The following is a 115,343-nucleotide window of genomic DNA, read 5'->3' on the forward strand; positions in this document are numbered from 1 at the left end:
ATGATTCAATGTGCAGTTTTGAAGGTATATGAAGAGAGGAGAGCTGTGTTCCAGAAATGGGATACGGCTTTTTTTGTGCCCATATAACTGGATTGGTTAAAATAATAAAAACTGGATATTTTCACAATGCCATTTATGCGTATAATGTAACCATCGGACGCACATCAATCCCGGGAAAACAAAACGATGCGCCGGAGAAAGGCGAAGAGAACGATGAAAGAGAACAGATACGAACTGAACAAACAGCTGGCACAGATGCTTAAGGGTGGAGTGATTATGGATGTAACGACACCGGAGCAGGCAAAAATCGCTCAGGAAGCCGGTGCATGTGCGGTTATGGCACTTGAGAGAATCCCGGCAGACATTCGCGCCGCAGGCGGAGTTTCACGTATGAGTGATCCGGGAATGATTCGCGGAATTCAGGAGGCAGTCAGCATTCCGGTCATGGCAAAGTGCAGAATCGGTCATTTTGTGGAGGCGCAGATCCTTGAGGCAATCGAGATCGACTACATCGATGAAAGTGAGGTTCTCAGTCCGGCAGATGATGTGTATCACATTGATAAGACGCAGTTTAAGGTTCCGTTTGTCTGCGGAGCACGCGATCTCGGTGAGGCACTCAGAAGAATCGCGGAAGGCGCATCGATGATCCGCACGAAGGGCGAGCCGGGAACCGGAGATGTCGTTCAGGCAGTCCGCCATATGCGCGCAATGAATTCAGAGATTCGCCGTGTGCAGAGCCTGAGAAAAGACGAGCTTTTCGAGACAGCAAAACAGCTTCAGGTCCCGCTCGATCTTTTGACCTATGTACATGAGAATGGCAAACTTCCAGTTGTAAACTTTGCGGCAGGTGGAGTTGCAACTCCGGCAGATGCGGCACTGATGATGCAACTCGGAGCAGAGGGCGTGTTTGTCGGTTCCGGAATTTTCAAATCGGGAGATCCGGTAAAACGTGCGAGTGCGATTGTGCAGGCAGTCACAAATTACAAGGATGCAAAGCTGATTGCAGAACTTTCGACCGGACTCGGTGAGGCGATGGTTGGAATCAACGAGCAGGAAATCAAGATCCTGATGGCAGAGCGCGGAAAATAGGATAAAACTTAAGGTAGAACTTAGGCGCTGGGGAAGGTAGCAGGCGAAAGCCAAAACAAGTGACAAAGGAGTGGCAAAATCATGACAGTAGCAGTGTTGGCTCTTCAGGGAGCATTTGCAGAACATGAGGAGATGCTTAAAAAACTCGGGGTGGAACATTTTCAGATTCGCCAGAAATGCGATCTGGAAAGACCGTTTGACGCACTGATTCTTCCGGGCGGAGAGAGCACGGTGATCGGAAAACTTCTTCGGGATGAGGGCATGCTTGAGGATGTGCGAACGAGAATTCAGGACGGTCTCCCGGTTTTTGGAACGTGCGCCGGAATGATCCTGCTCGCGGAGAAGGTCGAGGGCGGAATGCCCTGCCTTGGAACGATGCAGATTCAGGTTAAACGAAACGCCTACGGTCGTCAGCTCGGCAGTTTCTACACTGAAGAAGTGTTTGGAGAAATGAAAGAGCCGGTGCCGATGACATTTATCCGCGCTCCTTACGTTGAGAAGGTTTGGGGAAATGCACAGGCACTGGCTGAGGTGAACGGTCACATTGTGGCAGTACGCCAGGGAAATCAGCTTGTCACAGCGTTTCATCCGGAACTGAATCAGGATGTTCGGATTCATGAGTATTTCCTGAAACTGGTCGCTTCTGTTGGTAATATTCCATCCAATACTCTGAGCAAAGTCGGATGAACTCTTTGAGAGGTTTGCTCAAGTAAGACCGCTTGGAGTAGCAGAAAGCGACATCCCAGTGCGGATGAGACGGAAGCGCAAACAGGCTGATGTCATTTCGCTCAAGTGCATAAAATTCGGGGATAAAGCCACAGCAAAGTCCGGAGGATACAAAGTAGGCAATGCTTCCGGCATTTGAAGTCTCGAAGAGAACATTTGGTGTGATGCCTGCCTCCCCGAAGATTGCATCCGTCAGAAAACGACAGCTCGATCCCGGATACATCAGAACAAAGGGTTCATCTTGAAGCGCGGAGAGCTCGATCTCAGGAATCTGACCGGGAGAGCGAGAAATCGATTTGCTTAAGGGATGATTCGTCGGAAGTGCAACAAAAATCTCTTCTGAGTAGATTGTGTGATAGTTGCTGTTGATTTTCTGGCTGTCCCCGATCGTGAGAAAACCGAGGTCGAGTTTTTCATCAGCGATCAGAGACTGCTGGCGGTAACTGCTCATCTCAATCGGAGAGATCGAGACACCTGGAAATTTTTCCAGAAACCTCGGATAGACATGGGTAAACATGCGGATGCCACGACCGGGAGCGATTCCGAGGGTGAAATGTCTCGATTCGCTTCCGAGCACATCAGCGATCTGGTTGTAGGCGGATTCCTTCAGACCGAGGATTTCCCGGGCGGTGCGGACATAGATTTCTCCGACTTCCGTGAGTTGCCAGTTGTTCCGTGTGCGGAAAAAGAGAGGTGCGCTGAGATCTTTTTCCAACTTCAGGAGTTGTTGATTCAGCGCAGACTGGCTGATAAAGAGCTTTTCCGCCGCCCTTGATACATTTTTTTCATCTGCAATTTTTACGATATATTCAAGTTGTTTTAAGTCCATAATAATCTGATACTCTTTTCTGATTTTTATTTTCTTTATGTAAATCTAAGTTTTTTTGCTTTTTTATTCTTTCTGGTGTTCGCTTTTTACACATTGTTTCTGGTTCGTTGTTTCCTTCTGAGACCTTCAGAACTTCTTTCAGAATGTTTTCATTTTTTCTTTGTCTCAGCACGTTTTTTCTCCTTCAACTATATCGAAAAAAGCAAGAAAAAGTCAAGCAAATCCATGTATTTTCCCATGTATTATCGGTTTTTCTAATACCCGTATTAAAAGGAAATATTTTACACAAATCTCATCGTGGGATATAATCAAATCATACAAAGGTCAGACGCAACGAGCTTGAGAGTCGAAGAAAAAGACAGTTGCGTTTCACGAAAAAGGAGGAGTTGAAATGTCTGCACCGCTTTACATTAAGGTGAAACCGCAGGATAACGTAGCAATCGCGGTTCATGACATCCCGCAGGGAACTGAAGTAATGCCGGGTATTCATGCAAATTGTGACATTCCGCAGGCACATAAGATTGCCCTGCAGCCGATTCCGAAGAATGAGCCGATCGTTCGTTATGGCGTTGTTCTCGGATACGCAAAAGATGATATCCAGACAGGAGACTGGATCAATGAGCATATGGTGATTCTGCCGGAGAGTCCGGCACTGGATGATATGCCGTATGCAACTCACATTGTACCGAAGGAGGAGCTCCCGGAGCCGACTGTTACGACTTGGATGGGTTACAAGAACGAGCATGGTCCGGCAGGAACCAGAAACCTTCTCGGAATTATGACAACCGTACAGTGTGTGGCTGGTGTTGCAAAGGTTGCCGTTGAGAGAATCAAGAAGGAACTGCTTCCGAAGTATCCGAATGTGGATGGTGTTGTTGCGGTCACTCATCCATATGGCTGTGGTGTTGCGATCAATGCGCCGATGGCATACATCCCGATTCGTTCCCTTCACAACATCATTCATCACCCGAACTTTGGCGGTGAGGTCATGGTTCTCGGTCTGGGATGTGAGAAGCTGACTTATGAGCGTCTCATGGATCCGGAGGATATCACTCCGGAGAACTGCCTGACGATTCAGGAGTGCCACGGACATGATGAGATGATGAATCAGATCATGGCAATGGCAGAGAAAAAGCTCCAGAAGCTGAATCAGCGTAAGCGTGAACCGCTTCCGTTAAGTGAGCTTGTAATCGGTATGCAGTGTGGTGGCAGCGATGCATTCAGTGGACTGACTGCAAACCCGAGTGCCGGATATGCGGCAGATATGCTGGTTCGCGGTGGTGGTACCGTTATGTTCAGTGAGGTAACCGAGGTTCGTGACGGCGTTCATATGCTGGCAGCACGTTGCGTCAACAAGGAAGTTCGCGACCGTCTTGCTCAGGAGATGAAGTGGTATGACGACTATCTTGACGAGGGCGGTGTAGACCGTGATGCAAACCCGACTCCTGGTAACAAGAAGGGCGGACTTGCTAACATCGTTGAGAAGGCAATGGGTTCAATCGCAAAGTCTGGTACTTCCCCGATCGTTGAGGTAACAGGTCCTGGCGAGAGACCGACCAAGAAGGGTCTGATCTACGCAGCAACCCCGGCATCCGACATCGTGTGCGGACCGTCCCAGATTGCAGCAGGTATCGGCTTACAGTTATTCATGACTGGTCGTGGAACCCCGTATGGTCTGGAGATCGCTCCAGTTATCAAGGTATGTAGCCGTAACGAGATGAAGGATAACTGGTTCGATATGATCGATATCTCCGCAGGTCAGGTTGCAACCGGCGAAAAGACGATTGCAGAAGTTGGAACCCAGATCTTCAACTACATGATCGATGTTGCTTCCGGACGGAAACAGCCTTACAGCGATCAGTACGGATTCCACAATGACATGTGCATCTTCAACCCGGCACCGATAACCTGATGAGGAATCGGACGAGCGGATTGTGGATGAATATCATTGAATAAAGTGATTTCATACAATAAGATTTGATTTTATAAAATTTAAAGACAGCTGATTTCATGGACATACCCCACATTTTATGTCCGGAAGACAGCTGTCTTTTTTGTTTTATAGAAAAGAAAGTTGCCAGTTTGCTGAGTCACCTTGGAAGATTACTAGGATCAGATTCCTTGCGGTAAGCATTGCGAAAATATCGGTGTCCGTTTATAATGAGGAAAGTACATTGTTTGATGACATGCAAAATCATAAGAAAAAACAAATTTATAAGAAAATAAGAAATGGAGGTTTCAAATGGCTGAAACAGAGAAAAAAACGCCCGTCTATGTGGAAGACAGTTTTTCAGAGACTTGTTCTGCGATTTCCAGCGGAGTCATCACCTTTTTTCTGATGCTGATCACAACCGTATTTCCGCTGATCTACCACAATTCCTATATTGATATTCTGGAGACGAAATACAAGGCGTACTACATTCCCATGCTTGCGATGCTCGGAATCCTTTTGGTTCTCGGGCTTGTCATGATGCTGATTGATTTTAAGGAATGGGGAGGAGAGCACACGAAAGAGTTGTTCTCCAGTTTGAAACCCCAAAACTGGAAAGAGACGTTCTGTATCGCTGATGTGGCAGTTTTCCTTTTCTGGGTGATTGCGCTGATCTCGACGCTTCAATCTGACTACCTGTATGAGTCTTTCTGGGGAAATGAAGGACGATATTCGGGACTCTTTCTGCTGACAATCTATGTGGTTGTCTACTTTGTCGTGAGTCGTTTTTGGAAGGTTCAGGGATGGATTCTCCAGCTCTTCTTGATTTCCGGAATGATCATGTGCGTGATCGGAATCACCGATTACTTCCAGCTCGACCTTCTTGATTTCCGTGGAAAGATCAAGCCGGAGCAGTCGACGATCTTCACCTCAACCGTCGGAAACATCAACACTTACACCGCCTATGTGGCAATCATCATGGGATTTGCAGGTGCGCGTTTTACGCAGGAAGAAAATCGGTTCAAGATGATCTGGTACTATATCTGTATGACGGTATCCTTCTTTGCGATCATCATGGGATGCAGTGAGAATGCCTATCTTGCGATCGGATCAATGTTTGCGTTTCTGCCTTTCGTGGTGCTTAAAAGTCGTCGTGGAATCCTGCGCTATTTTGTGATGATTTCGACGTTTGTAACCGTCATTCAGTGTATCGACTGGATCAATCAGGTTTTTGCGGACATCGTCATCGGGCTCGACAGTCTGTTTGGAATCATCTCGAATTTTAATGGACTCTTCCCGGCAATGATTCTGCTCTGGGTGCTGACGGCGCTCTGGTACTGGTTTATGGTTAAAGGTGTGCAGGATTCGGATGTATTTGCACCTGGAAAACTTCTCAGAAGAATCTGGGGAGGACTTCTGATTGCCGGAGCGGTGGCTTTGATCTTCATGATCTACGATGCAAATGTGGGTGGAAATGGCGCTCGCTACGGCAGTCTGGCGGAGTATCTGGTGTTCAGCGACAGCTGGGGAACAAACCGTGGTTACATCTGGAAGGCATCCTTCCGTATGTATCAGAAACTCAAGCCGATTCACAAGTTGTTCGGCTTCGGTCCGGATACCTTTGGTATCATGACGACCGACAAGATCATGGCAGAGATGATCGATGCGACGGGTCAGATCTTTGACAATGCGCATAATGCCTACATCCAGTATTTTGTGACGATCGGACCGATCGGAGCACTCGCCTATGTGGTATTTCTGATCTCTGGAATCGGCAGAATCACGAAGAAGCGTGCACGAAGTCCCTATGCGCTTGCGTGCGCCGTAGCCGTGCTCTGCTATGTATGTCAGGCAATGGTCAATCTGGATCTCCCGATTGCGACCCCGATAATGTGGTTGCTGATGAGCGCCGGGATGGGGATTGCGGGAAAACGCAGAGAAAATTAAATCTGCCAGATATTAATAAAAAAGTAAATAAAACCTCAGAGTTTCCTAAAAAGGTGAGGTTGCGTTATTATTTACAGAATGATATACTGTATTGAGGTTTCCTGGGCTTTTCGCAGGAAAGATGCAATGGAAGGTTAGATAGAAAGAAAAGAAACATTATGAATAATTTTGAACAGTACAAAAGACTGATAAAGGTCGGATTTTCGGTGGTCCTGATTGCACTGCTTACAGGAGTATACGGAATGATCTGGACAGGCTGGTATAACAAAATCATCTGGGCCCCGTTTTTCAGACGGGGCAACTGGATGATGATTTTTATTTATGGACTCCTGCTGGTGTTCTTTATGCAGACATACGGCGGATTCAAAGTAGGCCAGCTCAAAAAGGGAAATCTGATTTATTCTCAGATTCTGTCTGTGATTTTTGCAAATATTGTTACATATTTTCAGATTTCCGTACAGCATAAGCACTTTATCACACCGGTGCCTCTGATTTTGGATCTGGTGGTTGGAGTGGTTGTGATTTTGGTCTGGACGCTTCTGTTTCAGTGGTTTTACAACAGCATGTTCCCGCCGAGAAGAATGCTCCTGATTTCCGGAGAACATTCCGATTATCATCTCGTGGAGAAGATGAATGCCCGAGAGGATAAGTACATGATCAGCGAGATCATCAGCTACCGCGTCGGGATGGAGCGCCTGAAGCAGGAGATCGCCAAGTATGACGGAATTATCGTCGGTGATATGCCATCCCATGAGAGAAATCTGATTATCAAATATTGTTTTTCACAGAGAATCCGCACATACAGCGTTCCGAAGATCTCGGATATCCTGCTTCGCAGTTCTGTGGAGTTGAATCTTTTTGATTCCCCGCTTCTGCTGTCTCGAAATACGGGACTTCAGATTGAGCAGGAATTCTGTAAGCGTGCGATGGATATCGTCGGTTCTCTGATTGCTGTGATTCTGACGGCACCGTTTTTCCTGATTATCGCGATCAGCATCAAGCTGACGGACGGCGGTCCAGTGATTTACAAGCAGACGAGACTTACAAAGAACGGAAAAACCTTTGAGATTTTTAAGTTCCGTACAATGATTCAGGACGCGGAGAAATACAGCGGAGCGGTGCTTGCTTCGGAGCATGACCCGCGAATTCTTCCGGTCGGACGTCTCTTAAGAGCGACCCGTCTCGATGAGCTTCCGCAGATTTACAACATTCTTCGTGGAGAAATGTCGATCGTCGGCCCGCGCCCGGAGCGCCCGGAACTTGCAGAAGAGATCGAGAAGGAGATTCCGGAGTTTTCCTACCGCCTGAAAGTCAAGGCCGGTCTGACCGGTTACGCACAGGTTTACGGAAAATATAATACGACTTCCTATGATAAGCTGAAACTGGATTTGACTTATATTCGCAATTACTCCCTTTTCCTGGATTTGAAGCTGATTATCATGACGCCGAAGATCATGTTTATGAAGGAAGCAACCGAGGGCGTAAAGGAATAGGGAGAGAAGCTCATAGCAAAAACTTTGGTGAAAAAATTTAGTAAGAAAATTCGGTAAGAGAATTTAACAAGAATCAAGAAAAGAATAGATTTGGCAAGAAGAGATAGGGAAATAGAATAGAAAACAAGCAGGAATTAAAGAATGAGAGAGACACCTGATATTCGTATTTTTATAGCCTGCCATAAGCCGACTTATGTACCGGAGAATCCTCTCTTGTATCCGGTACAGGTGGGATCGGCTCTGGCAAAATCGCATTTCGAGGGAATGCAACGCGATGATGAGGGAGACAATATCTCCGTGAAGAATCCGGAGTATTGCGAACTGACTGCCCAGTATTGGGCATGGAAAAATGTGAGCTGTGATTATTACGGCTTTTTCCATTACCGGCGCTATCTGGCATTTGACGGAGTCTGTCCGGTTGACGAGCAGGGACATTTGAAGACGGGAAAGGGAAGAAGACCGTACACGGAATTGGATTCGATTTGGGACGATTTGGCGCCGTACCGCCTGCACTCAGACTGGATGAACAGCCAGATCCGTCAGTATGATCTGCTCACAGTATTTCGGGAGAGAATCAACACGACGGTGTACCGACAATTTTGCCAGTATCATCCGGCGGAGACTCTCGACCGGATTTTAAATATTTTGAAGAGACGCTATCCGGAATATGCCGACTCGGCAGATGCCTACATGAATTCAAAAGAGATCTATTATATGAATATGTACATCATGAAGAAAGACCTCTTTCAGACGTATATGGTATGGCTGTTTGGAATTCTGGAGGAATTTGAGCAGGAAAATAAGAGTGCCGACAGGCCGTCACAGCCTCGTCTTATGGGCTACTTAGCGGAGCGTCTGTTTGGCATTTTTTATTTTTATCAGAGGGCAAACGGCGCAAAATGTGCGGAATTGCCTTATCTGAAATTTTATAACACAGAGCCGGGAAAGGAGGCAAGCACGTCCAACGTTCGGACATTTCGGCTGAAACCCACGAAATTAGAGATTAAGATTGATATGCGCAAATTGAACCGTATGTTTCCGGCGGGAAGCCTGCGGAGAGTGATCCTGCGCAGTATCTTTTTGCGATAGTAGATAGTTGTTACCGTTTGTGCAACGCATGAACGAACGGTAACGTTGATTGCAAGAAAAAGGAGCGAGTATGAATTTATTTTTGAAACGACTTGGCGGTTTTTACAAGTACCGTTTTCTGATGGAACAGCTGGTCACGAAGGACATCAAGCTGAAATACCGCAGAAGTTTTCTCGGATACCTGTGGAGTATCCTGAATCCGCTGATGATTATGGTCATTTTAGTTATCGTATTTTCAAATATGTTTCGATCCGATGTTACAAACTTTCCAGTATATTTAATTATTGGACAGACACTCTTTAATTTTATGAATGAGTCTACGACTCAGGCAATTTCGTCTATAACAGGAAATGCTTCATTACTTAAAAAAACATATGTACCTAAATATGTTTTTACAGTTTCTAAAGTGACAAGTTCCTTTGTAAATACATTATTTGCTATGGGAGCACTGGTAGTTGTTTTTGTAGTATGTAGAGTTACACCTAATATTTATTATTTGATGATTCCAGTAATTCTTCTTCAAGAGTATGTTTTTTGTTTAGGATTGGGTATGCTATTAGCTCAGGGATCGGTGTTCTTTCGTGATATTCAGTATATTTATAACGCATTGTTAACTGCATGGATGTATTTAACTCCTTTGTTTTATCCGATTGCTTTGTTGCCGGATGCGTTGAGGGATATTGTAGTTACATTTAATCCAATGTATTTTTTCATAACCGAATTTCGTCAGATTGTTCTGGAATGTAGAATGCCAGATCCGTATTTAATTATGGCAGGAACAATTTCTGCTATACTTGCAATTGTGATTGGAACGTGGGCATTCTTGAAAACTCAGGATAAGTTTATCCTTTATATATAGGGAGCAGTTATGAATAGCGAAAAGGATTGTATTATAAAAGTAAGTGATGCTACAGTTCGTTTTAATATGGCGTCAGAAAAAATTGATAATTTAAAAGAGTATTTTGTTAAGTTAGTAAGACGAGAACTAATGTTTCAGGAATTTTTAGCACTGAAAAATGTCAGCTTTGAAGTTAAACGAGGAGAAGCGTGGGGACTGATCGGAACAAATGGTTCTGGAAAATCCACTCTATTAAAACTAATCTGTGGAATTTTAAAGCCCTATAAGGGAACCGTTGATGTATACGGAAGCATCGCCCCACTGATTGAGCTTGGTGCCGGATTTGACGGAGAGTTGACAGCGACAGAGAATATTTACTTAAATGGCGCGGTTCTCGGATACAGCAAGGAGTTCATGGACAGTCACTATGATGAAATTGTAGACTTTGCAGAGCTCAAGGATTTCATGAATATGCCGATTAAGAATTATTCTTCTGGTATGGCAGCACGTCTGGGATTTGCGATTGCAACGATTGTACGACCAGAAATTTTGATTGTTGATGAAGTATTAGCTGTTGGAGATGCAGCGTTTCAGGAAAAATGTCAAGAAAGAATGCATGAAATGTTGGCGGGTGGAACTACGTTGTTATTTGTATCACATACAATGCAGACAGTTCGCCAGTTATGTGATCATGCAATATGGTTAAACAAAGGAACTGTTGTGATGAAGGGAGAGGCAGAGCCAGTATGTAATGCATATATGGATAGCTTGTCTGTTTCAGATAAATAACTGATAGATTATGAGAGGAACCATAATGGAAAATTGCAATATTAAGATATATGTGGTTTGCCATAAACCGTCTTATATACCAGAAAACCCATATTTGTATCCTATTCAGGTGGGAGTGGCATTGGGAAAAAAGCGTTTTGCAAATATGTTATATGATGATGTGGGAAATAATATATCTGAAAAGAATAAAAGTTATTGTGAATTAACAGCGCAATATTGGGCATGGAAAAATGATAATGCAGATTATTATGGTTTCTTTCATTATAGAAGGTATTTTTCGTTTGATCCGAATTTAAATCGCGATGATGGTTGGGGAAATATTGCCTATGATCGAATTACAGAAGATGTAATAAAAGAGCTGCATTTGAATTCGGATGAGATGAGTAAATTGATTACTCAATATGATATTATTTCGGTAAAGGGAAGAAAGTATCCTCGTATTCGGGATGAAGGAAAGTTGTTGGATGTCTATCATGAATATGGAAAAGACCCTTTTCAACATCGAGAAGACTTAGATAAAACGTTAAAAATAGTGTTGAATAAATACCCGAAATATAAAAAGGCTGTAGATACTTATATGTGTGATAACATAGCATATGAGTGTAATATGTTCATTATGAAACGAGAATTATATCAAGATTATTGTACGTGGCTTTTTGATATTTTAGGAGAAGTAGAGCATCAAATTGATATGACATGGTACAGCGTCAGAGAGTATAGAGTTATGGGATATTTGGCAGAGCGGCTGTATGGAATTTATTATACACACTTAAAAGAAAATAAAGATATTCGAAGATTAGAACTTCCCAAAACGCTATTTCACAATACAGAGCCGGAGCAGATATTGAAACCTGTATATAAAGAATGCATTCCTATTGTTTTGTCAGCAAATGATCAATTTTCCCCATACCTTGGGGTTATGGTGAAGTCTATTATTGAAAATGCATCTTCTGATAGAAATTATGATCTTATTGTATTGTTTAATGATATTTCTGAAAAGAATAGAAAATTAATTTTAGGAATGGCGAAAAACAAAAAGAATATTTCTATTAGGTTTGAACAGGTATGTCAGTATTTTGATAAATATAAATTATCAGTAACATACCACTTGTCAGTAGAAACATACTACCGTTTGATTATACCTGAAATTATGCCTGATTATGAGAAAGTGCTATATTTAGATGCGGATATGGTAACGGATGCGGATCTTGCGCATCTTTATGATATAGACATTTCAAGGTATATGATTGCAGCAGCAAAGGATATTGAGTCGGCAGGGCGCGTAAAGATAGATAAAGATTGGAATAACTATATTAAAAACGAATTAAAAATATCATCTGTATTTGATTATTTTCAGGCGGGAGTATTGGTACTGAATTTAAAAAAATTTAGAGAAGTGACAACTACTGAAAAGATGTTATCGCTTGCATCAGAACGGGCATGGCGTTGCCAAGATCAAGATGTGTTAAATATGATATGTAAGGATTCTGTATATTATTTGTCACAAGAATGGAATGTAATTATGAACTGGCAAAGAATGGGTCAGTCAAGAATGCAGATAATGGAATTAGCACCAAGACAATTATTTGAGGAGTATGTAAAGGCTAGAGAAAACTTGAAAATTGCTCATTTTGCGGGATTACAAAAACCATGGGAATGTGTAGATTGTGATTTGGCAGAGTATTTTTGGCATTATGCAAGATTGTCGGTTTTCTATGAGAAATTATTACTGAATTTAAAAGTAAATAATAAATCGGAAGATGGAACAAAAACGCGAATTTATAATAATGCATCAATACGAAAGAGTATTAATAAAATTTTTCCGATTGGTACACGTAGAAGAGAAGTTTTAAAATTAATTGCAGGAATAAAATAAGGATAAAAAATTCAAAATCAAAGGAGAAATATAAAAAATGAATAAGATTTTATCTGTTTCAATTGCAGCTTATAATGTTGCGAGTACACTGAGAGAGTGTTTAGATCCTTTTTTGGAATCTGAGGTTATGGAATTTTTGGATATTATGATTGTGGATGATGGATCAAAGGATAAGACGGCTGTGATAGCAAAGGAGTATCAGGATAAATATCCGGATAGTATCAGACTTATTCAGAAACAGAATGGTGGATGGGGTTCAACCGTCAATTCTGGTATTCAGAATGCGAAAGGAAAGTATTTTAAACAGTTAGATGGTGATGATTACTATGAACCAAAAGCATTGAATGAATTTATTGCTTATTTGGATAGTCAGTCCAGTGACATGGTGATTGCGCCGTATATTACATATGACAGTGAAACAGGGGCGGTAATTACCACGGAGAATTGCAATCCTGGATGTGAAGTGAGAAAGGTATTTGCACTGAAGGATGTAGAAGGTTTTTCTCCATTCATGCATAGTCTTGCAATTAAGACGGAACTTTTGAAAAAGGGAAATGTAAAAGTGACGGAGCATTGTTTTTATACAGACACAGAATTTGTGTTGAAAGCATGTAATCAGGCAGAAACAGTGTCTTTTTTTGATATGCCAGTTTATTATTATCGGAGAGCGGCAGTTGGTCAGAGTATGAGTCTGGGTGGATTTGAGAAACACTATATGGAACAATATAAGGTTATTGAGGTTTCTCTTGATTATTTACATACGGATGTAAAACGTGCAGAGGTCAAAAAGATATATGATAAGTTACTTGTAGGCACTTGTTGGTGGCAGTATTTGATTATGTTTTATATTTCGGTTACTCCAGAGCACAAACATAACTTAATTGCGTTTGACAAGATGTTAAAGGCAAAGGCACCGGATTATTATGATCAGATTCATTTCCGAGAGTTGGATATTTTGAGAAAAACGCATTTCTTAGGTTATTCTATTTTAGCACCATACAAGAAGAAAAAGGATAACCGTTTTACAGAGGATGGTCGTTTAGCAAATTAAAGGAGTATTACACAGATGAAGCAAAATCCGTTAATAAGTGTTGTCGTTCCTGTATATAAAATCCCAGAAGATTTTTTACGAAGTAGTATTGAAAGTGTTTTGAATCAGACTGTACAAGATTTTGAATTGATTCTTGTTGATGATGGCTCTCCGGATAACTGTGGAGAGATTTGTGATGAATATGCAAAAAATGATGCTCGTATTATTGTAATTCATCAGAAAAATTCTGGTGTAAGTGCTGCTCGTAATGCCGGTATTAAAAAGGTTAGAGGCAAGTATTTAACATTTTTGGATTCTGATGATCTCTTAAAGTCAGATGCATGGGAAAAGGCAGTGGCTTTATTTGAAAAATATCATGTAGATTGTATTGTGTTTGGGTGGGAGGACTTTTCAGCAGATGGAAAATGCCCTCATGTTGTAACAGAAAATATAACTCAATTAGATGCAAAAGAGGTTGTATACCAAATTGCTTCTGATAATTACAAATGTGGTGGCGGCTATCCGTGGAATAAAATTTGGAATGCGGATAATATTAGAAAAGCATATGGAAGCATTCCATCATTTACAGATGAGGTGTATACATATGAGGATAAACTATGGATTATAGAGACGCTTGAAAAATTGCAGACTGTTTTGCTTATTCCAGAAATTCTATATGAGTACCGTTTTTTGGCGTCAAGTTTAACTCAAGATGCAAGTGCATGGAAGAGACGTCAGTTTAATGCATATGATGCATATGATATCATTCTTAATAAATTAAGAGGAAAGAATATAAAGGCATACAAGGGCGCGATTAAATTTTATTTTGGATTCTGTTTTGTAGACGCACGGAATATGTATCCATATAGAAAGGATGATATTCAGCGTTTCAAAGATACGAAGAAAAGATTGCGTAAGTTGAGCAAACAGATTCGTCCGGGAGATTTACCTAGTTTAAAATACAATTTGGCATGGATATTTGTGCTGTTGTTTGGTTGGCTGTAAGTTTTTAGCGTAATTAGAAAGAATCGAGGAGTTATGAAAAAAAATTTTTTGCTTGATGATATAGCAAATAAAAATAAGAACTGTACAGGGTGTTCGGCGTGCTATAATATTTGTCCGATTGATGCATTGAACATGAAGGCAGATAAATTGGGCTTTTTATATCCAGATATTTCCGAAGAAAAATGTGTTCACTGTTGTTTATGTAGTCAGACATGTCCAATGTTAAATGCAAGAATAGAGAGTGAGGATCAAACTCCGATTTGCTATGCAGTTCAGGGGGAAGATGAATTACGAAAAAAAAGTTCTTCTGCGGGAGTATTTTCATTATTAGCTAGTGAAATATTAAACTTAAATGGGATGGTAGCAGGTGCATGTATGGATGAAACATGTACAGTTCGCCATAAGATAATTACCTCTTCGGAAAAACTTCAAGAGTTGCGAAAATCAAAGTATGTTCAGAGTGAAATTGGACTTATTTATCAGAACATTGAGAAAAGCTTAAAATCCCAACAGTATGTGTTGTTCAGCGGAACTCCATGTCAGGTCGCTGGATTAAAGTCATATTTAGGAAAAGATTACGAGAGATTATTTACAATTGATATTCTGTGTCATGGAGTACCATCTCAAAAAATGTTAAATGATTTTTTGAATGAAACAAAAAATGAATCTGCAGTAAATGTGGATTTTCGTGCTTCTCAGTTTGGCTGGAAGAAAAATTCAAAAAACATGTTAATTAAAAATAAAAATGAAGAAGAAAAAACTTGTTTATATCAGAATAATGAATATGAACAGGGATTTCACAACGGATTAATATTAAGAGAATGTTGTTATGATTGTGAATTTGCCGAAATACCAAGGCAGGGAGATATAAGTCTTGGAGATTTTTGGGGGATTGGAGATCATGACAAAACATTAGATGACGATATTGGCACGGGCGCTGTTTTGATTAATAGTAAAAAAGGAAAATGTTTATTCGAGCGAATTGAAAACTCTCTAAAAATGAAAAAGGAAGTTCCTATAGATTGGCTAAGAGATAATCGAATTCATGCAAAACGAGAAGGAAGTCCGTATCGAAAATACTTTAATTTTTTATATGAGAATGGAAAATTTACAGAATCTGTAAAAAAAGCACTTGCATATAAGTTTTCGATAGGAATTGTTGGACCATGGATGAATATCAATTGTGGAGGTGCATTGACTTACTTCGCTTTATATTCCACGCTGGTTGATATGGGTTATTTTCCGATTATGATTTCACAGCCGGAGGGATTGGTATGGGATCCTTCTCCAGAGTACTGCAGATATAAAGAAATTCCGTATCCGGAATATGCGATTGCCCCGATAAAAAAAGGGTATGCACAGCAACGTCAGTTTAATAATTCTTGTGATACTTTTATTGTTGGATCAGACCAATTATTTACGGGTGAAATGATGCGAATCCTGGATGGATATGCGGACTTAGAATGGGTTAATAACAATAAAAGGAAAATTGCATATGCCGCTTCATTTGCAAAGAAAAATTTTGACGGAACAGAAATGCAACGGGAACAACTTCAATATTTTTTGAAACGTTTTAATTCATTTTCTGTGCGAGAAGAGAGTGGTGTAAAATTAGCGGAAGAAGAATTGGGCATTCATGCTGAATGGGTGCTTGATCCAGTGTTTTTATGCGAAATGAAGCATTGGAATAAGCTGATACAAAATGGCAAGCAGAGAGTTTCAAAAACTCCATATGTTTTTGGATATGTTCTTGATCCTAACAGAAAAAAAGCAGATGTAATTAAGCAGGTGGCATCTGTATTGAATACAGAGTATTATGCTGCATCGGATGTGTGGAACGAACCAGATACAATCGCACAAATGTGGGACATTCCTACATTGGATAAGATTGGAAATGAAGAATTACTAGCACAAATAAAAAATAGTGAATATGTGGTGACAGATTCGTTTCATGGTGTATGCTTTGCGATTATTTTTCATAAACCATTTTCAGTCATTATAAATAAAGAGCGAGGAGCCAGTCGCTTTTATTCAATTCTTAAATTACTGGGAATTGAAAATAGAATCATAGATTTGAAAAATGATTTAGACATTAAGACTTTTACGGAAATCATTGATTATGAGAATGTAGAACTTAGACTTTATAAAGAAAAGGTAAGATGTATTTCATGGTTGAGAGACGCAATTGAACAGCCGATTGATAATAAAAAAATTACAGATTATGAAATGGCTTGCAATTATTGCGATCGAACTCAACAAATTATTGAAAAAGATTTAAAGTGGAATATAGATTCTTTAAATGGAAGAGTAGACTGGCTAATTGGTCATACTGATCAAGCAGATTCAGATCTGTTAAATACAGATTTGAAACAGTGGGAACAATTAGAAGATCATAGAAAACGTTTAGATGGTTTGGATATAGTAGCCAATAGCTACGATCAAAAAATAAATGTTTTAGATGTAACGGATCAAAAGCAATGGGAGCAGTTAGAAGATCATCGGAAACGCCTAGACGGTTTAGACCTTATTGTAAATAAAGTTGGTGTAACGGATCAAAAACAGTGGGAACAATTAGAAGATCATAGAAAACGTCTGGATGGTTTAGATTCACATCAGAATGAAGAAAAAATACTTATTCAGCAATTAATGTTGAGACAACAGGACTATGAAAATAGAATAAAAAATTTGGAAACATCTTTTTCGTTTAAAATTGGAAGAATAATTACGTATTTGCCAAGAAAACTGGTTAGCATTTTAAAAAGATAATATAAACAGTATATATGAGCGGAGGGATTATAAAAATATTCAGAGAGGGTTGAATAGGATTAATACGAAGTATTAATCCCAGAATAATATGAAAAAAGTATTACAGCGACAATATATTTATCTATTATGTGTGTTATTAATATCGTGGATTATATTTTTACAACTAGAAATCGGTGATGGGTATGAGAAAATAGAACAGATTTTCGAGATGGAAACGAAATATATGCTTCTTAATGTTATTACAATCTATATGCTGATTTTTTGGCTTGGTGTTATAAGCAATCATCTGGGAATTGTTTCTTTAATATGCAGTACTTTGTTTTCGTTTATTGCGATATTAAATTATCATGTAATAGCGTATAGAGGGCTTCCATTAACTTTTTTAGATGTTTATAATGCGGGAATGGCTGCAGATATTGGAAGATCATATGCTGTTATGGTGAATGAGTTCACAATAAAGATATTTTTATTATTTATTGTAGAACTGGCAGTAGGAATATTTATTGCCATTCAGGAACGGAAGAATAAAATTTGTTGGCGTAAGATGTCTGTACGCAATATTGTTTTCTTTTTTGGAACAATTATATGTGTATATGCAGGGTATTTAGCAGTAAATCCTATTAAACCCAAAGTGACAATAGGATGGCTTTGGAGTGAGGCTTATCATAAGTATGGATATTTGGCATGTTCAATTGAAAATGGGAGCCAGATGAGTAATGTGGTAAAAGAGCCTAAAGAGTATGATGAAAGTATAATCGATAATATAACTGTTCCCAAAGAACAAGAAAAAGATGAATTAAATCCAGATATTATATTGATCTTGAATGAGACTTTTTGCGACTTAAAGGAAATTACAGATTTAAAGACCGATGTAGACTATTTAAAAAATATTCATCAAATGGAAAATTTGATTCAGGGGCAGGTGGTTGTTCCAGTTGCAGGAGGTGGAACAAACAAATCTGAATATGAGTTGCTTACAAGTAATTCTATGGAATTAATGAATACAAGTAGCACAGATCCATTTAATATTCTTAAATTAAAAAATGCGAACAGTGTTGTCAGCATTTTGAAACAAAAAGGTTATCAAACATTAGCGTCACATTCCGAACCAGGTACAAATTATTCGCGTTCAACTGCATATCCCAATCTTGGATTTGACATTGTTCATTTTCAAGATGATTTTAATAAAGAGTACTATGGTGACCGATGGTATGCTACAGATGAGAGTTTATATAAGAGTTTAACGCAGTGGTATGAAACTATGGGTGAAAATCCGCGTTTCTTATATTTATTGACAGTACAAAATCATGGCGCTTGGGATATGAATCCGCCAGAACGGGATTTAGTCCATGTAATTGATGGTGTATCTGAAGACCAAAAAGAAAAAGTGAATGAGTATTTATCTTGTATTGCTATGTCGGATCAAGCTTTCAAAAATTTAACGGATTACTATTCAAAGGTTAATAGACCGGTGATTATTTGTATGGTGGGAGATCATGCGCCGGCATTTGCATTAGAACTTATTGATAGTAAGTATAATGAAATGGAAGCGGCACGGAGGTTAAGAACAGTTCCTTTTTTGGTGTGGAGTAATTTTGAACTAAAAAATGCACAAGAAGAAATGATAAGTATGAATTATGTTGTGCCTACTATATTAAAATGGTCAGGCATTAATAATTTATCATATTATTACAACTATATGTTATCAATGAAGAAAAATCTTCCCATTGTTAGTAGTTACGATGCATATATCGATGTAAATAATAATATTTATCGCTATGAAGAAGAATCTCCCTATACAAACTTAATAAATGGTTATTTATATATGGAGTATAATAATTTGGAAAAACCGAGAAGGCAGGAGTTGTTTGAAGTTACACAATAGTTTTATTATATATATCGATAAGGGTAAATGGAGATTAGCTTAGATAAGAAATATAGAAATACAATTTTCTAAAGCAATGAACAATGATGCTCCAAATGATGATGTAAGAATGATAACAAAAACTGGTTATTTAGTTATATCATTATTTGGGGCTTTTGTTGATTTAAATATTGATAAAAAGGCGGTGGATGATGAACAATAAAGAAACCTATAATCGCATGCTATATATTGATATATTGAATGTGGTTTCGTGTTTAGCTGTTGTATTTTTACATACAAATGAAATGTTTTGGGCATTTAGTTATGAACCATATTGGATTTCTGCAAATATTATTGAATGTGTTTTTTATTATGCGGTACCGGTGTTTTTTATGATAACAGGAACAACTTTAATTGATTATAGAAAAAAATACAATACAAAAGAGTTTTTTTGTAAGCGAATTTCAAAAACAATTATACCATTTTTAATATGGAGTATTATAGCCGTTTTTTATTACAAGATTATGAAAAAGACGAATCTCACTACAGATTCTTTAAATGCGATACTTGATGGAATTATTAATACCAAATATGTTCCAATATACTGGTATTTTATTTCATTAATACCAGTATATTTAAGTATTCCTGTACTATCATTAATTCCTGATGAGCAAAAAAAGAGTGCTTATTTTTATATAGTTATTTTGACATTTGTTTTTAATTCGTTGATACCGTTAATTTCTGAAATTACTGGAAATAGATTTGTATCCAATCCAGGTTTAAGAATGCCTTTGGGAGGTGGGTATTTATTTTATGCTTTATTAGGATATTTATTGTCACATAGTGATCTAAAGAGATATAAAAAGTGGATTTATTTATTGGGAATAGTAGGTTTGACTATACATATTATAGGTACTTGGTATTTATCGTATAGAATAGGAGATATTGGTCGAACCTTTAAAGGCTATTTAAATGTGCCGTGTATATTATATTCTATAGCAGTATTTACATTTTTTAAGGAAAGAGATTATGGAAAATGTAATTTTAAGATATTTAAATTTGTAAAATATTTTAGTGGTACAACATTTGGAATTTATTTAATGCATTGGTTTATCCTCGATATTTTTAAGCAAGTGACAGGTGGAAGATTCTCAAAAATGTTGAGTTATCGTATTGTTGGAGCGATAATTATTTTTAGTATTTGTGGTATATTTATAAAAAATGTTCAAAAAAATAAAATTGTTAAGAAAATAATTTTCCCATAAAGGAGATCCACTATTGACAACACCTGTTCTTTTTGGCATAGTGGGAAGAAGTGATGAAATGTTTATTTTCAGGAGGAAAAAATCATGTATGATTATCTGATAGTAGGAGCAGGTCTCTACGGCGCTGTATTTGCCCGTGAAGCCGTGAAAAAGGGGAAAAAGGTGTTGGTTATCGACCGTAGACCAAACATCGCAGGAAACGTCTATACGGAGGAGATTGAGGGCATTAATGTCCACAAGTATGGCGCACACATTTTTCACACCAACAACAAAAAAGTCTGGGACTATGTGAATCAGTTTGCAGAGTTCAACCGTTTCACAAACTCTCCGGTTGCAAACTACAAGGGAGAGCTGTATTCCCTGCCATTTAACATGTACACGTTTAACAAGATGTGGGGAGTTGTGACTCCGGAAGAGGCATTTGCAAAGATTGAGGAGCAGAAGAAAACTGCCGGAATCACAGAGCCGAAGAACCTTGAGGAGCAGGCGATCAGCCTGGTTGGAACAGACATCTATGAGAAGCTCGTAAAGGGTTATACCGAAAAACAGTGGGGTCGTCCGTGTTCAGAGCTTCCGGCATTTATCATCAAGCGTCTGCCGGTTCGATTCACGTTCGACAACAACTATTTCAACGCGCTCTATCAGGGAATTCCGATGGGTGGTTACACGAAGATGGTTGCCGGCATGCTCGATGGCATTGAGGTGAAGCTGGGCGTTGATTATCTGGAAAATAAGGCAGAGTATGATGCGATGGCAGAGAAGGTAGTTTACACCGGAGCGATTGATGCTTATTTTGATTTCTGTCTGGGAACACTGGAATATCGTTCTGTGCGCTTTGAGACAGAGGTTCTCGACAAGCCGAATTTCCAGGGAAATGCAGCTGTGAACTACACCGATGCAGAGACACCGTGGACGAGAATCATTGAGCATAAATGGTTTGAGTTTGGCACTCAGCCGAAAACGGTTATCAGCCGTGAGTACAGCTCCGAGTGGAAACCGGGGGATGAGCCGTACTACCCGGTAAACGATGAGAAGAACGGTGCGATGTACGAGGAGTACCGCAAGCTGGCTGAGAAGGAGAACAAGGTGATCTTTGGCGGTCGTCTCGGCGAGTACAAGTACTACGATATGGATAAGGTAATCGAGTCTGCACTGAACATGGCGGAGAAAGAGCTGTGAATGGAAAATTGCCCTGTGGATGTGATTAGAATGAGACAGATACATAGGACAAACGCGAAAAGGCGACAACAAAAGAAATAGAAGTAGATAAAAAACAGATAAAAAAACAGAGAGCTTCAAACGGACGAATCAAAATGTCGTCAATTGAGGCTCTCTGTTTTTCTGCTTCATGGAATCGTGAGTCGTGAATAAATGAATCAGGTCAGGCATCTAGTGAATCGAAAAGATCGGAGTCATAGAACTCCCGGATGGAAACTCCAAGTGCATCCGCGATCCGGTTGATATTGACGATACCGGGGTTACGGCTTCTTCCGCTGAGAATGTTTTTGTAGGTTGTCGGTGGCATTCCAGCGAGGAAAGCATTGCGATAAGCGCTGATTCCTTTTTGTGCACAGAGCTCTCGGATACGGCAGTTCGTGGCTTCACAGATATTCATACAGATATCCCCCTTTATTCATTTATATATATCATTCATCCTGATCCAGATTGTCAAAGACATCGGAATTGTAGAATTCTCGAATGGAAACTCCGAGTGCATCTGCAATCTTGTTGATATTGACAATTCCGGGATTTTTGCTTTTTCCGTTCAGGATGCTTTTGTAAGTGGATGGGGGCATTCCTGCGAGAAATGCAGTTCGATAAGCAGTCTGGTTCTTCTCTTTACATAGTTCCCGAATTCGGGTGCTGGTTGCTTCACAAATAGTCATCCGTCGTCTCCTTTTTATGGTAATTTTAGGATAAATTTCCATCTGAAAGGGTCGACATATCGTCCTATTTTGCGATTTTATGTCGAAAAACTGCATAAATATTCTATAAAAATGTCTTTGCTTGCAAAGACGCCTGCGAATACGCTGATTTTTGCCTGCCTATACTTATTATGCTTACGTTGCACTTGCCCTAGTCCTATTTTCAGCCCTTGAATAAATCTTTCTCATAATGGATTCCACATGAGGTTGGGAGAAGTTTGTGCACCGGGAGGCGTTTCGGGTTCCCATTTCTTTTAACTTTTGAGGTGTGGCAATCAGAGTGAGAAGTCCCTTTGCGAAGCTGTCGACATCGTCGGCTTTGCGGATCATGATACCGCCGGAGCAGAATTCAAGATTGCCTTCCGAGCGTGATGGAGTTCCCATCAGATCCTGATTTCCACGAATATCGGAGCAGAGCACCGGACAAGAGCAAGCCATCGCCTCGAGAAGTCCCATCGGAAGCCCTTCTTGATAGGACGGGAAAACATAGAGATCGCATGCCTGACAGAGATCTAAGATATCTTTTCGATAACCGGCAAAAAGGACGATGTCCGTAATGGAAAGTTTATTTGCAAGTTCCTTGAGATAGGTGTCGAGTTTTCCGTGACCGCAGATTACATAGCGAACAGATGAGGTGAGTGTGCCGTCCTGTCGGAGTTTTGCGAGCGCTCTGAGAACCGTCTCATGATTCTTGCGTTTGATAAGCTCCCCGGAGGAAAGCAGAAAAATCGCATTGTCTGGAATCCCGAGCTCTCTGCGCTTTTGAAGATTCTTTTCTTCGCTGTATTCCGGAATTCGATTTAAGTCGATTCCGGCTCCGGGAATATAGTCGACATAGCGCGCATGAAAACAGCGTTTTGCGCGATGATAGTCCTCCTGATTGATGCAGAGCTGTTGGAGGGTAAAACGCGACAGAAAGCGTTCCATCGGGTAATAAAAGAGCCAGTTGACGAGGTGTGCCCCCTTAAAAAAATGGAAGCCGTGAGCTGTGTAGATCACCGGACCGGTATGCGTGTGGTGGGAGGCAAGGCGAGCCATGACGCCACCCATCGGAGTGTGGCAGTGAACCAGAGAAAAGGATTCGTCTCTCATCACCTGGCAGAGCTGGCGGAAAATTTTGATGTTGGATGGATCAAAAGGACTGCGGACGAAATCAATCTGGTGGCGGATGATTCCAGTTCCATCAAGGCGATGGTTGTCATTGCCGTAAGATGGCATGTTGTAGTTTGTGGCGTAATGAACTTCATAGCCCATTTCCTGAAGGATCCGAACATTGTTCATCTCAAATTGCGGGACAAATCCGCTCACCGTAGTGATGAGAAGTGCCTTCTTTTTTGCATTGGTAGTAGTTGTATTGCTCATGTATATCGAACCTGAACCTTTCTGTTGTGGTTATTGTATCTATTGTATCATATATGTGCAAACGCGTGTTGACGCACTCATCTTCCTGCTGACGCAGGTATTTGCTTTTCTATTGCGCCCATTATATCATAATTCTGAAACAAAATAAAAGGCGGAGCATGAACTTGAAATTTTGTGGAAAACTTGCGTGAGACTTGCTTGTGGAAAACGACTCTGATATGATGGAATCACGATGTTGAGGGAAAAAGAGATTCTTGAAGAAGTGGGGATAAGGAGACAGAAAAACGTTTGTGGAGGACAGGATTATGATAAAAAAGTGGGAAGTGTTGGAGCGAAAGACCGTTTTGAAAGATAAGTGGATCGATATTGAGGCGAGCAAATGCAGACTATCTGACGGAACGGTGATTGAGCCGTTCTATGTGAATCACATTCCAGATTTTGCGGTAATTGTTCCTGTAACGGAAGAGGGAAAGATCGTGCTTGTGCGCCAGTATCGTCACGGTGTCGAGGAGGTTCTTTTGGAGCTTCCGGCGGGATGTATGGAGCCGGGAGAAGAGCCGGAAGTCTCTGCGCACAGAGAGCTTTCCGAAGAGACCGGATATACGGGAGGAGCCTGGAAATTCCTATTTAAGCTCTGCCCAGATGCATCGAAATCGAGCAATTACGCATGGTGTTTTGTGGCAGAAGGAGTCAAAAAAACGCAGGGTCAGCACCTCGATGAGACGGAGGAGCTTGAGATTGTCGAGATGACGATTCCGGAAGTGAGAAAGGCATTAAGAGAAGGAAAGTTTGTGCAGGCGGTTCACACTGCCGTGCTCTATGCATTTATATGTGAGTGTGAATGAAACACGCACGAATGAAGGCGCACGCCAAATTTTTTTGTGTTGATTTGAAATAAGCCTGTAATTTGTTGTTTATATGTGTTTATGATAAGAAATATAAAAGTAAAAATGCCGGTGTTCAGGTTGAATTTATAACCTATGCACCGGCATTCTTTTTTTGTTTATTTGTTTACTGTCTACTTATCATTTGACTGCTTCTGCTGTTTCTGAAGCTCTTCGATTTCTGCGAGATATTTCTTCTTTTCTCCAAGTAGATCCCAGATCATATCATGCATCCAGTCGATCGTCTCCTGTTGTTTAACTGCTTCGGATTCCATCTGGGCGATGCGATCTTTATAGTGTGTCGTGACCGCACAAAATTCACATAAATTCTTTTCTGTGATAGGGGTTTCCGATTTTAAAACCTGAACGAGCATTTCAATGAACCGGGAGTTGCTTGGACGTTTCTGATTGTCGGAATCCGGACCGCAGAAAAATTCTCTTCCGCCACTTTTCCAGATCTTCTCAATCATCGTGCGAAGATTTCTCTCCACACATTTCAGACTTGTATGATGGAAATCTGCAAGTTCAGGATAAATGCATTTGGTGATGGAATTCAAAGATTCCGGGTGTTCGAGAGCAATCTCGACAGCACTGATACAGAGTTTGTATCCGCTGTAATGTTCACCGACACCGAACTGTCGGAGAAGAGTTTCTAGTTCTGTTTTTCTTTCGTACATGACAAAGCCTCCGCTTTCTGCTATTGCAATCTTATATGGTTCATATCTGGAAATCAAACAGAAGCGATCGACATTTTTCGACTGGCACTTCCGGAGCATGGAGATTGCAAAATGAATTTTTGGTATGCTCTGAGTCTCATTAAATCAGACCGGATTTAAAAAGATGTATTATTGATGAGCAGATTGGGGATCGAGGAAAAAAATTTGTGAGGAGAGTGTGGAAAATGCGGATAAGGGAGCGGTGTGGAAAAACCGGATTTGAAGGGATTCCTGATTGCCATGCAGAAAGAAATAAGATATAATTATAATCAGAATTAAAACGAGAACAGTCCAAAACTGTCAGGTTTTTTTGACATTTTAGATTGTCTGCGGAACATCGATGATGAGGGGGAGACGGATGGATAAGGTATTATATGATTTAATGGATTGGGCAGGAATTGAGGAGATTGTGTACTCGGAAGCGGGAAATCCAGAGCGTCTTTTGGGACCGCATCTGACGGAAGAGGGACTGGTGATTCAGGTATTTATTCCGCGTGCAGAGGCAGTGACGGTGAAACTTGCGACAGGCGGAAAAAAATATCCGATGGAACAGCAGGATGAGGCAGGATATTTTGCAGTTCGGATTCCGAGAAAGATCATGGCGAAGTACACGCTCCTGATCACCTGGGATACGGGTGCAGAGGAGGAGATTCACGATCCTTACGCGTTTGGATCTCAGTACACGGAAGAGGAGAAGAAGAAGTTTTCAGCGGGAACTTACTATGACGTTTACGAGAAGATGGGCGCACATCCGATGGTAATCGATGGAGTGAGCGGTGTCTTCTTTTCAGTGTGGGCACCGTGTGCAATGCGTGTCAGCGTTGTCGGAAATTTCAACACCTGGGATGGTCGCCGCCACCAGATGAAACGACAGGGGGATTCTGGTATTTTTGAGCTCTTTATTCCGGGACTCCAGAGCGGAGAGATCTACAAGTATGAGATCAAGACACATCGCGGAGAGCCGATGCTTAAGGCAGACCCGTATGCGAACTATGCGGAGCTTCGCCCGAATAACGCTTCGATTGTCTGGGATACGAATCGGTTTGCATGGACGGACGATGCGTGGATGGAGAAACGTGCAAAGACGAATTCAAAGGATTTGCCGATGTCCATCTATGAACTGCACCTTGGTTCCTGGATTCGCAAGGAACTTGGGGTTGATGAGAACGGACAGGAGGTAGTTGGTTCTGAATTCTACAACTATCGTGAGATTGCTCCGAGACTTGCCGAGTATGTAAAGAAGATGGGATACACCCATGTGGAGCTGATGCCGGTGATGGAGCATCCGCTTGATGCATCCTGGGGTTATCAGGTGACCGGATATTATGCTCCGACGAGCCGTTACGGAACTCCGGATGATTTCATGTATTTTATGAACTACATGCATGAGCAGGGAATCTCCGTGATTCTTGACTGGGTACCGGCTCATTTTCCGCGTGACAGCTACGGAATGGCATGTTTTGACGGAACCTGTGTGTACGAGCATCAGGATCCGAGACAGGGTTCTCACCCGCATTGGGGTACTCTGATCTACAATTATGGTCGTCCGCAGGTCTGCAATTTCCTGATTGCAAATGCGCTGTTCTGGGCTGAGAAATACCATGTAGATGGAATCCGTATGGATGCAGTCGCTTCGATGCTCTATCTGGATTATGGAAAGAATGAGGGCGAGTGGGTTCCGAATATTTATGGCGGACATGAGAATCTCGAGGCGGTGGAATTCCTGAAACATTTGAACAGCATTTTCAAGAAACGTGAGAAAGGAGCTGTTTTAATTGCTGAGGAGTCAACTGCATGGCCACAGGTGACCGGAGCAGTGAAAGAGGGAAGCCTTGGGTTTGACTACAAGTGGAACATGGGCTGGATGAATGATTTCACCGGATACATGCAGTACGATCCGTATTTCCGCAGTCATCATTACGGAGAGCTGACATTCAGCATGCTCTATGCGTACAGCGAAGATTTTATTCTGGTATTCTCCCACGATGAGGTTGTGCATGGAAAGGCTTCAATGCTCTTAAAGATGCCGGGTGAGACATATGAGGATAAGGCTGCAAACCTGAGAACCGCCTACGGATTCATGTACGGACATCCGGGACGCAAACTTCTTTTCATGGGTCAGGAGTTTGGTCAGATTTCTGAGTGGAATGAGAATGAGGAACTGCCGTGGAACATTCTGGAATATCCGCTTCACCAAAATATGCAGGATTATGTGAAGGCGCTCAATGAGTTCTATACCTCCCATCCGGCACTGTATCAGAAAGACTTTGAACCGGAAGGATTTGAGTGGATCAATTGCAGTTCTGCAAATGATGATATTGTCGTTTTCCTCAGAAAGACGGATAAGCCGGAAGAGACGCTTCTGTTTGTCTGCAACTTTGCACCGGTGGAGCATGAGACCTTTGGTGTTGGTGTTCCGTTCCATGGAAAGTATAAGGAGATCTTCAACAGTGATGCAACAGCATTTGGCGGAAGCGGAAAGGGAAATCCGAGAGTCAAGACGAGCAAGGCGGAAGAGTGCGATGAGCGTCCGGAGTCGATTGTGATTGATGTACCGCCGATGTCTGTGACGGTATTCTCCTGCACACCGGTAGCAGTGAAGAAGACGACTACCACCCGCACAACAGCCAAGAAGAGCACAAAGAGTGTGAAGAGCACCGCAGAGAAGGCAGACAAAGCAGAGCAGACAAAGGCTGCGAAAACTGTGAAAGCTCCAAAGACTACAAGGACAGCAAAGGCTGTGAAAGAAAAAACTGCTGTAAAAGAGAAGACTGCGGAGAAAGCAGAAAAATCAGTAGAGAAAAAGCCGGCAAAAAAAGCAGAATCAGTGGTTACTCCGGTAGCAGAAGAGAAGAAAGCTGAGACGAAGCCAAAGGAAAAGCTGGCAGAAGTTGTAGAAGCAAAAGCCGAGACGAAAACTGAGGGAACAAAGTCTGTTACAAAGAAACCAGCGAGAGGAAACCGTACACGAGCAAAGAAGAATTTAAAGAAGCATACAAAGAAGAATAAGTAATGAAATGTTGAAGAAAATCGACATTTTTATTAATTCGTGATAATTTTTTATAGAAAAAGGATGCTACCGATAGACGGTTAGTCCGATATAAGCTGAAACAAAAATAGTCGCTTAGGTTATCAAACCGGGGCGGCTATTTTTGTGATTTATGATTATCTTTACCTAATGTGTATCCGACAGTGAAGCAGGTTAAGCCGAAGCTTACAACTGCGATAAAATCTACAATACTCATTGACTTAGCCATCCTTTTTCATGGATTCCTTTTCAGGTCTCTATGTAATCAGAGGGGGCTGAGTGCCAGTGGCACTCGTGAAATCCCCCGCAAGGATGCGCACTCGGCGCAGGAGTAGATGGTTGCCGAAGCAACCGCGCCGAGGCACATTCTTTTTTACATTGATATGGCTTAGAAATTGAAGGAATCCGTATCTGCGCGGTAAGCGATTTCACCGTTGCAGATCGTGTAATGTACTTTTCCGAAAAGGGTCTCACCGATGAACGGGGAGTTGCTGGACTTGGAATGGAATTTCTCGACGGTCCATGATTCGTCCGGATCGAACAGGACGAGATCTGCATCAGAACCAGCACCGATCCAGCCTTTTGTGGACTCTAAATGATAGAGGGCTGCCGGGTTCAGCGTCATCTTTGCGAGAAGCTCAGAGAGGGACAAATGACCGGCACGCACAAGGCTTGTAACGCCGAGTGCGAGTGCAGTCTCAAGCCCGATGATACCGCTCGGGCACTCGGTCAGCGGTTTGGATTTCTCTTCTGCACTGTGCGGAGCGTGGTCCGTTGCAATGACGGTGATGATATTTTCCTTGAGTCCGCGGATGATTTCCTCACGGTCGGATGGGGTGCGCAGTGGCGGGTTCATTTTGGCGAGGGAGCCGTGTTTGAGCACTGCGCTTTCATCGAGCGTAAAGTGGTGAGGGGTGACTTCTGCGACAACATGAGCGCCGAGATCCTGAGCCACTTCGATCAGGCGGACGGAATGACCGGAGCTGAGATGCTGAATATCAATGACAGCGCCGGTGTCAAGTGCCAGCATGCAGTCGCGGGCAACGAGGACATCCTCTGCGACAGCCGGAGAACCGCCGATGCCAAGTTCATCGGAGACAGCTCCATGGTTGATGCCATTGTTTGTGATCAGAGCCGGGTCTTCCTCATGGAAACTCAACGGAACGTTTAAGCGAACGGCTTCCTCCATCGCATTGCGGACGAGAGCGGAGCTCTTGAGCGGGATACCATCATCGGTAAAACCAACTGCCCCATGTGCCTTCAGCTCTTCCATATCTGTGAGGGTTTCGCCCTTCATGCCGATCGTGATATTGCCGGCGGTAAGCACGTTGATTCCGGTCTTTTTGCCCTCACGGATGACGTATTCAAGAGTTTCTACGTTGTCAACTGGTGGTTTTGTGTTTGCCATACAGACAACGGTTGTAAAGCCACCGGCAGCGGAAGCCATTGCTCCGGTATGAATGTCTTCTTTGTAGGTGAATCCCGGATCACGGAAATGCACATGGACGTCGATAAGTCCCGGAGCCACCACAAGACCGTGGGCGTCAATAATCGGATCACAGTTTGGATAACGATCTGTCAGATCTTTTCCCATCTCTACAATTTTTCCATTTTCAACAGCTACATCCATGACGGCATCGGTTCCTGTCTTCGGATCGATCACCCGTCCACCTTGAATCAGCATCATAATCTTTTGTCCTCCTAACAATCCAATTGTTGAAACATTGAAAAAACAGCCCTATGAAAATTCAGAAACTGCCTGTGAATTTAGCATATCACGAAATAGAGAAAATGAACAGGAAGAAGAGAGAAAAGGGAAGGAAGAAAATGCACAAAAAGGGCAAAAAGAACGTGTACACAGGTGAGATTTGAACAGACGAAAAGAACCGCAGTCGCCCGAAAAGAAAGTCAGGCAGACTGCGGTAGGATTCCTCATGGTCAGCTGTTGCTGTCGGATGCGTAAAAACTGATCAGATAGAGACCGCAGAGTCCGACCAGAGCGTAGATGATTCGTGAGAGCCAGGTCATGCTTCCAAACAGAAACGCGACGAGATTGAAATTGAAAAATCCGATTAGCCCCCAGTTGACGGCGCCGATGATGGAGAGTGTCAGCGCGGTGTAATCCATTGCTTTATTCCGCATGGCAAATATACCTCCTTTTACAGACAGTATGACACGGAAGAAGCAGAATTATGCAATGACATACAAAATTGCACGCAGGCAAGAGCAAAACCTGCAAAATAAAAACCTGTGAGAACGTTTATGTCCGCGAAAGCATTCTGTTTAAAATTAAGACTTCTGCACAAGATTTCCAAGATAATTGCGGATTTCGCGGATATAGATTTCTCCCATCTGGCTTAAAATGACATTTTTTTTGACGAGATAGCCGATCTCCATCGCACCGCCTGGATTGTCGCTCTCCCCCTCAAGTGGAATAGCGACGTACTCATCTCCGTTGAGCTCCTCGCAGATGATGCCGGAGCAGAGCGTGTATCCACTCAAGCCGATCATCAGATTCAGCATCGTCGCACGGTCGCAGGCTTTGATGATTCGTGAGTACTCATTTGTGCTCAGAATCTCCTCAGCAAAATAGAAAGAGCCGTTGTCGCCCTGCTCAAACGAGAGGCAGGGATAGTCTGCAAGCTGGGCAAAACGGATCGACGGCAGAGAGGCAAGGGGGTGATTTCGCCACAGGTAAACATAGGGCTGGCAGTCAATCAGCTTATGAAATTCGAGGTTATTGGAGTGAAAGAGTTTTGTCAACACTGCCCGGTTGAAATCATTCAGATAGAGGATTCCGATCTCACTTCGCATCGTATTTACATCGTCAATGACATCGCGTGTCTTCGTTTCACGGATCGCAAACTCATAGTCAGAGGTGTTAAAGTGTTTGACCATCTCCACAAAAGTCTTTACGGCAAAAGAATAGTGCTGGGTGGAGACGCCGAATTTTTTCTTCAGGTTTCCGTTTTTTCCATATTTGCTCTGAAGAATTTCGTACTGGTGATAGATCTGTCGAACATAGCTCAAAAACTCTGCTCCGTCATTTGTCAACGTCACTCCGCGTCCGCTCCGATGGAAGATCAGGATGCCGGTTTCGCGCTCGAGTTCCTGAATTGCGCTTGTCAGAGACGGCTGTGCGACGTAGAGAAGTTCCGCTGCCTTATTGAAAGATCCCGTCTCGGAGATCGTGATCACATAATGCATCTGTTGAAGTGTCATAGAAAACTCCTTTCGTAAAAAATTCTTTTCATAAAAAAACGTCCCGCCCCGGTCATATGCCATGCATGGATATTCAAACCGGAGTGGGACGAATTGTGTAACGGTCTACTGTCAGCTAACGTGACGGACAGAAGGACGAGACGATGAAGCAAAAAAATTTATTTGGATTTAACCTCTTTCCATGCCTCGTTGTAGAGGTCATCAACCTCATCACCGAGATATTTGAGAACTTCACAGTTTTTCAGAGAATCCACATCCGGGAAGATTGCCTTGTTATTCTGAAGATCTGCATCGAGCAGGTCAAATGCGCCCTTGTTCGGGGTGGAGTAGGTGATGTACTCAAAGTTCTTTTTTGCAATCTCTGGACGGCAGAGAAAATCGATCCATTTCTCTGCATTTTCCTTGTGCTTTGCATTCTTCGGGATTACCCAGCAGTCGATGAAGAGATCAGTTCCCTCTTCCGGAATTACATAGATCAGGTTGTCGCCCTCATCAGCTTCGTTCTGAATGTAAAGCATCTCGCCGGAGTAAATGATACCGACAGCAGCTTCCCCACCGATCATCTTGTCGCGAACCTGGTCGACAACATAAGCCTGAACGAGAGGTTTCTGTGCGATCAGATCTTCTTTTGCTTTCGTGATCTCATCTGGATTCGTGCTGTTCATCGAGTAACCATTCTTCTTGAGACCGGTCATGAATGCACTGCGGATGCTGTCCTGCATCAGGATTTCGCCATCAAGGCGCTCATCCCAGAGATCCGACCACTTTGTCGGAGGTTCAACGCCAAGCTCCTCAAGACGTTCCTTGTTGTAGAGGATGCCGATTGTGCCCCAGGTGTACGGAACGGCATATTTATTTTCCGGATCGAAGGACTGAGCAAGCTCGAGATAGAGCGGGTCGATCTCCTTGAGATTCGGAACATTGTCGAAGTTGATCTCTGCGAGAAGATCATGCTCGCGCATTTTCTGAATCATGAAATCAGAAGGGCAGACTGCATCGTAGGCGATACCGCCAGCTTCGATAACCGGGAACATTTCTTCGTTTGTCTCATACATATCGTAGACAACTTCGATACCGGTTTCTTTTTCAAACTCATCAATGACACTCTCATCAATGTATTCGCCCCAGTTGTATACATAGAGCTTGTTGTCTTCGCTGCCATCTTTTCCCTGAGAAGAAGATGAAGAGGAACCACAGCCTGCAAGAAGAAGGCAGGGGATAGTCAGTGCGGATGTAATCAGAAACAGTTTTTTCATGATATTTTTTCCCTTCTTAGTAAATATATGATGTCAGATTTTCAATTTAATGTTGATATAAATGATGTTAGTTCGACTTAACCTCTTTCCACAGCTCATTGTAAACAGCGTCAACCTCATCACCGAGATACTCGTACACTTCGCTGTCTTTGAGAGAATCGATATCCGGGAAGAGAGCCTTGTTGTTCTGGATCTCCTCGTCGAGCAGATCGAACGCGCCCTTGTTCGGGGTGGAGTAGGTGATATAGTCAAAGTTCTGCTTTGCGATTTCCGGACGGCAGAGAAAATCAATCCACTTCTCAGCATTCTCTTTATTCTTTGCGTTCTTCGGGATTACCCAGGAGTCGATCCACAGGTTCGTTCCCTCCTCCGGGATCACATACTTAAGATCGTAGTCGAGACCGAGATCTTTGACTTCGTTCTGGATGTAGAGCATCTCGCCGGAGTAGATAACGCCGATGGCAGCCTCTCCGCCGATCATCTTGTCACGAACCTGATCGATGACGTAAGCCTGAACAAGCGGTTTCTGATCAATCAGATCCTGCTTTGCCTGCTGAAGCTCATCCTCATTATCTGAGTTCATCGAGTAGCCATCTTTCTTTAATGCAACCATGAAAGCGTCGCGCACGCTGTCCTGCATCAGGATCTCGCCGTCAAGACGCTCATCCCAGAGATCTGACCACTTTGTCGGTACATCCATGCCGAGCTCCTCAAGCCTCTTCGTGTTGTAGAGGATGCCGACCGTGCCCCAGGTATACGGAACAGAGTACTTGTTTTCCGGATCAAAGGACTTGGACATCTCGAGGTAGGTCGGATCGATCTGATCAAGATTCGGAACATTGTCGAAGTTAATCTCAGCGAGAAGATCATTCTCACGCATCTTCTGGATCATGTAGTCGGACGGGCAGACAACATCGTAGTTGACACCGCCTGCCTCGATAACCGGATACATCTCCTCGTTCGTCTCGAACATATCGTAGATAACCTTGATTCCCGTCTCTTCCTCAAACTGGTCGATCACGTCCTCATCGATGTACTCACCCCAGTTGTATACATAAAGTTCATTGGAACCACTTCTGTTTCCGCCATTGTCTGCGGAGGACGAGCCGGCTGCGTTTCCGCCACAGCCGGAAAGAAGCAGGGCGGAGCATGCAGTCAGGGAGGTAAGGGATACTGCAAGTACTTTTTTCTTCATAATTCAAATCTCCTCAAAAAATTCAAAATAGTTCTGTTATTTACTTATTTACTGCTCCGCTTTCTTGCGTGTCTACTGCTCCGCTTTCCTGCGCGGGGCGAAATTGCTGATGATAAGCAGGATGAGCACCGTAGCAAAGATCACTGTGGAGAGTGCGTACATCGACGGCTTGATGCCTCGGCGCACTTCGCTGTAAATTAGGGTCGACAGGGTGTTGATGCCGGCTCCTCTTGTAAAGTGGGTGATGATGAAATCATCGAGGGACATCGTGAATGCGAGCAGAAAGCCGGAGAGCACACCCGGAAGAATGTCCGGGAAAACGACCTTGAAAAACGCGCGGAGCGGGCTTGCGCCGAGGTCAAGCGCGGCTTCATAGGTAAATCGGCTTGTCTGTTTGAGTTTTGGCATGACGCTCAGGATCACATATGGAATGTTGAAGGTGATATGGGCGATCAGAACCGTCTGAAATCCGAGGGAGATGCCAAAAGCAATGAACGCAAGCATCAGGGAGATACCGGTCACGATGTCGGCATTGAGCATCGGGATATTTGTGATTCCCATCAGAATCGTGCGTGGAACCGGCTTCATGCTGTTGATCGCGATCGAAGCCGCAGTTCCGATGATAACGGCGATCAGCGCAGATAAGAACGCGATCAGAAGCGTGTTCTGAAGAGCATCCATGATGTTACGGCTTGCGAACATTTCCGTGTACCAGCGGAGCGTAAATCCACCCCACTGGGTACGGGACTTGGAGCTGTTGAAGGACAGCACGACCATCGTCGCAATCGGCGCATAGAGGAAGATCATGATGATGACAAGATAAAAATCCTGCCAGATGCGCCGGAGATTCCATTTTGAGTTTTTCATAGTTAGAATCCGCTCCCTTCTCCATTTTTGTCATATTTTGCAATCAGCGCCATGCTGATCAGGATAAAGATCATAAGTACGAGGGAGAGACCGGAACCCATATTCCAGTTGCTTCCCTTTGTGAATTCCTGCTCGATGACATTTCCGATCAGAAGGATCTTACTTCCACCGAGGAGATTGGAGATGACGAAGGTCGTCAGTGCCGGCACAAATACCATCGTAATTCCACTGATGATGCCTGGAACACTGAGCGGGAACCATACCCAGAGAAGCGTCTGGAAGAAGTTTGCTCCAAGGTCGCGGGCAGCATTGATCGTGTTGTCGTCAATCTTGCATAAAACGTTGTAAATCGGAAGCACCATGAACGGCAGGAAGTTGTAAACCATGCCGAGGACGATAGCTCCCGGAGTGTTAATCAGGTTCTGCTTCGGAAGATGAAGCATGCCGAGGATGCCGTTGATGACACCGGCTTTCTCAAGCAGGGTCTGCCACGCGAGTGTGCGGAGCAGGAAATTCATCCACATCGGAAGGATGAAGATGAAGACGATGAAACTACCGCTTCCGACGTTTCGGTTTCTCAGAATCATTGCAAGCGGGTAGGCGAGCACAAGACAGATGATGGTGCTAACAAAGGACAGTCCGAGGGACAGCCAGAGTGCCTTGATGTGCTCCGGTGTGGAGATAGAGAGGACGTTTGCGAGTGTGAACGCTCCGCTCTTGTCGGTCAGTCCGTAGAACACGATCAGGGCAAGCGGGATGATCGTAAAGCCGATCATCCACAGAATGTAAGGTCCGGATAATAGTTTCTTATTCATTGACTCCAACCGCCTCCTCATCTTCAGAAGCAGGCTTGTTCATGATCTGGATGTTGAACGGATCAACGCGCAGTCCCACTTTTTTGCCGACCGGGCAGAGTGTGGTGGAGTGAACCAGCCACTCAAAACCGTCCGGAGTTGTGATCTCCATCTCATAGTGAACGCCCTTGAAGATCAGGTGTGTGCAGGTTCCAGTCAGAGTGCCCTGCTCTGGCTCGACAAGCTCGATGTCCTCCGGTCGGATCACGACGTCGACCGGCTTATTGACACCGAAGCCCCTGTCGACGCAGGCAAACTTTGCACCGAAGATCTCAACAAGCTCATCGTGAAGCATTACACCCGGAACGATGTTGCTCTCACCGATAAAGTCAGCGACGAATGCATTTTCCGGCTCATTGTAGATCTGCTCCGGAGTACCCATCTGCTGAATATAACCCTGGTTCATGACAACGATCGTGTCGGACATTGTCAGCGCCTCCTCCTGATCGTGGGTGACGTAGATGAAGGTGATGCCGAGCTCATTTTTCAGACGGATCAGCTCGTACTGCATGTCCTGACGCAGTTTCAAGTCGAGAGCGCCGAGAGGCTCATCGAGGAGCAGAAGACGAGGCTCATTCACGATCGCGCGCGCGATCGCGATTCGCTGTTGCTGACCACCACTCAAGGAGTCAACGGTGCGCTTCTCGTAGCCGTCGAGGTTTACGAGCTTGAGCGCATACTTGATTTTGTCGTTGATGTATGCTTTGGATTTGCCCTTGATCTTCAGACCAAAGGCGATGTTCTCTGCAATGTTCATGTGGGAGAACAGCGCGTATTTCTGGAATACGGTGTTTAACTGGCGTTTGTTCGGCGGGAGATCATTGATCTCGGTGCCGTCGAAAATGACTTTGCCGGTGTCTGCTTTCTCAAAACCGCCGATGATTCTGAGGGTTGTGGTTTTTCCGCAACCACTCGGACCAAGAAGCGTGACAAATGTGTTTTCTTTTACGGAAAGATTTAAGTCATCCAGAACCATTGTCCCGTCAAAGCTCTTGGAAATATTCACTAAATCGATTAAAGACTGACCCATGTACGTCTCCTCCTCATGTATGTGATCTTCTGTGATCTATCTGTCCTATCTATCTGTCTTATCAGTCGATATGAAAGTTGAAAGTTAAAAACTTGGCGGAGAGCTGACCCAGATCAGGGTTGCGCCCGTCTTGCTCGTCAAAAAGTGTTGTTTGTCCGCAGTGAAGTAGAAGGACTCACCTTTCTTTGCGCGGTAGGTTTTCTTTCCTATGTGGATGGCGATACTGCCTTGCAGAACATATCCGAATTCCTCGCCCTCATGGGGAGTGTCCGGGTATGTGGAACCGCCGGCTTCCAGCGTGAGGAGGATGGGTTCCATCACATTTTTCTGTGCATTTGGAATGATCCATTTGATTGTGTTTTTTAAGTCTGCCTCATATTTCTCAAAATAATCCGCTTTTCCGAATACGATCTGCTCCTCGGGCGTCTCGTTGAAGAATTCTCCCAGAGAAGTGCCGAGACACTGTAAAATATCGGTCAGGGTCGCAATCGAAGGGGAAGTCAGATTCCTCTCCAGCTGGGAAATAAAGCCTTTGGACAGTTCCGCACGGTCAGCCAGCTCTTCCTGTGTGAGTCCTTTTAAGACTCTCAGCTCTTTTAGCTTTAAACCGATATCCATACAGATGCCTCCTAAAAATCCGAACATTTCCGGATGCTTTTTGTTGCTTTACATATCGAAGACGCGTCGAAGACACGCCTGATGATTAACCAAAAAGTTTAGAAATATTAAATCAATGTAAAATTAATCTCAAAGTTTAGTATTAATAAACACAAAACAACATTCATTATACAGAAAAATCTTGGTATGTCAATAGATTCTCAATAGATTTTTTCAGGAGAGTGTGGTAATATAGAAACAGTGTTGTGAAGATAAACGAGAGACCAATCAGGGGATTCAAGGAGGAATGAAAAATGGCTGTTTCAGGAAAATATATGGCATATGTAGGTTCCTATTCTTACACAGGAAAAGCGAAGGGCATTACCGTTTATGATGTGGATGTGGAGAAGGGTGTTTTCCATAAGCGCTGTGAGGTGGAAGTGGACAACTCTTCCTATGTAATTGCCTCCAGTGATGGAAAGACGCTTTACTCGATCGCAGATGAGGGTGTTGTGGCATTCCGGATTCTCGAGAACGGAAGTCTTTCCAGATTGAACAGTGCAAAGATCAATGGCATGAGAGGATGTCACCTCTCGACAGATGCCGATGACAAATATATCTTTGTATCTGGCTATCACGATGGAAAGGCGACGGTTCTGCGCCTTGGAAAAGACGGAGCAGTCGGTGAGATCGTGGACGGTGTTTTCCACAAGGGACTTGGAAGCGTTGCGGAGAGAAACTTCCGCCCGCATGTAAGTTGCTGTCGTCGTACTCCGGACAACAAGTTTGTTCTGGCAGTTGACTCCGGTCTGGATCAGGTAAAGATCTACAAGTTTGATGAAAAGGACGAGCATCTGGTACAGGTTGACATGATTCCGTGTGACATGGAGTCTGCACCGCGCTGCTTCCGTTTCAGCTCCGATGGAAAGTTTGCATACCTGCTGTCTGAGCAGAAAAACACGATCGATGTATTCACTTATGAGACGGGGGCTCGTGTGCCGAAGATCGAGAAGATTCAGACGATCGCGACGACCGGAAAGAAGGCAAGCCAGCAGACGGCTGCGTGTGCGCTTAGATTCTCCCCGGATGAGAAGCATATGTTCTGTGGAAATGCCGGAGATGAGACGGTTTCCGTATACAATCGTGATCCGGAGACTGGTCTGCTGACCCAGATCTGCTGTCTGCCGATCAGCGGAGAGTATCCGAAGGATATTGCCGTATTCCCGGATGACAGGCACATCGCCTGCATCAACCATGGAAGTGGCACGATCACGTTCTTCAAGGTGGACTATGAGAAAGGTCTGCTGATTATGAGTGCAAATGAGATCAAGTGCAACGAGCCGAACAGCTGTGCAATCGTCAAAGTCAGCGACTAAGCAATTAAGAGAGACGGCGACTTAAAATTTCAGGTAATTAGGAGTGAAAAGAGAATGGCAGGATCAACATTTGGAACGGTATTCCGTGTTATGACCTGGGGAGAGTCGCATGGAAAGGGCATCGGCGTCACGATTGACGGATGCCCTGCGGGACTTCCGCTGAGCGAGGAGGATATTCAGACGTATCTGAATCGAAGAAAACCGGGGCAGAGCCGTTATACGACAGCGAGACAGGAGAGTGATCTTGTAGAGATCCTGTCCGGCGTCTTCGAGGGAAAGACGACGGGAACTCCGATTGCGATGATGGTGAGAAACACCGATCAGAGGTCCAGAGACTACGGAAATATCATGAATGTATACCGTCCGGGACATGCGGACTTCGGTTTTGATTCCAAGTATGGATTCCGCGATTACCGGGGTGGTGGACGTTCGTCCGGAAGAGAGACGACGGCGCGCGTAGCGGCGGGTGCAGTCGCATGCAAACTGCTTGAGCATTTTGGAATCAAGGTGACAGCGTATGTGAAGAGCATCGGAGAGTTCGAGATCGATCCGGAGCGTTTTGACATTGCGGAGCGCGATCGAAACCCATTAAATATGCCGGACGCAGTCTGTGCAGTCGAGTCGGGGGAGTATCTTGCGCACCTGATCGAACAGCAGGATTCCGCGGGCGGTGTTGTCGAGTGTGTCGCAGATGGAGTTCCGGCGGGAATCGGAGAGCCGGTTTTTGACAAGCTCGATGCCTGCCTTGCGAAGGCGATCATGTCGATCGGGGCAGTCAAGGGATTTGAGATCGGAGATGGATTTGCAGTCGCAAAGATGCGAGGATCTGAGAACAACGATCCGTTCCGGATTGCGGAGGACGGAAGTGTTGAGAAGACATCCAATCATTCTGGTGGAATTTTAGGTGGAATGAGTGATGGAAGCCAGATTGTTCTGCGTGCGGCTTTCAAGCCGACACCGTCAATTTCGAGACAGCAGAATACCGTGAACCGTTCCGGTGAGAACACCGAGATTGAGATTCACGGAAGACACGACCCGGTGATTGTGCCGAGAGCGGTTGTCGTTGTCGAGTGTATGACGGCGCTGACGATTGCGGATCTTCTGCTTCAGGATCGCTGTGCAAAGCTGTGATACATTTCAACTATTAATATTGTTGTATTATTGTTGTTTATTATAATTTTTTTTTTTGGAGGAGACAGGAAAATGAAAATTGCAATGGCAAATGATCACTCAGCAGTGGAAATGAAAAACGAGATCAAGGCATATGTGGAGTCAAAGGGATATGAGGTCATTGACTTCGGAACAAACTCTTCTGAGAGCTGTGATTATCCGGCATACGGAGAGAAAGTTGGACGTGCGGTTGCTTCCGGTGAGGCAAAGTACGGCATTGCAATTTGTGGAACAGGAATCGGAATCGGTATTGCGGCAGGCAAGGTAAACGGTGTGCGTGTCTGCACTTGCAGTGAGCCGTACAGTGCCCGTATGTCAAGAAAGCACAATGACACGAATGTCCTGACCTTCGGTGCCCGCGTGATCGGTGTCGAGATGGCAAAGATGATCGTGGATGAGTGGCTTGACAACGAGTACGAGGGTGGTCGTCACCAGCGTCGTGTCGATATGCTGATGGAGATCGAGAAGAACGCATAAAAGGTGTAAGATGCGCCGTGTTTTTGATTGAAATGACAGATATGACAGATAAAAAAGAGGGAGCCTCGCGGGCGATTGCGAGGCTCCCTCTTTTGTGGATGTCCCCTGCCTTGATTGGAGGGGATATCCACTCTGGATTATAAAAAGTTAGTGGTAAAGGAATTTTGCAGTTGTGGTTTCATGGCCTTCTTTGCATATCTATTTATATAAGCATTAGGCTTTATATAGCTTATGTAAGTGACGGATTTAGAAATCAACTTCCGTTCCATAGTAGGTGCAGGTGAACAATTTCTCCATCTGCTCCGGGGTGATGGATCTCGGGTTTGATCCGGTGCAGGCATCACCGACAGCGTTGACAGCGATTGTTGCAACCTTCTCCTTGAACTCAGCCTCATCGATACCGAACTCTTTCAGAGTGTGCGGGATGTTCAGCTTCGTGTTGTATGCGCTGATCAGATCGCACAGAGCGTTGACCTGAGAGTCCTCGGATACTCCGCCAAGACCGATTCTTCTCGCGATATCGGCATAACGACGCTTTGCCTCCGGCTCATGTGCATTGTACTTGATAACGTATGGCAGATAAATTGCATTTGCACAGCCATGCGGGATGTGTCCGGTTGAGAATGCTGCACCGGTCTTGTGTGCCATCGAGTGAACGATGCCGAGCAGGGCATTGGAGAATGCCTGACCTGCAAGACACTGTGCGTAGTGCATCTGCTCTCTTGCGTCCATGTTGCATTTGTAAGATGCCGGCAGATTGTCTACAACCATCTCGATTGCCTTGATTGCGAGAGCATCGGTGAACGGGGTGTGCAGGGTGGAAACATATGCCTCGATTGCATGGGTCAGAGCATCCATACCGGTGTAAGCAACCTGCTTAACCGGAAGGGAAGCAACGAGATCCGGGTCGAGGATCGCAACATCCGGGGTGATCTCAAAGTCAGCCAGCGGATACTTGATGCCCTTTGCGTAATCGGTGATAACGGAGAAAGCGGTTACCTCGGTTGCAGTTCCGGAAGTAGAAGGAATTGCACAGAAGTGAGCTTTTGTTCTCAGCTTCGGGAAGTTGAACGGAACGATAAGATCTTCAAAGGTCGTATCCGGGTACTCATAGAATGCCCACATTGCCTTTGCGGCATCGATCGGAGAACCACCGCCGATGGCAACGATCCAGTCAGGCTGGAATTCGGTCATTGCCTGTGCGCCTTTCATAACGGTCTCAACGGACGGGTCTGGCTCAACGCCCTCGAAAAACTTAACTTCCATGCCGGCTTCCTTCAGATAAGCCTCAATGCGATCGAGGAATCCGCCCTTTCTCATTGAGTGACCACCGGATACAACGATTGCCTTCTTGCCCTGCAATTTCTTCAGATCTTCAAGTGCGCCTTTACCATAGTACATATCTCTCGGTAATGTAAATCTCATCATAATAACATATCCTCCTATTCTAAGTTCTAAAATGTTATTGGTCTGAGCTCATGTTCCTTGCTTCATTCATCACATCTGTAGTTTCATCACTTCTGATTTCGTTAATATTTTAACGCTAAAAATTCTCAATGTCAAGAGTAAATATAGGAAAAGTGAAAGGAATGTGCAAAAAAAGCGGGCAATCCATAGGAAAAACTGGCAAGATTCCTATAAATGCCCGCGCGAAGTTGATGTAAAGAATGTGAAAATATCTACAATTTCAACAATATCCGACAGCGCTTATCGATGATTTTCCTCATTCCATTCATTTAAACGGAAGAGACCGTTACGGCTTCCGCAGAGAATGATCGTATCATTCTTCTGGAACACATAGTCCGGACGGATGTTGTCAGTCACGGTCTGTCCACTCTCGATTGCAATGATATTTAAGCCGAAGCGGGAGCGCAGGTTGGCCTCGAGGATGCTGACTCCGGCGAGACGGTCGGGAATGACAAGTTTTGAGATGTTGATTTCCTCGCTCAGCTGAATCGAATCAAGAACCCGGCTGTTATCGAGACGGTTTGCAAGGCGAATTGCCATGTCGCGTTCCGGATAAACGACCTTTGCACCGAGTTTTTCAAGAATCTCACCGTGCTCCGGGCTGTTTGCCTTTGCGATGACAGTCGGAACACCGAGACTGACAAGGTTTAGGGTAGTCAAAATTGAGACTTCCATCTGGCTTCCGATGCAGACAACAACGACATCACAGTTCTGAATGCCGGTGTCCATCAGCGTTTTTTTATCAAGGTTTCCGACGACGAGAGCATTCTCGGTCAGTTCTCGTGCCTCACGGACTTTGTCCTCATCGCGGTCAAGAACGAGGAGGTCTGCATCTGCCATCACAAGTTCTGCGGTCAGAGCTGAGCCGAACCGTCCAAGACCGATGATTCCGTAAGAGGTTTTTTCTGGTTTATGTTTTCCAAAGATCATGAATAAAAGTCCTCCATAGGACAGGCAGAAAGTTTTTTGCTTTTACCTGTCAACCGATTGAAATATTGCCTTCCGGGTAGCGGACGCGTTCTCCGAGCGAGTAATGCCAGATGGAGAAGATCGTCAGCGGACCGAGGCGACCGATGTACATGACAAGGATGCACAGCAGTTTGGAAGCGGTGCACAGTTGCGTCGTGATTCCGGTGGAGAGTCCGACGGTACCGAACGCACTCACGGACTCAAAGAGAAGATCGATGAGCGGAATCTGCGGTTCTAAAATTGAGAGCAGATAGGTACAGACGAAGACAATGCTTCCGCCGAGAATTGTGATGACGGAGGCTTTGCGGAATGCACCCTTCGGGATTGCATAGTGAAAGGCTTTCTCTGTGTGGTTCGTTGCTGCTGATTTTATTCCCTGGATCAGGACGAAAAACGTGCTCGTCTTGATACCGCCGGCAGTCGAACCCGGCGATGCGCCGATGAACATCAGCGCCATCATCACGAGGAGTCCCGGCGTGTGGAAATCTCCGAGCGGATAGGTGGAAAATCCTGCGGTTCTCGCGGAGACGCTGTGGAAAAATGCGACGAGCCAGGAGAAATCCTCTGTCATTTTTAAGAGAATCATGCCCCCGAATGTCAGAAAAAAGCTGACAGAGAGGACAACGCGGGTGTGCATCGACATTTTGCTCCAGTGAAGCCGTGTCTGCACGAGCTCACAGATCACAAGGAAGCCGATGCCTCCAAAAAAGATCAGTGCACAGGTTACAAGATTCAGAAATACATCGTCCCGATAAGGAATCAGATTCTGCATTCCGCCTAAGATATCAAAACCGGAGTTGTTGAAGGCGGCAATCGAGTGGAAGATACTGATTCCGATTGCCTTGAGCGGGGGATAATTTCGTGAAAATACAAAAAAACTGAGTACAGCACCAACCGATTCAATGAGAATGGTGGTAAAAAACACAGCGCGAATAAAGCGGATCATTCCTTTTCCGGAATCGAGGTTCATCGCCTCGCGGATCAGGGTGCGTCCCTTTAAGTTGATTTTACGTCCGATCGCAAGGATGATTCCGGCACCGATCGCTGTGACGCCGAGACCGCCGACCTGAATCATGACCGCAAGGAAAAACTGACCGAGTGGGGTAAAGGTGTCACCCGCATCGACTGCGATCAGTCCGGTGACGCAGATTGCACTTGTCGCGGTGTAGAGGGCATCGATATAGTGCAGATGGACACCGGTTTTCAGACTGCACGGCAACATCAGCAGACCGGAGCCTATCAGAATCGCAATGGCAAATCCAAGCGAAATGATTCTGACGGGAGTGGTGCGCTTGAGCATTCGGATTAAAAAATCCATAATTACGACTCCTTATGAAATTGTTATCAGAATGATTTCCCGAAGTCAAGTGGGAAGGTGACTTCGGGAAGATTTTTCTGAAAATCAAAAATGAATTACGGTAAAAAATTATAGTAAAGCATTACAGTAAAAATTACAGCAAGATGATGTTGTGCTCGCGGCAGGTCTTGCGCATCTCTTCCGGCCACAGACTTGCCTGTACCTCGCCGACATGGGCGCGGTCGAGAAGAAGCATGCACAGACGGGACTGACCGATACCACCGCCGATCGTGCACGGAAGCTCACCATTTAACAGCATCTTGTGGTACGGAAGCTCACGGCGCTCCTCACAGCCGGCTTTCTTTAACTGCTCTGCGAGAGATTTTTCGTCAACACGGATTCCCATGCTGGAGATCTCAAGTGCGCAGTTTAAGTGCTCGTACCAGAACAGGATGTCACCGTTTAACTGCCAGTCATCATAGTCCGGGGCACGTCCGTCATGAGGCTCGCCACATTTCAGTTTGTCACCGATCTTCATCAGAAATACACAGCCGTATTTCTCGGTGATCAGGTTCTCGCGCTCCTTCGGGGTCTTGTCCGGATAAAGCTCCTCAAGTTCCTCGGAGGTGATGAAGGTGATGTCGTTCGGAAGCTCTTTTACTGCCTGCGGGTACTTGTACCACACCTCATGTTGCATGTGCTTGATGATCTTGAAGATTGTGCGAACAGTCTCCTCAAGTGTCTCGATCGTGCGCTCTTCGCGGGTGATAACGCGCTCCCAGTCCCACTGGTCGACGTAGCAGGAGTGCAGGTTGTCAAGCTCCTCGTCACGGCGGATTGCGTTCATGTTCGTGTAGAGACCTTCACCTGGCTGGAAGCCATACTCTTTGAGTGCCATACGCTTCCATTTTGCAAGGGAGTGAACAACCTCAACCGTCTGTCCTGGGATACCGGCGATGTCAAAAGAAACCGGACGCTCCACACCGTTTAAGTTGTCGTTTAAACCGCTCTCGCGGGTGACGAACAGCGGTGCAGAGATACGCTCGAGATGCATCTCGCGTCCGAATTCTTTCTGAAAGGTGTCGCGGATGTATTTGATTGCCTCCTGGGTTTCCCGAACACTCAGGTGCGGGTCATAGTTTTCTGGAATAATCAGTGCCATAGGGGTTCCTCCAAATCAATGAGTCGTTTGCAGCTGAGAAAAGTTGCGTCAAGTCGTTGCGTTGCATGTGTGGACTTGAACCAAAACTTAAAACAGTTACTATTCCTTATGGTATCATTTTGCAGGAATCTGCACAAGAGAAAATTTCAGCTAATGCTCCCTCAGCGCAAGAATTCCGTGCAAACGCGCTCTCGCTCCGGGTTCGGCGTAGCAGTGCATAAGACCGCAAAGTACGCGGTCTAAACACTGACGCCTCACACGGGTTTGCCCTGGAACTTCTTCGCCTCGGGAGCCGAAATGTAGATATTTCAAGCCAACGCTTGCTAAGACTTGGCGCGTGATTCTGGTCAGCTTTGCTGACATCTTCCAATCAGAATTACAGCGCATCCACTCTGAGTTATATATGGTTGATGAATTACCACGTCTGAAGTCTCCGTTTCCTACGCCATCAGGCGTGGTTTCCAAAAGACTACGATAAGTGGCTTATGGCTATTCACAAAGCCCTATCCCAGTGGGATTACTTTTAAGCGACAGTTTGACGAAAAGCGCATTTTTTTCGTCGCTGTCGCTTTTCTTTTGATTTGCTAAATGAATTTTTTGCTTGTAATTGTTTTTGACGATTCTTTTTTTGATTCTCATAATCAGGATGAAGAATGATGAAAACATTCTCAAAACAAGGCAGACTTTCCCCATCAAAGGCTTGTGGATATGCTTTTCTCAGGATATTCGCAGATCCATTTAAATCGGAGTTGATGATCGTACCATTTGGGGTTTTATAAAGACCACGAAATCCATCCTTTTTATACATTCCGGCATAGTGAGTCGGTTTTCGTTTACCAGAAAATGTATATTTCGTGGAATCTTCTTTTCGGTACACCGGGATTGGATCATGATCAGGAAAACTTGCCTTTGAGGTATAGCTTTCTTCCTGTTCGATGCAACGAATCCCGTTCCATTCGCAAAGATACTGAATGATTTCGCGAAGTTTGGTAATTGGTAACTGTACAAACTCCTGATTATTTTGATGACCGATCCCAGAATTCTGCTTCCAGTATTTATTCACACCCATAACAACGGTGTCGATACGGTTTTCTACGCACCATGTCACAAAGTGTTTTGCACATTTATGCAGATAATCAGAGACCTGATCGTTTCGTCGGTTTGTAATTGCATAATAGGTTTCATCTGGTATAAATTTTTTTCCTGTTTGAAGGGTCTGTTCACTTACAAGTTTCGCAATGGTTTTGTTGTACCATTGATTTGATGCTTTAGCTGGTCCACCTTTATATAAAAGAGATGCTATGCCACAATTATTCGTAACTGCCATGAGATTATCGACACCAAAGTCAATTGCACAGATTCGATGAGATTCTTTTGAATGTTCAGGAAGATCTTTTTCGACTTCAAATTGGAAAGTCAAACGATAACGTCCATTTTCCGGTATAATGCATGCTTGCTTAAGTCTTGCATCCGGAATCGGAAATCCGATACATACAGGCATCTCTTTTATGAATGGGAATTCTGCATACCATTTGCCGTTTCGTAATTTAATGATACAGTCTTGATTAGAAACAGTTGCTGTGGTATGTCCGCCTTTTTTCTTATAACCAGGAAGTTTTGGCTTCCCGGTAAAGGCGGAGGGATCTTTTGCGTAGGCATGACAGGAGGCATAAAAGGTCTTCATATCTCGAACTGCCTGTTTTAAAACATATTGTGCGGTCTGACGCGGAAGTCCCTTTGCATAATAATCTGGATTTTTTGTATATTTCATGACAGAATCCAAAAAGGAATAGCCAAGAAAATGGTTTTCCTTTGTCGGAACAGGGACAGGACGTTTCATTTGTGAGATGGTATCAAGAATTTCCTTCATGACTTCCTGTTCGTTAGCTGACCAATTTGTAGCAGGTTTGGAGACCGCCGTTAATACCTGACGCTGACGAAAACGAATTGCATTGCTTAAATGATTTGCAAGACGTGTTACCGTTTCCGCATAGTTAAATAAGGGATGATTTTGAGTGATACAAACAGTTATTGTTCTCATATATCCCATATCGGTTGCCTCCTTTCCTTTTGAATAAAAATACATTGTAACTACTTAATATTACATGATATAATTATATCATATTATGCGATCAGTTGCAACGAGAAATAAGAACATATGTTTTTGAAACAGGATGGTTATTATGTGAACAGGCATAGCTGCTTTTTATTGCGCTACCATTTAGTCTTAGTCACAAAATATCGGCATCCCGTGATTCGCGGACAATTAGAAACTGCCCTTGGAAATTATACGGAAACCTATTTTAAGGATCGTAATCTTACGATTCAGGCATTTGAATGCATGCCAGATCATATTCATATTTTGTTTGATGCAAAACCAAATTTAAATCTTGCAGAATTTGTAAATGCATTTAAATCTGCATCTTCTCGAAACATTAGAAAACAGTTTTCTGAGGAACTGAAACCTTATTACTGGAAACCCTATTTTTGGAGTTTGAGTTATTTTATCGGGACTGTCAGTGACCGAACAAGTACTGCGGTAAAGGAATATATTAAGAATCAAAAAAATGAATGATCTAAAATTTTAAAATCATTACGCATTCACCCACGTCTGATCCAGTTGGTCAGGCGTGGTACTCTGCGATTTTGATAGAAATAGGCAGGCAAATAAAGAAAAGAATGTGCCTTGGCACATTCTCGCGCCGAGGCGCGGTTGCTTCGGCAACCATCTACTCCTGCGCCGAGTGCGCTTCTTGCGGAGCATTTTTTATATGATAGGACGCAATTTCCTATCATATAAAAAAATAGGCAACCGTGATAAAAATCGCAGTTACCTATTTTATGAAGCAATTAAAAAATCCCCTTGGATTAAATGAGTGTGTTACATCAGATGCAGTTTTCTGCACAGGCGGACGATTCGCATTCCGAACGGCATGTCGCGGAGTTCGTCTTCGGTGACGGAGCGGGTCAGGATGATCATCAGTCCGTAGATGACCATAGCGACCGGAACTGCGACGAGGAAACCGAGGCGGTAGCTGTGAGTCACGGCGCGGATTCCAACGTAAACTCCCCATGCACAGGCACCCATGACGGCGGAGGAGAGCAGAGGAAGCAGGAAGGTCGTGCGGATCTCCTGATGGTAACGCAGTCTCTTGCCGATCGAGATCCAGTTCAGGATGCAGACGACAAGAGCGAAGGTGACATTTCCGATTACAAGTCCGTATACACCGAGATTCAGATGCTCAATCATCACATAGACGAGAGCGATGTGGATCACGAGTGAGATTGCAGAGTGAGTGACGGATTTGCGCATCAGGTCAATTCCCTGAAGAACTGCGTTTGTGACAGTTGACAGGGAGAAGAAGACGACGGCAGGTGCGCCGATCATCATTAGCTGTGCAGTCAGTTCTCTGCTGTCACCGAAGATGATCTGCATGATCGGAGCGGAGAGAACACCCATGCCGACGCTACAAGGAATTGCGATCAGCATATTGAACTTGACGGTCAGACCAATCTTGTACTTGACTTCGCGGTGCTTTCTCTGGGTGCTGGAGTGGACAATGCTCGGGATCATCGAGGTTCCGAGAGCGGAGGCGATTGCGACCGGCACATTGGAGAGAAGGCGGTACTTGTTGCTGTAAATGCCAAACAAAGTTGCGCGTTCTTTCTCGGTCAGTCCCTTTGCGCTCATCAGGTTTCCGAACATCGCATTGTCGACGGTTCCGCTGAGCTGGTATACAAACTGGCTGAGGATGATCGGTGTCAGCGTCATGAAGAGGGCAACGTAAATCGTTTTCCATGTCTCAACCGGGACACTCTGTGGCTGAGAGAGACGTCTCTTGTGTCTCTTCTGGTAGCGCACCATCAGGATTGTCAGGAAGACGAAGGCAGAGAGTGCTCCGCAGAGTGTTCCGAGCGTTCCGCCGGCTGCGCTGTAAGAGCCTACGTTGTCACGACTTGCAAACCACACGGTAAAGGTGTAGGAGGCACCGATGCTGACGCACGCGTTGACGATCTGCTCGATGACCTGAGAGATCGAGGTCGGAACCATGTCTCCGAGACCCTGAAAGTATCCGCGGATAACGCCCATGATCGAGAAGACGAGAATCGTCGGAGCCATTACTTTTAATGGGAGGGCACTGTTCGGGCTCTTGAAGACGGTCGAGGTGATCGCATCTGCACCGAAGAACAGAATCATCGTCATGATTCCACCGGCGATTGCGCCGAAGATCAGTCCACTCTTGAAGACTCGTTTGGCATCCTGATACTGACCGCGCACTCGTCTTGCTGCGATCAGTTTGGAGACCGCCAAAGGCAGGCTGTACGAGGAGAGAATCAGACCGATGTTGTAGATTTCGTAGGCAGTGCTGTAATAGCCATTTCCGTCACCGCCCAGAATGCGGGTCATCGGGATTCGGTACAGCAGTCCGATGAAACGGACAATGATTCCGGCTACTGCCAGAATACTTCCCTGCACCAGAAATCCGGCATTTCCGCCGGAGGCTGATTTTTTTGCTTTTTCATTCATAGTTAAAAAATCTCCTGGTAAATTTTTGAGATCAAGTCAACGCTTGCGGAGACTTGGCGCATGATTCTGGTCAGCTTTGCTGACATCTTCCCATCAAAATCACTGCGCATCCACTCAGAGTTATAATATTTTTGCTATTCCATAGTATAACGCATTTGTGGAGGAGACACAACCAGATTGAAGATCGATTCCTCGCAAACATGGCAATCTGTCCGAGGATGTGATAAAATGTTTCTGTACACGGGTGAGGGATTTTTTTAACTGAAAATACAGTAGGATACCGTGGTGGGAGAAGTGAGAGCAAATTGAGCGAGAACGGATTTGTCTGAAAGAAACAAAAACAGAAATAATCGGAGTTTGCGATAGGAGAGGAGAAAACATTATGCTGAAAAAAATTGGATTTATCGGAACCGGAATTATGGGAAAGGGAATGATCCGCAACCTGATGAAGGCCGGATTTGAGGTTGCTGTATACAATCGCACGAAGGCGAAGGCAGATGATATTGTCGCAGAGGGCGCTGAGTGGAGAGATTCTGTGAAAGAGTGCGTCGCTGACCGCGATGTCGTGATTTCGATTGTCGGCTACCCGAAGGATGTCGAGGAGACGTATTTTGGCGAGAATGGTGTGATTGCAAATGCAAAGAAGGGAGCTTACGTCATTGACATGACGACGAGCAGTCCGAAACTGGCAGTTCAGATTCATGAGAAGGCGAAGGAAGCAGGACTTCACGGCTTGGATGCACCGGTGACCGGCGGAGATTCTGGAGCGAAGGCGGGAACACTGACGATCCTTGTGGGCGGAAATCAGGAGGATTTTGAGGCTTGTCGTCCGATCTTTGAGGCGATGGGAAAGAATATTAATTATGAAGGAAAAGCTGGAAATGGTCAGCATACGAAGATGTGCAACCAGATTGCAATCGCAGGTGCAATCTCCGGCGCGTGTGAGGCAGTTGCCTACGCGAAGGCGGTCGGACTCGATACGAAGACAATGCTTGATTCGATCTCGACCGGGGCAGCGGGAAGTGCACAGATGAGCAACGTCGTTCCGAGAGCGTTGAAGGGGGATTTCAATCCGGGATTTTTTGTGAAGCATTTCATCAAGGACATGAAGCTCGCAGACGGGGAGGCAAAAGACGCGGATCTTCATCTTGGCATGCTCGAGTATGTGCTTGGCATGTATGAGGAGATGGAGAAGGACGGAATGGGAGATTTGGGAACTCAGGCACTCCTTAAGTATTATGAAAAATAAGTAATTGTACATAAATAAGAAGATTGATATGACGACAGGGAAGGACAATAGAGATAGTGAAAAAGGAACATCGGCCTAAGCGCCAGAGTGTCTGGATGCTTCAGACGAAACGGGCGGATTTTAACGGGATTGCGTCAAGGTTTCATATCAGCCCGGTGACGGCACGGATTATCCGAAATCGAAATGTGGAGGGGGAGGAGGAGATTCGCAGGTATTTATACGGGACTCTTGACGATCTCTACAATCCCCATCTGATGAAAGGGATGAATCTCGCGACCGGGATTATGGAGAAGAAAATCCGCGCGGGCGTGCATATCCGGATTGTTGGAGACTATGACATTGATGGAGTTTGCTCGACGTATCTTCTCTATAAGGGAATCTCGCGTTGTGGCGGTCATGTGGATTACCAGATTCCGGAGAGAATCAAGGATGGATACGGGATCAATGAACAGATTATTGAGAAGGCGAAGGCGGATGGGGTGGACACGATCATCACCTGCGACAATGGAATCTCTGCGATTAGTCAGATTGAGCGTGCAAAGGAGCTTGGAATGACGGTGATTGTGACGGATCATCATGAGGTTGTCCGAGGCGAGAAGGGGGAGCAGTGTCTTCCACCTGCGGATGCAGTCGTGAACCCGAAACAGGATGATTGTCCTTATCCGTTCCCGGAGATCTGTGGTGGTGTTGTCGCTTACAAGTTCGTGCAGGTGCTCTATGAGCGATTTGGAATTGCGTGTCAGGAGTGGCTTGATATGCTTGAATTTGCGGGGATTGCAACAGTCGGAGATGTAATGAAACTCCAGGATGAGAACCGCATTCTTGTGCGGCTTGGACTCAAACAGATCGCAAAGACAAAGAGTGCAGGTCTGCGCGCGCTTGTCGAAGCCTGTGGGCTCGATATTACGTCATTGACGGCATACCACATTGGTTTTGTAATTGGTCCGTGTCTGAATGCGAGTGGTCGTCTTCAGACTGCAAAGCTCGCACTTGAGCTTCTGCTCTGCGAGGATTATGTCCGTGCAGGACGGATGGCAGAGGAGCTTCGCGAACTCAATGAAGAGCGAAAAGAGATGACACGGGATGGAGTGGAGCTGGCGCTTGATCAGGTGGAGGAGCACTATGCGAATGATGCGGTTCTTGTGATTTTTCTTCCAGACTGCCATGAGTCTCTGGCGGGAATTATCGCCGGTCGAGTCAGGGAAGCATGGAACCGTCCGACGCTTGTGCTCACACGGAGTGAGGGATGCGTCAAAGGTTCCGGTCGCTCGATTGAGGCGTATCACATGTATCAGGGACTCTGTGGGGTCAAGGATCTGTTGCTGAAGTTTGGCGGTCATCCGATGGCGGCAGGATTTTCACTGAGGGAGGAGGATGTCGACGAGTTCCGTCGCAGACTCAATGAGCAGGCGAACTTAAAACCCGCAGATTTTATCCCGAAAATCTGGATCGACGTGCCCCTTCCGCTTGAGTATGTCTCAGAACCGCTGATTCAGGAACTCGGGAAATTGGAGCCTTTTGGAAATGGAAATGAGAAACCTCAGTTCGCCCAGAAAGACCTGATGATTCGGAGTGTGCGTGTTCTCGGGAAAAATCGGAATGCGGTGAAAATGATGCTTGTGACTCCGCAGGGACTGCCGATGGATGGAATGTTGTTCACCGAGGGCGATCGGTTCTTAGAGGAACTTGGTGACCGGCGCACAATCGATGTGATCTATTACCCGGATATCAATGAGTATAACGGAAGAAGAAGTCTGCAAATTATGATAAAAGAATATAAGATTCACTAATTTGTTTTATTCACCGTGGACTTAACAAATAAAAATGATCTGTCATGCACGGGAATGCGTACTTGACAGGTCATTTTTTGCGTACTATAATCGGGATTAATAATTCTGACAATAATAAAAAATCAGGTTACCGTACACGGGTAGGCATTTCCTGAACTGAAAACGCCGTATGATATCGTGGCGGTAGCAGATTTTGCCGATTTGGAATGCGAAGCATCGGCAAGATCCGTTGCTGTTTGCACAATGCGTGAACAGTAACAAAATAGGTGCAGAATACAGAGAGGAGAATTGCCATGGTAAACGAAGTGATGAAATTCATTACGGAACATGACCCGGAAGTGGGAGCTGCTATTGAAAAAGAAGCAATGCGTCAGAGAGGAAATCTTGAGCTGATCGCATCAGAGAACATCGTCTCAGAGCCGGTTATGATGGCAATGGGAAGCGTGCTGACGAACAAGTATGCAGAGGGATATCCGGGAAAGCGTTATTACGGTGGATGTCAGAATGTGGATGTGATCGAGTCCATCGCGATTGAGCGTGCAAAGAAGCTGTTCGGCTGTGATTATGCCAATGTTCAGCCACATTCCGGTGCGCAGGCAAACATGGCAGTCTTTCTGGCAATGTTAAAACCGGGCGACACGGTTATGGGTATGAACCTGAGTGATGGTGGTCATCTGACTCACGGAAGCCCAGTTAACTTCTCCGGTCTGTATTTCCACATTGTTCCTTACGGAGTAGATGACAACGGATTTATCGACTATGACAAGCTCGAAGAGATCGCAATGGAGGCAAAGCCGAAGCTGATCGTTGCAGGTGCAAGTGCTTATGCGAGAACGATTGATTTCAAGCGTTTCCGCGAGGTTGCAGATAAGGTTGGCGCTTACCTCATGGTAGATATGGCTCATATCGCTGGTCTTGTTGCAGCAGGAGAGCATCCGAGCCCGATCCCGTATGCAGATGTTGTGACGACCACGACTCACAAAACTCTGCGTGGACCGAGAGGTGGACTGATCCTGGCAAACAAGGAAGCTGCAGAGAAGTTCAACTTTAACAAGGCAATCTTCCCGGGAACCCAGGGTGGCCCGCTTGAGCATGTGATTGCAGCAAAGGCAATCTGTCTCGGTGAGGCACTGAAGCCGGAATTCAAGGAGTACCAGAAGCAGGTGAAGAAGAATGCGGCAGCTTTAGCTGATGCCCTTCAGAAGCAGGGCTTTAAGGTTCTGACCGGTGGTACAGACAACCATCTGATGCTGCTTGACCTGCGCGGAATGGAAGTTTCCGGAAAGGAACTCCAGAATCGTTGTGATGAGGTTTACATCACTCTGAACAAGAACACCGTTCCGAATGAGCCGAGAAGCCCGTTCGTTACCTCCGGTGTCCGCATCGGTACCCCGGCAATCACAACCCGTGGTCTGAAGGAAGAGGATATGCCGAAGATCGCAGAGTGCATCTGGCTGGCAGCAACCGATTTCGAGAACAAGGCAGATTATATCCGTGCCGAAGTCACCAAGCTGTGCGAGAAGTACCCGATTTACGAGTAGAATCATTATAGTTTGTGCAACGCATGAACGGTAATGTAAATTCGTTAATAAAATCGAATTGAATACGAAGAAATAAAGATAAGGGGAGATGTCCGTGAGGATGTCTCCCTGTTTTTATTTTTATATGATAGGAAATTGTGTCCTATCATACAAAAATGCTCCGAGAGAATGTGCCAAGGCATATTCTCTTTATAGAAAAATGTTCTGCAAGGGCATAATACATATTGAAAATGGGGGATTTTACAAAAACAGCCAGAGATCTTAAAAACTTTACACAAATTTTACATATAGGCTTGCTGTATTTTACAAATCAGTTATATGATGATACATAAGTGAGAAAACGAAGCTATTACAATTCTATTGGTTTTAAAATGTGGGATTGGGATATGGACATATAAATGGTGAGCGCGAGATGGAGGAAAAAAAGAGATGATTTATCTTGTGGAGGATGACAACAGTATCCGGGAGCTTGTGATTTACACACTTCAGACAACCGGATTTGAGGCGAAGGGTTTTGCATGTGCGAAGGATTTCTGGAATGAGATGAAAAAGGAGGAGCCGTCTCTGGTGCTTCTCGACATTATGCTGCCGGATGAGGACGGTCTTTCGATTTTGAGAAAACTTCGGGATTCCGGTCATACCTCGAGACTGCCGGTGATCATGCTGACGGCAAAAGGAACGGAGTATGACAAGGTGATCGGACTTGACAGTGGAGCAGATGACTATATTCCGAAACCGTTTGGAATGATGGAACTGATCTCGAGAGTCAAGGCACTTCTTCGCCGGACAGAGCCGGAGCGCAGGGCTGGAATCCGCACGCTCGGTTCGATTGCCGTCAACTTGGATAAGCATACCGTAACAGTAAATGGAGATCCGGTTGCTCTGACTTACAAGGAGTTTGAATTGCTCTGCTATCTGATGGAAAATGAGGGGATTGTACTGACGAGAGATCAGCTTCTCTCTAAAATCTGGGGATATGATTTTGACGGGGAGACGCGCATGGTGGATGTCCATATCCGGACGCTCCGTCAGAAACTTGGAGGTGCCAGTGGCTATATCGAAACGATTCGCGGAGTGGGATATAAGATGGAGGAGATTTCATGAAAAAGCGAATTTTCAGGAGTATCTGTGTTGTAGCCCTCTTCTCGATGCTGATTGCTACATGGACGGCGACATCGATTATCGGTCAGGAGACAAACCGGAAGACTCACGAGGATGTAAGGCGGGAAGTCCATTATCTGGCGGCAGGATTGGAGGAAGATGGATCGAAATACCTGAATGAACTTGAAAAACTGGAAAAAACGAATCCGGCAGATCCGGATAATCGAATCAGCCGAATCACCTGGATCACAAAGGATGGAACCGTGATCTATGACAGCTATACCTCCCCCTCTTCCCTGCCGAATCACGCAGATCGACCGGAAGTGAAGGAAGCGCTGGAGAAGGGCGAGGGGGAGACATTTCGTGTTTCCGATACGCTTGCAGAACAGACATATTATTATGCAAAGCGACTCAGCAATGGAACGGTTATCCGTGTGGCAAGCACAACGCGCACGGATCTTGCGAGTGTGATCCATACCGTTCCGGCAATGCTTGTGATGGCGGGAGTCATTTTTGCGATTACGATGGCTCTTGCGGATGCACAGACAAAGCGGATTGTCAAACCGATCAATGAATTAGATCCGGATAATCCGCAGACGGATCAGGTTTATGAAGAACTATATCCTCTTGTGAGAAGTCTTCAGAAACAGAAACTGACGATTCAGCAACAGATGCAGACACTCAGGAAAAAACAGGAGGAGTTCACAGCGATTACGGAAAATATGAAAGAGGGATTTATTGTTGTAGACAGCAAGGCAAATGTGATTTCGTACAATAGCAGTGCGGTGAGAATTCTCGGTGTGGATATCGAGAGCATGGAACATTCGGAAAATGGACAGGAGCATCGAAATGTGCTCAGCTTTAACCGCTCTGCAAGTTTTCGTGAGGTGGTAAATGATGCCCTGAATGGGGAGCGTGGTCAACAGAATCTGGAATTGAACGGGCGGTATTATCAGTTGATTGCGAGTCCGGTTGTGGAGTCGGGGGACAAGAGGGGAGCCGTTGTTGTGATCCTCGATGTGACGGAACAGCAGAATCGTGAGGAACTGCGCCGGGAGTTCACAGCAAATGTATCACACGAGCTCAAGACTCCGTTGACTTCAATCTCGGGATATGCGGAGATTATGAAGGATGGACTTGTGCGTCCGGAAGATATGGGAAGATTCTCAGAGAAGATATACTCGGAGGCACAGCGCCTGATTACGCTTGTCGGGGATATCATCAAATTGTCGCGTCTCGATGAGGAGAAAGTGGAGATTGAGAAGACGGATGTGGATCTGTGTCAGATTGCAGCGGGAGTCGTAACTCGCTTAAAGGAGACGGCGCACACCGCAGGAATTGAGATCTCACTTACCGCAAAACCGGCTGTTGTGAACGGGGCATCACAGATTCTTGATGAGATGATTTTCAATCTCTGTGAAAATGCAATCAAATACAATCGCCCACATGGAAGAGTGGATGTCGTTGTGGATGAAATCAACCATCATCCGACTGTGATCGTCAAGGATACGGGAATTGGAATAGCGGAGAAAGATCAGGATCGGATCTTTGAGCGTTTCTATCGAGTGGATAAGAGCCACTCCCGCCAGATTGGTGGAACAGGACTCGGACTTTCGATTGTAAAGCACGGGGCAATCTACCACAAGGCGAAGGTGGAGATGGATAGTAAGGTTGGAGTTGGAACGACGATTAGAATTGTGTTTCCGTGAGTTTTTCTAAAAGAATATGACGAGCATAAATGGTATAAAAAGTATAAAGAGTATAATGGGGGCGCCGACGATGAGTAAAGTCCTGCAAATTCGTTCGCACTCCGGGTTCAACGTAGCGGTGCATAAGATCGCAAAATATGCGATCTAAACACCGACGTTTCACACGGGTTTGCAGCGACTTTCTCACCGCTGGCGCCCTGCACCATTCAACAACATATCCGATGTAGCTGGCATCCTGTTTTTGATGTGAAATAAAAGCGTGCAATATGCTCTAAAGTATACTTCGTGTGGGTAGCTGTGTGATAGCGGAGAAATGGTTTGGAGTTTCCTGCTCCGAAACTCCGAGAATTCCGCCAAATATTTCGGAGCCCTTACAGCTCGCAGTTACCTACGGTACGCGGGAACGGGATCACGTCTCTGATGTTGCCCATTCCGGTCAGGTACATCACGCATCTCTCAAATCCCAGTCCGAAACCGGAGTGACGGGTGGAACCGAACTTGCGCAGATCCAGATAAAACTGGTAGTCCTCCTGCTTGAGTCCGAGCTCGTTCATGCGGGCAAGCAGTTTCTCGTAATCGTCCTCACGCTGGCTTCCTCCGATGATCTCGCCGATACCCGGTACGAGGCAGTCCATAGCGGCAACCGTCTTGTTGTCCGGATTCATCTTCATGTAGAAGGCCTTGATCTCCTTCGGATAGTCGGTTACGAATACCGGGCGCTTGTAGATCTCCTCGGTCAGGTAACGCTCATGCTCGGTCTGAAGATCGCATCCCCAGGATACCTTGTAATCAAACTTATCATTGTGTTTCTCAAGAATCTCAATTGCCTCGGTGTAGGTCACATGACCGAACTCAGAGTTCAGCACACCATTTAAGCGCTCTAAGAGTCCCTTGTCAACGAACTGGTTGAAGAAATTCATCTCCTCCGGTGCGTTCTCGAGAACGTAACGGATCACATACTTGAGCATGCTCTCAGCAAGGTTCATATCGTCCTGAAGATCAGCGAATGCGATCTCCGGCTCGATCATCCAGAACTCAGCTGCATGACGGGTTGTGTTGGAATTCTCTGCGCGGAAGGTCGGTCCGAAGGTGTAAACATTGCGGAATGCCATTGCATAAGTCTCGACGTTCAGCTGTCCGCTTACGGTCAGGTTCGTTGGTTTTCCGAAGAAATCCTTGGAGAAGTCGACAGAGCCGTCCTCGTTCTTCGGGATGTCGTTCAAATCCATCGTTGTAACCTGGAACATCTCACCTGCGCCCTCGCAGTCACTTCCGGTGATCAGCGGAGTGTGAACGTAAACGAAACCGCGCTCCTGGAAGAACTGGTGAATTGCATAAGCGATCAGGGAGCGAACACGGAATACAGCCTGGAAGGTGTTGGTGCGTGCTCTTAAATGCGGGATTGTGCGGAGGTACTCTAAGGTGTGACGTTTTTTCTGAAGCGGATACTCCGGAGCAGATGCGCCCTCGACGAGAATCTCAGTTGCCTGGATCTCAAACGGCTGTTTTGCCTGCGGGGTAGCGACAAGCGTACCCTTTACAATGATTGCAGCGCCAACGTTGAGCTTGCTGATCTCGCTGAAATTTGCCATTGTGTCGTGGTAAACAACCTGAAGAGTCTCAAAATAGCTTCCGTCGCTGACAACAATAAATCCAAATGCCTTGGAATCACGGACACTGCGCACCCATCCGCCGATGGTGATCTCCTTGTCCATGTAGGTTTCTCTGTTTCGGTAAAGTTCCCGAACCGTAACTAAATTCATGATAAATCTTTCGCTAAAAAAATAAAACTTTTTAGCTTTTCCTTTCTTAAAAAATTTTTCAGCCTATCTAAGAGTATACTTTATTTTTTTCTGTGATTCAAGGGAAAAGCCATGTTTTTGTGGGTGGAATTCCGAAAAATGAAAATATTCAGAGGCGGAATAAGCACTTAAAAAATGAAATCGGAAGGACTCAGGTCTTGTGGTTAATATAAGAAAAAACACTATATATAGACAAAAAAGTTTTGAACCCGAAAAATGTCGGAAAATGCACAAAAAACTCACAAATTAATTTCAATATTTGTTCACTATTTGAGAGATGTGTGGTATAATAAAAATCACCAAGAAAATACACAGCGAGGTGATAGCGTGATTAAGAAAGAGATGATCGCCATGCTTTTGGCGGGAGGACAGGGAAGCCGTCTTGGCGTGCTGACACAGAAGGTAGCAAAGCCGGCGGTTTCATTTGGAGGTAAATATCGGATCATTGATTTCCCACTCAGCAACTGTATCAACTCCGGAGTTGACACGGTTGGAGTTTTGACGCAGTATCAGCCATTGAGGCTGAATGCACATATCGGAATTGGTATTCCGTGGGATCTGGACCGCAATGTAGGTGGTGTAACCATTTTGCCGCCATATGAGCGCAGTAAGGGAAGCGATTGGTATACCGGAACTGCAAATGCAATTTTCCAGAACCTGGAGTATATGGAATCCTACAATCCGGACTATGTTCTGATTCTTTCCGGTGACCATATCTACAAGATGGATTACGAGGTAATGCTGGAGTATCACAAGGCAAACAATGCGGATGTGACGATTGCAGCGATGCCGGTTCCGATTGAGGAGGCAAGCCGTTTCGGTATTGTTATTACTGATGACAACAACCGGATTACAGAGTTCGAGGAGAAACCTGCAAATCCGAGAAGCAATCTTGCAAGTATGGGTATTTACATATTCAGTTGGCCGGCATTGAAGGAGGCTCTGCTCAGCCTGGCTGATGTACCTGGCTGTGATTTTGGAAAACATGTGATTCCTTACTGCTTCGATAAGGGTGAGAGAATCTTCGCTTATGAGTACAATGGATACTGGAAGGATGTCGGTACTCTCGGTTCTTACTGGGAGGCAAATATGGAGTTGATCGACATCATTCCGGAATTCAACCTGTATGAGGAGTACTGGAAGATCTACACGAAGAGTGATATCATTCCTCCTCAGTATGTAGCACCGGATGCAATCATTGAGAGAAGCATCATCGGAGAGGGAACAGAGATTCACGGCTCTGTTTACAATTCCGTAATCGGTGCAGGTGTCACGATTGAGCCGGGCGCAGTCGTTCGGGATTCCATCGTGATGCGAGACAGTGTGGTGAAGGCTGGAGCGAATGTCAACAAGGCAATCCTCGCGGAGGATACTGAGGTCGGCGAGGGCGCAGAACTGGGTGTCGGCGAGTATGCACCGAGCAAGTATGATCCGAAGGTTTACCAGTTTGATCTCGTGACCGTCGGGGAACACAGTGTGATCCCGGATCATGTGAAGGTTGGTAAGAATACCGCCATATCCGGAAAGACGGAGAAAGAAGATTATCCGGATGGACAGCTGGCAAGCGGAGACTACATTATAAAGGCAGGTGGCGTACGATGAGAGCGATTGGTATTGTATTAGCAGGCGGAAACAGCAAGAGAATGAGAGAACTGTCCAACAAACGGGCGATCTCCGCAATGCCGGTTGCAGGAAGCTACCGAAGCATCGATTTTGCGCTCAGCAACATGAGCAATTCCCATATTCAGAGCGTGGCAGTATTCACTCAGTATAACTCCCGCTCCCTCAATGAGCATTTGAGCTCTTCAAAATGGTGGGATTTCGGAAGAAAGCAGGGAGGTCTCTTTGTTTTCACTCCTACGATCACCGCAGAGAACAGCGACTGGTACCGTGGCACCGCAGATGCCCTGTATCAGAACCTTTCTTTCTTAAAGAACAGCCATGAGCCATATGTAGTCATCGCTTCCGGTGATTGTGTGTACAAGCTCGACTACGGCAAGGTTCTCGAGTATCACATCGAGAAGAAGGCAGATATCACCGTTGTCTGCAAAGACATGCCGGAGGATATGGATGTGACCCGTTATGGTCTCGTGAAGACGAACGATGACGGTCGTATCACCGAGTTCGAGGAGAAGCCGATGGTTGCAACCTCCAACACCGTTTCCTGTGGTATTTATGTCATCCGTCGTCGTCAGCTGATTGAGCTGATTGAGCGCTGTGCAGCGGAGGACAGAGTGGACTTCGTGAGAGACATTCTGGTTCGTTACAAGAACCTCAAGCGCATTTATGCGTACAGACTGAACAGCTACTGGAGCAACATCGCTTCCGTGGATTCTTATTATCAGACAAACATGGATTTCCTGAAGCCGGATGTACGTCGTTACTTCTTCCGCGAGTATCCGGACATTTACTCCAAGGTAGATGATCTTCCGCCGGCAAAATACAATCCGGGAGCATCCGTGAAGAACAGTCTGATTTCCAGTGGATGTATCATCAACGGAACCGTAGAAAATTCGGTTCTGTTCAAGAAAGCCTATGTGGGCAACAACTGTGTGATCCGCAATTCCATCATTTTGAATGACGTCTATATCGGAGACAACACCGTCATTGAAAACTGCATCGTCGAAAGCCGGGATACAATCCGTGCGAATACGACTTACATCGGTACGCCGGATGATATCAAGATTGTAGTGGAAAAGAACGAGAGATATACGTTATAGGACAGGCTAGGCAGCAGCCTGAATGCTGAAAAATACAAGAGAGAGCGTAGTGTGGGGGACACATGTACGACATGGAAGGGGCTTTGCGATATGCAGATAACGGATGTTAGAGTGAGAAGAATCGAAAAAGAGGGCAAGATGAAGGCCATTGTCTCTATCACGCTGGACAATGAGTTCGTCATTCATGATATTAAGGTAATTGAAGGAGAGAAAGGTCTGTTTATAGCAATGCCTAGTCGCAAGGCAGCAGACGGAGAGTACCGGGATATTGCACATCCGATCAATTCGGAGACCCGTGATACGATTCAGAAAGCCATTTTGACAAAGTATGAGATGACTGCTTTGGAAAGTCAGGAAGACGAGACTTACGCATAAAAATTTAAGCCTGGGAATCACACAAAGAAAGTATGCATCTTGAAAGAAAAATAGATTGATATGTGACTGTGAGAAGATCTCCTGCATTGGCGGGGGATCTTCTCATTTTTATCTTGCAGAGGAAATTTGCTTGTGCTATAATGAGTCCCGTTTATCTAAAAGATGGAAACCTGTATTCGTATTAGGGAAAGGATTTTATTTATGGAAAAAACGCAGAAAAAAGACATGTCTCCTGTCAGGGATATGACGAGCGGAAACCCGTTGAGCCTGATTCTGGCATTTGCGGTGCCGATGCTGATGGGAACGCTGTTTCAGCAGTTTTACAGCATGGTCGATACAATCATTGTGGGGAAATTTCTCGGCGTTGATGCGCTTGCCTCAGTAGGATCGACTGGTGCAGTCAATTTCATGGTCAACGGTTTTGTGATCGGTGTGACGGCAGGATTTGCGATTCCGGTTGCCCAGCAGTTCGGTGCGCAGAATTACCGGAACATGAGAAAATATGTGGCAAACACGATCTGGCTGACGATTGGATTCTCTGTTGTGATGACGGCTGTGATCGGAGCACTGACGTGGAAGATCCTTGTGTGGATGCGGACCCCGGAGAACATCATTCAGGGCGCATATAACTATATTTTCATCATCTTCCTCGGAATTCCGGTGACTTACCTCTACAACCTGACGGCGAGCATCATCCGGGCGCTCGGTGATTCGAAGACGCCAGTCTATTTCCTGATTTTGTCGTCTCTCGTCAACATCGTGCTCGACTACATCTCGATTAATTTTCTTGGAATGGGAGTTGCAGGACCGGCATGTGCGACCGTTATCTCTCAGGGACTTTCCGGCATTCTCTGCGTACTTTATATGAAGAAGAAATTCACAATTCTTCACTTTCAGAAGGGTGAGATGGAGTTTGACGGACGGATGTGTCTGAATCTGTGCAACATGGGAATCCCGATGGGACTTCAGTACTCGATCACCGCGATCGGATCTGTTATCTTGCAGACCGCAGTCAACACGCTTGGTTCTGTCGCAGTTGCGTCTGTCACTGCAGGTCAGAAAGTCAGCATGTTCTTCTGCTGTGTGTTTGATGCACTCGGAGGAACAATGGCGACGTATGCGGGACAGAACGTCGGTGCCGGGAAAATTGATCGAATCATCAGTGGTGTGAAGGCGGCGACGATTCTCGGTAGCATTTATGCGGTTGTCGCATTTGCGGTGCTGTTCTTCTTTGGCGGATATATCCCGCTGTTGTTCGTGGATGCGGACCAGACGCTCGTGATTCATCAGGCACACCTCTTCTTGATCTTCAACTCGCTGTTCTATATTGCACTTGTGTTTGTCAATGTGTGGCGGTTCTGTATTCAGGGTATGGGATATTCGGCATTTGCGATTCTTGCGGGTGTCTGTGAGATGTTTGCGCGTTCGATGATCGGATTTGTCGGCATTCCGAAGTTTGGATACATTGCAGTCTGCTTTGCATCCCCGCTTGCGTGGGTTTGCGCGGACTGTTTCCTGATTCCGGCGTTTTATCACTGTATTGGGCGGTTGAGAAGGATGCTGAATAAGGAAAAGAAATAGTGAAATGAGGCTTCTCAGACGGAAAAAATCCTGCAAACTCGTTCGCACTCCGGGTTCGACGTAGCGGTGCATAAGGTCGCAAAGGACGCGACCTAAACACCGACGTCTCACACGGGTTTGCAAGATCTTTCCCGTCCTCGAAGTCTTACTGGATCAGTGAAAAGATTATGGATAGAATCTTTTATATAATAGATGATAAAAATGGAGAAGAAACCAGAGTCAGTTCTGGTTTCTTCTCCATTTTTTGCTTTTGATTCTCCAGATACACAGGATCATGCGGATCAGGCAGTCGACTGCGATTGCAAGCCAGACACCGACGACACCGAGTCCGAGCGGGTGGATTGCAAACCAGACGAGACCGATGCGCAGTCCCCACATGCCGATGATGCTCACGAGGAGAGCGAAGCGGACATCACCGGAAGCGCGGAAGATTCCGCCGGCGATCACGGTGAAACTGAAAAAGATCTCCGTCGTGGCTGCGACAAAGAGGGTGCGCGTTCCGAGTGCGACGACATCAGGGTCCGGGCTGAACAGGTGGATGATCGGACCGGAGAACAGGGCGACAGGAACGCAGGCGAGAACGATGACGATCGAGCCAATCCAGCTGATCCGGACGGCAAAGCGGTCTGCGAGGTCTGTTCGATGTGCGCCGAGTGCCTGCCCGACAAGTGCGGTTGCGGTGTAGGCAAAACCGTAGGCGGGCAGGTAGAGAATTCCCTCTGTCTGGTTCGTCAGATAATGGGCGGCGAGGGAGATTGTACCAAGTCCCGAGATCATCGCGGTCAGGGCGATCTGTCCAGAAGTCAGAGTCAGGCGCTCAAGGAGTACGGGCACGCTGATCTGCCAGAGCTGGGCGAGGGTCTGCCGTTCTACGCGAAAGTCTGCGTGAAGAAGATTGAGCTGAATCGGTGTCTTTCCAAATGTCAGAAAGGCGAGAAGGATCAGCAGGAGCAGACACTGGGAGAGTGCGGTCGAAGTTCCGGCACCGGCGACACCGAGACCTGCTCCCCAGATCGAAAACGAAGTTCCTCCAATCGTGATTGTCCGTGTCGGATAGATCAGGAAAAAGTTTCCGATGATGTTGGCGACGTTTGCCGTCAGGTTGGCGGTCAATGGAATCCGTGTGTTTCCGGCGGAACGGAAGACTGCGGAGATCGTCACGCACATCGCCTGTGCAGTCAGCCCAAAGCCGATGATCTGCATGTAGCGCTGAGCCTGAGGGATGACCTCGGGATCTGCGCCGAGCCAGATTGGGAGCGGGTGACAGATCAGTTCCACTGCCAGAGACAGGGTGATTCCGAGAACCGCAGAACAGAGGAGAGCCTGAGCTGTGATGCGCCGGGCGTGGACGGGATCTCCAGCGCCGACGGTGTGGGAAATCAAATAGGAGAATCCCACGCTGAGCGCAGTGATAAATCCGTTGATCAGCCAGATGCTCGAGATGTTGACGGCAACGGCCGCAGTCGCAGATGCGCCGATCGAGCCGACCATTGCGGTATCTGCGAGGGAAGCCATACAGATCAGAAACTGTTCGAGGATCGCGGGCCATGCGAGCATCAGAATCGTGCGCGTCAGGTGGCGCTGGGCGGAGTCGGACAGAATGTCTGGGGTCTGTGATTCCTTTGACTGTGCTCTTGTTTGGGTGCTTGCGTTACTCATGATCCGGCACCGAAAAACCGTTCTGTTTTAAAACCCAGGAGGCAACGGCACGGTTTGTGTCGAGCCATGCGCCGTGAGATTTCATGTAGCCGATCAGCCGGCTGAGCATCTGAACACGGCTTGCGCGTCCGACAAACTGAGGGTGGAGAACGAAGTTGATCATGCGTCCCTCGACGGCAAGGGTGTCAAACTCATCTTTCCAGATCTCGTACATCTCATCCGGGGACTTGAGTCCGTAGCGTTCCGGGGCGGCATCGGTGTAGAAATCATAGGCGGTGTCGTCGAAGATCGAGTCTTTTGGAAGTTCGACGAGCGGGACGGTCTTTCCGTCGATCTGGTGGAGAAACGGACCGTCGCTGTCACGCCAGTTACTGCTGTAAATATAGCCGTGCTCAAGGAAGAGGCGCAGGCTGTAATCGTGGATGACTCCACCGGGTGCGCGATGACCGGCGATTTTCTGACCGGTCAGATCATAGATGATCTTTTCACTGCGATGCATTGTTGCGTCTTCCTGCTCGTAAGTCGTTGCAGTGGATTCCTCGTGGAGATAGCCGTGGAAACCGATGTCGTGTCCGCGTCTTGCGATTTCTTTCACGACGAGTGGATATTTCTCTGCGATGACACCCGGGATGAAGAAGGTTGCCTTTACCTGATGGACGTCGAGCATGTCGAGGATGCGCGGAACTCCCTGTTTCGGACCGTATGCCCCGCGGGAAAGGTTTGTCATGTGTGCGGTGCTTCCGTCTCCGTGTGTTGTCCACATCGTTTCTGCATCGAGATCGAATGCCATCATGACGGCAATTCGTTTGTTATCCGGCCATTTGATTGTCTCTGCGTTCATCACTGAATTCCTCCGTTTTCTTCTGTCCGATTGTTTAAGTTTGTCGACAGATTTTGAGTCTGATTTCCGTTCTGATTCTGTTCCAGGACATAGCGGGCAACTTCCTCGCAGGTTGCAATCCATGCGCCGTGTGCCTTCATGTAGGAAATCAGTTCGCCGACCATTCCGATTCGACTTGCGCGACCGATCATCTGAGGGTGAAGTTTCAGGATGAAAATCTTGTTACCTTCGAGTGCAAGTCCGTCAAATTCCTGTTTCCAGTTTCCGAATACCTCGCGGTTCGGATACATACAGCGGACAGCGGGATCACTGAACGTGAAATAATAATAGGTAAAATCGTCCATCGTGATGTCGTTTGGAAGCTCGACGAGAGGAAGCGTCTTGTCATCCTGCTCCCAGAGATAAGCCCAGTCACAGTCTTTCATTGAGGAGCTGTAAAGGTATCCGCGCTCAGCAAGAAGCTGTGGGGTAAACGGATGGATCACGCTCTCCGGTCCGCGGTGACCGACCGGTTTTCTTCCGGTGATCTCAGCAAGAATTGCCTCACTTCGGTCAAGAATCTCGCACATCTCCTCACGGGAGAGATTCGGATCGGACTCGTGCATATATCCGTGGCAGGCGATCTCGTGACCCCGGCGGTGAATCTCCTCAACGGTGTCGCGGTAAGTCTCAGCGACGATTCCCGGAACGAAGAATGTGGATTTGATGTTCATCGTGTCGAGCATGTCGAGGCATCGGCGAAGTCCTTCGTGCGGGCCATACTGTCCGCGGGAGAAGTCTGTGAATCCGATTTTCGTTCCCTTTGTCTTTGCGCGGGAGATGCGGAGAAATTCGGCATCGTAATCGAAGGTGACCATGACAGCAATCCGGGCACCATTCGGCCAGGTGATTGCAGGACCACTGCTTTTTCCATCTGCAATGTAACTCATAAGTAATGATACTCCTTTCAGGTTTCCATTAGTTTCCATTAGGTAGGTTTGCGTTTTTTGCAAATTTGTCAGAAATAAAACAAATGTATAAATATAGAAAATAAAGACATATTCCACTGCATCCATTAAAAGAGATCCGAATTTGTTCGGAATTGGGATGCATCTCGATTATAAGCATGGTTTTTCGCAATGTCAACTGCCAGCGCCTTTGCGTGAAAAAACAAAAAATGAGAAAAACAAATTACGAATGACATTTTCACTAGATTTTGTATGATTTCTGTTCGGATTTGCATACATGGACAGTTGAAACCTGTGGATGAAAGTGCTATAATTATGCGATATCTTGTATTTTGATACATATAGGTACAAATGAGGAGGAGAAAAACAATGAGAAAAAGTCTGATTTGGGCAGCAAGCGCAATGATGGCAATCGGTCTGCTGACCGGTTGTGGAAGCAGTAAGAGTGCGGAGACCACCGCAGAGGCTTCTGTCGCAGAGAGCAGTAGTGAGGAGAGCACTTCCGCAGAGGCTGAGAGCAGTTCTGAGGAAGCAGAGAGCAGTGAGGCAGAGGTATCTGCTGACAACCCATTCAACGGAAAGACCGTAAAGGTTGGATGTTCTGCAACTTTCGTACCGTTTGAGTCTATCGAGATGGCAGCAGACGGATCAAAGACCTATGTTGGTATGAACATCGACATCGTAAAGGATGTTGTTGAGAAGAATGGCGGAACCGTAGAGTTCGTTGATATGCCGTTTAAGAGCCTGATGGCAGCAATTCAGGCTGGACAGATTGATTTCTGCAGTGGCGGTATGGCTCCGACTGAGGAGAGAGAGAAGACTCTGGATTTCTCCGATATCTTCTTCTATCCGAGAAATGCAATCGTATATCGCGCAGAGGATGATTATCCGAACCTGGATTCCCTTCAGGGCAAGACCGTTGCTTATGCATTTGGAACCAACTACCAGCAGGTAGCTGAGAGCATTCCGGATGCTCAGGCAGTAGGTATTCAGGGAAGCCCGGCATGTATCGAGGAAGTAAAGAGCAAACGTGCAGATGCCTGCATCATTGATGGTGCTGGTGCAGCAGAGTTCTTAAAGAACAATGCAGAGCTGAAGATGAGCCTGCTTGACAAGACCGATGACTGCTTTGCAATCGGTTTCCCGAAGAATTCTCCGTACTATGAGACCTTCAACAACACGCTCAAAGAGATGATGGAGAATGGTGAGCTTGATGCCATCATCGCAGATCATCTGAGCGAGCAGTTCATTCTGGACTAATTTGATTTTTGATTAATGAATCCGGAAAGGTAGGAATATTTATATGAAGCTCGATTTTAGTAGCGTCTGGCAGTATTGGCCGTTTCTTTACCATGGCGCGCTGACAACCTTAAAGATAACGGCTATCTCGGCTGTGCTTGGATTCGTGCTTGGTGTTCTGCTGTCGTTGATTAAAATCAGCAAATGCAGACCATTAAACTGGTTTGGAACGTTTTATACTTCTATTTTCCGAGGAACTCCGCTTCTCGTTCAGCTGTGTATCGTCCATTTTGGACTTCCGCAGTTGACGGGAATGACATTGACGACGATGCAGTCCGGTGTTCTGACGTTCTCTCTGAATTCCGCAGCGTATATCTCTGAGATTTTCCGAGGCGGAATCAATGGTGTAGACAAGGGACAGTATGAGGCTGCAATGTCCCTCGGTGTCGGCTATCGCGATATGATGAAGGACATCATTCTTCCACAGGCTGTCAAGCACATCCTGCCGAGTTTGGTGAACGAGGCGATTTCTCTGTTGAAGGAGTCCTCGATTCTTTCTTATATCGGAGCGGTGGAACTGCTTCGTGCAGCAGATCAGATCACGGTGCTCACATTCCGTTTCTTTGAGCCGTATCTGGTTATCGCTGTGATTTATTATATTCTGGTAATGATTTTATCGATGGTTGCAAGCCGTCTTGAGAGGTGGGTGAACAGAAGTGATCGAGTTTCGTGATGTACATAAGAGCTTTGGCTCTCTGGAAGTATTAAAGGGAATCAACTTAAAGATCGAGAAGGGACAGGTTGTAACCCTGATCGGACCGTCCGGTTCCGGAAAATCCACGATTCTGAGATGTATGAACCTTCTGGAGCGTCCGACAAGCGGTCAGGTGCTGATCACAGGAAAGGATATTACCGCACCGAAGACGGATATTCAGGGAATCCGAAAGAACATCGGAATGGTGTTCCAGCATTTTAATCTGTTCCCGCATATGACTGTCATGGAAAATATGACGTATGCCCCGATCCGTGTAAATAAACTCTCCAAGGATCAGGCAGAGCAGAAGGCGATGGAATTGCTGAAACTCGTTGGGCTGACGGAGAAGGCACAGTCTTATCCGGGCAAGCTCTCTGGTGGTCAGAAGCAGAGAATTGCAATTGCGAGAGCGCTTGCGATGGAACCGGAGATCATGTTGTTCGATGAGCCGACGAGTGCACTTGATCCGGAGATGGTAAAAGAGGTTCTTGAGGTTATCAAGGGACTCGCACATACCGGAATCACGATGGCGCTTGTCACGCATGAGATGGGATTTGCGAGAGAGGTATCTGACAGAGTTTGCTTCATCGATAATGGACTGATTGTCGAGGATGCCGATCCGGCAGAGTTCTTCTCACATCCGAAGAGCGAGAGAGCACAGAATTTCCTGGATATGGTGCTGTAATCAAGGCTATCTCTTGGGAGTTTTGATTTTGGTACTAATAGGAATCGAATTCTTTTATGAATTTTGAGGGCTTTGAGAATTTTGAAAATTGGGTGGGGCTCCTCAGGCGGGTAAAGTCCTGCAAACTCGTTCGCACTCCGGGTTCGACGTAACGGTGCATAAGGTCGCAGAATACGCGACCTAAACACCGACGTCTCACACGGGTTTGCAGGATCTTTCCCGCCCTCAGAGCCCTGCTAGTTACTCTCAAGATTCTAAAGAATTTCATTCCAACTATTAACATAACGCATAAAAACAGAAATGTGAAAAAGAAGTCTTGCGAGGCTTCTTTTTTTGCACTATAAAAAAATTTAGATAGAAGTTATAGGAAAAAATTAAAGATGAGAGAGAGTTAGGCGGGACTTTACAACCCACGTTACAACTGCTAAAATGGTGCAAGACTCAAAATTCTTATTTTATGAAATTGGATAAAAAATCAAAATATGAGTATACAGAATTATTTGAACGTGTAATGTGAGAAAGGAAAGAACAATGTATATAATTGCAGGACTTGGAAACCCGACACGGGAATATGATAAGACAAGACACAATGCAGGCTTTTCCGTGATCGATGTGCTGGCAGATCGCCACAACATTGATGTGAGTGAGAAGAAGCATAAAGCACTTTGTGGAAAGGGAATGATAGAGGGCGAGAAGGTCATTCTTGTAAAACCGCAGACATACATGAATCTTAGCGGAGAAAGTATCCGTGAGGTTATGGACTACTACAAGCTTGATCCGTCTGAAGAGCTGATTGTGATTTACGATGATATCAGCCTTAATCCGGGACAGCTCAGAATCCGTCTGAAGGGAAGCGCAGGCGGTCACAATGGAATCAAAAATATCATTGCCCAGCTTGGAACTCAGGAATTCCCGAGAATCAAGGTTGGAGTTGGTGCAAAACCGCCGAAGATGGATCTTGCAGATTATGTGCTGGGACATTTTTCAGCTGAAGATCAGACTGTGATGAATGAAGCATTTAAGGAGGCATCAGACGCAGTAGAAATGATGTTGCGAGAGGGTGCTGATCGTGCGATGAATCATTATAATGCGAAGAAAAAAGCAGAGTAAAAGTATTTAAAGGGATTTTTCAGATTCACTGTAGAATTATCCAGTATAATATGGAAGCGACAGAGGCGAGAAGGTCTAAGCAAACCCGTGTGAGACGCCGGTGCATAAGGTCGCGTTTTTTGCGACCTTATGCACCGCTGCGTCCGCTCTGCGTATCGAGGAAGCGCCAGTGACGCTTCCGCTGATTTACCCGGAGTGAGAACGGGTTTGTGTGACTTATCTCGCCGGCGGAGCATTATGAAAGAAAATGTGAGTATGAAAAAACACTATTACAATGAATAATAACGTGTAAAAAATATCGATGTAAGTAATTTTGAAGATGGATTGAAAAATTATTTTAATGCGACATGTGGAGGTGAAGAGAAGATGAGTCAGGTATTTGCAAGTCCGCTGTCGGAACTGGCGGAGTTCGAAGAGTTGAATCGAGAGATCCAGCGGAGAAAAGGTCCCGTTCAGGTCAGCGGATGCATGGATTCCCAGAAAGTACATCTGATGCAGGAGATGGCATCTGAGATACCATGGAAACTTGTGGTGACGTATGAGGATGCAAGAGCAAAAGAAATCTACGACGATTTCTGCTGTTTCCGAAATGATGTGTGGCTGTATCCTGCAAAGGATCTGCTGTTTTACAGTGCGGATATTCACGGAAATCTTCTGGCGCGCCAGCGAATCTCTGTGCTTCGTCATCTGATGGAAGATGCATCCGGTGTGATCGTGACGACACTTGACGGTCTGATGGATCATCTTCTCTTGCTTTCGCAGATGAAAAAACACGTTTTGCATATTGAGAACGGTCAGGAACTCGATCTGGATTACTGGAAAGATCAGCTTGTGCGACTCGGATATGAGCGCACCGCTCAGGTTGACGGCATGGGGCAGTTCTCAATCCGCGGAGGCATTCTCGACATTTTTCCGCTGACCGAGGAAGTGCCGATCCGAATTGAGCTGTGGGACACGGAGGTTGACTCAATCCGCTCGTTTGATTTGGAGAGTCAGCGCTCGATTGAACAGCTCGATTTGATTTCCATCTATCCGGCGATGGAGACGATTCTGACCCCGTTTCAGCTCACAGATGGAGTGAAGAGAATCCGTGAGGAGGAGAAGATCTATGAGCAAAGTCTGAGAAGTCAGCGAAAGACCGAGGAAGCCGGGCGCATCCTGCGGATTGTGAATGAGCTGACTGAGGGCATTGAGGAGGGATGGGATCTACAGGGGCTTGATGCCTATCTCTCGTATTTCAGCAAGGAGACGGTGTCATTTCTTGATTACTTCGATCCGGAGACGAGTATAATCTTTCTGGATGAGCCGGCGCGGCTTCGCGAAAAGGGAACCGCAGTTGAGACAGAGTTTCGAGAGAGCATGATGCACCGCCTGGAGAAGGGATATTTGCTTCCGGGGCAGACTGCTCTTCTCTATCCGGTCAATGAGGTTCTCGCACATGCACAGCGCGCAAATACCGTTTATCTGACCGGACTGGAACAGAAACTTCCGGGGATGGAAGTGAAGAACCGCTATGCGATCAGTGTGAAGAATGTTGCGTCCTATCAGAATAATTTTGAGATGCTGATCAAGGATCTTCAACGGTGGAAGCGCGAGAAATACCGTGTGATTCTGCTCTCGGGTTCGAGGACAAGGGCAAGCCGTCTTGCGGGCGATTTGAGAGAGTACGAGTTGAGTGCATTCTGCCCGGATGATGAGGAGCGAAAGGTTCAGCCCGGCGAGATTCTTGTGACTTATGGAAAGCTCCACCGTGGATTTGAGTATCCGCAGATTCGATTTGTCGTCATCACTGAGGGCGATATGTTTGGCGTGGAGCGTAAGAAAAAGAAGCGTCGGAAAACCTCGTATGAGGGAAAGAAGATTCAGAGTTTTACTGAGCTTTCTGTCGGCGACTATGTTGTCCACGAAGATCATGGACTCGGTATTTACCGCGGAATCGAGAAAATCGAGAGAGACAAGGTCGTAAAAGATTATCTGAAGATCGAGTACGCGGATGGGGGAAATCTTTATCTGCCGGCGACAAGACTCGAGGGAATCCAGAAGTATGCGGGCGGGGATGCAAAGGCGCCGAAGTTAAATAAACTCGGCGGAGAGCAGTGGAACAAGACAAAGACGCGCGTGCGCACTGCTGTGAAGGAGATCGCGAAGGATTTAGTCAAGCTCTATGCGGCGCGACAGAATACGGATGGATTTGTTTATGGACCGGACACGGTGTGGCAGAGAGAATTTGAGGAACTTTTCCCGTATGAGGAAACCGACGATCAGCTCACTGCGATCGAGGACACGAAGCGCGATATGGAGAGCCATAAGATCATGGATCGTCTGATCTGTGGAGATGTTGGTTATGGCAAGACGGAGATTGCCCTGCGCGCAGCATTTAAGGCGATTCAGGAGGGCAAACAGGTCGTCTATCTCGTTCCGACGACAATTCTTGCGCAACAGCATTACAATACCTTTGTTCAGCGTATGAAAGAATTCCCGGTCCGCGTTGATCTGATGTCACGCTTCCGGACTCCGACGCAGATCAAGAACACGATTGAGGCACTCAAAAAGGGACAGGCGGACATCGTGATCGGCACACACCGCGTGCTCTCAAAAGATGTGAAATTCAAGGATCTCGGTCTTTTGATCATCGATGAGGAACAGCGCTTTGGTGTCGCGCACAAAGAGAAAATCAAACAGCTCAAGGAAAATGTCGATGTTTTGACGATGACGGCGACACCGATTCCGCGTACCCTGCACATGAGTCTCGTCGGAATCCGCGATATGAGCGTGCTCGAAGAACCGCCGGTTGACCGAGTTCCGATCCAGACCTATGTGATGGAGTACAACGAGGAGATGATCCGCGAGGCGGTGAACCGTGAGCTTGCGCGGGGCGGACAGGTCTACTATGTATATAACCGCGTCAAGGATATCGAGGAGGTTGCAGGAAAGATTCAGAAGCTCGTTCCGTCCGCAAATGTCGTCTACGCGCACGGGCAGATGTCGGAGCACAAGCTCGAGAAGATTATGTTTGATTTTATCAACGGCGATACCGATGTGCTTGTGTCGACGACGATCATTGAGACGGGACTTGATATTCCGAATGCGAATACGATGATCATCCACGATGCCGACCAGATGGGACTCTCCCAGCTCTATCAGCTCCGCGGGCGTGTTGGACGCTCGAACCGCACGTCGTATGCATTTCTGATGTATAAGAGAGACAAACTCCTCAAGGAAGAGGCGGAGAAGCGTCTTCAGGCAATCCGAGAATTCACGGAACTCGGAAGTGGAATCAAGATCGCGATGCGAGATCTCGAGATTCGAGGAGCGGGAAATGTGCTCGGCGCGGAACAGCACGGCCATATGGAGGCAGTCGGATACGATCTGTACTGTAAGCTCTTGAATCAGGCAGTCCTTGCGCTCAAGGGAGAGCGAAATGAGGAGGACGAGTTCGAATCCGTTGTGGAGTGTGACATCGACGCTTATATTCCGGCTTCCTATATCAAGAATGAGTATCAGAAGCTCGACATTTACAAGCGAATTTCTGGGATTGAGAACGAAGAGGAATACATGGATATGCAGGATGAACTGCTTGACCGTTTCGGAGAGATCCCCAAACCGGTGGAAAATCTGCTTGTCGTCGCGATGCTCAAAGCAGAGGCACACCGCGCTTATGTGACGGAGGTCAAAATCAACCGTCAGGAAGTGCGCTTAAAGATGTTCAAGCAGGCAAAACTCGATCCGTCGGGAATTCCGGAGCTTGTTGCTTCTCAGAAGGGCAATCTCAAGTTTATGATGACGGAAGAACCGTATTTCCTGTATACAGAGAGAAAGAAGCAGAAAGATTGTATGGCAATGCTTGAGAAGGCGAAAGAGCTTCTTCTTTCGATCGGAAAACTTGCGGAAGATGCGAAAAATACAAACGATATAAAAGAACAGGATTCTGAGAATACGAATGAGAATACGAATGAGAAGGCAAATCAGAGTACAAATCAGAATACAAATTAGGACGATGTGAATCAGCATGTGAGATTGAGATGTGCAAAAAACCAAAAAAATCTCAGATGATTGTGGATAAAAAGATGCGCGGAGGATTGTGGAAATCTTCCGCGCATTTCTTATGTGGAAAAATACTATTCCGAAGACATGTGGATGATTCAAGTCGACTTTTTCGAAGACTTGGTTATATTACTGCTCCATCTTCTTCAGGATACTCTCAGCCACGCTGAGTCCGTTTGCAGATGCCTGCTGAAGTCCTCTTGTCACAGATGCACCGTCACCGACTGCGCGCAGACCGGAGATGCTTGTCTCGAAGTCCTTGTTTACGACAACTTTGTTGGAGTAGAATTTTACCTCAACACCGTAGAGCAGAGTCTCATCACTTGCGATACCCGGCGTTACCTTGTCGAGTGCGATCAGCATCTCGCTGATATCTTTCATGATACGGTAAGGCAGAACGAGAGACAGATCGCCCGGAACGGCATCCTTTAAGGTCGGGATCAGGTTGTTTCTGCACAGACGCTCCTCTGTGGTACGACGACCTCTCTGGAAATCACCGAAGGTCTGAACCATGATGCGACCACCGCAGAGCATATTGGAGAGCTGGGCGATGTGCTTGCCGTACTCGATCGGCTCGTTGAACGGACGGGTGAAGTTCTTGCTTACGAGAAGTGCGAAGTTCGTGTTGGTTGTCTTGTACTCCTGAGACTTGTAAGCGTGACCGTTTACAACGGCGAGACCGTTCTCATAGTACTCCGTTGCAACTTCACCGGACGGGTTGGTACAGAAGGTACGAACCTTATCATCGAAGGTCGGGGTGTAGTAGACGAGCTTTGCCTCATAGAGGTTCTTGTTCAGGAACTCCATAACCTCATCGCGAACCTCAACACGGACACCGATATCGACGGTTCCGACCTGAGTCTCGATATCATGCTCTCCGCAGACGTGGGAGAACCAGTCAGAGCCCTCTCGACCGATTGCGGAAACGATTTCCGGCGCATAGTAGGTCTCGCCCTTGTCGGTGATGACGCCCTTTGCGACGTTGTCCTCGATTATGATGTTCTCAACCATCGTGTTGAACTCCATAATGACACCCTGAGCGAGCAGATGCTCCTGAAGACGGGTGTAAATCTTGTATCCCTCCTCGGTTCCGAGATGACGGATCGGGCACTCAATCAGCTTTAAGTTTGCGCCGATTGCCTTACGGCGGATCTCCTCGATCTCTCTCTGCTTGTCGACACCGTATACGCTGGTGTCTGCGCCGAATTTCAGATAAATATCATCGGATTCCTTGATGAGTTGCACTGCGCGGTCATAACCGAGAATCTCCGGAAGATTTCCTCCGACATCCGGGGAGAGAGACAGTTTTCCATCGGAGAATGCTCCTGCGCCTGCAAATCCGGTCGTGATGGAGCACGGCTTACAGCCGACACATACACCAGTCGTTCTCTTCGGACATACACGCTTTTCGATCGGACGACCTTTCTCGATCATGAGAATTTTCATATCCGGTTTCTTCTCAATCAGTTTGTAAGCACAGAAGATACCGGACGGACCTGCTCCGATGATGATGACATCATAATTTTTCTGATTCTGACTCATGTACAAAACTCCTTTTCTTTAAACAAAAATGGTAATAAATAACCGCAATTCTGCATCGTTGATGTTGTTGATGCTGTCAAAAAGGCGCACAAAAAACCAGCATACGCGAAACAGAAGCCTGTAGGCAACTGTTTCGGCAGCTGGTAGAAACGTTCAACCTTATCGTGGTTATTGTTCATGCATCGCATAAACTCGAACCTATCTTGAACCTATACACGCATTTTGACGTTAATAGGCTATCACAAAATGCAGAATTTCGCAAGAGAAAAATGTCCTGTATTTCCATTAAAACAAGCGAGAATTATCCATTTTTCTTTGCGGATGTTGCCTCCATGTCAGCCGGCAGAACCAGGTTCAGAATGACGGATACGAGGAAGACAACGGCAACGCAGTTTTCTGCAAACACGGTGCGGATGATTTGCGGGAAGATCTCGAAGAGCTCCGGTGCCTGAGTAAATCCGATTCCGACACTCAGAGAAACCGAGGCGATCGTGATGTTTCTCTGGCTGTAACCGCAACGGCTCATCATCTGGATTCCACTCATGACGATCATTCCGAACATCATGATCGTGCAACCGCCGAGAACCGCATCCGGGAGCGTTGCAAGAAGTGCACCCACAGCCGGGAAGATGCCGGCAATGATCATGATAATAGCACCCGTCGCAATCGCATAGCGGTTTACGACTTTTGTCATTGCGACGAGACCGATGTTCTGGCTGAAGGACGTGATCGGAAGACATCCGAACAGTGCGGAGATCGAACTCACGAAACCATCGCAGGTGATCGATCCGGTCGTCTCTTTCTCGGAGGCATTTCGATCAAGTGCGGAGGATGCGAGTGCGGAGGTGTCACCGATCGTCTCTGTCGCAGAGACGAGGAAGATCAGCGTGACCGCGATAATCGCGTTCAGGTCAAACTCCGGCTTAAACGGGAGAAAGCTCGGAAGTGCGACAACAGAGACACCCTGCAAAGCAGAGAAGTCAACCACTCCCATAAAGATCGCAAGGATATAACCGACGATCAGTCCAAAGAGGACGGAGAGCTGTTTAAAATACGATTTTGCAAAAATGTGGAACAGCAGACAGCAGATCAGCGTCACCGTTCCGAGAATCCAGTTTGACGGTGCGCCGAAGTTTTCGCTTCCGCTGCCACCTCCGAAGGAGGCTGCACCGACAGATAACAGGGAAAATCCAATTGAGGTCACAACACTTGCGGAGACGATCGGAGTGATCAGCTTCATCCAGTACTTTGCAAACAGTCCGAGAATACCCTCGATCAGTCCGCCGACAAGGACAGCTCCGACAATTGCAGGGTAACCGTAGGCCGGACCGACATAGCAGAATACAGAGACGAATGTGAAGCTGATTCCCATCACAATCGGAAGTCCGGAACCGATCTTCCAAATTGGGAAGAGCTGAATCAGCGTTCCGATACCGGCGATGATCATTGCACACTGGATTAACATCGCGCTGTGGGAGGCATCAAGTCCGCAGGCTCCGGTGACAATGATGATTGGCGCAATATTTGCGACGAACATTGCCAGAATGTGCTGGAGACCAAACGGAACTGCCTGCGCGAGCGGGACATGACTGTCAAGTGTGTAAATGTTCTGAACGGAGGACTCTGTCGATTTCATCGTTTATGCCTCTTGCGGACGGAAGATGATCTCGCCCGTCTCGTCGTTCATGCCATCCACGATTGCGAGGGACTCGAGGTGGTATCCAAGGTTGCGGATCATGCGACCGCCCGGCTGGAAGCCCTTCTCGATTGCGATACCGATGCCCTCAACGGATGCGCCGGATTCAGCCACGATGGAGAGGAGTCCCTGAAGCGCACAGCCATTTGCAAGGAAGTCGTCGATGATCAGGACGTGATCCTCCGGACTCAGTACCTTCTTGGAAACGATGATCTGATTCTTGCACTTGTGGGTGAAGGACTCTACCTCAGCGACATACATCTCACCGTCAAGATTGATGCTCTTGGATTTCTTTGCAAATACAACCGGAACATGGAAGTGACGTGCAACCAGGCAGGCAATGCCGATGCCGGAAGCCTCGATTGTCAGGATCTTAGTGATCGGAGCGTCACCAAAACGTTTCTTGAACTCAGCACCCATCTGATCGATCAGCTCAATATCCATCTGATGATTCAGGAAGGTATCTACCTTCAGTACGTTACCCGGTTTTACAACTCCGTCTTTTACAATGCGTTCTTCCAGAAAATTCATTCTCTTTCCCTCTCCTATGTTTATTAAAATTAAAAAAGTTTGCGCAGAAAATGCGCAGACCTATTAGATAGTTACAGATATTGTACTACAAACAAGAAAAAATGAAAATGAGACATTTAGCCATTTTTTTTGAAGATCTGTATCACTTTATAAGGGGATTTTCATAACAGAAAATCCCCTTCTGAGTTATACACTCCGCGAAGATACGCAGTAATTCTGATGGGAAAAGGTCAGCAAAGCTGACTGGAATTACGCGTCAGGTCGATGCTTGCGTCGACTTGAACTCAACTTACAATTTCGACCAGCATTTTGGCAGTTTCGGATTTTCCACACGGACCGGATCAGGGTAAGTCTCTCCGAAAAGCTCGACCTCAACAGTTTCAATCACCTGAGGTTCTACCGGTTTGTTGACTTCAACTCCCGGAATCGGAAAATCGACGGGAACGGTCTTCACGCCCGCAATGCGCTTGATTTCGTCCATTCCAGATACGACATGTCCAAATACCGGGTAGGTTCCCTTATGATCCGGACAGTCGCGGAGCGGGAAAAAGAACTCACAGCTTGCAAGTCCTGCTTCTCCATATCCGCCCATGCAGACACAGCCCGGGTGGGAGTCGAGTGGAGTGATCTCCGGATGAAGTTCAAATTCATTCGGAATCAGATATTGAAGTTCTTTCTTTCCAAATGCCGTATAGCTGACATCAACCCAGTTTCCCGGGACGATGCGCTCAATCGCATGGTGGTCAAGATAGCCATTGCAGGCACCAAAGAGAAAGCTGTTTACGGTGTTCGGTGCGGACTCGGGAAGAAGTTCAATCACGATGTCGGCACCGTTTGCCATATGAAGTGTGACAATCGGATGTTTCATGCCAGATCTGTATCCTCCTGTTTTTTGCAATTATTCGTAACTGTTCAGTACCTTCACAGTCACGAGCAAAAATCTATTAAAAATTGTCTTCGACAATGGGATTTTTGCTTGCCAGCTCATATTTTTGTACGGTCAGCGCAGTAAATGCGCAGACCTACTGAACAGTTACAATTATTCAATGATCTCAAGCTGTTTCGGATAGTGGTTGAGCACTTCGACGCCGTCCTCAGTCACGAGAACAAGGTCCTCAACGCGCACACCCGTATCCTTCGGCAGATAGATACCCGGTTCGATCGAGAAGATCATGCCCGGCTTTGCCTCCCACATGTTTGTCGAGGAGACATCTCCGAACTCATGCTCGGACAGACCGATAAAGTGACCGAGACGATGTGTAAAATATTCGCCCCAACCGGCGTCGCTGATCAGACCTCTTGCAGTATCATCAAACACATGGAGCGGAACACCCGGACGGATCTTAGAGATTGCAGTCTCATTTGCCATGCGAACGGTATCATAGACTTTGCGGTGTTCATCACTTACCGTCTTAAAATAAAAAGTACGGGTCATATCGGAGCAGTAACCGTCCTTGATGCATCCGACATCGAATAATACGCAGTCGCCAGCCTTGACAACTGTGTCATCCGGAGAATGATGCGGATCAGCAGCATTTGCACCGAAAGCGACGAGTGGCGGGAATGAATAACCATCGGCACCGAGATCGAGATAGATCTGAAGCATCTGATCTGCGACCTCTTTCTCGGTTACGCCCTCGTGAATCAATGTCTTGAACTGAGCCATCGCCCTGTCATTGATGTCAGAAGCGACGCGCATTTTTTCCTGTTCCTCTTCATCCTTGACTCCGCGGGTCGTATCGACAGCGAGAGAACCGTTGATGAAAGCAGAAGCAGAGTGCATCTCCATCAGCGGAAGCAGGAAACGAGCCTTCAACTCCTTGTCCACTGCAAGCGGGGCATCCTTGTCGAGATACTTTGCAACGATTTCCATAATCGGATCGGTGTCAGAATACCATACTTTCTCAATGCCGACATCCTCCGGAACATGGAAGAGACGATTCAAGAAATAAACATGATGACCATCAGCGCGAAGCAGAAGACCGTAGAAACGCTCGAATGGAGACATAGAAACACCAGTCAGATAGCAGATAGACATCGGGTCAACGATCAGCATCTGCCCCGCCCCCTGCTCCTTCAATGCAGTGAGAATTCGATTTGCTCTTGATTCATTCATGATAAATAACGTCCTTTCTAATTCTATTTGTAATTTCTTATATATATCCGCTCTCTTAGTAAGAGGAAATCTACATAAGGAATTTTTATCTAAGGAAATTATAGTACGGATTAATCCGGGAAAAAAGATTCCAGATGCACAAAAAATCCCGGTTGCGGGATTTCATAAAAATATATTGCTTTATAGAATTTATTTGTATGCGGGCAACGAAGGCGAAAAAGTCACTGCAAACCCGAAGTGCGAGTTTGCAGGACTTATTTTGCCGGAGTCGCCCGGAGAAAAAATTAGAACTGCGTCCTCAGCTTCGGATCAAGCAGATCTCTGAGTCCATCTCCGATAAAGTTCGCCCCGACAGCCATCGTGAAGATCGCAAGTCCAGGAAATCCTGCGACCCAGAACTTATTGAAGTAATCCACGCCGTCAGAAACCATCATGCCCCACTCCGGGGTTGGCGGTGCAGATCCAAGTCCGAGGAAGCTCAGCGTCGAGAACATCAGGATCTTATTTCCGATATCGGTCGTCGCCATAATCAGCACGGAGCTGACACTGTTCGGGATGATGTCGAACATCAGAATGCGGAGTTTGGAAGCTCCGAGTGCTTCGGAAGCAGTGACATACTCATTTTCCTTGACGCTGAGCACGACGCTTCGCATCAGGCGCGCGTAAGTCGGCCATGAGACGATGACGAGTGCAAACATCGTATTGAACAGATTAGATCCCATCACGGCGTTGATGATCATTGCGAGGATCAGCGACGGGAAGGAGAGGATCATCTCCGAAAAACGCATCATCACGTTGTCGATCCATCCGCCGACATATCCGGCGAGAGCTCCGTAGAGCGTTCCGATCACACCTGCGATCGTGACGGAGAGGCATCCTGCAAGCAGGGAGTAGCGTCCGCCATAGATCACACGGCTGAAAATGTCACGTCCGAAGTTGTCCGTTCCAAACCAGTGGAGTGCGGATGGCGCTTTCAGACGCATCGTCAGATCCTGGGTGATCGGATCATATGGGGCGATAACCGGAGCGAGGATGGCAGCCAGAATCCATCCGAGACAGATGAGAATTCCCAGCGTAAAAAGATAGTTGGATTTCAAAAGTTTTTTCAGGGAATGAATCATTAGTTGCACCTCACTCTCGGATCGATGATTCCGTACAGGATATCGACGATCGTGTTGATAATCATGTAGTTGAGTGCAATCAACAGAGCGACTCCGATGATTGCAGGATAGTCAGCCGCCATGACAGATTCGTAGGCGAACTGTCCGACGCCCGGCCATTTAAAGATTGTCTCGACGAGAACCATACCGCCAAGCAGGTTGCCGAGTCCCAGACCAATGACAGTCATAACCGGGATCAGCGCATTGCCGAGTGCATGGTGGATAATCAGTGCCATACCGCTAAGACCCTTCGCTTTTGCAGTTCGGATATAGTCGGTAGACAGTGTGTCGAGCAGGTTCGATCTCGTGGTTCTTGTAATCAGTCCCATCGTGAAAGCAGCAAGCACGATGCTCGGCAGGATCAGATGACGGACTGCGTCGAGCGCTTTCGCCGTGTCACCCTCGATCAGACTGTCGATGACGTACATGCCGGTCACGGTTGCCGGGGCAGAGAACGAATTGCTGAGTCGTCCCGGTCCCGGAAAGATCTTCATCTTATAATAGAAGAAATAGAGCATCAGCAGTGCAAACCAGAATGCCGGAATGCTGACGCCGGTGACGGAGATGGCTCTCACAATCTGATCGAGAATGCTGTTTCGGCGAATGGCAGAGATGATGCCAAACAGGATGCCGAACAGGGACGCGATCACAATGGAGAAAAGAGCCAGCTCCAGAGTTGCCGGATAGCACCGCGCGAGGTCGTCAAGGACCGGGCGGTTGGTGCGGATGGACGTTCCAAGGTCAAAATGCAGTAGGTCACGAATGTAGTAGAAATACTGCACAATGAGTGGCTGGTCCAGACCGTGTTTTATGCGGTAGGCAGACACGATCTCCGGATCATTTAAGGCTCTCTGGCTCAAGTTTGCAACAACCGGATCACCCGGGATCATCTTTGTGAGGATGAAGACGAGGGTGGCAACTCCGAAAAGCATGACGGCCAGATAAACCACACGTTTTCCAATAAATTTCAGCTCTCCCATTTAGTACCTCTCTTTTGAATCTTGTGATGCAATCGTAAAAAACTTCCTATTATTTTACATTAATTTCCGTCAGGTCGATCGTGTAGGAATCAAAGATATCTACATTTGCCAGACGACTTGAGTGTGCAATATGTGCCGGAGCCTGTGCGATGACGATGAACGGACCATCCTCGTACATAGCATCCTGAATGTTCTCAAGAACCTGGGTTCTTGCATCGTTGTCGGTAGCAGCCATTGCCTCGGTGTACATACCTGCAAGCTCCGGATCAATCTCAGCAGTCCAGCCAGCACGTTTTCCTACGGTTCCACCCGGCAGGAACTCGAGCTGTACGTTCGGATCGCTGTAATCAACGCCCCAGTACATCACAGTGAATCCAAGCGTGCCATTGCGGTAAGCATCGCCGTAGCCGGCAGCCCATGCCTCGGTCACGATGTTGACGTCAATGCCGATCTGAGACAGGTCATCCTTTACCTTCTGTGCAAGGTCGGTCAGCTGGATTCCTTCCATATCCAGATCAGATACGGTCATATCTACGCTGAATCCATCCGGATATCCAGCGTCAGCGAGGAGCTGTTTTGCCTCTTCGATGTTTGTGTAATCGTCCGGACGATCGCCCTTGCTTCCCATGAAGCCTTCCTGAATGATGGAGTAAGGAGTCACGGTTCCCTCACCGCAGATCATGCGGATGCCGGAGTAATCAAGTGCCTTGCGGATCGCCTTCTGGACGTTCGGATCAGATACCGGACCGCCGTACTGCTCATCCATGTTCATCATCACGAAGCCGATCATCTTTGTCAGACCGTCGGTGATCTCCACGTTCTCAGCACCTTTAAGCTCCTCGAGCGTGTCGTCGGTCAGATTCAGTGCGATATCGATGTCTCCGCTGGAGAGCGTCATCATCTGGGTGTTTGCATCCGGCTGAATCTTTAAAATGTACTTGTCAACGTTTGTTGATGTGCCCCAGTAGTTCGGGTTCTTCTCAAGCACAACTTCCTCGTCCGGGGTGTAGCTCGTGAGGATGTACATACCGCTTCCTGCGCTTGCGCCATCGAGGAAGCTCTGTGCGGTATCGGTGGAAGCAGCATCTTCAGCGTCGGTTCCACCGTTCTCCTTGACAACTGCGCTGTCAAGAACAGCTAAGGAGCTGTAAGTCAGCTTAGAGAGAATTGCGCTGTCCGGCTCGGTTAAGTGGAAGACAACCGTGGAGTCATCCGGAGTCTCAATGCTGTCGATCGTGTCACAGATGAAGGACGGGTTGCCCTTTAAGTTCTTGGTACGGTTGATGCTGAATGCGACATCGGCGGAAGTCATCGTGTTGCCACTTGCAAAGACGATGCCGTTCTTTAATTTTACGGTCAGGGTCAGACCGTCGTCGGAGAACTCGTAGCTGTCTGCAAGAGCCGGCTGAGGAGTTCCGTCGTTCTCATAGAATTTGAACAGGTTCTCATAGCACGCATTGATGATCAGCTGAGGATACTTCTCATATACATATCCTGGATCGAGGGTGGAGAAACCAGCGCCCATTGCGACGATGACGGTGTTGTCGCCGGTGGAAGCCTGGGACTCGGAAGCGGAATCGGAAGATCCGGTCGGAGTCGTCTCAGTGGTGGACTTACCGCCACCACATGCTGTACAACCTACTGCGGTTGCCATAGCCAGTGCCAGAGCCATGAATTTTTTCTTTTTCATAATTGTGACCTCCTCTTTTTTCCTGGTTTGCAACGGTTCCGTATCGACAAGTTCAAGTTTAAATTCAAGTTTAAATTCAAGTTGCCGGTATCTTTCCGGTTGCAATGATTTTATCAGAGATGCCGGATTGCGGTTGCAGACCGACATGATCTCTCAGTCAAAATATTCAGGGAAGTGAGTATCCCTTGCTTAATCCCATGATTAGTCATGGATTCAGCTTGTTTCGTCTCAGTTTGTTCAGTCATAGAGATGACAGGCGACAAAGTGACCAGGCTCGATCTCTCGAAGCTCCGGAGTGTCGCAGGAACAGCGCTCGCACGCCTTCGGACATCTCGTGTGGAACCGACATCCGGACGGCGGATTTGACGGGCTTGGAACCTCGCCGGAGAGATGAATTCTCTCTTTCTGCTCGGAAGCGTCGACCTGCGGGATTGCGGAGAGAAGCGCCTCGGTGTAAGGATGATAGCGTTTTTCATAGAGCTGATCGTAAGTGGCGATCTCCACCATCTTTCCCAAGTACATCACTCCGACGCGGTCGCTGACCTGATAGACGACGTTCAGGTTGTGGGAGATGAAGAAGTAGGTAAGACCGAGTCTTTTTTTCAAATCCTGAAGCAGGTTTAAAACCTGTGCCTGCACCGACACATCGAGAGCGGAGACTGCCTCATCGCAGATGATGATCTGCGGGTTTAAGGCGAGCGCGCGGGCGATGCCGATACGCTGTTTCTGTCCACCTGACATCTCATGCGGATAACGGCTCAGATGATAGGTGTCGAGTCCGACGAGATGAAGAAGTTCCTCGATTCTCGCATTCACATCGATCTTTCCGGTCAGGTGATGGATCTCGAATGGCTCCATCAGGATCTGGCGAATCGTCCGTCTCGGGTTGAGGCAGGCAGAAGGGTCCTGAAAGATGATCTGTGCTTTCTTTCTCATCTGCTTTAAATCGTTTCCCCTGAGTGAGGAGATGTCCTCTCCGTCGAGGTAGACGTGACCGTCAGTCGGATTGATCAGTCGGATCAGCGTTCTTCCGAGAGTACTCTTTCCGCATCCGGACTCTCCGACGACACCGAAGGTCTCTCCCTTGAAGATATCAAAAGAGACATCGTCGACAGCGCGAACCGTGCCGGATTTCTTATCTTTTCCTTTGAAATATACTTTGACGTGATCGGCCCGGACAAGTACGTCTTTGGAATTTTCATGTTGTTCAGTCATTGTCAGAACCTCCTGTCGTTTCGTTCAAATTGTCGTAGCGCCAGCAACGCACCTTTCGATTTTCACCAGCGGAGAACACCGGAGGCTCTTCCTGCTTACAGCGCTCCGTCGCATATGGGCATCTCGGCCAGAAACTGCAGCCTGTGATTTTATCGGTCGGGTTCGGAACCATGCCCTCGATTGTGCTTAACGGATTTCTCTCTCTCGTGATCTTCGGAATCGCACTTAAAAGTCCCTGTGTATAAGGGTGGAGAGGATTATCGAAAATCTCACGCACCGGAGCCTGCTCGACGATGTGACCGGTGTACATGACGATGACAGTGTCGCACAGCTCGCTGACAACGCCGAGGTCGTGGGTGATGAAGACAACGGAGGTCTTCATCGTCTCGTTCAAGTGGCGGATCAGATCGAGGATCTGAGCTTGAATCGTCACATCGAGAGCCGTTGTCGGCTCATCGGCGATCAGAATCTGAGGCTGACAGGCGAGAGCCATCGCGATCATGACTCTCTGGCGCATACCGCCCGACATCTGATGCGGATACTCGTAAGCACGAACCGCCGGATTTGCAATGCCGACTGCCTGCATCATGCGAATCGCTTCATCCATCGCTTCCTTCTTCTTCATTCCGCGGTGTAATCTGAGCGATTCCGCAATCTGCTTTCCACAGCGGAGGATCGGATTTAACGAAGTCATCGGCTCCTGGAAGATCATCGAGATCTCATTTCCACGGATGCCTCTCATCTCTCTCTCAGAGAGTTTTGTGAGATCCTGACCGCGATAGAGGATCTGACCGCCGGTGATCTTTCCCGGGGGATTCGGGATCAACTGCATCATTGCGAGGGAGGAAACACTCTTTCCGCTTCCGCTCTCTCCGACGATTCCGAGCTTCTCCCCGCGATGAAGCGTATAATTTAAGTGATCAACCGCGTGTACGGTTCCCGCCATTGTCCGGAATTCCACGCACAGATCTTTGATTTCAAGTATCGTCTCTGCCTGATTCATAGTGCCCTCATTTCTGTTTCGTCTCTATTTCAACTATCTCAACTCTCTTTTGCTCTATCGATTTGGTGTTCAACAATTTAAAGTAGTAGAGTAAAATGAATAAAAAAATACGAATTTATGGAATTTGTTATTTAAGTGACAGAATACCACATTTTTTTAAGGAATTCAATAAGAAGAAACAGAAAAAACGAGAGCGAAACGATGGTGAAAGAGGGATCACGGGAAGAAGGCAGATCTTAAAAAATAAAGTATTCATGGGGAGAGAAACGGGAAAAAGGCGAATGAAGATAGAAAAAAATCAAAAAAGGTATAAAAAAGTATGTTGGATTTTGTCACATTGTTGAACGAAACGCTGGAAAATGTTATAATCAGAACATCATTTAATGGGATGTGGTTTACAACTTGGGAAGATAGGTAAGTGAGAAAAGAGGAACACGACTTATGGAAGACAATATTTTTATGGAGGATCGCAAGCCGATCACCTTTGAGGAGTATTTACAGTATAATCCGAACAGCAGAGAGAATCTCGGGGAGGAGCTTCCGGTTTTCGTCTATCGTCTGCTCGAGTATTCGATCCGCGATGAACTGCTTCAGACACTCGGAAAAGAAAAACAGGTCGAGATTTTCCGAAATGCGGGACGCAAGGCAGGCGAGTATTTTGCAAAGAATCTGTTGAACCTTGATCAGCCGATGGATATCTTCATTGCGGAGCTTCAGGAGAAACTCAAATCATTCAAGATCGGTGTACTCCGGATTGAGGATATCGATGAGGAGAATGGAAAGATCATTTTGACGGTGTCGGAGGATGCAGATTGTTCCGGACTTCCGATTCTCGGAGAGACGGTCTGCAACTATGATGAGGGATTTATTGCGGGAATTCTTTCCCTGTACTCCGGAAAAGTATACACGGCAATCGAGATTGACTGCTGGGCGACCGGAGGCCGTGTCTGCCGTTTTTGCGCTGAGATCAAAGAATAAGAAGATTGAGGGAAAATCAAGGGGGAAGAATGGAAGACAAAAATTGTGAAAGGCTGTTTGAATATCTGCGCGATATTCTTTACAGCCCGGATGCGTGCCCTCTGGATGTGGAGACTCTCGACCCTCCTTATCAGAAACTGGGAAAGGGGCTTCGTTTTCTTGATAAATCGGTGAAAGAAATGAAGGAATATTCTGCGGAGCTCTCAAAGGGAAATCTCTCTGTTGCTCTGCCCGGAAGGGATAATTTTCTGTGTCAGAACCTCAAAAATATGCATACGAACCTGAAGCATATGACATGGCAGGCAAAACAGGTCGCAAGGGGGGATTACTCTCAGTCGGTTTCTTATCTCGGTGAATTTTCAGATGCTTTCAATAAGATGAGGTCTCAGCTCAGGGAGCGTGAGATGCATCTGCAAGAGGAGGCGCAGAAAGAGAAGGCGCATGCGAGTATGATGGAGGGATACAGTCTGCTTCTGATGGAACTGATCTGTCGAAGTGAGGGGCAGATTCTTGTCGTCGGTGTGGAGAATGGTCAGGTGCTCTACTGTAATACGAAGGACGCAAATGAAGATCCGAAGACGAATGAGATTTTCAAGCTCTGCCTTGAGATGACGAAGACGGCAGGCGCACTTGAACAGATACAGGAAGAAGCAGAGAAAGTCTGGGAGGCGGAGGATTCTTTACACCGAATTTTCAAGGTGACGACGGGGCTCATGCACTGGCAGGGCGAGCTTGCCTATGTGCATATCATTCGTGAGGCGACTGAGGAGAGAACGAGGGAGAAGAAACTTGAGGTCGAGGCTTATCACGATCCGCTGACGGGAATTCACAATCGTACTTACTTCGAGGAGCAGATGGAAAAACTGCTTGAGCGCAAGGAGCAGATGGTGTTCTGTTACTGTGATCTCGATCACTTAAAGTATGTCAACGACCGCTATGGTCATCTTGAGGGTGACCGCTACATCTGCCGATTTGTGGAGACGGTGAAGTCCTGTATCTGTGAAAATGACCTGTTTGCGAGAGTCGGGGGAGATGAATTCTGTATTATTCTCAGAAAGTGTCCGAAAGAGATGGCAGAGCGAAAAATGAGACGGATTCAGCGGGAATTTGAGGAGATTCTTGAAATTCCCTATCCTCAGAGCTTCAGTTGCGGTCTGGTGGAGATTTCCGGGAAAAACAGATCGCAGACGCTTGATGAGATCATACAGGACGCCGACCGTGCGATGTACGATCAGAAGCGGAATCACAAAGAAGAGTACGAAAAACAGCTGAATTATTCTGCGAGTGAGTGGATTATCAATCATACCCATGAAATGCATTAGACAAATTGTGATTATGTGGCGGATCTGGGAAATGTGATTGGTCTGGATTATGCGTCAAATGGTCTGTATGTGGATCACAATGGTCAGGTTGGAAGTAATCATAAATATTATGGAAGATAGAAAGATTAGGTAAGAGATAAAAAATAATTATGAGGAAAAAAACAGATCAAAAGACGATACGGATGCGGGCGCTTCTCGTGTTTGTGATTACGTTCCTGATCGTGCTCGGAGCCTCTGTCCTACTGAATCAGAATCAGGAGAGGGGAGAGCGACTCAAGGCAATCTACACAGCAGAGTCGACGGTGAGCAGGGTCGAATCCCAGTTGAATCGGTATTTGGCAAAATCCGATTTGATAAAAAAGATGATTGAATCTGGGATGGATGTGGAGAGCAATCTGTTTGATACGTTGTCTGAATTCATGCAGGATGAGCGACACGTGATCGAGGCGCATGAGATTGCCAAGGATGGAATCATCAACCTCATATATCCGATGGAGGGCAATGAGGCATCTATGGGCTTAAATATGTTCGAGCATCCGGAGCGAAAGCAGGAAGCCCGTCTCGCAAAAGAAAGTGGGGATTACACGATTGCCGGTCCATTTGAGCTCGTTCAGGGTGGAACGGGAGTCCTTCTGTTTGACCCGATTTATCGGGCAGATGCGCAGGGGGAGAAACAGTTCTGGGGATTTTCGATCCTCGTTCTGAATTGGGAGCGTTTTCTTGAGGAGATGGAATTAGACAAGCTCGAGGACGCAGGCTACCATTATGAGATTTGGAAGAAGAATGCTTCTGGCGGAGAGAAAAACATTATTGCCCAGTGTAAGGATGATGAAAAGATTCGCAGGAATACGCTGAGTGTTGCGTGTGAGGTTCCGAATGATGTCTGGTACTTTGACATTGTGCCGGTAAATGGCTGGGTGAGTCTTGAGCAGGCTGTCTCAGGGATTGTGGTCGCCTTTATTCTGGCACTTCTTCTGATGCTCGGATACTGGCAGTTTGAGGAGCAACGAAGGAAGGATCTCCTTCATGCGGAAAAATTGGAGAAGATGGCAGAGGAAGCACGCTCTGCAAATGAGGCGAAAACACGATTTCTCTTCAACATGAGTCACGACATCCGAACGCCGATGAATGCGATTATCGGATTTTCCAATTTTTTGAAACAACACGTTGATGACAGGGAGAAGACCTTGGAGTACATCGACAAAATCCAGACCTCGAGTTCGTTTCTGCTCTCTCTGATCAACGATGTGCTTGAGATGGCGAGGATCGAGAGTGGAAAGGCGATGCTTAAGATGGAGTCCGGTTGTCTCAGTGATCTGGTCAATTCTCTGAATGCAGTTTTTGAGCCGAGCATTCGCACTAAGAACTTAAAGTACTCCTGCAATCTGAATGTTACTCATGAGTATCTGATCTGCGATAAGACGAAACTTCGGGAGATTATTCTCAACATCCTCGGCAATGCGATCAAATACACGCCGGATGGAGGGCAGGTTACGGTGGACATCACCGAGGAGAATTTGGCGAGAGAAGGATATGCAAGGTATCGTTTCGTCGTGAAGGATACTGGAATCGGAATGAGCGAGGAATATCTGCCCCATATCTTTGAGGAGTTTACGAGAGAGCGGACGAGCACAGAGAGCAAGGTGTTCGGTGCCGGTCTCGGACTTCCGATTGTGAAGGCTCTGATCGATCTGATGGGGGGAACGGTTGAGATCGAGAGTAAGGTCGGGAAGGGAAGTACGTTTATCGTAACTCTTTCGTTTCAGCTTGCTGATCAGGAGCAGATTCGGCTTCTCGATCAGAGAAAGAGTGAGAAGACGGACTTGCAGGCATCGGATTGGGGAGAGGAAAAGCTTCGGGAAGATCCGAAGATACCGGAGAAAGCGAAGAAATCAGAGAAAACAGTCGAGAATTCCGAATCGAGCCAGGAAGCGTGTTTTCAGGGAAAACGAGTACTTCTCGCCGAAGACAACGATCTCAATGCCGAGATTGCGGAGACGATTCTCGAGGAGAGAGGGTTTGTCGTGGAGCGTGCCGCCGATGGAGAACTCTGCGTGGAGGAGCTTCAAAAAAAGCCGGAGCGCTATTATGATATGATTCTGATGGATATTCAGATGCCAAACATGGATGGTTATACGGCTGCTGAGGTTATCCGAAAGCTCAAAGACCCGAGACGACTGACCCCGATCGTCGCAATGACGGCGAACGCATTTGAGGAAGACCGGCGAAAGGCGTTTGAGGCGGGGATGAATGCTCATATTGCCAAGCCGATCAATGTGAATGCAATGTTTGAAACAATTCGGGAGATCCTTTCTGAGAGTGCGGACAGTGCAGACAGAGGAGAAGGTGAAAAGCAAGACACAGAATCAAAATCGGACCAATAACGGACCAGTAAAGAAAGACAAAAAAGATTTTGAGAGATTTTGATTTTGAATGTATATAGAAAAACGATGGAGGAAGCAAGCTATGTATGCAACATTCTGGTCGCTGGTACCGCCGATTGTGGCGATTGTGCTGGCATTGATTACAAAGGAGGTGTACAGTTCCCTGTTTATCGGAATTGTCACCGCGTCATTGTTCTGTACACAGTTTCATATTGTGAACGCGTATACAATGATGTTTGAGGAGGGATTTATCGCGTCACTCGCGGATGCCTCCCATGTGGGAATTCTGATCTTTCTGGTTGTGCTCGGAACGATCGTCGTTTTGATGAACCGTGCCGGTGGTTCTGCTGCCTACGGAAAATGGGCGCAGAACAGAATCAAGACGAGACGGGGAACTCTGCTTGCGACGTTTGCACTTGGCGTTCTCGTCTTCGTGGATGACTATTTTAACTGTCTGACAGTCGGCAGTATCATGCAACCGGTTACAGACAGGCACAACGTGTCCCGCGCAAAGCTCGCCTACATCATCGATGCGACCGCAGCTCCGGTCTGCATGATTGCCCCGATCTCCTCGTGGGCGGCAGCAGTTGCCGGTGTGACTTCTGACACGGACGGACTTGATCTCTTTATCAAGACGATCCCATACAATCTGTATTCCCTGCTGACGATCGCAATGATTCTGATGATCATCTGTCTCGATATTGACTTTGGACCGATGAAGAAGCATGAGGACAATGCGAAAAAGGGAGATCTCTTCACCTGCGGAAAGAAAGTCGAGGATGACGGTTCGATGAGAGCGATCTCGACAAAGGGAACGGTTGTTGACCTCGCGGTCCCGGTGATCGTGCTGATCATTTGCTGTGTGACGGGAATGATCTACACGGGCGGATTCTTTGAGGGAGAGAGCTTCGTCAAGGCATTTGCCGGATCGGATGCATCGCTTAGCCTTTCAATGGGATCGGCACTGGCTCTGCTGTTCACGATCGTATTTTATGTCAGTCGGAAAGTCCTGACGTTTAAGGACTGCATGGATGCGTTTCCGGATGGATTTAAGGCGATGATCGGACCGATCCTGATTCTGACCTTCGCATGGACGCTCTCCAAGATGACAAATATGCTCGGCGCGCGTGAGTACGTCAGCATGATTTTTGAGGGAAGTGCCTCCCACATGATGGCTCTGCTTCCGGCGATTGTCTTTGTCGTTGCGATTTTCCTTGCATTCTCGACCGGAACTTCCTGGGGAACGTTCGGAATCCTGCTCCCGATCGTTGCAGGAATCAATCTCCCGTCAGAGCTTCTCGTGATCACAGTTTCCGCCTGCCTTGCAGGAGCAGTCTGCGGAGATCACTGTTCTCCGATTTCCGACACGACGATCATGTCATCTGCCGGAGCGCGCTGTGATCATATCAACCATGTGACAACCCAGATTCCGTATGTGGTGTTGGCTGCTTCCGTTTCCTTTGTCGGATACTGCATCGCGGGAACGGTACAGAACGCATGGATCGTTCTTGCAATCTGCATTCTGATCCTGCTTGCTCTGCTTCTCGGTATCCGGAAATTTGTTTCCGGAAGAGAGATTGAAGGTTAATGGTTTTTAAAAAAATCCTCATGCTTGACAGAGTGAGCATGGGGATTTTTATTATTTCATAGGAAATTGCGTCCTATGAAATAATAAATGCTCCGCAAGGATGCGCACTCGGCGCAGGAGTAGATGGTTGCCGAAGCAACCGCGCCTCGGCGCGAGAATGTGCCAAGGCACATTCTTTTTTAGTCGAATTTATTTGAGAGATGAATTGTCAAACTTCTCATTTAGCTCTATAATTGTTACTATCATATTGATATGAATTACGAGACAAAGAAAACAATTAAAATATTTATATTTGTAAGGATATATAAAATATGAGTGAATACAAAATCCAAGTCTCCATCGTTGTCCCTGTCTATAATGTGGAGTCTTATCTTGAACGTTGTGTCGAGTCGCTCTTAAAGCAGGATATCATGGATCCGATAGAGATTCTTCTGATTGACGATGGAAGCACCGATCAGAGCGGAGCGATCTGTGATGCGTACGCAAAACAAAATCCGCAAATTTTGGTCTATCACAAGGAAAATGGTGGTTTATCCGATGCGAGAAATTTTGGTCTGGACCGCGCAAATGGAGCGTATATTCTGTTTGTCGACAGCGATGACTTTATTGAACCAGATTCATGCTCTTCTCTTTTGAACGAGGCTCTCTCTCTCGATGCAGAGCTTGTGATTGGAAAAATGCAACCGATGCGTTCTACCAGGGCGATGGAGCGATATGAGCAAATTGCCGAAGAGCGTTTTGAATGTCATAAGATCTACACAGGAAAAGAGTATCTGATCGGTTGTCTTGAGGGCGGAGCGCTCCGCGTGGAAGCATGGCGGACCTTTTATAAGAGAGAGTTCCTTCAGAGCAATCAGTTTCGATTTAAAAAGGGAATTTTTCATGAGGATGAGGAGTTTACTCCGCGGGTTCTGCTAAGGGCAGAGAGAGTTGTTTTGACAGATTTGGCATTTTATCATTATGATAATATGAGAAACGGATCGATCATGAATTCCACTTCAATAAGTATGAAGAAGATTCAGGACCGCATTGCGACCTATGAGGAACAGCGAAAATTTTATCAGCGTGTGAGCCCGCGCAGACTCAGGCGACTGCTCGAGGATGATCTCTCGTGGAAGTACATGGATTGTTATTCTGCCTGTGCACCGGAAAAACGAGGAGAGCTGAAACTTAGCAGGATGATGGTTCTGCGATGTGCCTGCAGTCCAAAACGCAGGCTGAAAGCGCTGTTATTCTTAATTGCGCCGGGGATGTATGTGAAAGTGAAAAGGTGAGAAGATCAAAATTGCAGTCAGGGGAGTGAATAATCATCAAAAAGAAGAAAAGAAATAACGATACAGAAAAAGGACTTGGGAGGTTCTGGCGGAGAAAATCTTCAGCATCAGTGGAAGAGAGCACTGAGAAGATTGAGACGGCACAGGATACTGAGAAAGGGACTCAGAAAGAGTTCACAAAAACTCCGGAGACGATCGATGAGATCTCGGATGAGATTTCGGAGGAGATTGTGGAGTTGAAGCAGGATACGAAAAAGAAAAAGGCATTCCTAAGATTGCTTCGTCGCAGGGAGTTTGCTAAAAAGAAGAGAAAGATCAGATGGTCGGACGTCGCAGTTGTGCTTGCTCTCCTTCTCTTTATCGGGGCGGGAGTAGCTGCAAATATTTCTTATAACAGGACGCACTACACAATGGAATTCTATCAGATTAATTCGAGAAAGCTGAGTCATGGCATCCGAATCATTTTTATATCGGATATCCACTTGAGAGAGTATGGAGAAGATAATCAGGATTTAGTTCAGGATATCACGGAATTAGCTCCGGATCTGATTCTTCTGGGTGGAGATATTGTGATTGACAGCGAGTCGAATTATGATAATATGGTGGCATTGTGTCACAAACTTGTGGAGATTGCGCCGACCTATGGAGTGCTTGGCAATCATGAGGATGTTAAAATCTATATTCAGAAAGACAAGGATCTGATCAACCGGTTTGAAAATACGGGGATGAGATTTTTGATTAATGAGTTGGACACGCTCACGCTCTATGACAATACCGTCAGCATCGTTGGTCTCGACGGAGATCCGTCAAGTTTTGAAAAGTACGGGGCGAAGGAGCGAATGGAAACCTTTGAGGCGGAGGATAAGAGTGATTTTCAGATCTGCCTTGCTCATGTGCCGACATATTTTCCAGATATTTTGAGTCAGTACCATTTTGAACTTGGTCTGGCGGGAGACGCGCATGGAGGACTGATTCGTCTGCCGAAAATTGGAGCTCTGTACTCCCCGGATGAGGGACTTTTTCCGGAGTATGCGGGAGGAGAGTATACACTTTCCAATAAAGCGCATCTCATTGTGAGCCGTGGAATGGGCGATTCGAGCTGGTGGCCGAGAATCAACAATGTGCCGGAATTGTCTGTAATTGATGTTGATTAATGCGGTTAATGAAAAAAATGAAAAAATTAAAAAAATATAAAAAACAGAAGAAACTGGGAAAGGAGGGATGCAATGAAAGATCTGAAAGAACAAATCAAGCATATTTTGCGCCTGATCTGGCAGAATAAATACCGCCTTTTTTCCTGCGGTGTAGCCCTCTGTATTCTTTTCGGCGGGATTCATTATTTTGAGAGCCGGAGTCAGGCGAGCGTAGATATTTACTTTAACTATTCGGAGGCATCACAGGGACTCAGTCCGAATAAAACGAGATTTAATTCCTATGAGCTGGTATCGGATGATATTCTTCAGAATGCAATCGAGAGAGTGGGTCTTCAGGGAACGATAACGAGCAGTCAGCTGGCAGGATGCCTTTATCTCAAACCGGTTGACACCGGAAATGTCGGTGGTTCAAGTGAGTATATTACCACAACATACTATATGTCATTAAATGCAAGTACTCTTGATTTGAAAAATCGAAAGGCAATGGACCTTTTGAGAGGAATCTGTGCCTCCTATCGAGCTTTCTTCCTTGAGAATTACTGTGATAATCAGGAGATTCCTAAGGAAAAGCTAGAAGTCACCTCGGAGTGTGAGCCTTATTTGAGATTGAATGAGATTCAGCTTCGCGCGCAACAGCTATCGCGATATCTGAATGCGCGTCTTGATGAGAATAAGAGTTTTATCGATACGGATAACGGTGACCGCTCCTCGAATAATTTCACAACGATGGGAAAGAGAGTCAACAATTTGATCAATTATGATATTCCGAATGCGATGGCATTTGTGATTGAAGGCGGAGTTGCAAGAGATCCGCTGATTCTTACGCGAATTCTGGAGTACAAGAATAAGATTGATGACATTACGGCGCGCAAAAACATGGCATACTATGATGCCAACAAGAATGGAATTTCCATCTATGAAAAATCGATGACAGCAGTTGTCATGATTCCGACAACTGATGAGCTTCAGGAGTATTATATGTCCAGAACGAAGACCGCGATGGATAAGATGGCGCGAATCGCAGATGACTCCCTCGGAGCCTCGATGGATTACCAATCAGAAATTATCAGCACAAGTTATATCATTCAGAAAATTAATGAGAGTGCAGACAACTGGGATCGCCTTTCAGCTGCGCAGGGAATGGTCAACAAGCTGGAGGAGGAACTCAATAGCATCTCGGAGGATCTGTTTGTGCTTGATAAGGCGTACATCAAATATAAGTCGCAGAACTACATCACGTTTACTTACAACGATGCTTCTTTTGCACAGAGAATCAATGCGAAAAAGACTCTGATGCAGACGATTCTCGTTATGGCGGGTGGTTGTGCATTCTTTTATGTGAGAGCGAACAGAAAGGAAAAGAGAGGACGAGCAAGTGAAAAAATTTGAGATATTCAGATATCTGAAACGATTTAGCGCCTTGATTTTTCTGATGGCTGTTGCCGGAGCAATCATGATTTACATGTATGCACAGGGAAAACAGCAGTATACGGCATCTCTGATTATCAAATATACGAATGAGGGAATTAAAGATGGATTTACGCCAGATGGAAGAAAATTGGATGTAAATGAGATCTATTCCTCGGCGGTGATCTCGCAGGCAATCGACTCGCTGGGCAGTTCCGGAAAACTAAATGTAATCCGATCGAACTGTAAGGTCGATGAAGTGATTCCTGATGAGCAGGAGAAGATCAATGAGGCGCTGATTGAAAAGGGAGAGGAAGTTACTTACTTTCCGGACACCTATAAAGTCAGTCTGGTTGTAAGCGGAAAAGAGGGCGGAAATTATGCCCGAAATATGCTTGATGCGATCATGCAGAGTTACTGTACCTACTACACGGAGAATTACATCGAGCAGAGATTGTCACTGAACCCATCTTCCAATCTTCTCGAGAGCGGTTACGACTACTATGAGTGTATCCGAATTCTGGAAGATGATACGAATGCAATGTTGCAATTCCTGGAGGCAAAAAAGGAAAATTATCCGAAATTCCGTTCGTCAAAAACGGGATATCGTTATTCTGATCTTTATGATATCTATGTAGACTTTAAGAAATATACGATTCCGGAGCTTTATGCGAAAGTATTGAACGGTCCTCAGGTCAGAGATGGAGAGGTGCTCAGAAAGTTTCTGGCAAACAGCATTACGACCTCGAATCAGCAGGAGGCGGTTGAGACGGAGCGTCGTCAGAAAATCGACAGCCTGATTCAGCAGTATGTGGAAAAAAATACGGGAATTCTCGAGAGCTATTTCACGGAGGATGGAGAGAACGTCTCCTCGAGTTATATTTTAAAAGAGATTGAGGAAGCAGGTTCCGGCGAAAAAGCAGAGACGACTTACGATGGATTAATCCTTGAGATGGTTGGAATTGATGAAGTGATTGCGGCAGATCAGATTGATCGCGCTTTTCTCGATGAAATTCTTATGGCATTTGAGTCTGTCGGTTCCGGAAGCAGTGGAACGGAGGAAGAGCATGCCGAGATGGAGAGACTGATCAACGATTACGAGAATCAGCTTGAGAAGTATTATGAGATTGTCAATATCAGCAGTAAGGAGCTGAACCTTTATATCAGTGCGGATTATCTGAAGATGGTCAGCTCTGTGCGTGTTGCTCCGTCGATCAACATCAAACTTTACAGTGTGATCGCTCTGGTATTCTTCTTCATAGTCGGATGCTGTGGTGCAATTGTTCTCGGAAGAACTTCAGATATCGTTGATTATCTGTTGTATACAGATAAAAAATCCGGTCTTCCGAACCGTGAGAAGCTCAATGTCTACATTGATGATATGGCGAAGAGAATCCTTCCGGAGGACTTTACCTGCTTCTCCTTACAGCTTGATAACCTGTCGGAACTCTCAAAGCGTTTTGGCTATACGGTCGGAGATGGAATGCTTCGAGATTTCTCTGGTCTTGTTCAGCTGATGGGAGATACAGATGGCATGGTTGGATACAACGGTGTCGGAAAGTTCGTTGCTTTCTTTGACGAGTGCAGTGACAAGAAGGCGAAGGTCATCCTCAAGATTTTAGATAGTCAGGTAGAGGAATATAACAAGCTGAATCCGGAATATCCGATTAAGTATACAGCTTCGTGGTCGACGACGACGGAGGTCGGAATGTATGAGATTCGAGAATTGCTCCGCAGTGCGCAGTCTAAGATTCGTGATCTCTATGATGCGAAGATGAAGGCGCGTGGGGGAATACAGGAGGAAGTAAGAGAGGAAACTCCGAAAGATCAAAACAATCAGGCAGGGCAGAGCGAGGAAAAGGCAGTTGACAAAATTGAAATTGGAAATGAAAAGCCGGAAACCGTGGAACAGCCTGAGAGCTTAAAATAAACGGAGATGAGTGAAGAGAACGACTCAAAAGAAAATAAAGAAGACAAATAAAACAGACGGGAGAAACAGAGGATGATACGCAATCAACGACCTTATCAGTTGATGTATTTCAAGACAGGAAACAGACCGGTTTCTCTGGCGGTTGCGCTCTGTGCGAGAATTTGCGGAAGGCTTGGATTTCTGGTGGGTGGACTCCGAAGGCAGGAGATAAAACCTCAAGATTCTCTTGAAAAGACTCGGAAGAGTCTTGAAGAACTCTGCCCGAAACCGGAGTCGGATGCCCCAGAATGGAAGCCGATGGCAGATCTGGATCCGGCGGTTAATTTGTCTGTGATTGTGCCGGCGCACAATGCAGAGAAATACATAGAAACCTGTGTGGACAGCATTTTAAACCAGAAGGGGGATTACCGGATTCAGGTAATTCTCGTCAATGACGGATCGACAGACCGGACGGCAGAGATTCTCGAGAATTATCGGGGATTGGCAAATGTCGGCATTATTGATCTTCATGAAGGCGGAAGCGCGTCAAGAGCAAGAAATGAGGGACTTTTACATGCCGTCGGAAGGTATCTGATGTTTGTGGACAGTGATGACAAGTTACGCCCTCATGCAGTGGAAGCTCTGATGCGCACGGCAGAACAGGAAGATGCCGATGTTGTTCAGGGTGGATGGCAGTACATGGATGAGGCTGGAATTTACGGCAACATTCAGATCTATGAGGAGATGAGGTATACGGCTCGTCACAGAGCGGACTGTCTCGATCTTCCGGGAATGCCCTGGGGAAAGGTGTATAAGAGAGAACTCTTTGAGAAGATTCGGTTCCCATCGAACTATACCTGTTTTGAGGATACAATCATTCATTTTCTGGTTTTCAGAAAGGCAAAGACAATCGTCTCAATCAGAGAGAACGTATATCTGTGGAGAAAGAATTTTTCAGGAATTACCTCTACAAGTCAGGGACGACCATCTGCGGTTCAGGGTTACTGGATCGTGGAGGAGATGCTTGAGCGGGACAGGATTCTTGGTCTTCCACACGACCAGATGTTTTTTGAGAGTCTGACGATGCAGTTGTCAAATTATTGTTATGCAAATCTTCGCGGACTTGAGGAGGCAGGAAAACAGGAAGTTTTTCAGCTGTGTTGTGCCCTGTATCAGAAGTATCAAATAGAGTGTGAAAAAGAAATTGGGAAAATGGCGTATGCGATTCGTTGCGGTGCAAAGGCGTTGCAGATGAATCGATATGATTTATGGTGTAATCAGGGCAGATTGTTTCAATTGATGAATTGATGACAATTCAAGTTTTCATAAGCGGTGATGGAAGAGTTTTATTTAATTTTGCCATAGGGATCGTCAGGCATCACCAAGCGGAAAGAGAGTGAAAAAGGGAACAGGGGGATAAGATGATTCGGATTTTACAGTCGGTGAGCAATATGGATCGGGCAGGACTTGAGACCATGTTGATGAATTACTATCGTCATATTGATCGCACAAAAGTGCAATTTGATTTTATTGTAAATAAACCGAAACCGGGCAATTATGATGAGGAAATTAGACTTATGGGAGGGAGGATTTTTCTCAGCCCGGGGTTGAGTCCGCTTCGCTATCCAAAGTATCTGCGCTTTGTGAAAGAGATTGTCGAGAAAGACGATCGGATCAAAATTGTTCACGCTCACAATGAGGCAATGGGATTTTATGCGCTGAATGGGGCCCAAAAAGCAGGTGTGAAGGTTCGGATTGCACATGCGCACAATACTCAGATTATCCGCGATTACAAATGGGCGTTGAAGATGGTTTGTAAACGTCTTTTGCCTTTTGCCGCGACTGATCTGTGGGGATGTGGCAGGGATGCCGGAATTTATTATTTTGGAAAAAAACGCTGGAATGAGCGGGGAGTAATAATCCGCAATGCCATAGAGACGGATAAGTTTGCCTTTAATACGGCAGTCCGGGATGAGATGCGAAAAAAGTATGATTTGAAGGGAAAAAAAGTGCTTGGTCATGTTGGGCGCTTTAATCTTCAGAAAAATCATAATCGTCTGCTTGAGATTTTTGTAGCTTATCAAAAGCGCAACCCTGAGTCGGTACTCGTTTTAGTGGGAGAAGGCGAATTGGAATCGGAAATCCGAGAAAAGGCAGAGAAGTTTGGAGTGGCAGATAAAGTGATTTTTGCCGGTTTGCGACAAAATGTGAATGAGTGGTATCAGATGATGGATGTCTTTTTATTGCCATCTCTGTTTGAGGGGCTTCCGGTTGTCGGGGTCGAGGCACAGGCAGCAGGACTTCCGTGCATATTTTCCGATCGGGTAACCGATGAGGTGGCTTTGTCCGATCAGGTGATTCGTCTGCCATTGGAAGTGGAGGATGAGAAGTGGGTGGAAGCGATCGAATATTTGATTCTGCATAAAAAAGACCGGAAACAGGGGGAAACCGTTGTAAAACAGGCGGGATATGACATTGCGATTGAGGCAAAACGACTGCAAAATCTGTATCTGTCAATGAGTAAACGGTGAGAGGAGGAAACATAGAGTGGATGCGTTGAGTACGCCCAAAAAGAACGGAAGGCGTAATTATATGGATGCCGGAAAAGCGTTGGCGATTCTCCTTGTTATTTATGGTCACACGTTTCGAGAGTCCATGCGTGCGGAGTTTCGCTGGTGTGATTTGTCATATGTGTTTGTTTACCGGGTTCATGTCTCTCTGCTCTTTATCCTGTCCGGAATGGCATATGCGTTGACGAAAGAGAAAAATAAAAAGTTGACCTCGGCACAGTATCTGAAAAAGAAGGCGGGAAGCCTGCTTGTTCCGTGGATTTCCTATTCGATTTTTGTCTATCTCGTGTTTGCCTTTGCACAGTTGATTCCGGCAAGTCGTCAGATTCTGGAGTCGAGTGCGTATCACTTTTTGACTCCGATCGATTATGTGATTGCACTGCTTCGCAATGAGAACCCGTACAGCTTTCATATCTGGTATCTTCAGACCCTGTTTCTGTTTACCAGCCTGACGTTTCTCTTTGACAGGCAGGTTGAGGATGAGCATAAGCAGAGACTTGTCAAGATCATTCTGATTCTTCTGCTTCCGGCTTTTTATGAATGGTTTTGTGAAAAATGGATCTGGACATTCAAGGGATTTTTCCAGAAGTATCAATTCTTTCTTCTCGGCACAATTTTGCCAGAAATGTTTTTGGAAAAAAAGAAAAATCTTCTGATGGGAACGGGGCTTGCGAGTGGAGCCTATCTGTTTTTTTTGCTGTTTCATCCGCTGAAAGAGTGGTATGCGATGCCTTATCCGGGCTTACTGCTTTGCTATGTGGAGAATATGGCGATTGCGGGATTTGGTCTTGGAATTCTTGCCGTGTGTCTGAAAATGGAAAAATATCTTGGTTATCTCGCAGAGTTTGGTCGCCATACGCTGACTTATTATCTGTATCATCAGCCATTCTGCTGTGCGCTTTTCGGACTTTTGTTGTACAACAAACTGCATCTGTCTGCGTGGCTTACGGTTGTCATGTGCATGATGGCAAGCCTGGTGATTCCGACCCTGATTTTAAAAATATTCGGGCGTGGAAAACTGGGAATTGTTTTAAGGAGAATCGGACTTCTGGCATAAAAAGAGGGGAGACATTATGAGGAAAGCCACAGCAACAACTGCGTATGAAAAAAACAAACGAGTGGTTTTAAATATCATTTCCGGTCTGTCCTATCAGATCGCCATTGCGGTCTTCGGACTGATTATTCCGAGACTGTATCTGGTGAGCTTCGGATCGGACGTAAATGGACTAAACAGCACAATCAAAAATATTTTTGCTTACCTGGCTCTGCTTGAGGCGGGAGTTGGTCTGTCTGCGCAGTATGCGCTCTATGGGCCTGTCGCGGAGGGAAAAACGGATGATATCAATGCGATTCTGTCGGCGACGAGACGGTTTTATCTGAAATCGAGCGTGATTTACACAGCCTTGACGGTGGCATTTGCTCTGATCTATCCGCTGATCATTAAGACGAGTTTGAGCTATTTTACGGTCTGTGTGATTATTCTGCTCTATGGAATTCCGGGAATCATTTTGTTTTCCCTGCGCGGAAAATACAATGCATTTTTGGAGGTTGAGGGAAAGCGGTATATCATTTCCTGGCTCTCCACAATCACCTTTATTCTGTCAAATGTTCTGAGACTGGCATTTTTGATGATTTCCGACAATCTGCTTTTGATTCAGGCGACATACTGTCTGCCGTCTGTGATTCAGGTTGTTTTTGTGATTCTCTATGTCAGAAAGCATTATGACTGGATAGACTGGAAGGCGAAACCGGATTATTCTGCCCTCTCCCAGAAAGGTTCCGTTCTCGTTCACCAGATTTCCAACTGTATTTTCAGCAACACGGATACGATTATCATCTCGTTCATGTGTGGAATGAATTACGCGAGCGTGTATGCGATCTACTCGCTGTTCTTTGCGAATTTCCAGAAGATTGTCACCTCGTTTTCCAATGGATTGACATTCAAATTTGGTCAGATGTATCAGATCGAGAAAAAGCGATTCGATCGGGAATTCAGCCAGTACGAATCGGTCTTTTATATGTTCCTGTTCTGGGCGTATACGGTCATCACCGCTTTTCTGATGCCGATCATCAGACTGTATACGGGTGGGGTTGCAGACGCCGAGATTTATGACAATGTCTGGATTCTGATTCTGTTTGCAATGTGGACGGTGATGTCGGGAATAGAGATTCCTCTGATTCAGCTTCAGTCGATTGCGGGAAAATTTGATGATACGAGAAATCAGGCATTGATTGAGATGATGATCAACATTGTCCTCTCTTTAATCATTACATGGAAACTTGGAATGAGTGGATGTCTGATTGCGACGATTATTGCCCTGCTTTACCGAATCAATGCAATGGTGATCTACACCTCAAAGTATATCTTGGAACGAAGCTGTCTGAAAAGTTTTAAGAAGATTTTGGTGAACACGGCAGTCGCAGTTGGAGTTCTCGTTCTGATTGGAACGGAGAGTTGTGAGGCAGTCAGCTATTTTTATGTCATGTGGCGTGCGATTATGAATTCATTCTGGATTGCAGGACTTTTCCTCGTTGCAAATCTTGTGACGGATTTTGGAGAGTACAAAGGACTTTTTGACAGTGTGAGAGCACGGTTCTGATAGGGGGAAAACTATGCCGAGAATATCGTTTATTCTTCCGGTTTACAATATGGAAAAGTATCTGCCGAGGGTCGCTGAATCTCTGAAAAAGCAGACGATGGGGGACTTTGAGGCGATTTTTGTGAATGATGGCTCAAAAGATCGGAGCGGGGAGATCTGTGCGGAACTTGAGAAAGAAGATTCCAGATTTCGAGTGATCTCAAAGCCAAACGGGGGAGTGGCAAGTGCGAGAAACACGGCCCTCGATCTGGCGACAGGGGACTATCTCTTTTTTCTTGATCCGGATGACTGGATTGAGGCGGAGACGGCAGAGATCCTGACGGAGACAGCAGATCGAGAGCGGGCAGACATTGTGATGTTTGGAAAATACAATGATTTTTACGATGAAAAGGGAAAATGCGTCAAGAGTGTCAAAGCACTTCCGCCGATTACGGGTGTCTTTTGCGGGGAACCGTTTAAGGAGTATTTTGACAAGCTGGCGACCTCCTTTTTTATCACGACAAAGCTGATGAGGCGGGAGTTTGTGGAGAGATATCATCTTCGCTTTCCGGCTAAGAGTATCGGGGAGGATGGGCTTTTTTATGTGGAATTTTATCGTCACAATCCGTCCTGCCTTGTCGTGATTGATCGTCCGCTGTATCATTACACGGAGGCGAGGAGCAATTCGCTCTCAAATTCCTACCATCCGGAGCGTGTGAAGGAGAATTTCTATCTCAGCAGTGCAATCCGCAGTGTGGTGGAGGAGTGGGGACTGATGGACAGTCCGCTTCACAGAGCAAAGGTTGCCTACTGCATTCTTCGGGATCTTCAACTTGGAATCAAGAATATCAGTCTTGGACCGATGACATTTGGTGAACGGTATCGATGGTTGCGTGATGCGATGAGAGATTCGTGGGTAAAGAGATCGGTGAGAGAAGTCCCGTTGAAAACGGAAAAGAACCGGAATGATAAAATTAAGTTACAGCTCTTAAAATGCCATCTTTATGGGGCTGTGTTGATTCTTTCCGGGTGCAACCAGAAAAAGCGTGGATAACAATCGACTTTGTCGGATGTGGATACAAACATTTATGTGAAAGGTTGATAAGGGATATTAAGAACGAATTAGAAAAAGAGGGGAAAAGTAGGATGAGAAAGGCAATTCGTCTGCTCTGCTATGGAAAAGAGCTGGCATTTATGGCATTTTTTAAGGCGGTCGGAGCGGTTCTTCGGGCGTGCTCGCCGAAATACCGGAATATCTGGCTTGTCGGGGAGCGCGGAAATGATGCGCGCGATAATGGGTACTGGTTCTATCATTATCTCAGGACGGAACATCCTGAGATTTCGTCCTATTATGTGATTTCTGAGGACAGCGTAGACCGAAAGAAGATCACAGCTTTAGGCGGTGCAGTGGCACAGCGCAGTCTGAAACACTATCTGCTCTACTACTGCGCGGATGTCCTTGCGGGAACCCACATTCAGCCATGTGCACCGGATTTGATGGTTCACTATCATTTGGCGAGCAAGGGAATCAGGGCAAGAGGCAAGCAGATTTTCCTGCGTCACGGAATTATAAAAGATGAGATGGAATGGCAACATCGCGATCGCTTTTACACCGATCTTTTTTGTTGTGGGGCAAAGCCGGAGTATGAATTTATCCGGGACACATTTGGATTTGCGAAAGAGGTTCCGCAATATCTGGGACTTTGCCGGTTTGACAACCTGATTCGTGCAGGAAAACGCGACAAGGTGATTCTCGTGATGCCGACGTGGAGAGGATCATATTATCCGTCCGGAGATGCATTTTTGAAGACGGCATTTTTTGAAAAATTTCAGTCGTTTCTGTCGAGTTCGAGAGTGAAAGAAATGTTGGAAACCTATGATTATCAGCTGATTTTCTATCCGCATGTGGAGATGCAGAAGTATAATAAGCATTTTCATACGGATTCTGACCGAATCACAATTGCCGACAAGTCGACACACGATGTTCAGCAGTTGCTGATGAGTTGTTCGCTGTTGATTACGGATTACTCAAGTGTCTTTTTTGATGTGGCATTTCTCGAAAAACCGGTTCTGTTTTACCAGTTTGATGAGGAGGAATTTAGAAAGTATCACTACCAGAAGGGATATTTTGATTACCGGAGAGATGGATTTGGTCCGGTCTGCACAGCGGAAAACGAAGTTCTTGAGGAGACGAGAGCGTGTCTTGAGCGAGGAATGGAGCTTCAGGATGATTATAGGGAGAGAGTTCGCACCTTTTTCCCGATGAGGGATGCAAAGAATTGTCAGCGCACGTTTGAGGCGATTAAAAAACTGATTTAATTATTACCAATCAATTCCATACGAATATTTCCTTTTTCATTTCCACATACTATCCATACGAAACACGATATGGAAGATCTGTTAAATATGTGATGTTGAGAATGCTTATGAATGCTTATGAAGCAAGTCATTGTTGCTGTTTAACAGGAAGTGAGATATGCAGGAGGAAGAATTATGAAAGCTACGGGAATTGTGAGAAGAATTGATGACCTTGGACGGGTGGTGATTCCCAAGGAAATCCGGCGGACACTTCGTCTGAGGGAGGGAACACCGTTGGAGATCTTTACAGACAGAGAGGGCGAAGTAATCTTAAAGAAGTATTCTCCGATGATGGAGCTGACAGCATTTGCGGGGCAGTATGCGGAATCGATGGCGCAGTCGACGGGAATGACAGTCTGTATCGCAGATCGGGATCAGGTGATTGCAGTGGCTGGTGGTCCTAAGAAGGAACTTCTTCAAAAGACGATTAGTTCGCAGTTGGAGGAGGCAGTCAATGAGAGGGAGACATTTCTCGCAGGAATTGGAGGTCGGGCGATGATTCCGGTGGCGGATGAAGATCTTGAGGGGATCACGGCACAGGCGATTGCGCCGATCATCTGTGAGGGAGATGCGATCGGAGCGGTGATTCTGATGAGTCGGGAACCACGGGTGAAATTCGGAGATGCGGAGCTTCGACTTGTCACGACGGCAGCGGGATTTTTGGGTCGCCAGATGGAAGCGTAGGTTCTGGCAACGAGCATAGATATGTCGGATTGCTTTTTCTCCTTTTCTAAGCTATAATGAGCGTTAACGAACAAGTGTGGTGAAAAAGGAGAAGGGCAAATGACAATGGAAGAAAACAAAAAGAATCTTGCTGAGGGAGACTGGGAGCTCTCAGAGGAGTATTATCATCAGGATAGTTCGGAAAAGACGCTGAATCTTGAAGATTTCATTGAGGCAGAAGAACCGGACGGCAGTGAGGAGGAGACTTTCGGAAAGGACGATGAGCTTGGCGTGGAGCTTTCTCGCGTGGCAGAGCAGGTACGTCAGACGATGGAGCTTACGGCGCAGGGAATGTCTGCGGAGGAGATTGCAGAGCGTCTCGGAGTCGAGGCTTCCTATGTGCGCGACATTGCAGTCTGTGTGCAGGCATTTCCGGAGGATAATCCGATGGCAGTTGCACGTCTGCTTGTGCTCGGTTAAAGGGGGCTGTCCGGATGTTTTTTATCATGGGAATCAGCCAGGGAGAGAAGAAACTGAACTTTGACCAGACGATCGTGTGCAATCACTGCGGACAGTATGGTCATCTGGAAGTTTATATGATTTATTCTTATCTGAGCCTGTTTTTTATTCCGATTTTCAAGTGGGGACGCCGGTACTTTGTAAAGACAACGTGCTGTGGCGCATCTGCGGAACTTGATGCAGAGCTTGGACACCAGATTGAGCGGGGAGAGGTGACCTCTCTGCCGGAGAATATGATTCCGCACAGTCCGGATGAGTATGCACCGCACCGGATGCATCGCTGTCCTTCCTGCGGATTTGAGACGGAGGAAGATTATCAGTACTGTCCGAAATGTGGTCAGAGATTGAATTGAAAATAAAAATAACAATAAGAAAAAAAGATAAGAAAATGAATAAAAGGGATGAGACAGAATGGCATTCTGTTTCGTCCCTTTTTGGGCTTTTTTAGAATTTCGGATGATGGAATCTGTGCCTGATCGTATGATCGAAAGATTCACCGGAACATATTTGTGATCTCATGAAAGAGTGCGATGTCGCTCTGCTTGATCTTGATGTTGGAGACGAGTTCTTCGCCCTCAGGTGTTGTCACCTTGAATTCGATCACGGTTCCCTCCTTGATTCCACGTTTGCTGACTGCGGAGAGAAAGAGCGGGAAACGTGGATGATTGGATTTGAAACGTTCCCAGGCAGATTTTAACTGAAGAAGTTTTAATGGATTGATTGGACTCATTTGTATAAAAAGCTCCTTTTAAATTTAATAGCTTATATTATATCCGGATTTAAGAGAATTCACAATCTTTTTACTTCGCTCAAAACTATAATATTGTTGCAATAAGAGTGGTGAATAAGATATAATCAATCTAAAATATTTACTCCCGAAAAAATCATGTGAGGAGGCTATAAAATATAATGAAAATAAGTCGACTTCCACAATATATTTATATAGAGTGGGTAAAACATGGCTTGAATAAACATGGAAATTACTGTAAATTTCAAAATAGAGCGTTACCTCTTTCTTCACAGATTGAATGTGAAAATGGTGCTCAGTACAAGATTGAAGGATTGATTTTGAAACATAGATGCAGTTTAAGACTCAGAAAGGGCAGTGTCTTAAATATAGGCAAGAATGTCTCATTTAATAATAATTGTACATTAACCTGCCGTGGCAAGATTTCTATTGGAGACGATACAAACATTGGACCTAATTGTGCAATATTTGATCATGATCACGATTATAGGTCAAGCGACAGAAAGGGCAATTTCAAAGTCGGATCAATCACGATTGGGAAAAATGTTTGGATTGGAGCTAATGTTACAATATTAAAAGATAGTGTGATAGGGGATAATTGTGTTGTTGGAGCTGGCAGTGTTGTAAAGGGTAAATACCGTGAGAATACGGTTATTGCAGGAAATCCGGCGGTGGAAAAGAAAGTAATCGAATAACAAATAATAGAAACCAGGTGATTGTTGAGATTGCCTTGGGGAGAAAAGAGGAACGTGTATGGAAAAGAGAGGATGTGGCATGCTACTTCCGGTAGCGAGCCTTCCGTCAAAGTATGGAATCGGAGCATTTTCAAAAGAAGCCTATGAGTTTGTCGATAAACTTGTGAAGGCGGGACAGCAGTACTGGCAGATCTTGCCGTTGGGACCGACGGGCTATGGGGATTCTCCGTATCAGGCATTTGGTGCGTTCGCAGGAAATCCATACTTTATTGACTTAGAGCAGTTGATTGAAGCTGGTCTGCTGACCGAAGAGGAATGCCAGATGGTAGACTTCGGAAGTGATGACCGCGATATCGATTATGGAAAGATTTACGAGAATCGATTCCCGCTTCTGAAGAAAGCGTTTTTGCGCTGGGAGGAACAGCAGAAGAAGGCAGGGCTGGATGAGAAAGAAATCCGGAAGTACTTAAAGAAACAACTCCGTGCGGAGACGAGAGATTACTGTTTCTATATGGCGCTGAAGAATCAGTTCGGAGGAAAGAGCTTCAGCGAGTGGGACAAGGATATTCGTACCCGCGAGGATGATGCGCTCAAGCATTATAAGAAAGAGCTGGGAGAAGAGATTGCATTCTATGAGTTCCAGCAGATGATTTTTGAGAAGCAGTGGAAGGCACTCAAGACTTATGCAAATGAGCGTGGAATCCGCATCATCGGAGATATTCCGATCTATGTGGCATCGGACAGCGCAGACAGCTGGGCACATCCGGAGCTTTTCCAGTTCGATGAGGACTGTCGCCCGACCGCGGTTGCAGGATGCCCGCCGGATGCTTTTTCTGCAACCGGACAGCTTTGGGGCAATCCGCTCTATCGGTGGGATTATCATAAAAAGACGGGATATTCCTGGTGGATGGATCGCATGGAGTACAGTTTTGAACTCTATGATGTCGTTCGTGTCGACCATTTCCGTGGATTTGATGCCTATTATTCGATTCCGGCAGGATCAAAGACCGCAGAGTTTGGTCACTGGGAGGACGGTCCGGGATATGACCTTTTCAAGAAGATGAAGGAGCGTTTTGGAACTCTTGATATCATTGCCGAGGATCTTGGATTTTTGACTCCATCGGTATTTAAACTTGTGGAAAAGACGGGATTTCCGGGAATGAAGGTTCTGGAATTTGCATTCGACGGAGGTCCGGGAAATCAGTACCTGCCACATCACTATGAGAAGAACTGTGTGGTGTATACAGGAACGCATGACAACATGACGCTTCAGGGATGGTATCATGAGCTGAATCCGGAGACGAAAAAATTTGCGGTAAATTATCTCGGAAATGAGCGGATTCCTCAGGGAGAGATCCACTGGGATTACATTCGCCTTGCGCTCGCAAGTACAGCTCGCCTTGCCGTGATTCCGGTTCAGGATTATCTCGGACTTGGAAATCGTGCGAGAATCAATGAGCCGTCCACACTCGGAAAGAACTGGCGTTGGAGAATGAAGACGGGAGATCTGACGGAGGAGATTCTTGAACGATGCAGACAGATGGCGGAGCAGTACAGCCGTGTGCCGGAGGATAAGCAGGAAGATGAGCCGGAAAAAGATTTAGAGAAAATGTGAGCATCAAATGAAAAACACTGTATAAAAATAATTCCCAAAACAAAATAAGAAAATCAAAATAGATAAAATAAAATGAGCAAAGAAAAAGCTGTCCGTTTCGGTTCCCTTGCGAAACCAAAATAGACAGCTTTTTTTTATTCGTTGAAATCATCCCAACGGGAAAGGATTTTAATCTTAATCTTACTGAAGATCAAGAACAAGTCCATCCTCGGATTCTTCCTCGCTCGAAGATTCCGTCGTTGTTTTATCTGTGTCGGTGATAGAACGTTCACTGATGGATGTTGTGGACTCTGTCTCGTCTGAATCAGAGATCACAGCGTCATTCTGATCGGTCCCTCCGGGAAGAATCGTCTCAGTCTCGCCCTCACCGATCTGGTGAAGCGGGCCATCTGAGGATTCCAAAGATTCTGCCATTCCGTTTTTGTGAATCATATAACTGCGTTGAACTTCATTTCCTGCCTTGTCCAGAGCGGTGATCTGAATTCCATTGCTTCCCACCTTATAGGAGATGATGCCGGAGGAACGGTCAAAGACAAGCGGTTCAATCGACTGTCCGTCAGCGTTTACAGCCTTGATCGAGTCAAAGTTGACTCCGGACTGGCTGTCGTTGACATTCAGGGTCAGAATGTCTTTGTCGAACTTCGGAGAGTCGAAGGTCGGCGGAACATCGTCGAGAACGTTGACATGGTCGAAAAACTGTCCGAACATTCCGTTGATATTTGTGATGTCAGCTTCCACAGAACCATTTTTGTTGACGGTCACGACATAGGAACGCTTGGATTCCTGAGTCATCTCAAGCGGAGTTCCATCGAGCGTTACCTCAAGAGATTTTACTGGGAACAGGGAGGTAACCTGAACCCGAACCTGAGTAGTCAGATAGTCCTGTGTGTCTGCGACTTCAATCGTAAGTTTTGGGGAAGCCGTCACACAGTAAAAAAGAATTCCGTTAAAAATCAGAAACGGAAGGACATAAAAAAGCAGTACATGCCGAAACCCATCGGATCTTCTCCGGGTATGGCTGGACTGCCGACTGGATTGATTCTGATATGATCCCATAGAACACTCCTTATTTCCAGGCTGATGCCTTGATTTCTGCACATAAGCATAACAGAAAAACAGGGCTTTTACAAGAAAAGATTTTCTTACAATCATTCTTTTCAGTCACAATCAGGTATGATATAATGAGCGCAAAAGAAAAAATTAAAATTATCATTCATAAAAGAAAACGGGGGCGTGTCAGGGCGGGCTGACCGGTGTGAAAGGAAGTACGATGATCGAGAGAGCAGCGGAATTTGCGACAGAGGCACATGAGGGTGTGATGAGAAAGGGAAGCAAAGTTCCTTACATCTATCATCCGATGGAGGTAGCGCTGATTGTAGCGCTTTTGACGACGGATGAGGAAGTGATCTCAGCGGCATATCTGCATGATGTGCTGGAAGATACAGAAGTGACTCCTGAAGAGCTGGAGGAGGCTTTTGGACCGAGAGTGAGAAGTCTGGTAGAATCAGAGAGTGAGAACAAGGCATTGACCTGGAAAGAGAGAAAGGGAGCGACGATTGAGCGTTTGAAGACGGCATCGTTAGAGACAAAGATTCTTACGCTAGGGGACAAGTTGAGTAATATGCGTTCGACTGCCCGTGATTATATGGTGGAGGGTGAGAACATCTGGCAGCGCTTTCATGAGACGAGACCGGAGTGTCATCGCTGGTATCTTGAAGGGGTTTTGGAAGGCTTGAAAGAGCTTGAGAATACCTCAGCATATCAAGAACTTGTGCGCCTCTACCACTTTGTCTATGAGGGCAAGTGGGGACTGATGACGCCGGAAAAGAAATAATGATGGAGAAGAGGAAAAAGAACGATGGAACCACGCGAATATGTAGTAGAACAGATTGATGGAGATTATGCGCATTTGAGAAGAACGGATGCACAGGAGGAAGAACTCAAGCTGGTGGCGCGCGCCCTGCTTCCGGATGGGATTATGGAGGGAAGCCGTCTCCATTATGAGATGCTGGAATATACGTTGGCATAAGCCAAGACAGCGCAGATGTCCCTCCATTTGTTATCGTATAGATAGGGGGACAAAAGTGATTAAATGATTATCGAAAATTTTATTCTTTATATTTTATTTTGGGAAAAAGTCTGATGCGAGAGTCTGATAGGATTCCGCATGCAGGCTTTTTTTGCGTCATATGATGTAAGAGTCTGAACCGAAAAGGAAAGGGATGGCGTGGCAGGATGGGTGAATGGTATCGGTATTCGGGGAAGGAAGTGTGCAGACAATTTCAGGTATCGGAGCATGGACTGAGCAAAAAACAGGCGGAAAAGCGCCTTGCACAGATTGGTGAAAACTGCCTGAGCGGGCAGAGAGAGAAGAAAGTCTGGCAGGTTTTTGTGGAACAGTTTGCGGATCTGCTTGTATGGATTCTTCTTGGTGCGGGGATGATTTCTGCACTGTCAGGAGATTTTGAGAGTACGGCAGTGATCGGGGCAGTGTTGATTTTGAATGCAGTCCTGGGAACAGTTCAGCATGAAAAGGCGAGAAAGTCTTTGGAGAGTCTCAGAGCGATGTCGGCACCGTCTGCCCATGTTCTGCGGGACGGAACTGTCATCGAAATTCCATCGCGTGTCATTGTTCCGGGGGATCTGCTGATCTTGTCTGCGGGAGATCTGGTCTCAGCAGACGGTCGGGTTTTGGAGTCGCATGGTCTTCGGGTGAATGAGAGTGCATTGACCGGTGAGGCGGAGAGTGCCTGTAAGCAGGAGCAGGTTATTTTGGCAGGTATTTCCGATGGATCAATCGGAATTGGGGATCAGACCAATATGGTATTTTCGGGATCACTTGTGACAGCGGGGAGGGGAATCGCAGTTGTGACGGCGACCGGAATGAAGACGGAAATTGGAAAGATTGCCGGAATGATGAATGAGACGCAGGAGAAGGAGACTCCTCTTGAACTTTCAATGGAGCGTTTCGGGAGTCGGCTAGCGGGAGGAATTCTGATTATCTGTGCGCTGATCTTTGTGTTGAGTCTGTACCGAAGGATGCCTGTTCTCGAGGCGTTGATGTTTGCTGTAGCTCTTGCCGTTGCCGCGATTCCGGAGGCACTCGGCTCGATTGTGACGATTGTGCAGGCGATGGGAACACAACAGATGGCGAAAGAGCATGCGATCATCAAGGATTTGAAAGCGGTGGAGAGCCTTGGCTGTGTGTCGGTGATCTGTTCGGATAAGACGGGGACGCTGACGCGCAACCAGATGCATGTGGAAGAATTTTGGAGCGGTGGGCGAGGTGTGAAGAACGGGGCAGAGAGTGAGAGCATGCTTCTTTTAGCTTCTGTTCTGAACAATGACAGTCATGGCGAAATCGGTGATCCGATGGAGAAGGCACTTTTGAAAAATGCGGGGCAGGCAGGAATCGCGGTGGAGAAATTGCAGAGGGAATACCCGCGCGTGGATGAGATTCCGTTTGATTCGAGGCGAAAGAGGATGACGACTTTGCATGCTTGCCCGGATGGAGCGGAACTTTTGATTGTGAAAGGAGCGTGGGAGGTGGTGATTGAACTCTGCACGGAGATTCAGACCCCGGCGGGGGTTCGAACAATGGATGCAGGGTGGCGAAGGCGGATTGCACAGGAGACAGCAAGTTGGGCGAAAAATGGATTTCGCATTCTGGCATTTGCATTTCGCAAGAGTAAGGAGAGGGAGGCAAGCCGAGAAAAAGGATTAAGATATGGTGAGAAATTAGAGCGAATTGATAGTAGGGACAGGGGAGATAAGAAAAATCTGATATTTCTTGGGATGGTGGCATTTTTAGATCCTCCGCGCGCGGAATCTCAGATGGCGGTTGCGACGGCAAAGCGGGCAGGAATCCGGACGATTATGATTACGGGAGATCACAAAGGCACGGCGGAGGCGATTGCAGAGAAAGTCGGAATTAAAGATCCCAACCGAAACGACCAAACTGTAACGGGAGCGGAACTTGATCGGATGACAGAGGAAGAGCTGATGGGAAAACTTGAGCGAATCTCGGTTTATGCGAGAGTGTCGCCGGAACACAAGATTCGGATTGTGAGAGCATGGCAGGAGCGGGGAAAGATCGTGGCAATGACGGGGGATGGAGTCAATGATGCGCCTGCGCTTCGAATGGCAGACATAGGAATTGCGATGGGAAATGGCGGGACTCAGGTGTCGCGGGATGCATCGTCGATGATTTTGACTGACGATAACTTTGCGACGATTGTGAAGGCAGTGGCAAACGGGAGAAATGTCTACCGGAATATCCGCCATGCGATTGAATTTCTGCTGTCGGGAAACATGGCGGGGATTCTTTGTGTATTGTATACATCAATCCTTGCCCTCCCTGTTCCATTTGAACCGGTTCACCTGCTTTTCATCAATCTGGTGACGGATTCGCTTCCGGCAATTGCGATTGGAATGGAAGCGCAGGAGGAGGGACTTCTCGATCTGCCTCCCCGAAATTCGAAGGAGAGCATTGTCACACGGAAACTTGCACTTGAGATTCTGTTTCAGGGTGGGCTTATCGCGTGCAGTACGATGATGGCGTATGCGGTTGGGCTTCACGACA

94 protein-coding genes (1 of these 94 running past the window's edge) are annotated in these 115,343 nt (G+C 46.0%); 57 read left to right on the plus strand and 37 right to left on the minus strand.

Going from position 1 to position 115,343, the window contains the following annotated elements:
• The first annotated feature begins 213 nt into the window (after window positions 1–213).
• Together pdxS and pdxT are read left to right on the plus strand one after the other, a co-directional pair.
• Window positions 214–1,089, plus strand: coding sequence for a pyridoxal 5'-phosphate synthase lyase subunit PdxS (gene pdxS / locus AC4EVX_RS01260; protein ID WP_308451510.1), 876 nt, complete (start codon window positions 214–216; stop codon window positions 1,087–1,089).
• Window positions 1,090–1,170: 81 nt separating this feature from the next.
• Window positions 1,171–1,776: a pyridoxal 5'-phosphate synthase glutaminase subunit PdxT gene (pdxT, locus tag AC4EVX_RS01265; protein ID WP_490159401.1), complete on the plus strand. Its 606-nt coding sequence runs from the start codon at window positions 1,171–1,173 to the stop codon at window positions 1,774–1,776.
• On the opposite strand, the gene AC4EVX_RS01270 is transcribed toward pdxT, so the two are convergent.
• Together AC4EVX_RS01270 and AC4EVX_RS01275 are read right to left on the minus strand one after the other, a co-directional pair.
• Window positions 1,664–2,644, minus strand: coding sequence for a LysR family transcriptional regulator (locus AC4EVX_RS01270; RefSeq protein ID WP_490159402.1), 981 nt, complete (start codon window positions 2,642–2,644; stop codon window positions 1,664–1,666). The two genes, pdxT and AC4EVX_RS01270, sit on opposite strands and share 113 nt — an antisense overlap.
• The gene (locus AC4EVX_RS01275) at window positions 2,625–2,816 is read right to left on the minus strand and encodes a hypothetical protein (RefSeq protein ID WP_308451513.1); all 192 of its coding nucleotides are present in this window, start codon (window positions 2,814–2,816) and stop codon (window positions 2,625–2,627) included. Before AC4EVX_RS01275 ends, AC4EVX_RS01270 begins: the two co-directional genes overlap by 20 nt.
• Before the next feature lie 219 nt (window positions 2,817–3,035).
• Between AC4EVX_RS01275 and garD the strand changes: the two genes are divergently transcribed.
• From garD to glf, 13 genes are all read left to right on the plus strand, one after another.
• Complete coding sequence (gene garD, locus AC4EVX_RS01280; RefSeq protein WP_308451514.1) at window positions 3,036–4,556, plus strand: galactarate dehydratase; 1,521 nt, start codon at window positions 3,036–3,038, stop codon at window positions 4,554–4,556.
• Window positions 4,557–4,886: 330 nt separating this feature from the next.
• A complete protein-coding gene (locus AC4EVX_RS01285; protein WP_490159403.1) occupies window positions 4,887–6,521 on the plus strand; it encodes an O-antigen ligase family protein in 1,635 nt (544 codons plus the stop codon).
• A gap of 158 nt (window positions 6,522–6,679) precedes the next feature.
• Window positions 6,680–8,014, plus strand: coding sequence for a sugar transferase (locus AC4EVX_RS01290; protein ID WP_490159404.1), 1,335 nt, complete (start codon window positions 6,680–6,682; stop codon window positions 8,012–8,014).
• A 141-nt stretch (window positions 8,015–8,155) separates the two neighbouring features.
• Entirely contained in the window at window positions 8,156–9,103 is a 948-nt protein-coding gene (locus tag AC4EVX_RS01295; RefSeq protein ID WP_308451517.1) for a DUF4422 domain-containing protein, read from the plus strand.
• A 70-nt stretch (window positions 9,104–9,173) separates the two neighbouring features.
• Window positions 9,174–9,962, plus strand: coding sequence for an ABC transporter permease (locus AC4EVX_RS01300; RefSeq protein WP_308451518.1), 789 nt, complete (start codon window positions 9,174–9,176; stop codon window positions 9,960–9,962).
• Between the two features lie 9 nt (window positions 9,963–9,971).
• A complete protein-coding gene (locus tag AC4EVX_RS01305) occupies window positions 9,972–10,730 on the plus strand; it encodes an ABC transporter ATP-binding protein (RefSeq protein WP_308451519.1) in 759 nt (252 codons plus the stop codon).
• A gap of 25 nt (window positions 10,731–10,755) precedes the next feature.
• Window positions 10,756–12,606 carry a DUF4422 domain-containing protein gene (locus tag AC4EVX_RS01310; protein WP_308451520.1) on the plus strand — a complete coding sequence of 617 codons (1,851 nt, stop codon included), beginning with the start codon at window positions 10,756–10,758 and terminating at the stop codon, window positions 12,604–12,606.
• 37 nt (window positions 12,607–12,643) lie between these two features.
• Window positions 12,644–13,657, plus strand: a complete 1,014-nt coding sequence (locus AC4EVX_RS01315; RefSeq protein WP_308451521.1) for a glycosyltransferase family 2 protein — start codon at window positions 12,644–12,646, stop codon at window positions 13,655–13,657.
• Between the two features lie 15 nt (window positions 13,658–13,672).
• Entirely contained in the window at window positions 13,673–14,641 is a 969-nt protein-coding gene (locus AC4EVX_RS01320; RefSeq protein ID WP_308451522.1) for a glycosyltransferase family 2 protein, read from the plus strand.
• Window positions 14,642–14,674: 33 nt separating this feature from the next.
• Window positions 14,675–17,407 (plus strand): polysaccharide pyruvyl transferase family protein, encoded by a 2,733-nt coding sequence (locus AC4EVX_RS01325; RefSeq protein WP_308451523.1) that lies wholly within the window; start codon window positions 14,675–14,677, stop codon window positions 17,405–17,407.
• 208 nt (window positions 17,408–17,615) lie between these two features.
• The gene (locus AC4EVX_RS01330) at window positions 17,616–19,292 is read left to right on the plus strand and encodes a sulfatase-like hydrolase/transferase (RefSeq protein WP_308451524.1); all 1,677 of its coding nucleotides are present in this window, start codon (window positions 17,616–17,618) and stop codon (window positions 19,290–19,292) included.
• A 188-nt stretch (window positions 19,293–19,480) separates the two neighbouring features.
• Window positions 19,481–20,536 carry an acyltransferase gene (locus AC4EVX_RS01335; protein WP_490159405.1) on the plus strand — a complete coding sequence of 352 codons (1,056 nt, stop codon included), beginning with the start codon at window positions 19,481–19,483 and terminating at the stop codon, window positions 20,534–20,536.
• 84 nt (window positions 20,537–20,620) lie between these two features.
• Window positions 20,621–21,715: a UDP-galactopyranose mutase gene (glf, locus tag AC4EVX_RS01340; RefSeq protein WP_490159406.1), complete on the plus strand. Its 1,095-nt coding sequence runs from the start codon at window positions 20,621–20,623 to the stop codon at window positions 21,713–21,715.
• A gap of 202 nt (window positions 21,716–21,917) precedes the next feature.
• On the opposite strand, the gene AC4EVX_RS01345 is transcribed toward glf, so the two are convergent.
• From AC4EVX_RS01345 to AC4EVX_RS01355, 3 genes are all read right to left on the minus strand, one after another.
• A complete protein-coding gene (locus tag AC4EVX_RS01345) occupies window positions 21,918–22,151 on the minus strand; it encodes a helix-turn-helix domain-containing protein (protein WP_308451527.1) in 234 nt (77 codons plus the stop codon).
• 31 nt (window positions 22,152–22,182) lie between these two features.
• Window positions 22,183–22,422 carry a helix-turn-helix domain-containing protein gene (locus tag AC4EVX_RS01350; RefSeq protein ID WP_308451528.1) on the minus strand — a complete coding sequence of 80 codons (240 nt, stop codon included), beginning with the start codon at window positions 22,420–22,422 and terminating at the stop codon, window positions 22,183–22,185.
• Between the two features lie 174 nt (window positions 22,423–22,596).
• Window positions 22,597–23,823, minus strand: coding sequence for a glycosyltransferase family 4 protein (locus AC4EVX_RS01355; RefSeq protein ID WP_308451529.1), 1,227 nt, complete (start codon window positions 23,821–23,823; stop codon window positions 22,597–22,599).
• A 305-nt stretch (window positions 23,824–24,128) separates the two neighbouring features.
• On the opposite strand from AC4EVX_RS01355, the gene AC4EVX_RS01360 reads away from it, so the two are divergent.
• The gene (locus AC4EVX_RS01360) at window positions 24,129–24,668 is read left to right on the plus strand and encodes an NUDIX hydrolase (protein WP_308451530.1); all 540 of its coding nucleotides are present in this window, start codon (window positions 24,129–24,131) and stop codon (window positions 24,666–24,668) included.
• A gap of 173 nt (window positions 24,669–24,841) precedes the next feature.
• Here AC4EVX_RS01360 and AC4EVX_RS01365 read toward each other — a convergent pair whose 3' ends face one another.
• Entirely contained in the window at window positions 24,842–25,384 is a 543-nt protein-coding gene (locus AC4EVX_RS01365; RefSeq protein WP_490159407.1) for a sporulation initiation factor Spo0A C-terminal domain-containing protein, read from the minus strand.
• A 397-nt stretch (window positions 25,385–25,781) separates the two neighbouring features.
• Here AC4EVX_RS01365 and glgB point away from each other — a divergent pair, with 397 nt between their 5' ends.
• The gene (glgB, locus tag AC4EVX_RS01370) at window positions 25,782–28,436 is read left to right on the plus strand and encodes a 1,4-alpha-glucan branching protein GlgB (protein ID WP_490159408.1); all 2,655 of its coding nucleotides are present in this window, start codon (window positions 25,782–25,784) and stop codon (window positions 28,434–28,436) included.
• A 403-nt stretch (window positions 28,437–28,839) separates the two neighbouring features.
• Here glgB and AC4EVX_RS01375 read toward each other — a convergent pair whose 3' ends face one another.
• The 9 genes from AC4EVX_RS01375 to AC4EVX_RS01415 all read right to left on the minus strand — a co-directional run bounded on the left by AC4EVX_RS01375 (window position 28,840) and on the right by AC4EVX_RS01415 (window position 37,493).
• A complete protein-coding gene (locus AC4EVX_RS01375; protein ID WP_490159452.1) occupies window positions 28,840–30,135 on the minus strand; it encodes a dihydroorotase in 1,296 nt (431 codons plus the stop codon).
• Window positions 30,136–30,389: 254 nt separating this feature from the next.
• Complete coding sequence (locus tag AC4EVX_RS01380; protein WP_177977198.1) at window positions 30,390–30,593, minus strand: DUF378 domain-containing protein; 204 nt, start codon at window positions 30,591–30,593, stop codon at window positions 30,390–30,392.
• Window positions 30,594–30,740: 147 nt separating this feature from the next.
• Window positions 30,741–31,673, minus strand: a complete 933-nt coding sequence (locus tag AC4EVX_RS01385) for a LysR family transcriptional regulator (RefSeq protein WP_177977199.1) — start codon at window positions 31,671–31,673, stop codon at window positions 30,741–30,743.
• A 158-nt stretch (window positions 31,674–31,831) separates the two neighbouring features.
• A complete protein-coding gene (locus tag AC4EVX_RS01390; protein WP_177977200.1) occupies window positions 31,832–32,929 on the minus strand; it encodes an extracellular solute-binding protein in 1,098 nt (365 codons plus the stop codon).
• Between the two features lie 67 nt (window positions 32,930–32,996).
• On the minus strand, window positions 32,997–34,124 hold the full coding sequence (locus AC4EVX_RS01395) for an ABC transporter substrate-binding protein (protein ID WP_490159409.1): 1,128 nt from the start codon (window positions 34,122–34,124) through the stop codon (window positions 32,997–32,999).
• A 72-nt stretch (window positions 34,125–34,196) separates the two neighbouring features.
• Entirely contained in the window at window positions 34,197–34,991 is a 795-nt protein-coding gene (locus AC4EVX_RS01400) for an ABC transporter permease (protein WP_490159410.1), read from the minus strand.
• A gap of 2 nt (window positions 34,992–34,993) precedes the next feature.
• Window positions 34,994–35,806, minus strand: coding sequence for an ABC transporter permease (locus tag AC4EVX_RS01405; protein ID WP_177977201.1), 813 nt, complete (start codon window positions 35,804–35,806; stop codon window positions 34,994–34,996).
• Window positions 35,799–36,875 (minus strand): ABC transporter ATP-binding protein, encoded by a 1,077-nt coding sequence (locus tag AC4EVX_RS01410; protein ID WP_177977202.1) that lies wholly within the window; start codon window positions 36,873–36,875, stop codon window positions 35,799–35,801. Before AC4EVX_RS01410 ends, AC4EVX_RS01405 begins: the two co-directional genes overlap by 8 nt.
• Window positions 36,876–36,959: 84 nt before the next feature.
• Entirely contained in the window at window positions 36,960–37,493 is a 534-nt protein-coding gene (locus tag AC4EVX_RS01415; RefSeq protein WP_177977203.1) for a helix-turn-helix domain-containing protein, read from the minus strand.
• A gap of 293 nt (window positions 37,494–37,786) precedes the next feature.
• Between AC4EVX_RS01415 and AC4EVX_RS01420 the strand changes: the two genes are divergently transcribed.
• The 3 genes from AC4EVX_RS01420 to rpiB all read left to right on the plus strand — a co-directional run bounded on the left by AC4EVX_RS01420 (window position 37,787) and on the right by rpiB (window position 40,495).
• Window positions 37,787–38,848 carry a beta-propeller fold lactonase family protein gene (locus AC4EVX_RS01420; RefSeq protein ID WP_177977204.1) on the plus strand — a complete coding sequence of 354 codons (1,062 nt, stop codon included), beginning with the start codon at window positions 37,787–37,789 and terminating at the stop codon, window positions 38,846–38,848.
• A gap of 54 nt (window positions 38,849–38,902) precedes the next feature.
• Window positions 38,903–39,979, plus strand: coding sequence for a chorismate synthase (aroC, locus tag AC4EVX_RS01425; protein ID WP_490159411.1), 1,077 nt, complete (start codon window positions 38,903–38,905; stop codon window positions 39,977–39,979).
• Between the two features lie 72 nt (window positions 39,980–40,051).
• The gene (rpiB, locus tag AC4EVX_RS01430) at window positions 40,052–40,495 is read left to right on the plus strand and encodes a ribose 5-phosphate isomerase B (protein WP_177977206.1); all 444 of its coding nucleotides are present in this window, start codon (window positions 40,052–40,054) and stop codon (window positions 40,493–40,495) included.
• A gap of 246 nt (window positions 40,496–40,741) precedes the next feature.
• Here rpiB and AC4EVX_RS01435 read toward each other — a convergent pair whose 3' ends face one another.
• The 5 genes from AC4EVX_RS01435 to AC4EVX_RS01455 all read right to left on the minus strand — a co-directional run bounded on the left by AC4EVX_RS01435 (window position 40,742) and on the right by AC4EVX_RS01455 (window position 47,440).
• On the minus strand, window positions 40,742–41,923 hold the full coding sequence (locus tag AC4EVX_RS01435; RefSeq protein ID WP_177977207.1) for an iron-containing alcohol dehydrogenase: 1,182 nt from the start codon (window positions 41,921–41,923) through the stop codon (window positions 40,742–40,744).
• A 279-nt stretch (window positions 41,924–42,202) separates the two neighbouring features.
• Entirely contained in the window at window positions 42,203–42,892 is a 690-nt protein-coding gene (locus AC4EVX_RS01440; protein WP_177977208.1) for an NAD-binding protein, read from the minus strand.
• Window positions 42,893–42,941: 49 nt separating this feature from the next.
• Window positions 42,942–44,237: a TrkH family potassium uptake protein gene (locus tag AC4EVX_RS01445; protein ID WP_490159453.1), complete on the minus strand. Its 1,296-nt coding sequence runs from the start codon at window positions 44,235–44,237 to the stop codon at window positions 42,942–42,944.
• 145 nt (window positions 44,238–44,382) lie between these two features.
• Window positions 44,383–45,390, minus strand: a complete 1,008-nt coding sequence (gene asnA / locus AC4EVX_RS01450; protein ID WP_177977209.1) for an aspartate--ammonia ligase — start codon at window positions 45,388–45,390, stop codon at window positions 44,383–44,385.
• A 523-nt stretch (window positions 45,391–45,913) separates the two neighbouring features.
• Entirely contained in the window at window positions 45,914–47,440 is a 1,527-nt protein-coding gene (locus AC4EVX_RS01455; protein ID WP_490159412.1) for an RNA-guided endonuclease InsQ/TnpB family protein, read from the minus strand.
• Window positions 47,441–47,548: 108 nt separating this feature from the next.
• Between AC4EVX_RS01455 and tnpA the strand changes: the two genes are divergently transcribed.
• Entirely contained in the window at window positions 47,549–47,965 is a 417-nt protein-coding gene (gene tnpA, locus AC4EVX_RS01460) for an IS200/IS605 family transposase (protein ID WP_490159413.1), read from the plus strand.
• A 306-nt stretch (window positions 47,966–48,271) separates the two neighbouring features.
• Here tnpA and AC4EVX_RS01465 read toward each other — a convergent pair whose 3' ends face one another.
• On the minus strand, window positions 48,272–49,918 hold the full coding sequence (locus AC4EVX_RS01465; protein WP_177978160.1) for an oligosaccharide flippase family protein: 1,647 nt from the start codon (window positions 49,916–49,918) through the stop codon (window positions 48,272–48,274).
• Window positions 49,919–50,303: 385 nt separating this feature from the next.
• On the opposite strand from AC4EVX_RS01465, the gene AC4EVX_RS01470 reads away from it, so the two are divergent.
• From AC4EVX_RS01470 to AC4EVX_RS01490, 5 genes are all read left to right on the plus strand, one after another.
• A complete protein-coding gene (locus AC4EVX_RS01470; RefSeq protein WP_408612102.1) occupies window positions 50,304–51,167 on the plus strand; it encodes an NAD(P)-dependent oxidoreductase in 864 nt (287 codons plus the stop codon).
• 95 nt (window positions 51,168–51,262) lie between these two features.
• On the plus strand, window positions 51,263–52,957 hold the full coding sequence (gene recJ / locus AC4EVX_RS01475; RefSeq protein ID WP_490159454.1) for a single-stranded-DNA-specific exonuclease RecJ: 1,695 nt from the start codon (window positions 51,263–51,265) through the stop codon (window positions 52,955–52,957).
• A 293-nt stretch (window positions 52,958–53,250) separates the two neighbouring features.
• Window positions 53,251–54,498, plus strand: coding sequence for a serine hydroxymethyltransferase (gene glyA, locus AC4EVX_RS01480; protein ID WP_177978162.1), 1,248 nt, complete (start codon window positions 53,251–53,253; stop codon window positions 54,496–54,498).
• 429 nt (window positions 54,499–54,927) lie between these two features.
• Window positions 54,928–55,602 (plus strand): response regulator transcription factor, encoded by a 675-nt coding sequence (locus tag AC4EVX_RS01485; RefSeq protein WP_490159414.1) that lies wholly within the window; start codon window positions 54,928–54,930, stop codon window positions 55,600–55,602.
• Window positions 55,599–57,308 (plus strand): sensor histidine kinase, encoded by a 1,710-nt coding sequence (locus AC4EVX_RS01490; protein ID WP_490159415.1) that lies wholly within the window; start codon window positions 55,599–55,601, stop codon window positions 57,306–57,308. The genes AC4EVX_RS01485 and AC4EVX_RS01490 overlap by 4 nt, the downstream gene beginning before the upstream one ends.
• A gap of 371 nt (window positions 57,309–57,679) precedes the next feature.
• On the opposite strand, the gene asnS is transcribed toward AC4EVX_RS01490, so the two are convergent.
• A complete protein-coding gene (asnS, locus tag AC4EVX_RS01495; RefSeq protein WP_490159416.1) occupies window positions 57,680–59,071 on the minus strand; it encodes an asparagine--tRNA ligase in 1,392 nt (463 codons plus the stop codon).
• Window positions 59,072–59,437: 366 nt separating this feature from the next.
• On the opposite strand from asnS, the gene AC4EVX_RS01500 reads away from it, so the two are divergent.
• The 4 genes from AC4EVX_RS01500 (at window position 59,438) to AC4EVX_RS01515 (ending at window position 63,786) form a co-directional block, all read left to right on the plus strand.
• Entirely contained in the window at window positions 59,438–60,712 is a 1,275-nt protein-coding gene (locus AC4EVX_RS01500; RefSeq protein ID WP_177978166.1) for a glucose-1-phosphate adenylyltransferase, read from the plus strand.
• Complete coding sequence (gene glgD, locus AC4EVX_RS01505) at window positions 60,709–61,830, plus strand: glucose-1-phosphate adenylyltransferase subunit GlgD (RefSeq protein ID WP_177978167.1); 1,122 nt, start codon at window positions 60,709–60,711, stop codon at window positions 61,828–61,830. The genes AC4EVX_RS01500 and glgD overlap by 4 nt, the downstream gene beginning before the upstream one ends.
• 90 nt (window positions 61,831–61,920) lie before the next feature.
• Window positions 61,921–62,205 (plus strand): septation regulator SpoVG, encoded by a 285-nt coding sequence (spoVG, locus tag AC4EVX_RS01510; protein ID WP_177978168.1) that lies wholly within the window; start codon window positions 61,921–61,923, stop codon window positions 62,203–62,205.
• Between the two features lie 201 nt (window positions 62,206–62,406).
• Window positions 62,407–63,786 (plus strand): MATE family efflux transporter, encoded by a 1,380-nt coding sequence (locus AC4EVX_RS01515; RefSeq protein ID WP_177978169.1) that lies wholly within the window; start codon window positions 62,407–62,409, stop codon window positions 63,784–63,786.
• 219 nt (window positions 63,787–64,005) lie between these two features.
• On the opposite strand, the gene AC4EVX_RS01520 is transcribed toward AC4EVX_RS01515, so the two are convergent.
• From AC4EVX_RS01520 to AC4EVX_RS01530, 3 genes are read right to left on the minus strand one after another with little or no spacing between them, the layout of a single operon-like run.
• Entirely contained in the window at window positions 64,006–65,445 is a 1,440-nt protein-coding gene (locus tag AC4EVX_RS01520) for an MATE family efflux transporter (RefSeq protein ID WP_177978170.1), read from the minus strand.
• Entirely contained in the window at window positions 65,438–66,286 is an 849-nt protein-coding gene (locus AC4EVX_RS01525) for a polysaccharide deacetylase family protein (protein ID WP_177978171.1), read from the minus strand. The genes AC4EVX_RS01520 and AC4EVX_RS01525 overlap by 8 nt, the downstream gene beginning before the upstream one ends.
• Window positions 66,286–67,215, minus strand: a complete 930-nt coding sequence (locus AC4EVX_RS01530) for a polysaccharide deacetylase family protein (protein ID WP_177978172.1) — start codon at window positions 67,213–67,215, stop codon at window positions 66,286–66,288. The genes AC4EVX_RS01525 and AC4EVX_RS01530 overlap by 1 nt, the downstream gene beginning before the upstream one ends.
• Window positions 67,216–67,602: 387 nt before the next feature.
• Here AC4EVX_RS01530 and AC4EVX_RS01535 point away from each other — a divergent pair, with 387 nt between their 5' ends.
• The 5 genes from AC4EVX_RS01535 (at window position 67,603) to mfd (ending at window position 75,014) form a co-directional block, all read left to right on the plus strand.
• Entirely contained in the window at window positions 67,603–68,493 is an 891-nt protein-coding gene (locus AC4EVX_RS01535) for a transporter substrate-binding domain-containing protein (protein WP_308451856.1), read from the plus strand.
• A gap of 43 nt (window positions 68,494–68,536) precedes the next feature.
• Complete coding sequence (locus AC4EVX_RS01540; RefSeq protein ID WP_177978174.1) at window positions 68,537–69,205, plus strand: amino acid ABC transporter permease; 669 nt, start codon at window positions 68,537–68,539, stop codon at window positions 69,203–69,205.
• Window positions 69,189–69,911: an ATP-binding cassette domain-containing protein gene (locus AC4EVX_RS01545; protein WP_177978175.1), complete on the plus strand. Its 723-nt coding sequence runs from the start codon at window positions 69,189–69,191 to the stop codon at window positions 69,909–69,911. Before AC4EVX_RS01540 ends, AC4EVX_RS01545 begins: the two co-directional genes overlap by 17 nt.
• A gap of 531 nt (window positions 69,912–70,442) precedes the next feature.
• Window positions 70,443–71,021: an aminoacyl-tRNA hydrolase gene (pth, locus tag AC4EVX_RS01550; protein ID WP_177978176.1), complete on the plus strand. Its 579-nt coding sequence runs from the start codon at window positions 70,443–70,445 to the stop codon at window positions 71,019–71,021.
• Between the two features lie 366 nt (window positions 71,022–71,387).
• Window positions 71,388–75,014 (plus strand): transcription-repair coupling factor, encoded by a 3,627-nt coding sequence (gene mfd / locus AC4EVX_RS01555; RefSeq protein WP_177978177.1) that lies wholly within the window; start codon window positions 71,388–71,390, stop codon window positions 75,012–75,014.
• 180 nt (window positions 75,015–75,194) lie between these two features.
• Here mfd and AC4EVX_RS01560 read toward each other — a convergent pair whose 3' ends face one another.
• From AC4EVX_RS01560 to AC4EVX_RS01605, 10 genes are all read right to left on the minus strand, one after another.
• Window positions 75,195–76,607 (minus strand): NAD(P)/FAD-dependent oxidoreductase, encoded by a 1,413-nt coding sequence (locus AC4EVX_RS01560; RefSeq protein ID WP_177978178.1) that lies wholly within the window; start codon window positions 76,605–76,607, stop codon window positions 75,195–75,197.
• A 301-nt stretch (window positions 76,608–76,908) separates the two neighbouring features.
• Window positions 76,909–78,243, minus strand: coding sequence for a uracil-xanthine permease family protein (locus AC4EVX_RS01565; protein WP_490159417.1), 1,335 nt, complete (start codon window positions 78,241–78,243; stop codon window positions 76,909–76,911).
• A gap of 3 nt (window positions 78,244–78,246) precedes the next feature.
• Window positions 78,247–78,834, minus strand: a complete 588-nt coding sequence (locus tag AC4EVX_RS01570; protein ID WP_177978148.1) for a xanthine phosphoribosyltransferase — start codon at window positions 78,832–78,834, stop codon at window positions 78,247–78,249.
• A gap of 289 nt (window positions 78,835–79,123) precedes the next feature.
• Window positions 79,124–79,702 (minus strand): peptidylprolyl isomerase, encoded by a 579-nt coding sequence (locus tag AC4EVX_RS01575; protein WP_490159418.1) that lies wholly within the window; start codon window positions 79,700–79,702, stop codon window positions 79,124–79,126.
• Window positions 79,703–79,873: 171 nt separating this feature from the next.
• Window positions 79,874–80,950 (minus strand): M24 family metallopeptidase, encoded by a 1,077-nt coding sequence (locus AC4EVX_RS01580; protein WP_490159419.1) that lies wholly within the window; start codon window positions 80,948–80,950, stop codon window positions 79,874–79,876.
• 284 nt (window positions 80,951–81,234) lie between these two features.
• Window positions 81,235–82,071 (minus strand): ABC transporter permease, encoded by an 837-nt coding sequence (locus AC4EVX_RS01585; protein WP_177977311.1) that lies wholly within the window; start codon window positions 82,069–82,071, stop codon window positions 81,235–81,237.
• The gene (locus AC4EVX_RS01590; RefSeq protein ID WP_490159420.1) at window positions 82,071–83,090 is read right to left on the minus strand and encodes an ABC transporter permease; all 1,020 of its coding nucleotides are present in this window, start codon (window positions 83,088–83,090) and stop codon (window positions 82,071–82,073) included. Before AC4EVX_RS01590 ends, AC4EVX_RS01585 begins: the two co-directional genes overlap by 1 nt.
• A 49-nt stretch (window positions 83,091–83,139) precedes the next feature.
• The gene (locus tag AC4EVX_RS01595; protein WP_490159421.1) at window positions 83,140–84,780 is read right to left on the minus strand and encodes an ABC transporter substrate-binding protein; all 1,641 of its coding nucleotides are present in this window, start codon (window positions 84,778–84,780) and stop codon (window positions 83,140–83,142) included.
• A 237-nt stretch (window positions 84,781–85,017) separates the two neighbouring features.
• Window positions 85,018–85,995, minus strand: a complete 978-nt coding sequence (locus tag AC4EVX_RS01600; RefSeq protein ID WP_177977308.1) for an ABC transporter ATP-binding protein — start codon at window positions 85,993–85,995, stop codon at window positions 85,018–85,020.
• Entirely contained in the window at window positions 85,988–86,998 is a 1,011-nt protein-coding gene (locus AC4EVX_RS01605; RefSeq protein WP_177977307.1) for an oligopeptide/dipeptide ABC transporter ATP-binding protein, read from the minus strand. The genes AC4EVX_RS01600 and AC4EVX_RS01605 overlap by 8 nt, the downstream gene beginning before the upstream one ends.
• A gap of 441 nt (window positions 86,999–87,439) precedes the next feature.
• On the opposite strand from AC4EVX_RS01605, the gene AC4EVX_RS01610 reads away from it, so the two are divergent.
• From AC4EVX_RS01610 to AC4EVX_RS01690, 17 genes are all read left to right on the plus strand, one after another.
• Complete coding sequence (locus AC4EVX_RS01610; RefSeq protein ID WP_308451868.1) at window positions 87,440–87,976, plus strand: V4R domain-containing protein; 537 nt, start codon at window positions 87,440–87,442, stop codon at window positions 87,974–87,976.
• A 29-nt stretch (window positions 87,977–88,005) separates the two neighbouring features.
• A complete protein-coding gene (locus AC4EVX_RS01615) occupies window positions 88,006–89,298 on the plus strand; it encodes a diguanylate cyclase domain-containing protein (RefSeq protein WP_177977306.1) in 1,293 nt (430 codons plus the stop codon).
• Between the two features lie 149 nt (window positions 89,299–89,447).
• On the plus strand, window positions 89,448–91,682 hold the full coding sequence (locus tag AC4EVX_RS01620) for an ATP-binding protein (protein ID WP_177977305.1): 2,235 nt from the start codon (window positions 89,448–89,450) through the stop codon (window positions 91,680–91,682).
• An 82-nt stretch (window positions 91,683–91,764) separates the two neighbouring features.
• The gene (locus AC4EVX_RS01625) at window positions 91,765–93,270 is read left to right on the plus strand and encodes a Na+/H+ antiporter NhaC family protein (protein ID WP_308451871.1); all 1,506 of its coding nucleotides are present in this window, start codon (window positions 91,765–91,767) and stop codon (window positions 93,268–93,270) included.
• A 311-nt stretch (window positions 93,271–93,581) separates the two neighbouring features.
• The gene (locus AC4EVX_RS01630; RefSeq protein ID WP_177978191.1) at window positions 93,582–94,544 is read left to right on the plus strand and encodes a glycosyltransferase; all 963 of its coding nucleotides are present in this window, start codon (window positions 93,582–93,584) and stop codon (window positions 94,542–94,544) included.
• Between the two features lie 110 nt (window positions 94,545–94,654).
• The gene (locus AC4EVX_RS01635; protein ID WP_177978192.1) at window positions 94,655–95,698 is read left to right on the plus strand and encodes a metallophosphoesterase; all 1,044 of its coding nucleotides are present in this window, start codon (window positions 94,655–94,657) and stop codon (window positions 95,696–95,698) included.
• A 72-nt stretch (window positions 95,699–95,770) separates the two neighbouring features.
• Window positions 95,771–97,087 carry a hypothetical protein gene (locus tag AC4EVX_RS01640; protein ID WP_490159422.1) on the plus strand — a complete coding sequence of 439 codons (1,317 nt, stop codon included), beginning with the start codon at window positions 95,771–95,773 and terminating at the stop codon, window positions 97,085–97,087.
• Between the two features lie 64 nt (window positions 97,088–97,151).
• Entirely contained in the window at window positions 97,152–99,035 is a 1,884-nt protein-coding gene (locus tag AC4EVX_RS01645) for a GGDEF domain-containing protein (protein ID WP_490159423.1), read from the plus strand.
• Window positions 99,036–99,107: 72 nt separating this feature from the next.
• A complete protein-coding gene (locus AC4EVX_RS01650; protein ID WP_490159424.1) occupies window positions 99,108–100,322 on the plus strand; it encodes a glycosyltransferase family 2 protein in 1,215 nt (404 codons plus the stop codon).
• A gap of 113 nt (window positions 100,323–100,435) precedes the next feature.
• Entirely contained in the window at window positions 100,436–101,545 is a 1,110-nt protein-coding gene (locus AC4EVX_RS01655) for a glycosyltransferase family 1 protein (protein WP_490159425.1), read from the plus strand.
• A 61-nt stretch (window positions 101,546–101,606) separates the two neighbouring features.
• Window positions 101,607–102,641 carry an acyltransferase family protein gene (locus tag AC4EVX_RS01660; protein ID WP_490159426.1) on the plus strand — a complete coding sequence of 345 codons (1,035 nt, stop codon included), beginning with the start codon at window positions 101,607–101,609 and terminating at the stop codon, window positions 102,639–102,641.
• A gap of 16 nt (window positions 102,642–102,657) precedes the next feature.
• The gene (locus tag AC4EVX_RS01665) at window positions 102,658–104,184 is read left to right on the plus strand and encodes a hypothetical protein (RefSeq protein ID WP_177978196.1); all 1,527 of its coding nucleotides are present in this window, start codon (window positions 102,658–102,660) and stop codon (window positions 104,182–104,184) included.
• Between the two features lie 13 nt (window positions 104,185–104,197).
• Window positions 104,198–105,217: a glycosyltransferase family 2 protein gene (locus AC4EVX_RS01670; protein ID WP_490159427.1), complete on the plus strand. Its 1,020-nt coding sequence runs from the start codon at window positions 104,198–104,200 to the stop codon at window positions 105,215–105,217.
• A 92-nt stretch (window positions 105,218–105,309) separates the two neighbouring features.
• The gene (locus tag AC4EVX_RS01675) at window positions 105,310–106,482 is read left to right on the plus strand and encodes a CDP-glycerol glycerophosphotransferase family protein (protein WP_177978198.1); all 1,173 of its coding nucleotides are present in this window, start codon (window positions 105,310–105,312) and stop codon (window positions 106,480–106,482) included.
• A gap of 174 nt (window positions 106,483–106,656) precedes the next feature.
• The gene (gene spoVT, locus AC4EVX_RS01680; protein ID WP_177978199.1) at window positions 106,657–107,205 is read left to right on the plus strand and encodes a stage V sporulation protein T; all 549 of its coding nucleotides are present in this window, start codon (window positions 106,657–106,659) and stop codon (window positions 107,203–107,205) included.
• Between the two features lie 99 nt (window positions 107,206–107,304).
• Window positions 107,305–107,664: a hypothetical protein gene (locus AC4EVX_RS01685; protein ID WP_177978200.1), complete on the plus strand. Its 360-nt coding sequence runs from the start codon at window positions 107,305–107,307 to the stop codon at window positions 107,662–107,664.
• A gap of 14 nt (window positions 107,665–107,678) precedes the next feature.
• Complete coding sequence (locus tag AC4EVX_RS01690) at window positions 107,679–108,056, plus strand: zinc ribbon domain-containing protein (RefSeq protein WP_490159428.1); 378 nt, start codon at window positions 107,679–107,681, stop codon at window positions 108,054–108,056.
• A gap of 140 nt (window positions 108,057–108,196) precedes the next feature.
• Here the strand turns inward: AC4EVX_RS01690 and AC4EVX_RS01695 are convergent, their stop codons facing one another.
• Complete coding sequence (locus AC4EVX_RS01695; RefSeq protein ID WP_177978202.1) at window positions 108,197–108,433, minus strand: hypothetical protein; 237 nt, start codon at window positions 108,431–108,433, stop codon at window positions 108,197–108,199.
• A 179-nt stretch (window positions 108,434–108,612) separates the two neighbouring features.
• On the opposite strand from AC4EVX_RS01695, the gene AC4EVX_RS01700 reads away from it, so the two are divergent.
• Both AC4EVX_RS01700 and malQ read left to right on the plus strand, forming a co-directional pair.
• A complete protein-coding gene (locus tag AC4EVX_RS01700) occupies window positions 108,613–109,146 on the plus strand; it encodes an acyltransferase (protein ID WP_490159429.1) in 534 nt (177 codons plus the stop codon).
• 58 nt (window positions 109,147–109,204) lie between these two features.
• Window positions 109,205–110,761 (plus strand): 4-alpha-glucanotransferase, encoded by a 1,557-nt coding sequence (gene malQ, locus AC4EVX_RS01705; RefSeq protein WP_177978204.1) that lies wholly within the window; start codon window positions 109,205–109,207, stop codon window positions 110,759–110,761.
• A 180-nt stretch (window positions 110,762–110,941) separates the two neighbouring features.
• On the opposite strand, the gene AC4EVX_RS01710 is transcribed toward malQ, so the two are convergent.
• On the minus strand, window positions 110,942–111,817 hold the full coding sequence (locus AC4EVX_RS01710) for a hypothetical protein (protein ID WP_177978205.1): 876 nt from the start codon (window positions 111,815–111,817) through the stop codon (window positions 110,942–110,944).
• Window positions 111,818–112,031: 214 nt separating this feature from the next.
• Between AC4EVX_RS01710 and AC4EVX_RS01715 the strand changes: the two genes are divergently transcribed.
• The 3 genes from AC4EVX_RS01715 to AC4EVX_RS01725 form a co-directional block, all read left to right on the plus strand.
• Window positions 112,032–112,595: an HD domain-containing protein gene (locus AC4EVX_RS01715; RefSeq protein ID WP_177978206.1), complete on the plus strand. Its 564-nt coding sequence runs from the start codon at window positions 112,032–112,034 to the stop codon at window positions 112,593–112,595.
• A gap of 24 nt (window positions 112,596–112,619) precedes the next feature.
• Complete coding sequence (locus AC4EVX_RS01720) at window positions 112,620–112,790, plus strand: chorismate--pyruvate lyase (RefSeq protein ID WP_177978207.1); 171 nt, start codon at window positions 112,620–112,622, stop codon at window positions 112,788–112,790.
• Between the two features lie 206 nt (window positions 112,791–112,996).
• A protein-coding gene (locus AC4EVX_RS01725) for an HAD-IC family P-type ATPase (protein ID WP_177978208.1) crosses the window boundary here: on the plus strand, window positions 112,997–115,343 show its 5' portion. Its footprint extends 302 nt past the window's final position; only the first 2,347 of its 2,649 coding nucleotides appear in the window; its start codon is at window positions 112,997–112,999; its stop codon lies off the right edge, out of view.

Source organism: Brotaphodocola sp. (assembly GCF_983179755.1).

Bases quoted from the DNA above. Each gene is read 5' to 3' on its own strand.
- AC4EVX_RS01530 (WP_177978172.1), bottom strand. From the start codon at position 67,215: ATGAGTTACATTGCAGATGGAAAAAGCAGTGGTCCTGCAATCACCTGG.
- AC4EVX_RS01665 (WP_177978196.1), top strand. From the start codon at position 102,658: ATGAGGAAAGCCACAGCAACAACTGCGTATGAAAAAAACAAACGAGTG.
- AC4EVX_RS01355 (WP_308451529.1), bottom strand. From the start codon at position 23,823: ATGAGCAATACAACTACTACCAATGCAAAAAAGAAGGCACTTCTCATC.
- asnS (WP_490159416.1), bottom strand. From the start codon at position 59,071: ATGAATTTAGTTACGGTTCGGGAACTTTACCGAAACAGAGAAACCTAC.
- AC4EVX_RS01285 (WP_490159403.1), top strand. From the start codon at position 4,887: ATGGCTGAAACAGAGAAAAAAACGCCCGTCTATGTGGAAGACAGTTTT.
- AC4EVX_RS01290 (WP_490159404.1), top strand. From the start codon at position 6,680: ATGAATAATTTTGAACAGTACAAAAGACTGATAAAGGTCGGATTTTCG.
- AC4EVX_RS01375 (WP_490159452.1), bottom strand. From the start codon at position 30,135: ATGCTGATTCAAGGTGGACGGGTGATCGATCCGAAGACAGGAACCGAT.
- AC4EVX_RS01420 (WP_177977204.1), top strand. From the start codon at position 37,787: ATGGCTGTTTCAGGAAAATATATGGCATATGTAGGTTCCTATTCTTAC.
- AC4EVX_RS01710 (WP_177978205.1), bottom strand. From the start codon at position 111,817: ATGGGATCATATCAGAATCAATCCAGTCGGCAGTCCAGCCATACCCGG.
- AC4EVX_RS01600 (WP_177977308.1), bottom strand. From the start codon at position 85,995: ATGACTGAACAACATGAAAATTCCAAAGACGTACTTGTCCGGGCCGAT.
- AC4EVX_RS01625 (WP_308451871.1), top strand. From the start codon at position 91,765: ATGTATGCAACATTCTGGTCGCTGGTACCGCCGATTGTGGCGATTGTG.
- AC4EVX_RS01365 (WP_490159407.1), bottom strand. From the start codon at position 25,384: ATGTACGAAAGAAAAACAGAACTAGAAACTCTTCTCCGACAGTTCGGT.
- AC4EVX_RS01570 (WP_177978148.1), bottom strand. From the start codon at position 78,834: ATGAATTTTCTGGAAGAACGCATTGTAAAAGACGGAGTTGTAAAACCG.
- AC4EVX_RS01385 (WP_177977199.1), bottom strand. From the start codon at position 31,673: ATGACACTTCAACAGATGCATTATGTGATCACGATCTCCGAGACGGGA.
- AC4EVX_RS01440 (WP_177977208.1), bottom strand. From the start codon at position 42,892: ATGATCTTTGGAAAACATAAACCAGAAAAAACCTCTTACGGAATCATC.
- AC4EVX_RS01590 (WP_490159420.1), bottom strand. From the start codon at position 83,090: ATGGGAGAGCTGAAATTTATTGGAAAACGTGTGGTTTATCTGGCCGTC.
- glyA (WP_177978162.1), top strand. From the start codon at position 53,251: ATGGTAAACGAAGTGATGAAATTCATTACGGAACATGACCCGGAAGTG.
- rpiB (WP_177977206.1), top strand. From the start codon at position 40,052: ATGAAAATTGCAATGGCAAATGATCACTCAGCAGTGGAAATGAAAAAC.
- AC4EVX_RS01715 (WP_177978206.1), top strand. From the start codon at position 112,032: ATGATCGAGAGAGCAGCGGAATTTGCGACAGAGGCACATGAGGGTGTG.
- AC4EVX_RS01615 (WP_177977306.1), top strand. From the start codon at position 88,006: ATGGAAGACAAAAATTGTGAAAGGCTGTTTGAATATCTGCGCGATATT.
- AC4EVX_RS01585 (WP_177977311.1), bottom strand. From the start codon at position 82,071: ATGATTCATTCCCTGAAAAAACTTTTGAAATCCAACTATCTTTTTACG.
- recJ (WP_490159454.1), top strand. From the start codon at position 51,263: ATGCTTCAGACGAAACGGGCGGATTTTAACGGGATTGCGTCAAGGTTT.
- spoVT (WP_177978199.1), top strand. From the start codon at position 106,657: ATGAAAGCTACGGGAATTGTGAGAAGAATTGATGACCTTGGACGGGTG.
- AC4EVX_RS01270 (WP_490159402.1), bottom strand. From the start codon at position 2,644: ATGGACTTAAAACAACTTGAATATATCGTAAAAATTGCAGATGAAAAA.
- AC4EVX_RS01360 (WP_308451530.1), top strand. From the start codon at position 24,129: ATGATAAAAAAGTGGGAAGTGTTGGAGCGAAAGACCGTTTTGAAAGAT.
- AC4EVX_RS01685 (WP_177978200.1), top strand. From the start codon at position 107,305: ATGACAATGGAAGAAAACAAAAAGAATCTTGCTGAGGGAGACTGGGAG.
- pdxS (WP_308451510.1), top strand. From the start codon at position 214: ATGAAAGAGAACAGATACGAACTGAACAAACAGCTGGCACAGATGCTT.
- AC4EVX_RS01700 (WP_490159429.1), top strand. From the start codon at position 108,613: ATGAAAATAAGTCGACTTCCACAATATATTTATATAGAGTGGGTAAAA.
- AC4EVX_RS01315 (WP_308451521.1), top strand. From the start codon at position 12,644: ATGAATAAGATTTTATCTGTTTCAATTGCAGCTTATAATGTTGCGAGT.
- AC4EVX_RS01580 (WP_490159419.1), bottom strand. From the start codon at position 80,950: ATGAATGAATCAAGAGCAAATCGAATTCTCACTGCATTGAAGGAGCAG.
- AC4EVX_RS01640 (WP_490159422.1), top strand. From the start codon at position 95,771: ATGAAAGATCTGAAAGAACAAATCAAGCATATTTTGCGCCTGATCTGG.
- mfd (WP_177978177.1), top strand. From the start codon at position 71,388: ATGAGTCAGGTATTTGCAAGTCCGCTGTCGGAACTGGCGGAGTTCGAA.
- AC4EVX_RS01560 (WP_177978178.1), bottom strand. From the start codon at position 76,607: ATGAGTCAGAATCAGAAAAATTATGATGTCATCATCATCGGAGCAGGT.
- AC4EVX_RS01645 (WP_490159423.1), top strand. From the start codon at position 97,152: ATGATTTACATGTATGCACAGGGAAAACAGCAGTATACGGCATCTCTG.
- AC4EVX_RS01320 (WP_308451522.1), top strand. From the start codon at position 13,673: ATGAAGCAAAATCCGTTAATAAGTGTTGTCGTTCCTGTATATAAAATC.
- AC4EVX_RS01620 (WP_177977305.1), top strand. From the start codon at position 89,448: ATGAGGAAAAAAACAGATCAAAAGACGATACGGATGCGGGCGCTTCTC.
- AC4EVX_RS01660 (WP_490159426.1), top strand. From the start codon at position 101,607: ATGGATGCCGGAAAAGCGTTGGCGATTCTCCTTGTTATTTATGGTCAC.
- glgD (WP_177978167.1), top strand. From the start codon at position 60,709: ATGAGAGCGATTGGTATTGTATTAGCAGGCGGAAACAGCAAGAGAATG.
- AC4EVX_RS01435 (WP_177977207.1), bottom strand. From the start codon at position 41,923: ATGATGAGATTTACATTACCGAGAGATATGTACTATGGTAAAGGCGCA.
- AC4EVX_RS01295 (WP_308451517.1), top strand. From the start codon at position 8,156: ATGAGAGAGACACCTGATATTCGTATTTTTATAGCCTGCCATAAGCCG.
- spoVG (WP_177978168.1), top strand. From the start codon at position 61,921: ATGCAGATAACGGATGTTAGAGTGAGAAGAATCGAAAAAGAGGGCAAG.
- AC4EVX_RS01525 (WP_177978171.1), bottom strand. From the start codon at position 66,286: ATGAACGCAGAGACAATCAAATGGCCGGATAACAAACGAATTGCCGTC.
- AC4EVX_RS01605 (WP_177977307.1), bottom strand. From the start codon at position 86,998: ATGAATCAGGCAGAGACGATACTTGAAATCAAAGATCTGTGCGTGGAA.
- AC4EVX_RS01695 (WP_177978202.1), bottom strand. From the start codon at position 108,433: ATGAGTCCAATCAATCCATTAAAACTTCTTCAGTTAAAATCTGCCTGG.
- AC4EVX_RS01595 (WP_490159421.1), bottom strand. From the start codon at position 84,780: ATGAAAAAGAAAAAATTCATGGCTCTGGCACTGGCTATGGCAACCGCA.
- pdxT (WP_490159401.1), top strand. From the start codon at position 1,171: ATGACAGTAGCAGTGTTGGCTCTTCAGGGAGCATTTGCAGAACATGAG.
- AC4EVX_RS01310 (WP_308451520.1), top strand. From the start codon at position 10,756: ATGGAAAATTGCAATATTAAGATATATGTGGTTTGCCATAAACCGTCT.
- AC4EVX_RS01410 (WP_177977202.1), bottom strand. From the start codon at position 36,875: ATGGGTCAGTCTTTAATCGATTTAGTGAATATTTCCAAGAGCTTTGAC.
- AC4EVX_RS01390 (WP_177977200.1), bottom strand. From the start codon at position 32,929: ATGAAAAAACTGTTTCTGATTACATCCGCACTGACTATCCCCTGCCTT.
- AC4EVX_RS01520 (WP_177978170.1), bottom strand. From the start codon at position 65,445: ATGAGTAACGCAAGCACCCAAACAAGAGCACAGTCAAAGGAATCACAG.
- AC4EVX_RS01610 (WP_308451868.1), top strand. From the start codon at position 87,440: ATGGAAGACAATATTTTTATGGAGGATCGCAAGCCGATCACCTTTGAG.
- glgB (WP_490159408.1), top strand. From the start codon at position 25,782: ATGGATAAGGTATTATATGATTTAATGGATTGGGCAGGAATTGAGGAG.
- garD (WP_308451514.1), top strand. From the start codon at position 3,036: ATGTCTGCACCGCTTTACATTAAGGTGAAACCGCAGGATAACGTAGCA.
- AC4EVX_RS01380 (WP_177977198.1), bottom strand. From the start codon at position 30,593: ATGCGGAATAAAGCAATGGATTACACCGCGCTGACACTCTCCATCATC.
- AC4EVX_RS01485 (WP_490159414.1), top strand. From the start codon at position 54,928: ATGATTTATCTTGTGGAGGATGACAACAGTATCCGGGAGCTTGTGATT.
- AC4EVX_RS01490 (WP_490159415.1), top strand. From the start codon at position 55,599: ATGAAAAAGCGAATTTTCAGGAGTATCTGTGTTGTAGCCCTCTTCTCG.
- AC4EVX_RS01670 (WP_490159427.1), top strand. From the start codon at position 104,198: ATGCCGAGAATATCGTTTATTCTTCCGGTTTACAATATGGAAAAGTAT.
- AC4EVX_RS01330 (WP_308451524.1), top strand. From the start codon at position 17,616: ATGGAAACGAAATATATGCTTCTTAATGTTATTACAATCTATATGCTG.
- AC4EVX_RS01395 (WP_490159409.1), bottom strand. From the start codon at position 34,124: ATGAAGAAAAAAGTACTTGCAGTATCCCTTACCTCCCTGACTGCATGC.
- AC4EVX_RS01350 (WP_308451528.1), bottom strand. From the start codon at position 22,422: ATGACTATTTGTGAAGCAACCAGCACCCGAATTCGGGAACTATGTAAA.
- aroC (WP_490159411.1), top strand. From the start codon at position 38,903: ATGGCAGGATCAACATTTGGAACGGTATTCCGTGTTATGACCTGGGGA.
- asnA (WP_177977209.1), bottom strand. From the start codon at position 45,390: ATGGCACTGATTATTCCAGAAAACTATGACCCGCACCTGAGTGTTCGG.
- AC4EVX_RS01655 (WP_490159425.1), top strand. From the start codon at position 100,436: ATGATTCGGATTTTACAGTCGGTGAGCAATATGGATCGGGCAGGACTT.
- AC4EVX_RS01305 (WP_308451519.1), top strand. From the start codon at position 9,972: ATGAATAGCGAAAAGGATTGTATTATAAAAGTAAGTGATGCTACAGTT.
- glf (WP_490159406.1), top strand. From the start codon at position 20,621: ATGTATGATTATCTGATAGTAGGAGCAGGTCTCTACGGCGCTGTATTT.
- AC4EVX_RS01535 (WP_308451856.1), top strand. From the start codon at position 67,603: ATGAGAAAAAGTCTGATTTGGGCAGCAAGCGCAATGATGGCAATCGGT.
- malQ (WP_177978204.1), top strand. From the start codon at position 109,205: ATGGAAAAGAGAGGATGTGGCATGCTACTTCCGGTAGCGAGCCTTCCG.
- AC4EVX_RS01455 (WP_490159412.1), bottom strand. From the start codon at position 47,440: ATGGGATATATGAGAACAATAACTGTTTGTATCACTCAAAATCATCCC.
- AC4EVX_RS01465 (WP_177978160.1), bottom strand. From the start codon at position 49,918: ATGAATGAAAAAGCAAAAAAATCAGCCTCCGGCGGAAATGCCGGATTT.
- AC4EVX_RS01335 (WP_490159405.1), top strand. From the start codon at position 19,481: ATGATGAACAATAAAGAAACCTATAATCGCATGCTATATATTGATATA.
- AC4EVX_RS01325 (WP_308451523.1), top strand. From the start codon at position 14,675: ATGAAAAAAAATTTTTTGCTTGATGATATAGCAAATAAAAATAAGAAC.
- AC4EVX_RS01345 (WP_308451527.1), bottom strand. From the start codon at position 22,151: ATGAATATCTGTGAAGCCACGAACTGCCGTATCCGAGAGCTCTGTGCA.
- AC4EVX_RS01675 (WP_177978198.1), top strand. From the start codon at position 105,310: ATGAGAAAGGCAATTCGTCTGCTCTGCTATGGAAAAGAGCTGGCATTT.
- AC4EVX_RS01575 (WP_490159418.1), bottom strand. From the start codon at position 79,702: ATGAAACATCCGATTGTCACACTTCATATGGCAAACGGTGCCGACATC.
- AC4EVX_RS01515 (WP_177978169.1), top strand. From the start codon at position 62,407: ATGGAAAAAACGCAGAAAAAAGACATGTCTCCTGTCAGGGATATGACG.
- AC4EVX_RS01630 (WP_177978191.1), top strand. From the start codon at position 93,582: ATGAGTGAATACAAAATCCAAGTCTCCATCGTTGTCCCTGTCTATAAT.
- AC4EVX_RS01565 (WP_490159417.1), bottom strand. From the start codon at position 78,243: ATGAAATCGACAGAGTCCTCCGTTCAGAACATTTACACACTTGACAGT.
- AC4EVX_RS01650 (WP_490159424.1), top strand. From the start codon at position 99,108: ATGATACGCAATCAACGACCTTATCAGTTGATGTATTTCAAGACAGGA.
- AC4EVX_RS01690 (WP_490159428.1), top strand. From the start codon at position 107,679: ATGTTTTTTATCATGGGAATCAGCCAGGGAGAGAAGAAACTGAACTTT.
- AC4EVX_RS01540 (WP_177978174.1), top strand. From the start codon at position 68,537: ATGAAGCTCGATTTTAGTAGCGTCTGGCAGTATTGGCCGTTTCTTTAC.
- AC4EVX_RS01405 (WP_177977201.1), bottom strand. From the start codon at position 35,806: ATGAATAAGAAACTATTATCCGGACCTTACATTCTGTGGATGATCGGC.
- AC4EVX_RS01400 (WP_490159410.1), bottom strand. From the start codon at position 34,991: ATGAAAAACTCAAAATGGAATCTCCGGCGCATCTGGCAGGATTTTTAT.
- AC4EVX_RS01415 (WP_177977203.1), bottom strand. From the start codon at position 37,493: ATGGATATCGGTTTAAAGCTAAAAGAGCTGAGAGTCTTAAAAGGACTC.
- pth (WP_177978176.1), top strand. From the start codon at position 70,443: ATGTATATAATTGCAGGACTTGGAAACCCGACACGGGAATATGATAAG.
- AC4EVX_RS01300 (WP_308451518.1), top strand. From the start codon at position 9,174: ATGAATTTATTTTTGAAACGACTTGGCGGTTTTTACAAGTACCGTTTT.
- tnpA (WP_490159413.1), top strand. From the start codon at position 47,549: ATGTTTTTGAAACAGGATGGTTATTATGTGAACAGGCATAGCTGCTTT.
- AC4EVX_RS01720 (WP_177978207.1), top strand. From the start codon at position 112,620: ATGGAACCACGCGAATATGTAGTAGAACAGATTGATGGAGATTATGCG.